The 109,302-nt window shown below is 57.5% G+C and carries 107 protein-coding genes, 2 tRNA genes and 1 pseudogene; 63 read left to right on the plus strand and 47 right to left on the minus strand.

The features are described 5' to 3' along the window. Together V6942_RS01295 and csgD are read left to right on the plus strand one after the other, a co-directional pair. Positions 1 to 1,044: hypothetical protein (locus V6942_RS01295; protein ID WP_333500722.1), on the plus strand; the 1,044-nt coding region annotated here is incomplete at its 5' end. 1,101 nt (positions 1,045 to 2,145) lie between these two features. Continuing rightward, a complete protein-coding gene (gene csgD / locus V6942_RS01300) occupies positions 2,146 to 2,793 on the plus strand; it encodes a biofilm master transcriptional regulator CsgD (protein ID WP_106926250.1) in 648 nt (215 codons plus the stop codon). Positions 2,794 to 2,864: 71 nt separating this feature from the next. On the opposite strand, the gene V6942_RS01305 is transcribed toward csgD, so the two are convergent. The 4 genes from V6942_RS01305 to ghrA all read right to left on the minus strand — a co-directional run bounded on the left by V6942_RS01305 (position 2,865) and on the right by ghrA (position 5,756). Next, entirely contained in the window at positions 2,865 to 3,347 is a 483-nt protein-coding gene (locus V6942_RS01305) for a DUF1097 domain-containing protein (RefSeq protein WP_182929111.1), read from the minus strand. 96 nt (positions 3,348 to 3,443) lie between these two features. Next, complete coding sequence (locus V6942_RS01310; RefSeq protein WP_106926246.1) at positions 3,444 to 3,995, minus strand: TorD/DmsD family molecular chaperone; 552 nt, start codon at positions 3,993 to 3,995, stop codon at positions 3,444 to 3,446. Between the two features lie 20 nt (positions 3,996 to 4,015). Next, positions 4,016 to 4,753 carry a phosphatase gene (locus V6942_RS01315; RefSeq protein ID WP_181357985.1) on the minus strand — a complete coding sequence of 246 codons (738 nt, stop codon included), beginning with the start codon at positions 4,751 to 4,753 and terminating at the stop codon, positions 4,016 to 4,018. Positions 4,754 to 4,817: 64 nt separating this feature from the next. Then, the gene (ghrA, locus tag V6942_RS01320) at positions 4,818 to 5,756 is read right to left on the minus strand and encodes a glyoxylate/hydroxypyruvate reductase GhrA (RefSeq protein WP_182965636.1); all 939 of its coding nucleotides are present in this window, start codon (positions 5,754 to 5,756) and stop codon (positions 4,818 to 4,820) included. Positions 5,757 to 6,016: 260 nt separating this feature from the next. Here ghrA and V6942_RS01325 point away from each other — a divergent pair. Further along, a tRNA-Ser gene (locus V6942_RS01325) sits at positions 6,017 to 6,104 on the plus strand. 340 nt (positions 6,105 to 6,444) lie between these two features. On the opposite strand, the gene V6942_RS01330 is transcribed toward V6942_RS01325, so the two are convergent. The 4 genes from V6942_RS01330 to ycgZ all read right to left on the minus strand — a co-directional run bounded on the left by V6942_RS01330 (position 6,445) and on the right by ycgZ (position 8,019). After that, positions 6,445 to 6,996 (minus strand): helix-turn-helix transcriptional regulator, encoded by a 552-nt coding sequence (locus V6942_RS01330; protein ID WP_106926238.1) that lies wholly within the window; start codon positions 6,994 to 6,996, stop codon positions 6,445 to 6,447. Between the two features lie 111 nt (positions 6,997 to 7,107). Next, positions 7,108 to 7,374 carry a biofilm development regulator YmgB/AriR family protein gene (locus tag V6942_RS01335; RefSeq protein WP_106926236.1) on the minus strand — a complete coding sequence of 89 codons (267 nt, stop codon included), beginning with the start codon at positions 7,372 to 7,374 and terminating at the stop codon, positions 7,108 to 7,110. A gap of 42 nt (positions 7,375 to 7,416) precedes the next feature. Beyond that, entirely contained in the window at positions 7,417 to 7,749 is a 333-nt protein-coding gene (locus V6942_RS01340; RefSeq protein ID WP_106926234.1) for a hypothetical protein, read from the minus strand. Positions 7,750 to 7,779: 30 nt separating this feature from the next. Beyond that, positions 7,780 to 8,019, minus strand: coding sequence for a regulatory protein YcgZ (gene ycgZ, locus V6942_RS01345; RefSeq protein WP_106926232.1), 240 nt, complete (start codon positions 8,017 to 8,019; stop codon positions 7,780 to 7,782). A gap of 324 nt (positions 8,020 to 8,343) precedes the next feature. Here ycgZ and V6942_RS01350 point away from each other — a divergent pair, with 324 nt between their 5' ends. After that, complete coding sequence (locus V6942_RS01350) at positions 8,344 to 9,564, plus strand: diguanylate phosphodiesterase (RefSeq protein WP_333500723.1); 1,221 nt, start codon at positions 8,344 to 8,346, stop codon at positions 9,562 to 9,564. A gap of 228 nt (positions 9,565 to 9,792) precedes the next feature. Beyond that, on the plus strand, positions 9,793 to 10,524 hold the full coding sequence (locus V6942_RS01355) for a MerR family transcriptional regulator (RefSeq protein ID WP_106926228.1): 732 nt from the start codon (positions 9,793 to 9,795) through the stop codon (positions 10,522 to 10,524). Positions 10,525 to 10,541: 17 nt separating this feature from the next. On the opposite strand, the gene V6942_RS01360 is transcribed toward V6942_RS01355, so the two are convergent. Then, complete coding sequence (locus V6942_RS01360; protein ID WP_182929115.1) at positions 10,542 to 11,447, minus strand: LysR family transcriptional regulator; 906 nt, start codon at positions 11,445 to 11,447, stop codon at positions 10,542 to 10,544. A 114-nt stretch (positions 11,448 to 11,561) separates the two neighbouring features. Between V6942_RS01360 and V6942_RS01365 the strand changes: the two genes are divergently transcribed. Next, positions 11,562 to 12,422 carry a pirin family protein gene (locus V6942_RS01365; RefSeq protein ID WP_333500725.1) on the plus strand — a complete coding sequence of 287 codons (861 nt, stop codon included), beginning with the start codon at positions 11,562 to 11,564 and terminating at the stop codon, positions 12,420 to 12,422. 230 nt (positions 12,423 to 12,652) lie between these two features. Next, positions 12,653 to 12,740: transfer RNA gene (locus V6942_RS01370), tRNA-Ser, on the plus strand. A 314-nt stretch (positions 12,741 to 13,054) separates the two neighbouring features. On the opposite strand, the gene V6942_RS01375 is transcribed toward V6942_RS01370, so the two are convergent. The 9 genes from V6942_RS01375 to putP form a co-directional block, all read right to left on the minus strand. After that, on the minus strand, positions 13,055 to 14,065 hold the full coding sequence (locus V6942_RS01375; protein ID WP_106926222.1) for a methionine ABC transporter ATP-binding protein: 1,011 nt from the start codon (positions 14,063 to 14,065) through the stop codon (positions 13,055 to 13,057). Between the two features lie 10 nt (positions 14,066 to 14,075). After that, positions 14,076 to 14,849 (minus strand): MetQ/NlpA family ABC transporter substrate-binding protein, encoded by a 774-nt coding sequence (locus tag V6942_RS01380; protein ID WP_106926220.1) that lies wholly within the window; start codon positions 14,847 to 14,849, stop codon positions 14,076 to 14,078. 21 nt (positions 14,850 to 14,870) lie between these two features. After that, the gene (locus V6942_RS01385; protein WP_182965642.1) at positions 14,871 to 15,536 is read right to left on the minus strand and encodes a methionine ABC transporter permease; all 666 of its coding nucleotides are present in this window, start codon (positions 15,534 to 15,536) and stop codon (positions 14,871 to 14,873) included. A gap of 9 nt (positions 15,537 to 15,545) precedes the next feature. Then, complete coding sequence (locus V6942_RS01390; protein ID WP_333500726.1) at positions 15,546 to 16,769, minus strand: SfnB family sulfur acquisition oxidoreductase; 1,224 nt, start codon at positions 16,767 to 16,769, stop codon at positions 15,546 to 15,548. A gap of 286 nt (positions 16,770 to 17,055) precedes the next feature. Further along, positions 17,056 to 17,844: a phosphate starvation-inducible protein PhoH gene (phoH, locus tag V6942_RS01395; RefSeq protein WP_181357984.1), complete on the minus strand. Its 789-nt coding sequence runs from the start codon at positions 17,842 to 17,844 to the stop codon at positions 17,056 to 17,058. A 611-nt stretch (positions 17,845 to 18,455) separates the two neighbouring features. Further along, a complete protein-coding gene (gene efeB / locus V6942_RS01400; RefSeq protein WP_333500727.1) occupies positions 18,456 to 19,730 on the minus strand; it encodes an iron uptake transporter deferrochelatase/peroxidase subunit in 1,275 nt (424 codons plus the stop codon). 5 nt (positions 19,731 to 19,735) lie between these two features. Continuing rightward, on the minus strand, positions 19,736 to 20,863 hold the full coding sequence (efeO, locus tag V6942_RS01405; protein ID WP_106926208.1) for an iron uptake system protein EfeO: 1,128 nt from the start codon (positions 20,861 to 20,863) through the stop codon (positions 19,736 to 19,738). Positions 20,864 to 20,913: 50 nt separating this feature from the next. Beyond that, a complete protein-coding gene (gene efeU, locus V6942_RS01410; RefSeq protein ID WP_106926206.1) occupies positions 20,914 to 21,747 on the minus strand; it encodes an iron uptake transporter permease EfeU in 834 nt (277 codons plus the stop codon). A 287-nt stretch (positions 21,748 to 22,034) separates the two neighbouring features. Next, a complete protein-coding gene (gene putP, locus V6942_RS01415) occupies positions 22,035 to 23,552 on the minus strand; it encodes a sodium/proline symporter PutP (protein WP_333500728.1) in 1,518 nt (505 codons plus the stop codon). A gap of 410 nt (positions 23,553 to 23,962) precedes the next feature. Between putP and putA the strand changes: the two genes are divergently transcribed. Then, positions 23,963 to 27,925 carry a trifunctional transcriptional regulator/proline dehydrogenase/L-glutamate gamma-semialdehyde dehydrogenase gene (gene putA / locus V6942_RS01420; protein WP_333500729.1) on the plus strand — a complete coding sequence of 1,321 codons (3,963 nt, stop codon included), beginning with the start codon at positions 23,963 to 23,965 and terminating at the stop codon, positions 27,923 to 27,925. 211 nt (positions 27,926 to 28,136) lie between these two features. Here putA and V6942_RS01425 read toward each other — a convergent pair whose 3' ends face one another. Then, positions 28,137 to 29,477, minus strand: coding sequence for an MATE family efflux transporter (locus V6942_RS01425; protein ID WP_333500748.1), 1,341 nt, complete (start codon positions 29,475 to 29,477; stop codon positions 28,137 to 28,139). Between the two features lie 187 nt (positions 29,478 to 29,664). Between V6942_RS01425 and V6942_RS01430 the strand changes: the two genes are divergently transcribed. Next, positions 29,665 to 30,060, plus strand: a complete 396-nt coding sequence (locus tag V6942_RS01430; protein ID WP_106926198.1) for a lysozyme inhibitor LprI family protein — start codon at positions 29,665 to 29,667, stop codon at positions 30,058 to 30,060. On the opposite strand, the gene rutR is transcribed toward V6942_RS01430, so the two are convergent. The 3 genes from rutR to V6942_RS01445 form a co-directional block, all read right to left on the minus strand. Next, entirely contained in the window at positions 30,057 to 30,695 is a 639-nt protein-coding gene (gene rutR, locus V6942_RS01435; RefSeq protein WP_106926196.1) for an HTH-type transcriptional regulator RutR, read from the minus strand. The two genes, V6942_RS01430 and rutR, sit on opposite strands and share 4 nt — an antisense overlap. Before the next feature lie 118 nt (positions 30,696 to 30,813). Continuing rightward, a complete protein-coding gene (locus V6942_RS01440; RefSeq protein ID WP_106926194.1) occupies positions 30,814 to 30,990 on the minus strand; it encodes a general stress protein in 177 nt (58 codons plus the stop codon). A 230-nt stretch (positions 30,991 to 31,220) separates the two neighbouring features. After that, positions 31,221 to 31,529, minus strand: a complete 309-nt coding sequence (locus V6942_RS01445; protein WP_106926192.1) for a hypothetical protein — start codon at positions 31,527 to 31,529, stop codon at positions 31,221 to 31,223. Positions 31,530 to 31,817: 288 nt separating this feature from the next. Between V6942_RS01445 and wrbA the strand changes: the two genes are divergently transcribed. After that, a complete protein-coding gene (gene wrbA, locus V6942_RS01450; RefSeq protein WP_106926190.1) occupies positions 31,818 to 32,423 on the plus strand; it encodes an NAD(P)H:quinone oxidoreductase in 606 nt (201 codons plus the stop codon). 16 nt (positions 32,424 to 32,439) lie between these two features. Further along, positions 32,440 to 32,667, plus strand: a complete 228-nt coding sequence (locus V6942_RS01455; protein WP_106926188.1) for a YccJ family protein — start codon at positions 32,440 to 32,442, stop codon at positions 32,665 to 32,667. A 115-nt stretch (positions 32,668 to 32,782) separates the two neighbouring features. Here the strand turns inward: V6942_RS01455 and V6942_RS01460 are convergent, their stop codons facing one another. From V6942_RS01460 to V6942_RS01475, 4 genes are read right to left on the minus strand one after another with little or no spacing between them, the layout of a single operon-like run. After that, the gene (locus V6942_RS01460) at positions 32,783 to 33,466 is read right to left on the minus strand and encodes an amino acid ABC transporter permease (RefSeq protein ID WP_333500730.1); all 684 of its coding nucleotides are present in this window, start codon (positions 33,464 to 33,466) and stop codon (positions 32,783 to 32,785) included. After that, positions 33,456 to 34,238 carry an amino acid ABC transporter permease gene (locus tag V6942_RS01465; RefSeq protein ID WP_106926184.1) on the minus strand — a complete coding sequence of 261 codons (783 nt, stop codon included), beginning with the start codon at positions 34,236 to 34,238 and terminating at the stop codon, positions 33,456 to 33,458. The genes V6942_RS01460 and V6942_RS01465 overlap by 11 nt, the downstream gene beginning before the upstream one ends. Next, positions 34,238 to 35,056 (minus strand): amino acid ABC transporter ATP-binding protein, encoded by an 819-nt coding sequence (locus tag V6942_RS01470; RefSeq protein ID WP_106926182.1) that lies wholly within the window; start codon positions 35,054 to 35,056, stop codon positions 34,238 to 34,240. The genes V6942_RS01465 and V6942_RS01470 overlap by 1 nt, the downstream gene beginning before the upstream one ends. 1 nt (position 35,057) lies before the next feature. Further along, positions 35,058 to 35,846 (minus strand): ABC transporter substrate-binding protein, encoded by a 789-nt coding sequence (locus tag V6942_RS01475; protein WP_374956739.1) that lies wholly within the window; start codon positions 35,844 to 35,846, stop codon positions 35,058 to 35,060. 506 nt (positions 35,847 to 36,352) lie between these two features. Between V6942_RS01475 and V6942_RS01480 the strand changes: the two genes are divergently transcribed. From V6942_RS01480 to V6942_RS01565, 18 genes are all read left to right on the plus strand, one after another. Beyond that, entirely contained in the window at positions 36,353 to 36,931 is a 579-nt protein-coding gene (locus V6942_RS01480) for a TetR/AcrR family transcriptional regulator (protein WP_106926178.1), read from the plus strand. Positions 36,932 to 36,952: 21 nt separating this feature from the next. After that, entirely contained in the window at positions 36,953 to 37,771 is an 819-nt protein-coding gene (locus tag V6942_RS01485) for a winged helix-turn-helix domain-containing protein (protein WP_106926176.1), read from the plus strand. After that, on the plus strand, positions 37,768 to 38,286 hold the full coding sequence (locus V6942_RS01490; protein WP_106926174.1) for a FidL-like protein: 519 nt from the start codon (positions 37,768 to 37,770) through the stop codon (positions 38,284 to 38,286). The genes V6942_RS01485 and V6942_RS01490 overlap by 4 nt, the downstream gene beginning before the upstream one ends. 698 nt (positions 38,287 to 38,984) lie before the next feature. After that, the gene (locus V6942_RS01495) at positions 38,985 to 39,263 is read left to right on the plus strand and encodes a BMC domain-containing protein (RefSeq protein ID WP_001540796.1); all 279 of its coding nucleotides are present in this window, start codon (positions 38,985 to 38,987) and stop codon (positions 39,261 to 39,263) included. Positions 39,264 to 39,279: 16 nt separating this feature from the next. After that, positions 39,280 to 39,564, plus strand: coding sequence for a BMC domain-containing protein (locus tag V6942_RS01500; RefSeq protein WP_065356252.1), 285 nt, complete (start codon positions 39,280 to 39,282; stop codon positions 39,562 to 39,564). Between the two features lie 14 nt (positions 39,565 to 39,578). Further along, entirely contained in the window at positions 39,579 to 39,857 is a 279-nt protein-coding gene (locus V6942_RS01505) for a BMC domain-containing protein (RefSeq protein ID WP_015585230.1), read from the plus strand. Between the two features lie 53 nt (positions 39,858 to 39,910). After that, entirely contained in the window at positions 39,911 to 41,497 is a 1,587-nt protein-coding gene (locus V6942_RS01510) for an acetaldehyde dehydrogenase (acetylating) (protein ID WP_106926170.1), read from the plus strand. Between the two features lie 26 nt (positions 41,498 to 41,523). After that, positions 41,524 to 41,781, plus strand: a complete 258-nt coding sequence (locus tag V6942_RS01515; protein WP_182929126.1) for a EutN/CcmL family microcompartment protein — start codon at positions 41,524 to 41,526, stop codon at positions 41,779 to 41,781. Between the two features lie 15 nt (positions 41,782 to 41,796). Further along, entirely contained in the window at positions 41,797 to 42,957 is a 1,161-nt protein-coding gene (locus V6942_RS01520; RefSeq protein WP_106926166.1) for a 1-propanol dehydrogenase PduQ, read from the plus strand. A gap of 77 nt (positions 42,958 to 43,034) precedes the next feature. Then, a complete protein-coding gene (cutC, locus tag V6942_RS01525; RefSeq protein WP_333500731.1) occupies positions 43,035 to 46,421 on the plus strand; it encodes a choline trimethylamine-lyase in 3,387 nt (1,128 codons plus the stop codon). Positions 46,422 to 46,475: 54 nt separating this feature from the next. Beyond that, the gene (gene cutD, locus V6942_RS01530; protein WP_182930652.1) at positions 46,476 to 47,423 is read left to right on the plus strand and encodes a choline TMA-lyase-activating enzyme; all 948 of its coding nucleotides are present in this window, start codon (positions 46,476 to 46,478) and stop codon (positions 47,421 to 47,423) included. A gap of 11 nt (positions 47,424 to 47,434) precedes the next feature. Next, complete coding sequence (locus V6942_RS01535) at positions 47,435 to 47,848, plus strand: BMC domain-containing protein (protein ID WP_182929128.1); 414 nt, start codon at positions 47,435 to 47,437, stop codon at positions 47,846 to 47,848. Next, positions 47,845 to 48,465 carry a phosphate propanoyltransferase gene (locus V6942_RS01540; RefSeq protein ID WP_106926160.1) on the plus strand — a complete coding sequence of 207 codons (621 nt, stop codon included), beginning with the start codon at positions 47,845 to 47,847 and terminating at the stop codon, positions 48,463 to 48,465. Before V6942_RS01535 ends, V6942_RS01540 begins: the two co-directional genes overlap by 4 nt. Before the next feature lie 11 nt (positions 48,466 to 48,476). After that, a complete protein-coding gene (locus tag V6942_RS01545) occupies positions 48,477 to 49,157 on the plus strand; it encodes a hypothetical protein (protein WP_182929130.1) in 681 nt (226 codons plus the stop codon). 19 nt (positions 49,158 to 49,176) lie between these two features. Next, positions 49,177 to 49,587 carry a DMT family transporter gene (locus V6942_RS01550; RefSeq protein WP_106926156.1) on the plus strand — a complete coding sequence of 137 codons (411 nt, stop codon included), beginning with the start codon at positions 49,177 to 49,179 and terminating at the stop codon, positions 49,585 to 49,587. Positions 49,588 to 49,604: 17 nt separating this feature from the next. Beyond that, on the plus strand, positions 49,605 to 49,934 hold the full coding sequence (locus tag V6942_RS01555) for a DMT family transporter (RefSeq protein WP_106926154.1): 330 nt from the start codon (positions 49,605 to 49,607) through the stop codon (positions 49,932 to 49,934). Between the two features lie 690 nt (positions 49,935 to 50,624). Further along, entirely contained in the window at positions 50,625 to 52,148 is a 1,524-nt protein-coding gene (locus V6942_RS01560) for a sensor domain-containing diguanylate cyclase (RefSeq protein ID WP_182929131.1), read from the plus strand. 245 nt (positions 52,149 to 52,393) lie between these two features. Beyond that, positions 52,394 to 54,487, plus strand: a complete 2,094-nt coding sequence (locus tag V6942_RS01565) for a heparinase II/III domain-containing protein (RefSeq protein ID WP_333500732.1) — start codon at positions 52,394 to 52,396, stop codon at positions 54,485 to 54,487. On the opposite strand, the gene V6942_RS01570 is transcribed toward V6942_RS01565, so the two are convergent. Further along, positions 54,488 to 55,183, minus strand: coding sequence for a FadR/GntR family transcriptional regulator (locus tag V6942_RS01570; RefSeq protein ID WP_106926148.1), 696 nt, complete (start codon positions 55,181 to 55,183; stop codon positions 54,488 to 54,490). A gap of 317 nt (positions 55,184 to 55,500) precedes the next feature. Between V6942_RS01570 and V6942_RS01575 the strand changes: the two genes are divergently transcribed. From V6942_RS01575 to V6942_RS01585, 3 genes are all read left to right on the plus strand, one after another. Continuing rightward, positions 55,501 to 57,285, plus strand: a complete 1,785-nt coding sequence (locus V6942_RS01575) for a sodium:solute symporter family transporter (RefSeq protein ID WP_182929133.1) — start codon at positions 55,501 to 55,503, stop codon at positions 57,283 to 57,285. Then, positions 57,263 to 58,039 carry an SDR family NAD(P)-dependent oxidoreductase gene (locus tag V6942_RS01580; RefSeq protein WP_106926144.1) on the plus strand — a complete coding sequence of 259 codons (777 nt, stop codon included), beginning with the start codon at positions 57,263 to 57,265 and terminating at the stop codon, positions 58,037 to 58,039. Before V6942_RS01575 ends, V6942_RS01580 begins: the two co-directional genes overlap by 23 nt. 181 nt (positions 58,040 to 58,220) lie before the next feature. Then, positions 58,221 to 59,789 (plus strand): EAL domain-containing protein, encoded by a 1,569-nt coding sequence (locus V6942_RS01585; RefSeq protein ID WP_182930653.1) that lies wholly within the window; start codon positions 58,221 to 58,223, stop codon positions 59,787 to 59,789. Here V6942_RS01585 and V6942_RS01590 read toward each other — a convergent pair. Together V6942_RS01590 and V6942_RS01595 are read right to left on the minus strand one after the other, a co-directional pair. Then, positions 59,780 to 60,133 carry a hypothetical protein gene (locus V6942_RS01590; protein ID WP_182929134.1) on the minus strand — a complete coding sequence of 118 codons (354 nt, stop codon included), beginning with the start codon at positions 60,131 to 60,133 and terminating at the stop codon, positions 59,780 to 59,782. The genes V6942_RS01585 and V6942_RS01590 overlap by 10 nt on opposite strands. Positions 60,134 to 60,377: 244 nt before the next feature. Then, complete coding sequence (locus V6942_RS01595; protein ID WP_182929135.1) at positions 60,378 to 60,983, minus strand: class I SAM-dependent DNA methyltransferase; 606 nt, start codon at positions 60,981 to 60,983, stop codon at positions 60,378 to 60,380. 151 nt (positions 60,984 to 61,134) lie between these two features. Here V6942_RS01595 and V6942_RS01600 point away from each other — a divergent pair, with 151 nt between their 5' ends. Further along, entirely contained in the window at positions 61,135 to 61,950 is an 816-nt protein-coding gene (locus tag V6942_RS01600) for an SDR family NAD(P)-dependent oxidoreductase (RefSeq protein WP_106926138.1), read from the plus strand. On the opposite strand, the gene V6942_RS01605 is transcribed toward V6942_RS01600, so the two are convergent. The 4 genes from V6942_RS01605 to V6942_RS01620 form a co-directional block, all read right to left on the minus strand. Further along, positions 61,947 to 62,867, minus strand: coding sequence for a helix-turn-helix domain-containing protein (locus tag V6942_RS01605; RefSeq protein ID WP_106926136.1), 921 nt, complete (start codon positions 62,865 to 62,867; stop codon positions 61,947 to 61,949). The two genes, V6942_RS01600 and V6942_RS01605, sit on opposite strands and share 4 nt — an antisense overlap. A gap of 81 nt (positions 62,868 to 62,948) precedes the next feature. After that, entirely contained in the window at positions 62,949 to 63,275 is a 327-nt protein-coding gene (locus V6942_RS01610; RefSeq protein ID WP_182929137.1) for an NIPSNAP family protein, read from the minus strand. After that, complete coding sequence (locus tag V6942_RS01615; RefSeq protein ID WP_333500733.1) at positions 63,272 to 64,390, minus strand: NADH:flavin oxidoreductase/NADH oxidase; 1,119 nt, start codon at positions 64,388 to 64,390, stop codon at positions 63,272 to 63,274. Before V6942_RS01615 ends, V6942_RS01610 begins: the two co-directional genes overlap by 4 nt. Positions 64,391 to 64,404: 14 nt before the next feature. Beyond that, a complete protein-coding gene (locus V6942_RS01620; protein ID WP_182934698.1) occupies positions 64,405 to 66,141 on the minus strand; it encodes an FAD-dependent oxidoreductase in 1,737 nt (578 codons plus the stop codon). Between the two features lie 312 nt (positions 66,142 to 66,453). Between V6942_RS01620 and V6942_RS01625 the strand changes: the two genes are divergently transcribed. After that, entirely contained in the window at positions 66,454 to 67,371 is a 918-nt protein-coding gene (locus V6942_RS01625; protein WP_106926128.1) for a helix-turn-helix domain-containing protein, read from the plus strand. Here V6942_RS01625 and V6942_RS01630 read toward each other — a convergent pair. Together V6942_RS01630 and benC are read right to left on the minus strand one after the other, a co-directional pair. Then, positions 67,368 to 69,137, minus strand: coding sequence for a cytochrome P450 (locus tag V6942_RS01630; protein ID WP_227673980.1), 1,770 nt, complete (start codon positions 69,135 to 69,137; stop codon positions 67,368 to 67,370). The two genes, V6942_RS01625 and V6942_RS01630, sit on opposite strands and share 4 nt — an antisense overlap. Before the next feature lie 3 nt (positions 69,138 to 69,140). Further along, a pseudogene (benC, locus tag V6942_RS01635) lies at positions 69,141 to 70,148 on the minus strand (benzoate 1,2-dioxygenase electron transfer component BenC); the annotation flags it as partial. 618 nt (positions 70,149 to 70,766) lie between these two features. Between benC and V6942_RS01640 the strand changes: the two are divergent. The 20 genes from V6942_RS01640 to V6942_RS01735 all read left to right on the plus strand — a co-directional run bounded on the left by V6942_RS01640 (position 70,767) and on the right by V6942_RS01735 (position 86,996). After that, entirely contained in the window at positions 70,767 to 71,156 is a 390-nt protein-coding gene (locus tag V6942_RS01640) for a hypothetical protein (protein ID WP_182929142.1), read from the plus strand. Positions 71,157 to 71,224: 68 nt separating this feature from the next. Beyond that, positions 71,225 to 72,289, plus strand: coding sequence for a class I SAM-dependent methyltransferase (locus tag V6942_RS01645; RefSeq protein WP_182965677.1), 1,065 nt, complete (start codon positions 71,225 to 71,227; stop codon positions 72,287 to 72,289). Between the two features lie 66 nt (positions 72,290 to 72,355). Beyond that, positions 72,356 to 73,078, plus strand: coding sequence for a beta-ketoacyl synthase chain length factor (locus tag V6942_RS01650; RefSeq protein WP_106928663.1), 723 nt, complete (start codon positions 72,356 to 72,358; stop codon positions 73,076 to 73,078). Continuing rightward, the gene (locus V6942_RS01655) at positions 73,075 to 73,890 is read left to right on the plus strand and encodes a lysophospholipid acyltransferase family protein (protein WP_106928665.1); all 816 of its coding nucleotides are present in this window, start codon (positions 73,075 to 73,077) and stop codon (positions 73,888 to 73,890) included. Before V6942_RS01650 ends, V6942_RS01655 begins: the two co-directional genes overlap by 4 nt. Next, entirely contained in the window at positions 73,871 to 74,128 is a 258-nt protein-coding gene (locus tag V6942_RS01660; protein WP_106928853.1) for a phosphopantetheine-binding protein, read from the plus strand. Before V6942_RS01655 ends, V6942_RS01660 begins: the two co-directional genes overlap by 20 nt. A 12-nt stretch (positions 74,129 to 74,140) precedes the next feature. Next, entirely contained in the window at positions 74,141 to 74,392 is a 252-nt protein-coding gene (locus V6942_RS01665) for an acyl carrier protein (RefSeq protein ID WP_106928667.1), read from the plus strand. Between the two features lie 6 nt (positions 74,393 to 74,398). Continuing rightward, entirely contained in the window at positions 74,399 to 74,980 is a 582-nt protein-coding gene (locus V6942_RS01670) for a hypothetical protein (RefSeq protein ID WP_182965681.1), read from the plus strand. Next, positions 74,977 to 76,338: an AMP-binding protein gene (locus tag V6942_RS01675; protein WP_333500734.1), complete on the plus strand. Its 1,362-nt coding sequence runs from the start codon at positions 74,977 to 74,979 to the stop codon at positions 76,336 to 76,338. The genes V6942_RS01670 and V6942_RS01675 overlap by 4 nt, the downstream gene beginning before the upstream one ends. Further along, positions 76,325 to 76,678 (plus strand): hydroxymyristoyl-ACP dehydratase, encoded by a 354-nt coding sequence (locus V6942_RS01680; protein WP_333500735.1) that lies wholly within the window; start codon positions 76,325 to 76,327, stop codon positions 76,676 to 76,678. Before V6942_RS01675 ends, V6942_RS01680 begins: the two co-directional genes overlap by 14 nt. After that, positions 76,669 to 78,360 (plus strand): glycosyltransferase family 2 protein, encoded by a 1,692-nt coding sequence (locus V6942_RS01685; protein WP_333500736.1) that lies wholly within the window; start codon positions 76,669 to 76,671, stop codon positions 78,358 to 78,360. The genes V6942_RS01680 and V6942_RS01685 overlap by 10 nt, the downstream gene beginning before the upstream one ends. A 3-nt stretch (positions 78,361 to 78,363) precedes the next feature. Continuing rightward, the gene (locus V6942_RS01690) at positions 78,364 to 78,786 is read left to right on the plus strand and encodes an acyl-CoA thioesterase (RefSeq protein WP_106928677.1); all 423 of its coding nucleotides are present in this window, start codon (positions 78,364 to 78,366) and stop codon (positions 78,784 to 78,786) included. Continuing rightward, positions 78,783 to 79,388 carry a LolA family protein gene (locus V6942_RS01695; protein ID WP_182965685.1) on the plus strand — a complete coding sequence of 202 codons (606 nt, stop codon included), beginning with the start codon at positions 78,783 to 78,785 and terminating at the stop codon, positions 79,386 to 79,388. Before V6942_RS01690 ends, V6942_RS01695 begins: the two co-directional genes overlap by 4 nt. After that, on the plus strand, positions 79,357 to 81,675 hold the full coding sequence (locus V6942_RS01700; RefSeq protein ID WP_106928681.1) for an MMPL family transporter: 2,319 nt from the start codon (positions 79,357 to 79,359) through the stop codon (positions 81,673 to 81,675). Before V6942_RS01695 ends, V6942_RS01700 begins: the two co-directional genes overlap by 32 nt. Before the next feature lie 2 nt (positions 81,676 to 81,677). Beyond that, positions 81,678 to 82,346: a DUF3261 domain-containing protein gene (locus tag V6942_RS01705; RefSeq protein ID WP_374956751.1), complete on the plus strand. Its 669-nt coding sequence runs from the start codon at positions 81,678 to 81,680 to the stop codon at positions 82,344 to 82,346. Between the two features lies 1 nt (position 82,347). Next, positions 82,348 to 83,517 (plus strand): beta-ketoacyl-[acyl-carrier-protein] synthase family protein, encoded by a 1,170-nt coding sequence (locus V6942_RS01710; protein WP_106928683.1) that lies wholly within the window; start codon positions 82,348 to 82,350, stop codon positions 83,515 to 83,517. Then, positions 83,514 to 83,990: a 3-hydroxy-fatty acyl-ACP dehydratase gene (locus tag V6942_RS01715; protein WP_182929149.1), complete on the plus strand. Its 477-nt coding sequence runs from the start codon at positions 83,514 to 83,516 to the stop codon at positions 83,988 to 83,990. Before V6942_RS01710 ends, V6942_RS01715 begins: the two co-directional genes overlap by 4 nt. Next, a complete protein-coding gene (locus V6942_RS01720; RefSeq protein ID WP_106928687.1) occupies positions 83,987 to 84,718 on the plus strand; it encodes a 3-ketoacyl-ACP reductase FabG2 in 732 nt (243 codons plus the stop codon). The genes V6942_RS01715 and V6942_RS01720 overlap by 4 nt, the downstream gene beginning before the upstream one ends. Beyond that, positions 84,715 to 85,944: a beta-ketoacyl-ACP synthase gene (locus V6942_RS01725; protein ID WP_106928689.1), complete on the plus strand. Its 1,230-nt coding sequence runs from the start codon at positions 84,715 to 84,717 to the stop codon at positions 85,942 to 85,944. Before V6942_RS01720 ends, V6942_RS01725 begins: the two co-directional genes overlap by 4 nt. Position 85,945: 1 nt before the next feature. Then, positions 85,946 to 86,527 carry a 4'-phosphopantetheinyl transferase AcpT gene (gene acpT / locus V6942_RS01730; RefSeq protein WP_333500737.1) on the plus strand — a complete coding sequence of 194 codons (582 nt, stop codon included), beginning with the start codon at positions 85,946 to 85,948 and terminating at the stop codon, positions 86,525 to 86,527. 232 nt (positions 86,528 to 86,759) lie between these two features. After that, positions 86,760 to 86,996, plus strand: coding sequence for a hypothetical protein (locus V6942_RS01735; protein ID WP_106928692.1), 237 nt, complete (start codon positions 86,760 to 86,762; stop codon positions 86,994 to 86,996). A 61-nt stretch (positions 86,997 to 87,057) separates the two neighbouring features. On the opposite strand, the gene dsbG is transcribed toward V6942_RS01735, so the two are convergent. The 10 genes from dsbG to V6942_RS01785 form a co-directional block, all read right to left on the minus strand. Continuing rightward, positions 87,058 to 87,816 (minus strand): thiol:disulfide interchange protein DsbG, encoded by a 759-nt coding sequence (gene dsbG / locus V6942_RS01740; protein ID WP_182928297.1) that lies wholly within the window; start codon positions 87,814 to 87,816, stop codon positions 87,058 to 87,060. 96 nt (positions 87,817 to 87,912) lie between these two features. After that, entirely contained in the window at positions 87,913 to 89,355 is a 1,443-nt protein-coding gene (gene ansP, locus V6942_RS01745) for an L-asparagine permease (protein WP_106928695.1), read from the minus strand. A 376-nt stretch (positions 89,356 to 89,731) separates the two neighbouring features. Further along, positions 89,732 to 90,328 carry a transporter gene (locus tag V6942_RS01750; RefSeq protein ID WP_333500738.1) on the minus strand — a complete coding sequence of 199 codons (597 nt, stop codon included), beginning with the start codon at positions 90,326 to 90,328 and terminating at the stop codon, positions 89,732 to 89,734. A gap of 170 nt (positions 90,329 to 90,498) precedes the next feature. Then, on the minus strand, positions 90,499 to 91,182 hold the full coding sequence (locus tag V6942_RS01755) for a hypothetical protein (RefSeq protein ID WP_106928697.1): 684 nt from the start codon (positions 91,180 to 91,182) through the stop codon (positions 90,499 to 90,501). Positions 91,183 to 91,369: 187 nt separating this feature from the next. After that, positions 91,370 to 91,681 carry an ArsR/SmtB family transcription factor gene (locus V6942_RS01760; protein ID WP_106928858.1) on the minus strand — a complete coding sequence of 104 codons (312 nt, stop codon included), beginning with the start codon at positions 91,679 to 91,681 and terminating at the stop codon, positions 91,370 to 91,372. Positions 91,682 to 91,771: 90 nt separating this feature from the next. Further along, a complete protein-coding gene (locus V6942_RS01765) occupies positions 91,772 to 92,899 on the minus strand; it encodes an alkene reductase (protein ID WP_333500749.1) in 1,128 nt (375 codons plus the stop codon). A gap of 110 nt (positions 92,900 to 93,009) precedes the next feature. Beyond that, positions 93,010 to 94,842, minus strand: coding sequence for a diol dehydratase reactivase subunit alpha (locus tag V6942_RS01770; protein ID WP_106928701.1), 1,833 nt, complete (start codon positions 94,840 to 94,842; stop codon positions 93,010 to 93,012). Between the two features lie 11 nt (positions 94,843 to 94,853). Further along, complete coding sequence (locus V6942_RS01775; RefSeq protein ID WP_182965693.1) at positions 94,854 to 95,285, minus strand: diol dehydratase small subunit; 432 nt, start codon at positions 95,283 to 95,285, stop codon at positions 94,854 to 94,856. Beyond that, positions 95,282 to 95,872 carry a propanediol/glycerol family dehydratase medium subunit gene (locus V6942_RS01780; RefSeq protein ID WP_333500739.1) on the minus strand — a complete coding sequence of 197 codons (591 nt, stop codon included), beginning with the start codon at positions 95,870 to 95,872 and terminating at the stop codon, positions 95,282 to 95,284. The genes V6942_RS01775 and V6942_RS01780 overlap by 4 nt, the downstream gene beginning before the upstream one ends. Positions 95,873 to 95,885: 13 nt before the next feature. Beyond that, on the minus strand, positions 95,886 to 97,553 hold the full coding sequence (locus tag V6942_RS01785) for a propanediol/glycerol family dehydratase large subunit (RefSeq protein WP_106928707.1): 1,668 nt from the start codon (positions 97,551 to 97,553) through the stop codon (positions 95,886 to 95,888). A gap of 393 nt (positions 97,554 to 97,946) precedes the next feature. Here V6942_RS01785 and V6942_RS01790 point away from each other — a divergent pair, with 393 nt between their 5' ends. From V6942_RS01790 to V6942_RS01805, 4 genes are read left to right on the plus strand one after another with little or no spacing between them, the layout of a single operon-like run. Continuing rightward, positions 97,947 to 98,375 (plus strand): heme-binding protein, encoded by a 429-nt coding sequence (locus tag V6942_RS01790; RefSeq protein ID WP_333500740.1) that lies wholly within the window; start codon positions 97,947 to 97,949, stop codon positions 98,373 to 98,375. A gap of 36 nt (positions 98,376 to 98,411) precedes the next feature. After that, positions 98,412 to 99,575 (plus strand): 1,3-propanediol dehydrogenase, encoded by a 1,164-nt coding sequence (gene dhaT, locus V6942_RS01795; protein ID WP_182929154.1) that lies wholly within the window; start codon positions 98,412 to 98,414, stop codon positions 99,573 to 99,575. Between the two features lie 60 nt (positions 99,576 to 99,635). Then, positions 99,636 to 100,001, plus strand: coding sequence for a glycerol dehydratase reactivase beta/small subunit family protein (locus tag V6942_RS01800; RefSeq protein WP_182929155.1), 366 nt, complete (start codon positions 99,636 to 99,638; stop codon positions 99,999 to 100,001). Between the two features lie 2 nt (positions 100,002 to 100,003). Further along, positions 100,004 to 100,540, plus strand: coding sequence for a cob(I)yrinic acid a,c-diamide adenosyltransferase (locus V6942_RS01805; RefSeq protein WP_106928715.1), 537 nt, complete (start codon positions 100,004 to 100,006; stop codon positions 100,538 to 100,540). On the opposite strand, the gene dhaR is transcribed toward V6942_RS01805, so the two are convergent. Next, positions 100,518 to 102,443 carry a dihydroxyacetone kinase operon transcriptional regulator DhaR gene (gene dhaR / locus V6942_RS01810; protein ID WP_106928717.1) on the minus strand — a complete coding sequence of 642 codons (1,926 nt, stop codon included), beginning with the start codon at positions 102,441 to 102,443 and terminating at the stop codon, positions 100,518 to 100,520. The two genes, V6942_RS01805 and dhaR, sit on opposite strands and share 23 nt — an antisense overlap. Before the next feature lie 129 nt (positions 102,444 to 102,572). Beyond that, on the minus strand, positions 102,573 to 103,673 hold the full coding sequence (locus tag V6942_RS01815; RefSeq protein ID WP_106928720.1) for a glycerol dehydrogenase: 1,101 nt from the start codon (positions 103,671 to 103,673) through the stop codon (positions 102,573 to 102,575). 83 nt (positions 103,674 to 103,756) lie between these two features. Between V6942_RS01815 and V6942_RS01820 the strand changes: the two genes are divergently transcribed. From V6942_RS01820 to V6942_RS01840, 5 genes are all read left to right on the plus strand, one after another. After that, complete coding sequence (locus tag V6942_RS01820) at positions 103,757 to 104,083, plus strand: hypothetical protein (RefSeq protein WP_333500741.1); 327 nt, start codon at positions 103,757 to 103,759, stop codon at positions 104,081 to 104,083. 163 nt (positions 104,084 to 104,246) lie between these two features. Then, positions 104,247 to 105,317: a dihydroxyacetone kinase subunit DhaK gene (gene dhaK / locus V6942_RS01825; RefSeq protein ID WP_106928722.1), complete on the plus strand. Its 1,071-nt coding sequence runs from the start codon at positions 104,247 to 104,249 to the stop codon at positions 105,315 to 105,317. 11 nt (positions 105,318 to 105,328) lie between these two features. Next, entirely contained in the window at positions 105,329 to 105,961 is a 633-nt protein-coding gene (gene dhaL / locus V6942_RS01830) for a dihydroxyacetone kinase subunit DhaL (protein ID WP_106928724.1), read from the plus strand. 16 nt (positions 105,962 to 105,977) lie between these two features. Beyond that, positions 105,978 to 107,390: a dihydroxyacetone kinase phosphoryl donor subunit DhaM gene (dhaM, locus tag V6942_RS01835; protein ID WP_182965701.1), complete on the plus strand. Its 1,413-nt coding sequence runs from the start codon at positions 105,978 to 105,980 to the stop codon at positions 107,388 to 107,390. A 67-nt stretch (positions 107,391 to 107,457) separates the two neighbouring features. Next, positions 107,458 to 109,107: a glycerone kinase gene (locus V6942_RS01840; RefSeq protein WP_333500742.1), complete on the plus strand. Its 1,650-nt coding sequence runs from the start codon at positions 107,458 to 107,460 to the stop codon at positions 109,105 to 109,107. The last annotated feature ends 195 nt before the right edge of the window (positions 109,108 to 109,302 follow it).

Raw genomic sequence — 109,302 nt, forward strand, 5'->3', positions numbered from 1 at the left:
CTCACCGCCGCCCTGGTTGCCACCGCCGCCGTTGCCACCGTGATTACCATGGCCGCCAAACGGGTTATGACCCTGACCGCCGCCCATACCGCCGTGGTTATCACCACCGCCCTGGTTGCCGCCGCCGTTGCCACCGTGGTTATCATGACCACCGAACGGGTTATGACCCTGACCGCCGCCATTACCGCCCATACCGCCGTGATCGCCACCGCTGCCGCCCTGGCCACCACCCATACCGCCGTGATCGCCGCCGCTGCCGCCCTGGCCACCACCCATACCGCCGTGATCGCCGCCGCTGCCGCCCTGGCCACCACCCATACCACCGTGATCGCCACCGTCGCTGCCGCCCTGGCCACCACCCATACCGCCGTGATCGCCACCGCCGCTGCCTTGGCCACCACCGCCGTTATCGCCGCCTCCATTGCCGCCACCGCCGTTACCACCGCCTCCGTTGCCGCCGCCATGGTCGCCACCACCGCCGTTACCACCGCCTCCGTTGCCACCACCGCCGTTGCCGCCGCCATGGTCGCCACCACCGCCGTTACCGCCGCCTCCATTGCCGCCGCCTCCGTTGCCACCGCCTCCGTTGCCACCGCCTCCGTTGCCACCGCCTCCATTGCCGCCGCCTCCATTGCCGCCGCCGCCGTTACCGCCGCCTCCGTTGCCACCGCCTCCGTTGCCACCGCCTCCGTTGCCGCCGCCTCCATTGCCGCCGCCTCCATTGCCGCCGCCGCCGTTACCGCCGCCTCCATTGCCACCACCGCCGTTGCCGCCGCCTCCGTTGCCACCGCCGCCGTTGCCGCCGCCTCCATTGCCGCCACCGCCGTTACCACCGCCGCCGTTGCCGCCGCCTCCATGGTCGCCACCACCGCCGTTACCGCCGCCTCCGTTGCCACCGCCTCCATGGTCGCCACCACCGCCGTTGCCGCCGCCTCCGTTGCCGCCGCCTCCATGGTCGCTGCCGCTATTGCCGCCTCCGCCCTGACCGTTATCCTGACCGTTTCCGCCATTTCCGTTGTCGTTGCCATTCCCCCGGTTATTTGAATTTTGACCGCGGTTGTCGTTATTACCATTCTCACCTGCAGCTACGGCATATATAGTCGTCGCAGGGTATAAAACGGTGAGCGCCATAATGATGGCGAGTTGCTTCATTTTCATGATGAACCCTTTCACACGTTATAAGTTGCTGTATGCTATTGCCGTAACAATCGATTATTTTGCAATATAAACAAAATAGAACTGGTGATAATCACGACACCCATTGATAAATGACCTAGCATTCTGACGATATAGATAAAAGCCAATCTGCAGATAATGGTCTTTTTTTCAATCCGTTATCGCAGAGAATGTCGAAAGAAGAAAATAATGGCCAAAAATAAGTTGATAGCTGCCCGGCACAATCTGAAAAAAGATTACGCACAGTATTTGATGGTATAATAATCCTCGCCACGAATTTAAATAAAACCCGTAGTGCAGACCGCATCCCATTTATCTGTATTCGGTTAGCTCATCATACTTTTGAAAACAAACCACCCCGCCATGTTAGAAATATCGAAGGAAAGCTGCATTATGTTTACCACACCGATAATACTGAGTGACTCGATGCTATATGGATGAGTATGCATACCAGTTTGGCGTGGCGATCTCATAACAAAGGTTGATTTATTTTCAAAAAGTCAACCTTTAGTATTAATAAATCCCCAGAGAGGCTAACCGAATAACGCACACGGAAAACAACACGTTATAAAGAAGACGATTCAACAAAAGTTTGAAAAGTGCTTAAGGTCACACGCAATCATCACACAAATTGTCTGATGCGATCATATTACTTAAAATAAATCAGCCGATATCATATTGAATAATAACAAAATAAAATATAAAGGCGCAATATGTATGATCATTAAGAATGCAGGTTAAAAACTTAATAAATCGGCCTTATTTACATTTTGTAATTTATTTTTACATTATGTTTCATGATTATTTCTTGATTTAGGTTTATCAGCGTCTAAATTTTAAATTAAGAAACTTTAGTTTTAATTCTCTTATTTGAAACACTTCATCCATACAGCAACCACATTTCAGCAGTGCTTAAATAGATGATTTGATAATATTTGCCTGCTGCATAATTTATATTGGGGACTCATCATGGCAAAAGAGCTTACCTCGACAAACCAGACTCTCTCCTTAGTCACAAGGCCTTCATTACAGTCTTGTGCCCTGTCGCAGAATTTGAAAAAGTTACTCAGGATGGAAATTAAAATTGTTAATATTCATCTAGTTAACATTGATAATTTAGACCCGGGCATTATCCTTTTCGATATGATGGATACCGATAGACGGTTAATGAAGGCCTGGCAGGAAGCGCTGTGCAAATTGAACAACGGTGCAAAATTATTGCTGTTCAACACGCCAGAAGAGTACTCCTATCCCGACATCGAGGCATGGCCGCACATCAGCGGCATATTCTATGAACATGATGAAGAACACTTTCTGGTCAAAGGGCTGCAAAAGGTGATGGAAGGCGAATGCTACTTTTCACGTAAATTAGCAAGCTATCTTATTATGCATTCCGGTAACTATCGCTATGATAATTCGGAAAGTACTATTCTCACCTATCGCGAGAAAGAGATCCTGAACAAGCTGCGGATCGGTGCCTCCAATCTTGAGATCGCCCGTGCGCTCTTTATTAGTGAGAGTACCGTTAAAACGCATCTCTATCATTTATTTAAGAAAATAGCCGTCAAAAACCGCACACAGGCCGTTTCCTGGGCTAACGATAACTTCAAACATTAAGATCGCGTGACAAAAAAACGGCGGCCAGGGTATTCCCCCGCCGCCGTTTTGTCTTCGTCATGTCTGAACCGTTATAGCGCCGATTCTTCCGTTTGCTTACGTTCCGCCTTACGATTCGCCAGCCATAGGCCGCTGTTTTTCATGGCATAGCCAAACAACAACCCCACCAGCAGCGACGGCACAACCGCGCGCCAGTCGCCCTGTCCTGCGAACGTAGCGCAAGCGCCAATAAACGTGCCGGGGACAAATGACAACAGCAGTTGCTTAGACTGAATGCACATCAGAAATGCCACGACGCCAGTCATCATGTAGCCGACAATCTCCAGATGCGGCGCTAATGCGCTGCCGTAGATAATCACCAGCGCCCAGACAACCCCGCTCATGGTCGTGCAGGTGGAAATAGCCAGCCCTTTCAGCCCGCCCTGCGGACAGGCGAAATAGGCCGTACAGCCAAGAAAACCGGCCCAGCTCAAGAGTCCGAGAGACACGGCCACCCATCCCCAGATACCGGAGAGAATGCCTGTTGTGATTGCGATAGCTAAGATAACGTTCATGGCGAGCATCTTAGCAGATGCCCGCCGTTATGATGAGATCACGAGCACATTATGTTCATCATATACATTTCATTTTCACCAAAAGCGTGACTTAAATCACTCTTCAGCTTCTTCCTGCAGCTCATCCCACATGGCCGCAATCGCTTCGCGGGTCAGCGGTGCCATCGTACGCCAGAAGGCGGTCGTGGCATGAGCTTCGACCTTCCCGAGGAACGTTTCAAACCACGGTAACAGATAGTCGGCAAACAGGGTTTCCAGCGCCTCATTATCATCTTCAACGTTGTCTTCCAGCCATGAAGCCGCCAGCAGCAGCGTCCCCATCTGATCCGCCGGGCTCTCCCCCAGCGGCATACCTTGACCGCTGAGGAACGCACGCACTTCCGCTTCGCTCGCCCCTTCTACCCAGGCGCTGCGCACCGGCGGCACGCGGCACTCTTCACCCACAAACAGCGCGTTATAGTCGGCAGCAATCTGCTGGATATCGCAGCTTTTTTGCAGACGAGCCAGCAGTTCATCCTGCTCCAGCGGCCAGCTTGCCGCCAGCTTGCCTTCCCGAATCAGGGTAAACAGCGGCACCAGCAGCGGATCCTGCGGCTGACGGTAGTACAGAGAACCCAGCGCGCGGCAGAGGATAGAAAACTCGTTCATTCAATTATTCCAGTTAGTCGTTAAAATTCAGCAAATTCAGGAATCGGCGGCATCCCGCGCGACTCAAGGAAATTCAGAAAACGTCGCGGCGTGACGTTCAGGATCCGCTCCTGCGGGAAATCAACCGCATCAAGGATCTTCTGGCATTCGGTAAACTCACCAAGCGTGAACGCGGTGTGCGAGTCCGAGCCCAGGGCCAGCCAGCCCCCCGCATCCCGAACCGCTGCGGCAATAGCCCGACAGTTATGTTCACTGCCGACGCGCGAGCTGACAAACGATGAGTTGTTGATTTCCAGCGCCACATGATATTTCGCCGCCGCCGCCGCGATGGCGGGAATATCCACCGGGAATTTAGGGTTTCCCGGGTGTGAAATCATATGCACATTACCGCTCGCCATCGCCGCGATCATCGCCTGAGTATGGGTCTCTTTGTCCTGCGGCGCGAAAACCGGCTCATGGAACCCGGCGATAATAAAGTCCAGCGACGTCAGCATCGGCCCGGTGCAATCAATCTCACCCGCAATATTTTTAATATTGGATTCAATACCGCGCAGGATACCCACACCATCGACAACGCGCGGCCAGATACGCATATTCACGAAGTGCCAATAGTGGGGCGCATCGGCCATGTCCGGGCCATGATCGGTGATGGCGAAGAGCTTAATCCCTTTACGTTTCGCCTCGGCAATATAGTCATGCAAGGTACTGTAAGCGTGCGTGCTCGCAACAGTATGCATATGTAAGTCAACAGGATACATCACTTTCTCCTCTCTCGTGATAAACCAAGGATAGCAGGAATGGCGTGCGTTTATAACGCCTGGCTCAATAGCCGCGAACTCGGTCGACCTGCCCGCCTGGCGTTTCACCGCGCTCCAGCTGCGTGATGGTGCGGGCAATATAGGCGATGGCTTCCTGCGGACGGGTGACGGCCGCCACGTGCGGCGTCATGGTGACGCGCGGATGACGCCACAGCGGACTTTCAGCCGGCAACGGTTCACGGCTGAACACGTCAAGCATCGCCGCTTTGAGTTTACCGCTGTCCAGCGCCGCCAACAGATCGTCTTCAACCACGTGAACGCCGCGCGCCAGATTAAGCACGTAGCTATTGTCCTGAAGCTGCGCAAGCAGCGGTGCCTTAATAATGCCAGCGGTTTCCGCGGTATTCGGCAGCAGGTTGATCAGGACGCGGGTACCGCTGAGGAACGCACTCAGTTCGCCTTCGCCGGCAAAACTGGTGACCTGCGGCCACGCTTTGCGGCTGCGGCTCCAGACCCGTACCGGGAAACCCCACGCCAGCAGGCTTTCCGCGACCTTTGAGCCAAGAACCCCCGCGCCCATAATGCCAACGGTGAATGCATCGTGGGTATAGTCCTCCAGCGGCTGCCAGAGAGATTCTCGCTGCTGCGCCTGATAATCATCAAAACGACGGAACCAGTGCAACACCTGGCTGACCGCATATTCCTGCATCTGAATACCCATGCCGGTATCTTCAAGGCGGAACAGGGGGATCGACAATGGCAACATCTCCGGATGTGCCTTTAGCTTGCTGAGAATCGAGTCAACGCCCGCCCCCAGCGCAAAAACCGCCTTCAGCGTTCTGCCCTGTAACATCTCAACCGGCGGATGCCACACCAGCGCATAGTCAGCCGGCGCATTGTCCCCGCGCACCCAGGCACGAATATTGGCACCGGGCAGCTTTTTGCTCAGTTCGGCAATCCAATAAGGGGTATCAAACGTCGGGTGATAAAAGATGATCTCCATAGTGACTCCAGCTCAGGGCGCCCGTATTTGTGCGATCGGACGCGGTTTTTGATTATTTTTGTGATTTTACAGAATAACAAATTTCGCCAGGCTGTCCCGGGAAATGCGGCGGCGATCGCAAAAAAGACGATTTATGAATGTTTAAGAAGCAATTTGATTGAAGTTTGTCTAAACGCGCGATTTTTCGAAAAAGTTTATTGACGCTGGAGAGCCTTTTCCCTACATTAGCGCTCGTCCCAGCGACGCTGGGAAGACAATATGGTGAGGTGTCCGAGTGGCTGAAGGAGCACGCCTGGAAAGTGTGTATACGGCAACGTATCCGGGGTTCGAATCCCCGCCTCACCGCCATATTTAAAGAAGAGCTCGTACGCAAGTACGGGCTTTTTTTTCGCCTGTTGCACAACCAGGCGGGGTGAGAACCCCGGACCCGGGTTCGACACAAAATTGCCGGGAGCAATTTTGAACAGCGCATGCGCTGGCCCCGGAGGGGCGAGGCCCAGGGATGGGCCGAGTAGCGGCGCAGCCAGTTGGACAGACCGTGAACACAGTGAACGGGCTGCCCGCAGGGCGAGCGAAGCGAGTCAATCCCCGCCTCACCGCCATATTTAAAGAAGAGCTCGTACGCAAGTACGGGCTTTTTTTCGCCTGTTGCATGGCATGGTGGGGTGAGAAGTCCGTCCCTGAATGACTAATGGCTCTCCATCAGCCAGTTGTTAAAGACTTCGCTGCGCAGTTTTTTCAGCAGATCCACCGCGCCGCTGCATCCCATCTTTTTTATCAGCGCCCGGCGCGTCTGATAGATCGTTTTGATATGCAGATCCAGGTGATCGCCCATATCCGCCATGCGTTTACCCTGCTTAATTAAATCAATCAGCCGTCGTTCCCGTGGCGTCAGCAACACCCTGTTTTTACGGGCAGCCCGTCGCCCTTTTTGATTCACAACCGACAGAATAAATTCATGCAGTTCTTCAACGCTTGATTTCATCGGAAACTGATACACCGACAGGTCATCGAGAAATTCAAAACGCGAACCATCGGTCAGCAGAATTATCCTGCTTTTTCTCAGGTTATAATTATGATTAATAACTTCGGCATATTCATGTTCAGTTAAAAATACATAGCGGATTGCGTTATCGCCAAAGGACACCTTTGTCAGAATATTCTCCAGGCCACAGCGGAGATAGTTGTCGGAAAGCCAAAGGTCGGCATGCCCCGTCCGTACATAGTCGTCGCAGCACATTGTTCATTTTCCACTGAAAATCAAACGGCAATTACCAGGCTGGTCAGCGTCTACCGACCGCCATAGCGTATTGGGTTAGAGTACGGATGAATTAACCCGCTGACATCGCGATCAAATATCATCCATGGTATGACCAACCACAATCTCCAGCGTCTTTCTTATAACATCTGCCTGTACCACGTCAGCGGTGACCTCCAGCCGTTGTACAAGTGATAAAATAATATTCTTATTATTAATATGCTCACCGTTCATCAGAATATGTCGGATGGCTGAACCTAATACAGCCGCTTCCTCAGCAAGCACATCGCCAGCATGACGAAAATAATCGGACAGAGAATGATCGGATAAAGCGCTGTAAATATCGGGTTGTTGAATCATTGCTGTGTTCATTCTTTTCACCACTGTTGATAAGTAAAGGTTTTAGTGAACTTTCCTTTTTCGTTGTCTCGAGCCGTCGCGCGATCTCCATCGGGCATTTTCCCTATGCTCGCCCTGCGTTAATTTGGTTTGCTTACCCGTCGCCGCTTCAATGCGGGCAATCAGCGACGGGAAAACATCACGTCGGGACCGTTCAGTTTCAGTCGCCTGCATCGCACGAAGCTGAGTGAGCAGCGCCATTGAGTTCACTGGAACGTTGCGTTTAAGCAATAACAGCACTGCCTGCCCGATAAGTTCATCCGTGAGTTTCTCAATGTCATTTTTGTACATTACCGCTCTCTTATACCCCTTGAGCCAGAAACGAAGTCGCAGCATGCTGCTGCTCGCCTCTGGCGTGACCTGCGCTCAGCGTTCGAAAAGTAAACCGATTAACGCATTGTAATGACCTTTTTCCTCAGCGCAGGACGCCTGTTCAAGGCGACTCAGTAATTTCGTGCACAATGATTTACGATTAAGGTTTCGCCCATCGTGCAAAATTTCGACCACAATCTCTCCTAGTGTCTCCTGCTGTGTAGGCAGGCTGGCCTTATTGAAATACTGTGCGATGGCACCAGCCGTATCAAAAATGTAACCATTCTGCTGCATGAGATGCTCCTGTACGAATCAGTAAAAAAGTAAACGCTTCGTCACTCAAAGTCATAAAAATTGTACACAATATCTGTACAAACACATGTTTTAAAATTTAGCTAAAAATGCTAATACAATACTTTCAATTACTTACCGTGCTAATTTTCATTTTTTAACCATTGTTATTGTACTAATTTTGAAAGAGAAAAAACGCTACCCCCCTCTCCTTCTGGCATAACGTAAGCGTGATAATCATGAGTGGTAAAACTTTTGTTAATTTAATGTGTTAATTACGCTGCTATCTGTTAGGGTTAAGGTCCTTCTCTCCTACGCCGGAAAATCATGCTTACTACCATCATCTACCGCAGCCATCTCTGTGATGACGTGCCGGTGAAAGCGCTCGAAAGTATGGTCGCCGCTGCGAATCTTAAAAATGGTCATGCCGACGTCACGGGCATCCTGCTGTTCAACGGTACGCATTTCTTTCAGCTCCTCGAAGGTCCGGAAGAAACGGTAAAACCCATCTACCGCGCAATTTGCCAGGATCGCCGCCACTACAACATCGTCGAGCTACTTTGCGATTACGGTCCTTCACGTCGCTTTGGCAAAGTCGGTATGGAGCTTCTCGATCTCCGTGAACACGACAGGACAGAAGTACTGCAACTCATTCTTAATAAAGGCACTTCCCGCTACCAGCTCACCTATAACGATCGTGCGTTGCAATTCTTTCGCACGTTTGTCGAGTCGGTAGAAAAGGAAAATTATTTCGAGATCCCGCCCGCCGATAGCTGTGCGTTTATCACCACTGAACGCGACCACATCCTCGACGCTTCCGTCATCCACTGCGAAGCGCAATGCGGCTTTGCATTTCAGCCCATTATTGACCCGCTTGCTCAGGAGGTTGTCTCGCTTGAAGCGCTGGTCCGTGCGCCCTCCGGCGGTTCTCCCGCGGTTTTCTTTGACTCACTCAACGGCGACGACCTTTATCTGGCTGACCTGCACAGTAAGAAAACGGCCTTCGCGCTTGCCGTTGCGCTCGGTATTGGCGATCTGACGCTGTCGATTAACCTGCTGCCGATGACGCTGGTTAACGTGCCGGATGCGGTCAACATTTTGCTGCAGGCGATTGCCGACAATGGCCTCATTCCCGAGCAAATCATCGTCGAATTCACTGAAAGTGAAGCCATTTCGCAATTTGATGCTTTCACTCAGGCCGTGCGTACGCTGAAGGGTTCTGGGATAAGCGTCGCTATCGATCATTTTGGCGCGGGATTCGCGGGCCTGCAGCTGCTGGCGCAGTTCCAGCCCGACAGAATTAAAATCAACCGCGACCTTATTCAGGATGTTCACAAAAGTGGCCCACGTCAGGCCATTATTCAGGCCATCATCAAATGTTGTTCGTCACTTGAAATTGCCGTGTCTGCGGTAGGCGTCGAAAAGGCGGAAGAGTGGATGTGGCTTGAATCTGCTGGGATTACCGAATTCCAGGGGCATTTATTTGCGGCGCCGTGCCACTATGGGATCCCGGCCATCACCTGGCCAGAGAAAAAAACCGAACTGTAATGAATTATTTCGCCTGAGGTCCCGGCCGAAGGCGGGCGTTCTTCTTTTTCGTCATTAAAAATCAATTAATTACCATCTTAACCGCCTCTACGCTTACTTCTTCTCGGCAGGTAATCATCCACGATGACACCTGTACAAACGGCACTGTACAATAAATTATAAATTGTACAGATGGCGGTGAATTCGTTATTTTTATACAGGACGTTTGGTTATAGCATGAGGGATTGTATGAGCTTTTACAGCATAGGCGATGTTGCCGAACGATGCGGTATCAATCCCGTCACCTTGCGCGCATGGCAGCGACGCTACGGCTTATTAAAGCCCCAGCGTAGCGAAGGCGGCCACCGACAGTTTGATGAAGAAGATATTCAGCGTATCGAAGAGATAAAGCGCTGGATCAAAAGCGGCGTGCCCGTGGGTAAAGTCAAAGCGCTGCTTGAAGAAAGTCAGACCACGACGCACGATGACTGGAGTGCCTTGCAGGAAGAGATGATGGCAGCACTCCGCTCCGCTCGCCCGGCGCGGCTGCGCGCCAAAATCAGCGCATTAGGTCGTGAACATCCCTGTGATGCACTGATCGACCATGTTTTTGTTCCCGTTCGTCAACGTCTCAGCCTCGACCAAAACACTGCCCGCATCATGTGCAGCCTGCTCGACGGCGTGCTGATTGAGTTTGTCACCTCCTGCCTGTCCGAATCACGCCGCAAAGCCGGCAAAGATGCGCTGCTGATGGGCTGGGACACCGACGATCGTACGCGTTTGTGGCTTGAGGCCTGGCGGCTTTCTCAACGGGGCTGGCATATTGCAGTGCTCGCCGAGCCGCTGGAATCACCGCGCCCTGAACTGTTTCCCGGCCAGCAGCTGTTCGTCTGGACGGGGGTTACCCCCACCCGCCGACAGCAGGAATTGCTACAGCACTGGCATGAACAGGGCTATTCTCTGGCTTTCCACCTCGCCTGATTACCTGCCCGGAAACGTCACTCTTCAATCATCTGCGCATACTCCTCGCGGAGAAAATCCACCAGCGCTCGCACTGCGGGCAGTTGACCGCGACGCGAGGGGTATACCGCGTGAATGACTTCCCGCTTCGGCTCCCAGTCCTCCAGCACGCGCACCAGCGCGCCTTTCGCCAGCTGTTCCCGCACCATCAGGAGCGGTAGCTGTACCACGCCCACTCCCGCGACGGCGGCTTCACGCAGCGCCAGCATATCGCTAGCGATCAGCCGCGGGGTGAAATGTACGTCCACCTTCGCGCCGTTCGGTCCGCTAAGCGACCATGAGTGAACCTGTTTGCCCATCGCCATGCTTAAGCCTGGCCAGCGGCTCAGATCGTCCGGCGAGCGCGGCAGGCCGTGCTCCGCAACCAGGGACGGGCTGGCGACGAGGCAATGCCCGCGATCGGCCAGCACGCGCATCACTAAGTCACTGTCGTCAAATGGCCTTGGCCGCACGCGGATGGCGACGTCAACGCCTTCTGCTATCAGGTCAACCCGTCGATTGGTTGCTTCCAGATGAAGCTGAACGCCCGGGTATCGCCGCATAAAGCGCGCCAGCATCGGGCCGATGTGGACATGCAGTAACGTCACCGGGCATGTCAACCTGACGCTGCCACGCGGCTCCGCCTGTAACACCGCAATCGCCTCCTGTGCCGCCTCCGCTTCAATCATCATCGCCTTGCAGTGCTGATAAAAGGTTTGCCCCACGTCGGTGACCGTAAACTGGCGTGTGGTACGGTGAATCAGCCGCACGCCGAGCTGCGCTTCCAACTGGGCAATGCGTCGGCTGAGTTTTGACTTGGGAATATCCAGCGCTCTGCCTGCCGCCGCAAAGCCACCGTGATCGACCACATGCACAAACCACGCGAAATCATTGAGATCCTGCATACCCACTCCATCGTTCTATTTTTGCAACAGTGTAGGTCACTTTTGCTATCTACCGGATATTTACCCTCGAATATAAGCTTATTGACATCCAGACTCGCTCCTGAGGAGAAAACCATGAAAAAAATTACGGGTGTTTATACCGCACCACATCCGCACTGGGTGGGCGACGGTTTTCCGGTTCGTTCGTTATTTTCTTATCAGTCGCACGGCGAAAGCCTGAGCCCGTTTTTACTGCTTGATTACGCCGGGCCGCAACACTTCCCCGCTGACGGTGCTAAACGCGGCGTGGGTGAGCATCCGCACCGCGGTTTTGAGACGGTCACTCTCGTCTACGCGGGAGAAGTCGAGCATCGTGACTCTACCGGTAAAGGCGGCGTTATTGGACCCGGCGACGTGCAGTGGATGACCGCCGGCTCGGGCATTCTGCATCAGGAATTTCACTCGGCAGCGTTTGCCCAGCGTGGCGGCGAGCTGAAAATGATCCAGCTGTGGGTCAATCTGCCGGCAAAAGACAAGATGACCGCGCCGGGATATCAGAGCATAGAAGCCGCATCGATTCCTGTCGTGGCGCTGCCGGATGACAGCGGAACGCTACGCGCGATCGCCGGGCGCTACCGCGACACCAGGGGCCCGGCCCACACCTTCTCGCCGCTTAACGTCTGGGATATCCAGATTAATCAGGACAAAGAGGTCATGTTTGAGCAGCCCGACGGCTGGAGCACCGCACTGGTGGTGCTGGAGGGTAGCGTAACGGTCAACGGTGAAAGTGCCGTCCAGGAAGCGCAGCTGGTTGTCATGAGTCATCAGGGCGAGCAGGTGCATTTGCACGCCAGCAGCGATGCCAGGGTTCTGGTGCTGGCCGGAGAACCAATTAATGAACCGATTGTGGGCTATGGCCCCTTCGTGATGAACAGTCAAACCGAAATTGCCGAAGCCGTTCGCGATTTTAACGCTGGCCGTTTTGGTCAAATGTAAAACGACAGAAGTTAAAAACATGGTGCTCCCGCGACATAAAGGCGCAGTGCGTGATTACGCATTGAGCGGCTCGATCCACAGCGTCAGTCCCCTCCCCCGCCGTTTACGGTGGGGGAATGCTCAATGCTTAACCGAACGATAAAGAAAGCCGAAATTATGCTTGACCGTTTTAGGTCAACTCCCTATAGTAGCGCCCCGTTGACCACCTAAGGTGAGCAGCAAAACAATATGGTGAGGTGTCCGAGTGGCTGAAGGAGCACGCCTGGAAAGTGTGTATACGGCAACGTATCCGGGGTTCGAATCCCCGCCTCACCGCCATATTTGAAGAAGAGCTCGTACGCAAGTACGGGCTTTTTTTTTCGCCTGTTGCATAACTAGGCGGGGTGAGAACCCCGGACCCGGGTTCGACAACTGGCGCAGCCAGTTGGACAGACCGTGAACACAGTGAACGGGCTGCCCGCAGGGCGAGCGAAGCGAGTCAATCCCCGCCTCACCGCCATATTTAAAGAAGAGCTCGTACGCAAGTACGGGCTTTTTTTTTCGCCTGTTGCACAGCCAGGCGGGGTGAGAACCCCGGACCCGGCACAATCACGTAGCCCGGCCAAGCGCATCGCCGCCGGGGGCCGCTCGGTCTACCTGACCGCCACCTTATCCGCGACCTGAGTCACCCGCTGCAAAGACTCCGCCGTCAGCGGCGTATCGACACGCACCCGCAGTTGCCCAACGATCCGCCCCTGAATCGGTTCACAGCTGCTGTACACCAGCTGCGGGTGACCACCGAGCGCCTTCGCAATCTGCTGCAAATCCGGTTCCCGCCCGTTCACACCATTAAAATGCAGCGTGATCAGCTGCTGTCCTTCGACCATGATTTCACGATTCTCCTCGCGCCCGTGATGCAGCGTCCCGAGCATTCCGCGCGTCACCTCATGCTGCGGGTCGCCAAACACCTGCCAGACTTCACCGTGCTCAATAATCCGTCCTTTCTCCAGCACCGCCACCCGATCGCACAGCGTACGAATCACGTCCATCTCGTGGGTAATCAGAATAATGGTCAGCCCCAGACGCTGATTAATCTCTTTGAGCAGGCTCAGCACGGCTAGCGTATTTTCCGGATCGAGCGCCGAAGTCGCCTCATCGCAAAGCAAAATTTCTGGCTGCGTGACCAGCGCCCTGGCAATCCCGGTTCGCTGTTTTTGCCCACCGGACAATTGCGAGGGATAGCTCGCGCGGAGTGACTCCAGCCCCACCAACCGAAGCATCTCCTCAACGCGGCGGCGGCGTTCGATGGCCGGAATACCGGCCATTCGCAGCGGCAGTTCAATATTCTCCGCCACCGTCCTGGTGGAATGCAGATTGAAGTGCTGGAAAATCATCGCCACCCGGCGGCGTAAATCGCGCAGCGGCCCGCTGCCGCCGCCATCAATGGGGACGTCGTGAATACCTATTTCGCCGCGATCGGCGCGCTCCAGGCGGTTAAACAGCCGCAGCAGCGTCGATTTCCCCGCACCGCTGCGCCCGATAATGCCGAATATTTCACCCGCGTGAATATCGAGACTGATGTCTTCCAGCGCCTGAACGCCGTTCGGGTAGGCTTTACTGATGCCGCGCAGGCGGATGTGCGGCGTATTCTGGTGCTGTGTCATACGCTGTCTCCTAAAAACCGGGGGCAATCTTTCCCTGATAACGGGTCAAAATAAACTGGCGCACCGCGTCGGAATTAAGCGCTTTCGCCAGCTTTTGAATGCCGGGATCGTTAATGTTGTCGGGGCGCGCCACAAGATATTCGACGTACAGGCTTTTGCCTTTTTCAACGATCAACGCTTTATCCGTATCAATTCCCGCTTCCAGCGCATAGTTAGCAAAGACAAACGCCAGATCCACCTGATTCAGCGCCCGCGCCAGCATCGCCCCTTCCAGCGGGCGAATTTTGAAATGGTGTGGATTGGCGGTGATATCTTTCTCCGTCGACTGCGGGTCCTGTGGGTTTTTCAACGTAATCAGCCCCGCTTCGCTGAGCAGCACCAGCGAGCGCCCGGTATTGACCGGATCGTTAGGAATCGCGATCGTTGCGCCGTCCGGCAGGTCGTGCAGATTTTTATATTTCGTCGAGTAGGCGCCAAACGGCTCGATGTGGACACCCACCACCGGCACCAGGTTGGTATGACGGTTTTTGTTATAATCATCGAGGAACGGGCGATACTGATAGTAGTTGGCATCGAGATTTTTCTCCGCCAGCTGCTGGTTAGGCTGAATAAAATCGTTGAAGACTTTGATTTTCAGATCTACCCCTTCCTTCGCCAGCACCGGTTTCACAAACGCCAGTATTTCAGCATGCGGAACGGGCGTGGCGCCTACCAACAGGGTTTCATTGGCCATCGCCGAATAAGAGAACAGCGCCAGCAGCCCGGCAATCACGGTTTTTTTCATTGTTGATACCTGTTAAGCGATTTATTGACGACTCATACGGCGCACCAGGCGGTCGCCGCTCATTTGTAAAACCTGTACCAGCGCAATCAGCAGCACCACCGTCACCGCCATCACGTCGGTCTGAAAACGTTGGTAGCCAAAGCGTATGGCTAAATCTCCCAGCCCGCCGCCGCCGATAACGCCGGCCATTGAGGTGTAATCCACCAGCACAATCGCCGTGACGGTAACGGCGGCAATCAGCCCCGATCGCGCCTCCGGCAGCAGCGTGTACCAGATTAGCTGCCAGGTGCTGCCGCCCATCGCCCAGCTGGCTTCCACCAGCCCGTGGTCCACTTCGCGCAACGACGTCTCTACCAATCGTGCAAAGAACGGCGCACAGCCCGCGACCAGCGGCGGAATGGTACCTTCCACGCCCAACGAGGTGCCGGTAATCAGCGTGGTCAACGGGATCATGACGATCAGCAAAATGATGAACGGCAGCGATCGCAGTACGTTAACCAGTAGCGAGAGCACGCGATACAGCATCGGGGCATGCAACAGCCGCGGCTGCCCGGTGAGGTAGAGCACCACGCCCAGCGGCAGGCCGATCAGTACGGTAAAGCCCAGTGCCCAGGCCAGCATCGTCAGGGTATCTGCCCCCGCCTGCGCCACGTCACCCCAATCAATTTCGGCCAGAAAAGCGAGCATCGTGCCTCCTCAGTTCCAGTCGTGGCGCGCGGGCGCTTTGCCGTTCAACACCCAGTTACCCAGCAGGTGATACTTCCAGCGCACCGGATCGTGCAGCGTGTGAACCCGCCCGTTGCGCCAGTGGCGATCGAAGTTGTAGCGCGGATGGGTCGAGCGCGTACCGCCCAGCTCAAACAGCCGCGTCGAGGCCTCCAGCGCGGCTTCGGTGGTAAATATTTTGGCGCGAGCAACCGCTATAGACGCTAGCGCCACGGTCTCTTCGGTCAGCGTGTGTTTATAGCGGTCGAGCACTCTACCCGCCTGTTCAAGCAGCGCCTCAGCGGCGGCGAGTCGGCTATCCAGCGCGCCAATCTGATACACCGTCAGCGGATCGTCTCCGGCCCGCTCCACCCCTGCGTCGATCCACGGGCGAGCGAACTGATTCACAAAACTGACGGTATCGTTCAACGCGGCGCGGGCGATCCCCGCATCAATAGCCGCCGTCGTGAGCTGGGCAAACGGCCCGGCGAGAGTGGGCGTCGCGTAAGATTTCCAGCTGGGAATGATATTGAACGGCTCAACCCGCAGGTTCTCCACCAGCACCGTACCGCTGGAGGTGGTGCGCTGGCCCAGGCAGGCCCAGTCGTTGACAACCGTCACGCCCAGCGTGTTGCGCGGCACGAAGGCCAGCTGTGCCAGCCCATCCTCATCCAGCGCCAGTACGCCAAGCCAGTGAGCATACAGTGAACCCGTGCAGTAGCCTTTGCGTCCGTCAATGCGCAGGCCATCGTCAGTCTGGGTCAGCCGGGTCTGAATATCCTGTACCGTTTTACCGCCGGTTTCCGACAGCGCATTGGCAAATCGATAGCCCTGCAGCACGAGATCGAAGAAGTAGCGCGGCTGTTCTTCGCTGCCCTGCAGACGAATATCTTCCAGCAGGCAGTAGTGGTTTTGCGGGATTTGCCCCAGCGCCGGATCTGCCGCCGAGATAATGGCAATCACCGACGCCAGCGTCGCCGCGGAAACTTCGGCCCCGCCAAAACGGCGCGGTACGGTTATCCCCCATAGCCCGCTGTTGGAGTAGGTATTGACGACGTCGGGCGGCACTACGCCGCTCAGGTCTCGCTCGGAGGCGCCGGCCTGTAAAAAAGCAGCGATCTCGTGGGCGATGCTCAGCGCCTCTTCATCACTGGCGATACGATGGGCGTTCGGCGCATGTTGCGTATAGTCGGGAACAGCGTGATTTACGGGCATAGCATGGTCTCACTTGAATGTTATCAGCACGTTCAGACGCAACATCCGGTTGATATTTATACATATCATTAAATGGAATGAATTATTGCGTCTTTAACTTTTTAGGTTATATGCATTGATAGCAAACTTTGTGCCATACATTATTATTTATATTTTTCAGTACGTTATTGCCGTTATCGCGCGATAAGGAGTGTGAAATGCAACACGCTGCTGCTGCCACTGTTGGATTTGCAACAACCAAAAACAACAAAGCCCGGTTTCCCGGGCTTTGCAGACGTAACTGCGATTAATAGTAGGCTTTCAGCGTGCGCTGGCACAGCGCCGAACGCACGCAGTCATCTTTGGTAAAGCGGACAATGCCTATCATTTCATCTTCTTCAAAACGATCCAGCGCGTCACTAAGACCGGACTGAACGCCGCGCGGCAGGTCACATTGGGTGATATCCCCGTTGACGATAACCGTGACGTTCTCCCCGAGGCGGGTTAAAAACATCTTCATTTGCGCTGCGGTAACGTTCTGAGCCTCATCAAGAATCACCACCGCATTTTCAAATGTACGTCCGCGCATATAGGCGAATGGCGCAATCTCTACCTTACCAATTTCCGGGCGCAGGCAATATTGCATAAAGGAAGCCCCCAGCCGTTTTACCAGCACGTCGTAAACGGGGCGGAAATACGGCGCGAATTTCTCTGAGATGTCGCCGGGCAGGAAGCCGAGATCTTCATCGGCCTGCAAGACCGGGCGCGTGACGATGATTTTATTCACATCCTTATGTATCAGCGCCTCGGCCGCTTTGGCCGCGCTAATCCAGGTCTTGCCGCAGCCTGCCTCGCCGGTGGCGAAAATCAGTTGCTTACTCTCGATAGCATTCAGGTAACGTGCCTGAGCGTCATTGCGGGCCACGATGGGCGAATGGTCGCGGCTGTCCCGCGCCATGCCAATCGCTTCCACTCCACCCATTTGCACAAGCGAGGTGACCGATTCGTCTTCACGTTGTTTGTGGCTGCGTGAATCCCGCCTCAGCACACGTTTTGCTTCGCGATGAGCTTTGATCACTGCTTTCTGTCTTCCCATGGATAGCACCTTGAGTTGTTGGTTTACATCACACGCGCTAAAAACAGCGCGATTATGCGCACGAACGTCTGAGGTTTGGCTTCCTTGTAAGCCATAGCAACTGCCTGTCGAAATGACGAAAACGCACGGCTACGCGCACCGCACAATACGTCGGGAACAACGAGATGAATGCACATTGGATGAAAAATTGAGGTGACGAAATCGCTGCCGGAGAGAGGGCCTCCGCGCTGGATGGTACGGGCTGTTGGTTTGTTGAGTCCGGTCAAGGACGCTACCATTCGCGATCTCCATAGTGAAACGGAAACTACCGCTTTATTTATTATTACATCCAAATCAACAAAAGATGCAACATAATTTTTACATAAACATAACGATAGCGTTCAGAGATAGCATCTGACACTTATGTGACAGTTTTATATCAATCAGGGGGGAAATGAAAAAAAAGGACTGATTTTTGGCGATATTCCGAAGTTTGGGAGAAATCCCGGGGTCGCTTGCGCTCGCCCGGGCGACAAATAGGCAGCCGGATGGCGGCGTGAACGCCTTATCCGGCCTACAAGCGTGCACCGTACAATGTAGCCCGGCCAAGCAAAGCACCGCCGGGACTGCACTCAAGCCTGCAACAGCGTGCTGCCCAAATAACGCTTATCCGATGCCACACCCGGCAGCACAAAGAAATACCCGCCGCCAATCGGCTTCACGTACTCCTCTAGCGCTTCACCGTTCAGGCGTTTCTGCACCGTCAGGAACCCTTTTTCAAGGTCATGCTGATAGCAGACAAACAGCAGGCCCATATCGAGTTGACCCGAGTTAGACACCCCCAGCGAGTAGCTGTAACCCCGCCGCATCATCAGGCCCGACTGCGTCTCTTTAGTGCGCGGGTTGGCCAGACGAATGTGGCTGTCCAGCGCAATCACGTCACCGTTCGGGTCACGGGTGTAGTCAGGCGTATCGTGCTCGTTCTTCATCCCCAGCGGCGCGCCGCTGTGCTTATCACGCCCGAAAATTGTCTGCTGCTCTTTAAGCGGCGTACGATCCCAGGACTCAACGTGGAACTGAATAATGCGCACAGCCTGATAAGTACCGCCCTTCGCCCACGCGGGTTCACCCTGATCGCCCGTTACCCACACCACCTCGTCCATCAGCGGTTTATCGCTGCCGTCCGGGTTGGCGGTGCCGTCTTTAAAACCGAGCAGGTTGATGGGTGTCTCTTTGCCTTTACTGCGCGCGGCATGGTCAGAGATAAACCCTTCCCGCTTCCAGCGCACGCTCAGCAAATCTGGCGAGTGCTTGATAATGTCGCGCAGCGCATGGATCACTGTATCCTGCGTGTTGGCGCAAATCTGCAATAGCAGATCGCCGTGGCACAGCGCCGCATCCAGCGAATCATTCGGGAAACTAACCATTTTTTGCAGCTTCTTCGGCGCTTTATCGGCAAGGCCAAAGCGGCTATCAAACAGCGAGTGTCCGACCGACACCGTGATGGTCAGATTATCCGGCGCGATAAACGCGCCGAGAATGCCCGAATCCATCGGCGGCAGTCGCGGGTTTGGCGTATCCGGCGCCGGGCCACCTTTGGTGAGGAAAGCAATGCGGTCCGTCAGCAAACGAAACAGACGCTCAAGGTCTGATTTGTCTGCCGCCAGCACATCAAACGCCACCAGCATCATTGCAGCCTGCTGCGGCGTCAAAACGCCTGCCTGATGCTCGCCGTAAAACGGCTGGGTTTCCATCCGGCTATTGGCCACCGGCGCATCACTGGCTTTCGCCGCGTGCGCAACCGGGCAACCGCCTGAAATTGCCAGCGCGCCGCCCAGCGCGCCGATCCCTTTTAATAAACGGCGACGTGAAGGTTCATTCAGGTCGTCGGCGTGTTGCTTTGCCATCTTACTTAATCCAGCCCCAGAATCCCGCGCAGTTGAGACAAATCTTCCGCCAGCGTGGTGATCGGCCCCTTCAGCGCATTACGGTCCGCATCGGTCAACTTGTCATAAGTTTCAAAACCGTCTTTCGTGCGATATTTCGCGAGAATGCCGTCCACTTTCTTGAAGTTGGCGTCAACTTTCGCCAGCAGTGCGGCGTTCTCTTTTTGCAGCTGCGGACGCAGCAGGTCGACAATTTTCTGTGCGCCGTCGATATTCGCCTGGAAGTCCCACAGATCGGTATGGCTGTAGCGGTCCTCTTCCCCGCTGATTTTGCTCGCGGCCACTTCTTCAATCAGGCCAGCTGCACCGCCCACCACTTTTGACGGCGGGAAAGCCAGCTCGTCGATACGTTTTTGCAGCTCCAGCACGTCGCCATTAAGCTGGGTCGCGTAGTGCTCCATGCCCTTAACGCTGTTGTCGCCAAACAGCGCTTTTTCCAGACGGTGGAAGCCGGTAAATTTCGGGTCGGCCGCTTTTTGTTCGTAGTCGTCTTCACGCGCGTCAATGCTGCCGTCGAGGTCAGAGAACAACTCGGCAATCGGTTCAATACGCTCGTAGTGCTGACGCGTCGGCGCATACAGGGATTTCGCTTTTTCGATATCGCCCGCTTTTACCGCGTCGGTAAAGGCTTTAGTGCCTTTGACCAGTTCGGCGGTTTCGGCCGTCACGTAGGCTTTATACGCGGTAATCGCCGCGCCCAGATCGCGCAGCGCGTCGGCTTTCGCCACGTCTTTGCCCGCTTCTCCCTTCACGATCAGCTTGCCTTTCGGGTTGGTCAACAGGCCGCAGGTCATCTCGTACTCACCCGGCTGCAGGTTGGCGGTCATCTTCTGGGTAAAGCCTGGCGCGATATTCTCGCGCTCTTCCACCACCATCACCCCTTTCAGGATCTCCCATTCCAGCGCCTTCTGGCTGTGGTTCTGAATGATAAACTGGGTTTTACCCGCGTCCACGGTAATCGACATCGGTTCACACTGTTTGTCGTTTACCGTCACTTTAACCTGCGGAATATCGGCAGCGTGTGCCATAAACGCCGTCGAGAAGAGCGCGGCAATCCCCGTCTGCAACGCGCTGCGGCGGAAGTTCTTGGTCATGGTCCATCCCTTTCAATAAGTAGAGTGTGATGCCATCACCGTTATCGCTTTCAAGGGGCGATACGGGATGTTGACGTTGTTGCACGCGGCGGCCAGAAGAACAGCACCAGTGCCGGAATCAAATACAGGAAATAGACCGCCACTTCGCTGATGCTCGGCGCTTCCTGATAGCCAAAGATACCTTCCAGCAGGGTGCCGAAAAGCGAATGCGTGGTCAGCGTGCCGCTGAGATCGAAGGCGACATCCTGGAAGGCGTTCCACAGGCCCGCTTCGTGGAAGGCGCGAATCGCCCCCGCAGCCAGCCCAGCCGCGACCAGCAGAATAAACAGGCTCGTCCAGCGGAAAAATACGCCAAGGTTCAGGCGAATACCGCCCCAGTAGAGCAGAAAGCCCAGCACTACCGCGGTGGCCAGGCCGAGCATCGCACCCAGCGGCGGCCAGATACCGAGATCCTGCTGGAAAGCCGCCAGCAGGAAGAAGACCGACTCCAGCCCTTCGCGCGCCACGGCGAAAAAGACCATCATGATCAGCGCCCAGCCGTGGTTATTCCCCTTTTGCAGGGCATTGTCTACCGCCTGCTCCAGCTGCTGTTTGACGTTGCGGGAGACTTTACGCATCCAGAACACCATCCAGGTCAGGATAACCACGGCGATGACCGCCACCAGCCCTTCAAACAGTTCCTGCTCTTTTTGCGGGAACTCGCCGGTCGTCTCGTTAATAAAGATCCCCAAGCCCAGGCACAGCGCGGCGGCCAGGAAAACGCCAATCCACATTACCCCAATCCAGCGACCGCGCTGGGTTCGCTTCAGATAGCTGGCAATCAGGCTGACAATCAGCGCTGCTTCCAGCCCTTCGCGCAACATGATGAGAAAAGGAACAAACATGCAAACACCCTTAAATGTGAAACGCCGTCAACTTATGCAAAGACAGGTAAATGTGAGTGATAGTGATTATCATTAAGCCAAAAAGAAACACAAGTGAAATATGTGGGAAATAATGACGAGATGTAAAAGAATAGCAACGATATAGTTGCGTTGATTATCACTGGCACGCTAGAGCAATGGGCGTAAAAAACCCGCGAAACCGCGGGTTTACGTAGGCCTGATAAGCGTAGCGCCATCAGGCTGTTCGGCTCATATTGCCGGATGGCGGCGTAAACGCCTTATCCAGCCTACCGCTGTTCCTGTTCCTGTAAACGTGACGGCGGCGCAGAGTGGTAATGGGCGTCTGCTTCAGCAAAACGCGCCTGCATCGTCTTCGACGGCGCCTTATCCAGCAGGCTGAACAGCACAATGCCGACGCTACCGAAGATAAAGCCAGGAATAATTTCGTACAGCCCCAGCCAGCCGAACTGTTTCCAGACGATAACGGTAACGGCACCGATGATCATCCCGGCCAGCGCGCCGTTGCGGGTCATACGTGACCACATCACCGAGAACAGGACCACCGGGCCAAACGCAGCGCCGAAGCCAGCCCACGCATAGCTCACCAGTCCCAGTACGCGGTTTTCGGGGTTAGCGGCCAGCGCAATGGCCACCAGCGCCACCACCAGCACCATCAGGCGCCCTACCCACACCAGCTCTTTCTGACTGGCGTTTTTACGCAGAAACGCTTTGTACAGATCTTCGGTAATCGCGCTTGAACACACCAGCAGCTGGCAGCTCAGGGTCGACATCACCGCAGCCAGAATCGCTGACAGCAGAATACCGGCAATCCACGGGTTAAACAGAATCTGCGCCAGCTCGATAAACACGCGTTCGGCGTTCTGGCCAACCGGTCCGGCCAGCACCGGGTTGTTCTGGAAGTAGGCAATACCGAAGAAGCCTACCGCCACCGCACCGGCCAGGCAGAGGATCATCCACGTCATGCTGATACGACGCGCATGCACAATGCTGTGGTGGGAATCCGCGGCCATAAAGCGCGCCAGAATGTGCGGCTGGCCGAAGTAACCCAGCCCCCAGCCCATCAGCGACACAATGGCAACAAAGTTCAGCCCTTTGAGCATATCGACGTTCTCAATGCTCTTCTGCTTAATCACTTCCAGCGAATCGCCAAGGCCGCCAACGGCGAAAATAACGATAACCGGCGTCAGGATCAGCGCGAAAATCATCAGGCTGGCCTGCACGGTGTCGGTCCAGCTCACCGCCAGGAAACCACCGATGAAGGTATACAGGATGGTCGCCGCCGCCCCCGCCCACAGCGCGGTTTCATAGCTCATGCCGAAGGTGCTTTCAAACAGTCGCGCACCGGCCACAATTCCGGATGCGCAATAAATGGTGAAGAACAGCAGGATCACCAGCGCAGAGATAATGCGCAGCACGCGGCTCTTGTCTTCAAAGCGGCCGGTGAAATAGTCCGGCAGGGTTAAGGCATTATTATTGACTTCGGTATGCACGCGCAGACGCCCGGCAACCAGCTTCCAGTTGATCCACGCGCCCAGGGTCAGGCCGATAGCGATCCAGCTTTCAGAGATCCCGGCGATAAAAATCGCCCCCGGCAGGCCCATCAGCAGCCAGCCGCTCATATCAGAGGCACCGGCGGACAGCGCGGTCACGAATGGCCCAAGACTGCGGCCGCCAAGAATATAGTCATCAAAGTTTTTGGTGTTGCGCCATGCAATAAAGCCAATGAGGATCATGCCAAAAATATAGACAAGAAAAGTCACCAGCATCGGGGTGCTAATAGTCATTCAACTCTCCAGAAATATGCGTCGGCAACATCCCAATTTGCCGTTTTTTATCATTGCCGGAACGGGGCAATCATTTGAAGCGACCGTATCCTGACGGAAGCGGAATTTTTTCACAAACGATTTAACACTGCATTTACATCGAATGCATCAGGCTGGAGATAGCATTTTTCTATAGGTTGCACTCCCTCACGCTTTTTCAGGTTGCACCCGAAATAACTGTTAAGTAGCGCATAAAAACTCGCACCATGACGTATTGCTCAGCGCCTTTATCATAAGTTTTATCTTTAACAATTAATTCATTTTTAAGCCTGCAACAGACGTCACATTTAACACGGTTGCACAAAGTTGCAACATGGGTGATATTCCTGTTACGCAAAAAATATGACAACCGAGCAACAGGAGTAGATGGCATGGGCACCACCACCATGGGGGTTAAGCTGGATGACGCAACGCGTGAGCGAATTAAGAGTGCGGCGACCCGAATCGACCGTACCCCTCACTGGCTAATCAAGCAGGCAATTTTCAATTATCTGGAAAAGCTGGAAAATGACGAGCTCCTGCCGGAGCTGCCCGCGCTGCTGTCCGGTGCCGCTAACGAAAGCGACGAAACGCCACAGCCGGCCGACGACAACCCTCAGCCGTTCCTTGAGTTCGCCGAGCAGATCCTGCCCCAGTCGGTCACCCGCGCCGCGATCACCGCCGCCTGGCGCCGCAGCGAAACCGACGCCGTCCCCATGCTGCTGGAGCAGGCACGCCTGCCGCAGCCGATCGCCGAGCAGGCGCATCAGCTCGCCTGGAAGCTAGCGGAAAAGCTACGCAATCAGAAAACCGCCAGCGGTCGCGCCGGAATGGTACAAAGCCTGCTGCAAGAGTTCTCCCTCTCCTCTCAGGAAGGGGTAGCGCTGATGTGCCTGGCGGAAGCGCTGCTGCGTATTCCTGACAAGGCAACCCGCGATGCCTTAATTCGCGATAAAATCAGCAACGGCAACTGGCAGTCGCATATTGGCCGCAGCCCGTCATTATTTGTTAACGCCGCCACCTGGGGGCTGCTGTTTACCGGCAAGCTGGTCTCCACCCACAACGAAACCAGCCTGTCGCGCTCGCTGAACCGGATTATCGGTAAAAGCGGTGAACCGCTGGTGCGCAAAGGCGTGGACATGGCGATGCGCCTGATGGGCGAGCAGTTCGTCACCGGCGAAACCATTGCCGAAGCGCTGGCCAACGCCCGCAAGCTGGAGGAGAAAGGCTTCCGCTACTCCTACGATATGCTCGGCGAAGCGGCGCTTACCGCCGCCGACGCCCAGGCCTATATGGTTTCTTATCAGCAGGCTATTCACGCCATTGGTAAGGCCTCCAACGGCCGCGGCATTTATGAAGGCCCGGGCATTTCTATCAAACTGTCTGCCCTGCACCCACGCTATAGCCGCGCGCAGTACGATCGCGTGATGGATGAGCTGTACCCGCGTCTGAAGTCCCTGACCCTGCTGGCACGCCAGTACGATATCGGCATTAACATCGATGCCGAAGAAGCCGACCGATTAGAGATCTCCCTCGATCTGCTGGAGAAACTGTGCTTCGAACCAGCGCTGGCCGGCTGGAACGGCATCGGTTTCGTGATTCAGGCCTACCAGAAGCGCTGCCCGTTCGTCATCGACTACCTGATCGACCTCGCCACCCGCAGCCGTCGCCGTCTGATGATCCGTCTGGTTAAAGGCGCGTACTGGGACAGCGAAATCAAACGCGCGCAGATGGACGGCCTGGAAGGCTATCCGGTGTATACCCGCAAAGTGTATACCGACGTTTCTTACCTGGCCTGCGCCAAAAAGCTGCTCGGCGTCCCTAACCTGATTTACCCACAGTTCGCGACCCATAACGCCCACACGCTGGCGGCGATTTACCAGCTGGCCGGCAATAACTACTATCCGGGGCAGTACGAATTCCAGTGCCTGCACGGGATGGGTGAGCCGCTTTACGAGCAAGTGGTGGGGAAAGTGGCTGACGGCAAGCTGAATCGCCCGTGCCGCATTTATGCTCCGGTGGGGACCCACGAAACGCTGCTGGCCTACCTGGTTCGCCGCCTGCTGGAAAACGGCGCGAATACCTCGTTCGTTAACCGCATCGCCGACAGCAGCCTGCCGCTGGATGAGCTGGTCGCCGATCCAGTGCTGGCCGTCGAGAAGATGGCTCTGCAGGAAGGCGCGTCCGGGCTGCCGCACCCGAAAATTCCGCTGCCGCGCGATCTCTATGGCAGCGGCCGCGTCAACTCAGCAGGCCTGGATCTGGCCAACGAACACCGCCTGGCGTCGCTCTCCTCCTCGCTGCTCAACAGCGCGCTGCATAAATGGACCGCAAAACCGATGCTGGAGCATCCGGTTGCCGACGGCGATATGCTGTCGGTGATTAACCCGGCGGAGCCGAAAGATATCGTCGGCTATGTCCGGGAAGCCAGCGAACAGGAAGTAGAGCAAGCGCTGGAAAGCGCGGTGAACAACGCACCCATCTGGTTCGCCACCCCGCCGCAGGAGCGCGCCGCCATTCTCGAACGCGCCGCGGTGCTGATGGAAGATCAGATGCAGCCGCTGATGGGCATTCTGGTACGTGAAGCCGGTAAAACCTTCAGCAACGCCATCGCCGAAGTGCGTGAAGCAGTGGACTTCCTGCACTACTACGCCGGTCAGGTTCGTGACGACTTCGATAACGAAACCCACCGCCCGCTGGGCCCGGTGGTGTGTATCAGCCCGTGGAACTTCCCGCTGGCGATCTTTATGGGGCAGATTGCCGCCGCGCTTGCCGCAGGCAACAGCGTGCTGGCAAAACCAGCCGAACAAACGCCGCTCATTGCCGCGCAGGGTATCGCACTGCTGCTGGAGGCTGGCGTACCGGCTGGCGTGGTCCAATTGCTGCCGGGTCGCGGTGAAACCGTCGGCGCGCAGCTGACCTCTGATGCCCGCGTGCGCGGCGTCATGTTTACCGGTTCGACGGAAGTCGCCGGCCTGCTGCAGCGTAATATCGCCACCCGTCTGGACGCACAGGGCCGCCCGACGCCGCTGATTGCCGAAACCGGCGGGATGAACGCCATGATCGTTGACTCTTCCGCCCTGACCGAGCAGGTGGTGGTGGACGTAGTCGCCTCCGCCTTCGACAGCGCCGGTCAGCGCTGCTCAGCCCTGCGCGTATTGTGCCTGCAGGATGACGTCGCGGACCATACGCTGACCATGCTGCGCGGCGCAATGGCCGAATGCCGCATGGGCAACCCGGGCCGCCTGACGACCGACATCGGCCCGGTGATTGACGCCGAGGCGAAAGCCGGCATTGAGAAACACATTCAGGCCATGCGCGCCAAAGGCCGCACCGTGTTCCAGGCCGCGCGTGAAAATGCCGAAGACAGCCGCGAATGGCAGAGTGGGACCTTTATCCCACCGACGCTGATTGAACTCGACAGCTTCGACGAGCTGAAAAAAGAGGTCTTTGGTCCGGTGCTGCACGTTGTTCGCTACAGCCGCAACCAGCTGGATCAGTTGATCGCGCAGATCAACGCCTCGGGCTACGGTCTGACCCTGGGCGTGCACACCCGCATTGATGAAACCATTGCGCAGGTGACCGGCAGCGCGAAAGTCGGCAACCTGTACGTTAACCGGAATATGGTGGGCGCAGTGGTTGGGGTGCAGCCGTTCGGCGGTGAAGGCCTCTCCGGCACCGGCCCGAAAGCGGGCGGCCCGATGTACCTGTATCGCCTGCTGGCGAGCCGCCCGGAAACGGCGCTGGCGAAAACGCTGGCACGCCAGGACGCCGGTCAGGCCGTCGATACTCAGCTGAAAACGCTGCTGGAAAAACCGCTGACCGAACTGCAGGGCTGGATGGCCGATCGCCCGGCGCTGCTGGCGATCAGCAAGCAGTACAGCGAGCTGGTACAGGCCGGCACCCAGCGGGTGCTGCCGGGCCCCACCGGCGAGCGCAACACCTGGACGCTGGTCCCACGCGAACGAGTGCTGTGCGTGGCGGATAACGAAACGGACCTGCTGACCCAGCTGTCTGCAGTGATGGCAGTAGGCAGTGAAGTGCTGTGGCAGGATGCGCCACTGCAACGTGAGCTGGTGAAATCATTGCCGAAAGCGGTGAGCGAACGTATCCACTTCGCGAAGCCGGAAACGCTGATGAACGCCTTCTTCGATGCGGTGATTTACCACGGTGATTCTGACCAGCTGCGCGAACTGTGCGAACAGGTGGCGGCGCGCGACGGGGCGATTGTGTCGGTGCAGGGCTTTGCCCGCGGTGAAACCAACCTGCTGCTGGAGCGTCTGTACCATGAGCGTTCGCTCAGCGTGAACACCGCCGCAGCGGGCGGAAACGCCAGCTTGATGACGATTGGTTAAGATTTTCAAACCCGGCGATTGCCGGGTAAGACTGATGACAATATCCGCAATGCCCGATGGCGCTACGCTTATCGGGCCTACGTGGATGGCGTCGCTGATTGAAATCGACATCCGGCACCGCGCGAGCAGGTTTGTCTGCAATCTGACCCGGCAATCGCCGGGTTTTTTATGGGGAGGCCGGATAAGGCGTTTACGCCGCCATCGGGCCGGCCTAAAACATCGACTTCGTTGTCCACACCCGGCTGCGCCAGCGGCGGTACATCAGTATCGCCCGCAGCCCTTCATCAATAATATAGGCCAGCCAGACCCCCACCAGCCCCAGCCCGATGTACACGCCGAGGCAATACGAAAACGGCAGGCTGATAATCCACATCACAATAATGCCGCAGATAAACGGAAAGCGAACGTCGCCGGTGGCATTCAGGCTGCTGATCACAATGATATTGGTCGCACGCCCCAGCTCCAGCAAAATAGACAGTAAAAACAGCTTACGGGTTAGCGCGATAATTTCCTGATTCGGGGTAAAGAGCTGCATGATCGGCGCAGCCAGCAGGTAGATAACCGCGCTGATAGAAAACGCCACCGCCAGCCCGAGGCGCCAGCTTTTCAGCCCCTGCCGGTAGGCGGACTCAATCTCCCTTGCCCCCACCGCACGGCCGATAATAATCTGCGAGGCCTGGCCTATCGACATCGCAAACAGCGCGACGAACTGACTGATGGTCGAGGCGTAAACTTTGGTCGTCAGCGCCTCGGTGCCCAGAAAAGCGATAATTCCGGTGACCACCAGCTGCGACCCGGCATAGGAGAGGTTCTCACCCGCCGATGGCAGGCCGAAGCGCAAAATCGCGCCGAGTATTTTGCGCGAGCAGTGGCGCAGGTTTTGCCAGCGAAAGGCATAGCCGATGTACTTTTTCAGCATCCACGCCGACATCAGCATCCCCACAATGTTGGCAATGCACACCGCGATACCGACACCGGTAACGCCAAGCCCAAGGAAGCTCAGCTGGCCGTACAGAAACAGGTAGTTAAATACCACGTTGATAATGCTGACGGCGATCGGCACCAGCATAGCCTGACGCACGTAGCCGTGGGTACGTAGAATCGGCAGGATGGAGGAGTACAGCGCAATAACCACCGAAATGCCGCCGATAATACGAATAAACGGCGACCCCACTGTCACCAGTTCGTCGCTGAGCCCCAGCAGCCGTAGGAAGGTATCGCCAAACAGCACAAACACCAGGCTCATCGCCACGCCGATCAGAAACGCGACCACCAGCCCGTTGGTGATCACCCGCTCAATGCGCCGGAAGCGCTTCGCCCCCAGTAGCTGCGCCACCACAATTTGCACGCCGACGGTCAGAAAGCCGTAGAAGATCACCGAAATGGCAAGGATCTGGTTAGCCACGCCGGTGGCGGCCACGGCCTCATCCGAGTAGTGCCCCAGCATAAAAACGCTCACGTAGCCCAGCATCAACCGCAAAAGCTGTTCCACAAATATCGGCCACGCCAGAGTAAAAAGCCCCAGCCGCACCTGACTTTCCGTGCCCGTCATCACTGACAATCTCCCTTGTTTCACACCCAGCGTGGGATCATCAACCTTCTCGACCAAAGGCGTCTATCCGAACATTGCGCTGGCTTTGAAATTCAGAAAAACGCACGCTGGTTGGAGGAGATTCCAGGTTAAAATCGTGTTATATCCAGAGCCTATGCTCGGGAAGCCTACTTTTGGGAGTCAACGAATGAAATCTGTTTTACCGGCCCTCGCCCTGCTGTTAACCAGCGGCTATGCGCTGGCCGACGAATGCGCCAGCGCCAATACCCAGGCCGAGATGAACGCCTGCGCCGCCGAGCAGTATCAGGCAGCGGATAAGAAGCTCAATCAGACCTGGCAGGACGTACTAAAGCGCGCGGAACCGACCCAGCGCGATTTACTGAAAAAAGCCCAGACGGCGTGGATTGCCCTGCGCGATGCCGACTGTGCGTTTCTCAGCTCCAGCACCCACGGCGGCAGCGTACAGCCGATGATCAACAGCCAGTGCCTGACCGATAAAACCACCGAGCGCGAAGCGTTTCTCGCCTCGCTGCTCCAGTGTGAAGAGGGTGACCTGAGCTGCCCTCTACCGCCCGCCAGCTAGCGCACACGAATACCGTCGATAATGATCCGCTGGACGTTCTCGACGGTTTGCTGGAAGAAATCCTCATCGCGCAGCGTTTTGCCGGTCACCGCCTCAACCTGAGTGGCGAAGTCCGCATAGTGCTGCGTGGTGGCCCAAATCATAAAAATCAGGTGGTGCGGATCGACCGGTGCGAGTTTGCCGCTCTTCACCCACGCGGCGACGATCGCCGACTTATCGGCTACCAGCTGTTTCAGATCGCCGGTTAACGCGTCCATCACCAGCGGCGCCCCCTGAAGCATTTCCAGACAAAACAGCTTAGAAGCCTGCGGGTAGTCGCGCGAAACCTCCAGCTTGCGGCGAATATATTCGCCGATGGCCGCCAGCGGCGCCAGATCTTCGCGAAAGGCGCGCAGCGGCGCCAGCCAGATATCGAGGATCTGCTGCATGACGGCAACGTACAGCGCCTCTTTTGACGGGAAGTAGTACAGCAGATTCGTCTTTGACACCCCGGCCAGCTCGGCAACCTGATCCAACCGGGTGCCGTGGATGCCATACTGGGAAAAGGTATTTAGCGCAGCGTTGAGTATCGCCTGTTTTTTGGCGCTTACCGCCTGAGAACGTTTGCCGCTTTTCTTTACTGCATCCTGAGCCATACGCCCTCTCCTTGTAAATTCCCCTCTATTTTGCGTATCGCGTCGCCCTGCTTCAACCCCCAAAAAAACACCGCGGGTAAAACCGGCGGTGGGCAGAGAAAAATGCCGTCAACCGCGCCTAGGTTCCGCGATGGCTACCGTGACTGTTTTTCCCGCCTTTCTTACCCGCTTCCGAGGCGCGCTGGGGATCGTTTTTAAAATTCCCGCCGCTGTGCTGGCCTCCCTTACGACCTGCTTCTGCTGCTCTTTCCCGGTCTTCAGCAAAATTACCGGAACCGCCGCGATGATTTGCCATGACTGACCTCCCGTTAAGAGAACGACATCGTGCATGACGTCGATGTAAAGCGTCATCACCCGCGAGATGGCGCGGGTAGTCATAAGCGTAGCTGGCAAAGACAGGCACCGCAGCGGCTGGATATATTTTGACATATCTGCCGTCGGGTTTTAGGTTTTCCCCCTCACGCCAGGCGATAACCAACGCTTGCAGCAGGGAAAAGCAGCGGGAGAAAAATGTATCGTGATGCGTCAGCGTGATTTTAGTACTCCCAGGTAGGTGCCGTTCTTCATTAACCTCACCTTACCCGTGCGTTTGTGGAACACGATGCGGTACGGCCCGTGAACAAACACATCGGCGTCGGCGCTGTATTCCTGTTTTCGCGCCGCCTCACCGTTCACCCTCACCGCGTCGCCCGCGCGCGTGACGGTGATACCAAACCCGTGATACGCGCGCTTTTTCGCCACCTGCGTGTACTGCGTCACCGCCTGCGCAGATGCCAGCGTGACCGCCAGCAGGCTCGCGCCCATCAGCGCTGCCGCAACCATCCGTTTTTTCATTCATCTTCCGTCATTGCGCTGAATCATTCGCAGGCATTGTCCTGATAAGACGGGGCGGTTTTGTTGATGATAATCAATCAAATAAATAATTAATGCTCAGTATTATTTATTATGGTTATTAATAACATATCTATTTTCACTCAAAACCTGAGCAAGTTTCGTTTAATAAAGCAGCAAACGAACGCAATTGGCAATTAATTGCCGCTGCGATGCAGCGAATCCCGCAACACGAACTATGCTTATTGGAGCTTGTTACGTAACCAACGAATTTGACACAGGAGAGTTAAGATGAGTGGAAATGCAAGTGTTCTGGTGCTCTATTATTCTATGTATGGACACATTGAAACGATGGCCAAAGCCGTTGCTGAAGGCGCAAACAAAGTCGATGGCGTAGACGTTGTCATCAAGCGCGTACCAGAAACCATGCAAGCAGAAGCATTTGCGAAAGCCGGCGGCAAAGCGCAGGCGGTCCCTGTAGCCACCCCGCAGGAACTGGCAAACTACGATGCCATTATCTTCGGTACCCCCACCCGGTTCGGCAACATGGCCGGACAAATGCGTACCTTCCTCGATCAAACCGGCGGTCTGTGGGCATCCGGCGCGCTGTACGGCAAACTGGCGAGCGTCTTTAGCTCTACCGGTACCGGTGGCGGCCAGGAACAGACCATCACTTCGACCTGGACGACGCTCGCCCACCACGGTATGGTCATTGTACCGATCGGTTATGCGGCACAAGAACTGTTTGATATTTCGCAGGTGCGTGGCGGTACGCCGTATGGCGCAACCACCATTGCTGGTGCCGATGGTTCACGTCAACCAAGCCAGGAAGAGCTGGCGATTGCCCGCTATCAGGGCGAATACGTCGCAGGCCTGGCGGTTAAATTAAAAGGCTAATTGAGGGAGAAGAGATATGCCCACACAAGAAGGCAAAACACATCATATCGGTGAATGGGCGAGCTTGCGCAACACTTCGCCAGAGATCGCCGAAGCGATTTTTGAACTCGCAAAATATGATGAAAAAGCGGCGGAACAAATCTGGGAAGAAGGCAGCGATGCCGTCCTGGAGCTGGCCTTCAGCAAAACAGATAAAGACTCTCTGTTCTGGGGCGAACAAACCATCGAACGTAAAAACGTTTGATCCGAGCGTGTAGGCCGGATAAGGCAACGCCGCTATCCGGGATAGCGCTATACTTATCAGGCCTACAAAATTCATTCAGTAGCCCGGCCAGCCATCGCGACGCCGGGCTATTTTTTTATACCCTCAGTCGCCGCTGCCAGCGCTTTGCCCCCCTTTCCAGGCCGAAACACAGCAGATAATAGACGACGCCGATAAAGACAAAGATTGCCGTCGGATAGATTTGCACGCGGTTGTTCACCTGCCCGGCCACGGTCGTCAACTCCGGTACGTTAACGATAAACGCCAGCGATGTATCCTTGAGCAGGCCGATAAAAATACCCACCAACGACGGCAGTACGTTGCGCAGCGTTTGCGGTAGCAGAATCCGCCACAGGATTTGGCCGGCGCTAAAGCCCTGCGTCAACGCCGCTTCATACTGCCCGCCCGGCAGCGCATGCAGCCCGGCCAGCACCGAGTGCATTACCGAGGCGGCGGTAAACCACGCCAGCGCAAAAGTCACCGTCACCGCGCCTGGCATATCGCTGCCGGTCAGCATCGGCAGCAGATACCACAGCCAGAAGATGACAAAAATCAGCGGAATACCGCGAATAATCTCTGCCCACAGATACAACAGGCGACACACGGTGCCGGGAAAACGCCACGCTGCGCAGGCCAGCAGTACGCCGCCCGGTAGCGCCATGGCCCCCGCCCCCAGCGCCATCATTAGCGTGAGCACGACTCCGCCGGGCTCTCCCTCGGCCAGCCGCCCCCACAGCAGATAGTCGAGATTATCCACGATCGTCGCCAGACTAGCGTTCATGCTGTATACCTCTCTGCGCAATGGCCGCCCGACGCCGTCGCATCGATACTCCGTGCGGTTTCGGCCCCAGGCGGCTCAACAGCAGCCCCAGCACCACTCCGGTCAGCAGATACAGTACGGTGCCCACGGCGAAGGCCTCCAGCGCATGGGCGTTATAGCTTTCAATCTGCCGTACCTGATAGGTCAGTTCAGCAAAGCCAATGCCGCTCGCCAGCGAAGAGAGCTTCATCAGGTTAAGATATTGCCCAACCACCGGCTGCCAGGCGTTCGCCAGCCCCTGCGGCAACAGAATATGGCGCAGCAGGCTGGCATGCGAAAAACCCTGCGCCAGCGCGGCTTCCCGCTGGCCGTCGGGGACGCTGCGTAGCCCGGCGGCTATCTCTTCGACCAGAAACGCCGACGTGAACACGCCAAGGCCCCACGCTGAACAGAGAAACTCGGGCGTCAGCCACCAGACATTACCCGGCAGAATTGACCAGTCGTGCGGATCGTTAACGAAGTCGCGTACGATCTGCGGCAAAAAATTCCAGCCGGCAAAGTACCAGAACAACAGCTGCACCAGCAGCGGCGTATTGCGAAAAAGCGAGACCCACACGGCGGCCACCGCCGCACCACCGCGACCGCCCGCCAGCCGCAGCAGCAAAAACAGCACCGCCAGCAGGCTGGCCAGCGCCATGCCGGCAAGCGTCACCCAGAGGGTGGTGAGAAAACCGGAGAGTATCCACTGCAAAGGCTGCCCGCTGAGCACGCCCTGCCAATCAAAAGGAATCATCACGCCATTCGCTCCTGATGCAGCGGGTCGAGCACCTTCTGCAAAAAACGTACCGCGCGCGGGTGCTGCGGCCGGGTGAAAAAGGCCTCCGGCGCGGCGACCTCCAGCACGTCGCCGCCGTCGATAAACACCACACGATCGGCGATTTCACGGGCAAACTGCATTTCGTGGGTCACCACGATCATCGTGATACCGCTGTGCGCCAGCGACTGCATGACGTGCAGCACCTCGCCAATCGTTTCCGGATCCAGCGCCGAGGTGGGTTCATCAAACAGAATGATTTGCGGCGATGAGGCCAGCGCCCGCGCTATCGCCACGCGCTGCTGCTGACCGCCGGAGAGTTCAGACGGCATGGCGTCGGCTTTTTCCGCTAGCCCAACCTTATGCAGCAGAGCCAGCGCGCGCGCCTGTGCGTCCTGATGAGGCCAGCCGTGCACCGTCTCCAGCGCCAGGGTAATGTTTTGCGCTGCGGTCAGGTGGGCATAGAGATTGAACTGCTGAAAAACAAAACCAATGCGGCTGCGCAGCTGGCGTAGCGCTCTGCCGCTGAGCCCTCGGGTCGGTTTACCGTCTATCAGGATCTCGCCGCCGCTCAGGTTTTCCAGCTGGTTAATGAGGCGAATCAGCGTCGATTTCCCCGAGCCCGAAGGCCCAAGGATCGCCACCACCTCGCCGGGGTTAATCGTCAAATCGATACCGTTAAGCACGCGATGATCGCCGTAGGTTTTCACGACCTGTCGGAAGGCCACGCTGGCGTTCTCCAGATGTGAAAAATCCGCGGCCTTGGCCGCGGAAAGAGTGCGTAAAGCCGACAACATATTATTTTGCTTCTATGGTAAAGGAACGGGGCTGTGGCGCTTTGGTGGCGGGGCCAAACCAGACGTCATAGATTTTTGCCGCGTCGCCGGATTTTTCCAGCGCCACCAGCTCATCGTTAACCGCTTTCAGCAGCGCCGGTTCGCCTTTCTTCACGCCGACGCCAATCTCTTCTTTGCTCAGCAGATCCGGCAGGATTTTGAATTTGGCTTTATCCGGCGCTTCGCCCAGCAGACCGGCCAGAATCGTACTGTCCTGGGTAATCGCCTGCACGTTACCGTTGCGCAGGGCGGTCAGCGCCAGCGGGATATCGTCATAAGAAAGCACGCGGGCCTGCGGGAAGCGCTGGTGCAGCGTTTGCTCACCGGTCGTCCCCTTCACTGCCCCAATGCGCGCCTTGCTGTAGCCGTCAAGCTTATCGCTACCGCTGACCGGTACCAGGAACTGCTGTCCGGTCACAAAATAAGGCGTGGAGAAGTCAATCACCTGCGCGCGCTCCGGGGTGATGGTGATATCGGCCACAATCAGGTCGGCCTTGCCGGACTGTAGCAGCGGGATGCGGTTCGCCGGATTGGTTGCGACCAGCTCCAGTTTTACCCCCAGCGATTTGGCCAGCGCCTTCGCAAAATCGACATCGTAGCCGACCAGCTCGTGCGTTTTGGCATCCACGGAACCAAACGGTGGGTTCGCGTCAAACGTGGCCACCTTCACCACGCCCTTCGCTTTAATATCGGCCAGCTGATCTGCCTGCGCGCTAAACGCGGTAACGCTGGCGACGACCAGGCCGGTCATGATGGCGAGCTGTGCTACTGTCTGTTTTGTCTTTGCCATAATCTTTCTGGATACCCCTGTTTTTGTATTGTCTTTTTACGCTCCCACACTGCCCTTAGCGGAACAAATAACGATTTGCTATGCCTTATTACCAAATATCATTTGGCGAAAGTGATTGTTATATAAAGGTAAAATAATTGATGCGCGTGGCTAAAGGCGGGTGAAAAATGCAAATGCTTAGCAATATTTCGCATTTCCTTTTGCCACCATTTAAGGTTGAAATAGGCGTTCGAAGAGAAAGATGAAAACGGCCTTAATAGGCAAAAAGTCATGATGTCGTGCGGTGATTGTTTCCCATCGTGACCCGCGGAAACAGCGATCCGCGATATGCGCATCGCGGATGAACGCTATGATAACAGGCTGATTTCTACTACAAGTTGTGACCTCTCACGCATTACCCGCATTCATTTTACGGACATCCCGCACGCCTTGATCGCCGTCAAAAATAATCATACCGTCTGGTCGGTATGATTCGGCCCATGAATATCGACACTCAGCACCGTAAAAAAGATCCCGTCCGTTTGCATCAGCAGCTGCTTGAGTCCGCTGCGACGATCGCCGGACGAGACGGCATTGCCGCTCTCTCGCTAAACGCCGTGGCCCGCGAGGCTGGCGTCAGCAAAGGCGGTCTGATTCACCACTTTCCCAATAAACAAGCGCTGATCTTTGCCCTGTTCGCCCGTTTGCTGGCCATTATGGAAGAAGCGATTACCGCGCTCATGCAGCAGGACGGCGTGAGCTACGGCCGCTTCACCCGCGCTTACCTGAACTATCTTGCCGATCTGACGGACACCCATGAAAGCCGCCAGCTGATGGTGCTATCGCTGGCGATGCCCGATGAACCGGTGCTACGTAAATGCTGGCGCGACTGGATGCTGGACAAACTGGCGCAGGGTGACGAGCTGGACAACGGCCCAACCGGCACGCTGGTGCGTTACGCCGCTGACGGAATCTGGCTGTCGGAGTTGACGGAAGGGATCACCATGAGCGCAGGCCACCGCCGCGCGCTGGTTGACTCCCTCAATAAGATGACGCTTCCCGCATGAAGCACTGAGACTGAGGCCGCGATGCGCTACAACATCAATGCCCGTTTTATTTACGATGCTACCGACGGTACCCTGACGCTGCCGCAAAGCGATGAGCCGGACAGCCAGCTGTCGATTACCGCCAGCGCGCTGCTCGATTTTTTCCTGCGCCACCCCGGCATCGTCAGCCGCGAAGAGGTGTTGAAAAAAGTTTGGGATGACAACGGATTAACCTCCTCGAACAGCAACCTGAACCAGTACCTCAGCATGCTGCGTAAAACGTGCCGCCACTACGGTATCGACAACATCATCATCACCGTCTCGCGCGGCTATTTGCAGCTTAATCCAGACGTGTTGGTGGAACCGCTGGACGCCTCCCCGCCCGTTGAACCCGCGGAGTCCGTCCAGCCCGAGACGCAGCCAGACGCGCAGCCCGAGGCGTTACCCTCTGCCGCCAACACAGCGCTGCCGCGCAGCGCCCACGCGCGCGGTATGTGCTGGTATATGGCGGGAGGATGTTTACTGACTATCGCGCTGCTGCTGATCCTGTTTAGCCTGATTGGCCCGCGGGAATCGCGGCCCATTGCGCTTACCCGTCTCAGCCACAGCCAGTGCGAGCTGCTGGCCAGCGACGAGATGCGCCGTTCGGTCAGCGCCGGTGCCTACGGTAAAAATTTCGATGAGGTGCGCCAGCGTTTAAATATCGCCTGCAAACCGGGGGAACGCTTTCTCTTTTTCTACGGCGACCGGCTGGAAACCAACGGTCTGGGACGCGTGTTTCTTGCCCACTGCGCCATGCATGAAGATAACCCGTTCAGCTACTGCGATAACTACTTTTACTATTCCTGGAAGCCGCAATGAGACTCGCGCCGCGTACCTTTTTTGCCCTGTCCGTTCTGGTACTGATTGCCGCCGTCGGATTTAGCGCCTGGCGGCTGCTGCCCGCCAGCGACGCCGGGGCGATGAGCTGCTCTACCAAAGGCATTATGCGTTTTGAAAACATGGACAAAGAGAATGTAAACGGCAATATTCACTTCAATTTTGGCCCTCAGGGGAAAGGCTCAATGGTGGTGGAAGGCTATACCGATTCTGCCGCCGGCTGGCTGTACCTGCAGCGCTACGTGAAGTTCAACTACAACAGCAAGCGCATCTCCGCCACCGAGCGCCACTATCGCATCAGCCAGTGGGAGGCCAGCGCCTCGTCCATCGATGAGTCGCCGAACGTGATATTCGACTACTTTATGCGTGAAATGTCCGACAGCCACGACGGGCTGTTCCTCAACGCCCAAAAGCTGAACGATAAAGCTATCTTGCTGAGTTCCATCAACTCCCCGCTGTGGATCTGCACGCTGAAATCAGGCAGCACGCTGAACTAACCCACATCATCAAAAAAGCCCCTCCCCGGAGAGTCATGCTGGTCAGTTAACGCGTTGAATTCAGGAACCGGAACCGTAGGCCGGATAAGGCGTTTACGCCACCATCCGGCAATCTGCCGCGCGGTATGCCGGATGGCGCTTTGCTTATCCGGCTTACGAATATAGCTTAACTGACTGGCATGACTCCCCGGAGCAAAATCCCGCTCTGCCGCGCTAAATGCATAGTGAAGGCCGTCACCGCGAGCCACTCGCTCGACAAAAATGTCGTTATTAACGAAGTTAATAGTGTGATACACCGCACTATTCGGCTTAACCTCATTTTTTCAACTGAATAAACAGCACTTTTTGCATTTAGACTCCATAAAAAATCTTGAGCCTCGCCACAGTTAACCGCCCGCCTTTTTACCCCAGCCGCATAATTATTTAGCAAATAAATAACATTTATCGCCAATGAAAAATTTGCGCTCCAGGCCGCGATATTGGCAGCCAAATCGCCTCCTCCACAACAGGACAAATAGATAAATAGTGGTGATAAAATAGCTAAATCACAGAGTTTTATTCTAATTCACTACGCCTTCTGGATTTAAATTCCAAATCACTCGCCCTTCCTTATAGTGACTCACGAACGCCGCAGCCGTGGGTAAATGCCGTGACACGGACGGTTTTCCAAATCACAAACCTGTTCTGAGGAGAGAGCCATGGGTGATGCATTAGGGCTTATCGAAACCAAAGGTCTGGTGGCCTGCATTGAGGCGGCGGATGCGATGTGTAAAGCCGCTAACGTCGAACTGATTGGCTATGAAAACGTCGGCTCCGGCCTGGTCACCGCGATGGTGAAAGGCGACGTCGGCGCGGTGAAAGCGGCGGTAGATTCCGGCGTCGAGTCCGCGCAGCGCATCGGGGAAGTGGTGACGTCGCTGGTCATTGCGCGTCCGCATAACGACATCAACAAAATCGTCATTAAACACAAGGCTTAAGGCCAGGAGAACGCAAATGGGTGATGCATTAGGTTTGATCGAAACCAAAGGCCTGGTGGCCTGCATTGAAGCGGCGGACGCGATGTGTAAAGCCGCTAACGTCGAACTGATCGGCTATGAAAACGTCGGCTCCGGCCTGGTTACCGCGATGGTGAAAGGCGACGTCGGCGCGGTAAAAGCGGCGGTGGACTCCGGCGTCGAGTCCGCACAGCGCATCGGTGAAGTGGTGACCTCGCTGGTTATCGCCCGCCCGCATAACGACATCAACAAGATTGTCGCTCACTACAAAATTACCGAATAACCGGAGAAATCATGATGAAAGAAGCGCTTGGCTTAATTGAAACCAAAGGACTGGTGGCCTGCATTGAAGCGGCAGACGCCATGTGTAAAGCCGCCAACGTTGAGCTGATTGGCTATGAAAACGTCGGCTCCGGCCTGGTCACCGCGATGGTGAAAGGCGACGTCGGCGCGGTGAACGCCGCGGTGGATTCCGGCGTGGAAGCCGCAAAACGCATTGGTGAAGTCGTCACCTCCCGCGTGATTGCGCGCCCGCATAACGATATCGAAAAAATCGCGTCGCAGCACAAAGCATGACCTGACTGGGCACGCCCCGTCTGCACTCTTTTAGTCTGATGAAGGATAGACTCATGATTGAACTGGATACCGATTTGCGCTCTCGCCAGAATGCGCGTGAGCTGGTGCGTAACGCCAAAAAGGCGCAAGCGATTATGGCCACTTTTTCGCAGCAGCAAATCGACGCCATCGTGAAGAACGTGGCCCAGGAAGCGGCGCATCATGCCGAAGCGCTGGCGAAAATGGCCGCGGAAGAAACCGGGTTTGGCAACTGGCAGGACAAAGTCCTGAAGAACCGTTTTGCCTCGCTGCGCGTTTACGATGCCATCAAAGATATGAAGACCGTCGGCATCATTCATGACGATCAAGCGAAAAAAGTGATGGACGTGGGCGTGCCGCTGGGCGTGATTTGCGCGCTGGTGCCGTCGACCAACCCGACCTCGACCGTCATCTACAAAACGCTGATTGCGCTGAAAGCCGGTAACGCCATTATCTTCTCTCCGCATCCGGGGGCGCGTCAGTGCAGCTGGAAAGCCATTGAGATCGTTAAACGCGCGGCAGAAGCGGCGGGCGCACCGGCAGGTATCGTCGACGGTATTACCGAACTGACGCTGGAAGCCACTTCCGAGCTGATGCACAGCAAGGACGTCTCGCTGATCCTGGCGACCGGCGGCGAAGGCATGGTGCGCGCGGCCTATGCCTCCGGTACGCCGACCATCAGCGGCGGCCCGGGTAACGGCCCGGCGTTTATCGAGCGCAGCGCCGATATCCACCACGCGGTGAAAGATATCATCACCAGCAAAACCTTCGATAACGGCGTGATCTGCGCCTCTGAGCAGTCGATCATCGTCGAACGCTGCATTTACGATGAAGTCCACCGCGAACTGGAAGCTCAGGGCGCCTACTTCATGAACGAAAGCGAAGCGGCGAAAATGGCGGCCCTGCTGCTGCGCCCGAACGGCACCATCAATCCGCAAGTGGTCGGCAAAACGGCGCTCTATTTAAGCCAGATGGCGGGCTTCTGCGTTCCGGCCAGCACCCGCGTGCTGATTGCCGCACAGACCACCGTCTCCCACAAGAACCCATACTCGCGCGAAAAACTGTGCCCGGTGCTGGGCTTGTACGTGGAAGAGGACTGGAAAGCCGCCTGCCACCGCGTGGTGGAGCTGCTGACCAACGAAGGTCTTGGCCACACGCTGGTGATCCACACCCGTAACCAGGACGTGATCCGCCAGTTCTGCCTCGAAAAACCGGTCAACCGCATCCTCATCAATACGCCCGCGGCCCTCGGTGGCATCGGTGCCACCACCAATATCTCGCCGGCGCTGACGCTCGGCTGCGGCGCGGTCGGCGGCGGTTCCAGCTCCGACAACGTCGGGCCGATGAACCTGCTGAACGTGCGCAAAGTGGGTTACGGCGTGCGTTCGATTGATGAACTGCGCGCGCCGGGCAGCCGTGTGGAACCGCAGCCGACGGTCGTCAGCCCGCAGGCAGACCCGCGCCGCAGCATCCTCGACGACGCACGCTTCGCCTCCCCTGCTCCGGCCAGCACCGCGGGTGATAACCGCTTTGCCAGCGCAACGGCAGCCGTAGAAGGCGACATCAGCGAGCAGAACGTGGAGCGCGTCATCCGCCAGGTGCTTGAGCGCTTAGGCAAGTAACGCATTGATATAAGGCGATAAAAAAGATGATTCTCGCAAAGGTAACCGGACATGTCGTCGCCACGCAGAAATGCGATGAGCTGCGCGGCAGCAATCTGCTGATGATCACGCAGCTGGATGATGAACAGCGCCCCATGAAGGACCGCACCTGGGTCGCCGTCGACAGCGTCGGCGCGGGGATGCACGACATCGTGCTGGCGGAGGAGTATTTCGCGCTCAACAAGGACCGGTATAAAGCGATGTCCGTGGTCGCCATTGTCGAGAACGTCTTTCGGGACGCTTGAGGAGTGAATAACCCAATGAGTGAATTTTTACTGAAACCCCGGATCTGCTTCGGCCAGGACGCGCTTGCGGTCCTGACCGAAGTGAACGCCCAGCGTGCCCTGCTGGTCACCGACCAGGCGATGGTCAAGTTTGGCCTCGCCGACCGCGTGACGACGATTCTGCGCGCGCGCGGCGTTGACGTGCAGATCTGGGACGACGTGGTGGCCGACCCGGATATCGCCACGGTCGTGCGCGGTATGAAGCAGATGGACAGCTGCGCGCCGGATCTGGTGGTCGCGCTCGGCGGCGGCTCGGTGATTGATGCCGCCAAAGCGGTTATTTTCACCCTGGCGCAAACCCGCCCGGACGCTGCACGCCAGCGCCCGCAGTTTGTGGCCATCCCCACCACCAGCGGCACCGGTTCGGAAGTCACCAGCTTCTCGGTAGTCAAAGCCCACGCTGAAAAGCTGGTGCTGGTTGACCCGTCGCTGCTGCCGGATATCGCCATTCTGGACCCGACGCTGGTGGCCTCCGTGCCGCCGGCGATTACCGCCGACACCGGAATGGACGTACTGTGCCACGCGCTGGAGGCCTACGTCTCCACCGCCGCCAGCGACTTTTCCGACGCGCTGGCCGAGAAAGTGGTGCAGCAGGTCTTCCGCTATCTGCCCACCTGCTGGCGCAACGGCGGCGACCTGCTGGCGCGCGAGAAAATGCACAACGCCTCCTGCATGGCGGGGATGGCGTTTACCAACGCATCACTCGGCGTCACCCACAGCCTGGCACACGCGCTGGGCGGCGTGTTCCGCGTGCCGCACGGCCGCGCCAACGCGCTGCTGATGGCATCGGTAGTGGCCTGGAACGCCGATGTTAACGGCCAGTGCGACACCGACGCTGCTCGCAAATATGCCCGTCTGGCGCATCTGCTGGATCTCCCGGCGCACACCGTGCGTGAAGGGGTGGCCAGCCTGCTGGTCGCCATTGAGACGCTGAAAGAAGAGATGCAAATGCCCGCTGGCATTGGCGCCACCGCCGTCGATGCCGCCGATTTCGAGCGCCGATTGCCGGAAATGGTCGGGCAGGCATTGCGCGACAGCTGCACCCCGACCAACCCGCGCACGCCGGACGCGCAGGCATTAACCGAACTTTATCGCCAGGCATGGAGCGGCGCGCCGCTTGCACGAGCCAACGGGTAACGTCCTGGTAGGCCGGGTAAGCGAAGCGCCACCCGGCACAATACGGGCACCCAATAAGAACATCTGGAGAATACGACATGGCACTCTACAGCTTAACGCCGCGCGTCAAAGTGTTGGCAGAACGTTTACTTTCGCAAAAAAGCACCCTGTGCACCGAGCACGCCGCCGTGCTGAACGCGCTCGATAGCGATATCGCCGGCGTTCCTGCCGCCGTAAAACCGGCGCGCCGTTTCTATGAACTGATGCGCCAGCTGCCGCTGACCATCAGCGCCGACGAACTGATCGTCGGCAACCAGACCCGCAAACCGCACGGGGCAATTTTCCACGATGACAGCGCCGCGCATCGCCCGTCCGCCTTCCAGTTCCTCAATCTGAACAGCAACCTCGACTCCCCGGATTACAAACTGGTGGTCGAAAAAGGCGTGCTGGCGATTAAACAGCAGCTGGAAGAGAAAACCCGCGCGCTGGGCAGCGCCGTCAGCCGCAGCGGCATGGACGAAGTCAACGGCTGCCGCGCCGCCATTTACGCCTGCGACGCGCTGATGGCGCTGGCGCAGAACCTGGCCAACAGCGCCGAAACGCTTGCCGCTGCCGAAACCAACGCCTATCGCAAAGCGGAGCTGTTAGACAGCGCCGCCATTCTGCACCACGTTCCGGCGCACCCGGCGCGCAGCTTTAAAGAAGCCTGCCAGGCGTTCTACCTGTTCCAGCTGGCGCTTCAGCTCGACAACGGTAGCTACGCCGTCAACCCGGAAGGTGCCGATAAAGCGCTGCTGCCGTACTACCAGCATGATGTTGCCAACGGCACGTTAACCGACGCACAGGCGTATGAAATCGTTGAATGCCTGTGGTTTAAGCTGGCGGAATTAAGCGAAGTCCGCGCCGCTTGTGCAATCGACGGCTACCCGATGTTCGACGCCCTGCTGCACGGTGCGAGCCTTGAGAACGCGTGTATTAACGCGCTCTCAGAGATGTTCCTCAGCGCGCAGCAAAACCTCAGCGCCCTGAATCTGCCGGTGCGTCTGTTCAGCGGCGCACAGCAGGTGTCTGCCGCGCCGTTCGCGCAGGTCAGTGAAACCGCTACCGTGGAAGGGCTGACGCCGCGCATGCAGCGCCTGCGTAACCACTACCTGACCGTGCGCCCGAGCGTCTCTATCTACCGCGCGCTGGCCTTCACCGAAGTGGTCAAAGCCAATCCGGGCATGCCGACCATTCTGCTGCGTGCCAAAGCCTTCCGCCACGCCTGCGAAACCGCGCCGATTCTGATTCAGGACGACGAGCTGATCGTCGGCCATCCGTGCGGTAAGCCGCGCGCCGGGGCCTTCTCGCCGGATATCGCCTGGCGCTGGGTGCGCGACGAGCTCGACACCATGAGCACCCGTCCGCAGGATCCGTTCGAAATCAGCGAAGAAGATAAAAAAACCATCCGCGAAGAGATCGTGCCGTTCTGGGAAGGCCGTTCTCTGGATGAAATCTGCGAAGCGCAGTACCGCGAAGCGGGCGTGTGGGCGTTCAGCGGCGAAACCTTCGTCAGCGACCTCTCCTACCACCAGATCAACGGCGGCGGCGACACCTGCCCGGGCTACGACGTGCTGCTGTTCACCAAAGGCATGAACGGCATCAAGGCCGATGCCGAAGCGCACCTCGCCAGCCTGAGCATGGAAAACCCGGACGATATCGACCGCATTTACTACTACAAAGCGGCGATTGAAACCTGCGAAGGGGTGATTAACTATTCGCACCGCATCGCTGCCCGCGCCCGCGAACTGGCGGCCGTTGAGCAGAACGCCCAGCGCCGCGTCGAGCTGCTGACCATCGCCGACGTGAACCAGAACGTGCCGGCCAACCCGCCGAAAACCTTGCAGGAAGCGCTGCAAAGCATCTGGACGGTGGAATCGCTGTTTGAAATTGAAGAGAACCAGACCGGCCTGTCGCTGGGCCGCGTGGACCAGTACTGCTACCCGATGTTTGAAGCTGATATCCGCGAAGGCCGCCTGACCCATGAGAGCGCGCTGGAAATGATGCAGGCGTTTATCATCAAATGTGCCGAGCTGATGTGGATGTCCAGCGAGCTGGGGGCTAAATATTTCGCCGGTTATCAACCATTTATCAACCTGACCGTCGGTGGCCAGAAGCGTTCCGGCGGCGATGCCTGTAACGACCTGACCTATCTGATCATGGACGCCGTGCGCTTTGTGAAGGTTTACCAGCCGTCGCTGGCCTGCCGTATTCACAACCAGTCGCCGCAGAAGTACATGGAAAAAATCGTTGACGTGGTCAAAGCGGGCATGGGCTTCCCGGCCTGCCACTTTGATGATTCCCACATCAAGATGATGCTGCGCAAAGGCTTCGATTTCGAAGACGCCCGCGACTACTGCCTGATGGGCTGCGTTGAGCCGCAGAAATCCGGCCGTATCTACCAGTGGACCTCTACCGGTTACACCCAGTGGCCGATCGCTATCGAGTTTGTACTCAACCGTGGTCGCATGGTGCTGTTTGACAGCTACCAGGGGCTGGACACCGGCGACCTGCGCGACTTTAGCACCTTCGAGCAGTTCGATGCCGCGGTCAAACAGCAGATTGCCCATATCGTGCGCCTGTCCGCTATCGGCACGGTAATCAGCCAGCGCGTACACCGCGACGTGGCCCCGAAACCGCTGATGTCGCTGCTGGTCGAAGGCTGCATGGAGAAAGGTAAAGACGTTGCCGCCGGTGGCGCGATGGTCAACCACGGCCCGGGGCTGATTTTCTCTGGCCTGGCGACCTACGTCGACTCGATGGCGGCAATTCGCAAGCTGGTGTTTGAGGATAAGAAATACACCCTCGAGCAGGTTCGCGATGCGCTGCTGGCCAACTTCGAAGGCTTTGAAGCGCTGCGCCGCGACTGTCTGAACGCACCGAAGTACGGCAACGACGACAACTATGTTGACCAGTATGCGCTGGACATCACCGAGTGGACCGAGCGCGAGTGCCGCAAATACCAGATGCTCTACTCCACCCTGAGCCACGGCACGCTGTCGATTTCCAACAACACGCCAATCGGCGAGCTGACCAACGCCACGCCGAACGGCCGCCTGGCGTGGATGCCGCTCTCCGACGGTATCAGCCCGACCCAGGGCGCGGATAAAAATGGCCCCACCGCCATCATTAAATCCGTCAGCAAGATGAACGTGGAAACTATGAACATCGGCATGGTGCACAACTTCAAGTTCCTCAAAGGGCTGCTGGATACCCCGGAAGGCCGCCACGGCCTGATTACGCTGCTGCGTACCGCCTCCATTCTCGGCAACGGCCAGATGCAGTTCAGCTACGTCGACAACGAAGTGCTGAAAAAAGCCCAGCAGGAGCCGGAGAAATACCGCGACCTGATCGTCCGCGTGGCGGGCTACAGCGCCTACTTCGTGGAACTATGCAAGGAAGTTCAGGACGAGATCATCAGCCGTACGGTGATCGAGAAGTTCTGATAACACGGACAGTAATCGGACAAGGACGTCCGCAGTTTTCAGGAGGCAAGCGTGATTGGCAATACACAAGAATTAACCGGGCGCATTTTCAATATCCAGAAGTACTCGATCTACGACGGCGACGGCATTCGCACGCTGGTGTTTTTCAAAGGCTGCAATATTCGCTGCCCGTGGTGCGCTAACCCGGAAGGCTTAAGCAGCCAGTTTCAGGTGATGTTTTCGCAGGAGAAGTGCATCAACTGCGGCGACTGCGTTAACGTCTGCCCGGCGGGCATTCACTACCGCGCGGAAGAAAACGGCGAAATGAAGCACTTCGTCAACCGCAATAAAGACTGCATTGGCTGCCGTAAATGCGAAGAGATTTGCACCCAGCACGCGCTGGATATTCTCGGCAAAGACGTCACCGTCAGCGAGCTGATGGACATCATCATGCAGGACTATGACTTCTATGTCTCCTCCGGCGGCGGCGTCACCATTGGCGGCGGCGAGATGAGCCTGCAAACCGATTTTGCCGTCGCCCTGTTCAGCGAATGCAAGAAGATGATGATCAACACCGCCGTTGAGACCCAGGGCACCACGCCGCTGGCCAACTACCAGAAGCTGGCACCGGTGACCGATACCTTCTTGTTCGACATTAAACAGATCGACAGCGATCACCATAAAACGCTGTTTGGCATCGGTAACGAAGGGGTGCGCCGCAACCTGGAGTGGCTGGTGGACTCTGGCGCTAACGTCATTGTGCGGATGCCGCTGGTGCGCGGCTACAACGACTCATGGGAAGCCATTACGGGGGCGATTGACTACGTCCAGAAGCTGGCGAAGCGCGGCAATATCCGCCGCATCGACATGCTGCCGTACCACCAGTTGGGGCGCAAAAAGTACGATCGTCTGGAGATGCCCTACCCGATCCTCAACGATCCCACCTACAGCGTGGAAGAGCTGAACAAGCTGGAGGCGTTTTTCGCACAGTTTGATTTTGATATTCGCTTAGTTCGTCATTAAAGGAGCCGATAATGAAAAGTTTAGGCGTCATTGAAACACGTGGACTGGTCGCCGCCGTTCAGGCCGTCGACGCCGCCTGTAAAGCCGCGGGCGTGGCCTGCATTGGCTATCGCAAGGTCGGTTCCGGGCTGGTGAGCGTCTGTTTTGAAGGCGAGATCAGCGCCATTCATACCGCCATCGAGCGCGGCGTCGCGGTAGCAAAAACCGTCGACTCGCAGGTGAAATCACTGGTGATTGCCCGCCCGGAACGCTGCGTGGTGGAAGCGCTCAGCAGCCTGAAAGGCCATCCGCCGCGTGCTAAAGCGCAGGAAAAGGTTCACGCTGAACCTGCCGTTGAGCCTCAGATTCCTGCCGTAGAGCCGACACCTCTCTCTCCGATTGTTGATGAGAAAAACGCCGTGCATAAGAAAGGGAAAAAGGCATGATTGACGCCCTGCTACAGGAAAAAATCACCGCCCGGCTGGCCCACACTGCGCCCGCCATTCCGGTGGGCATCTCTAACCGTCACGTGCATCTGTCGCAGCCGGACGTCGAAGCGCTTTTCGGCAAAGGCTATACGCTGACGCCGCTTAAGCCGCTGCGCCAGCCGGGGCAGTTTGCCGCCGAAGAGTGCGTGACCATCGTCGGCCCGAAAGGCTCGCTGACCAACGTGCGCGTCCTCGGCCCTACCCGCCCCATCACTCAGCTGGAAGTGTCGCGCGCCGACTGCTTCGCGCTGGGTATTAAGGCGCCGGTCCGCGAATCCGGTCAATTGGAGAACGCGGGCAGCGCGCTGCTGGTGGGGCCGAAAGGCCACGTTGAACTTCATTCGCAGGTGATTTGCGCCTGGCGTCATATTCATATGTCGCCGCAGGATGCTCGGGCGCTGAACGTCAGCAATGGGCAAAAGGTCAGCGTACGCAGCGGCGGTGAACGCCAGCTCACCTTCGACGAAGTGGTGGTGCGGGTGCGCGATGATTTCGCCCTTGAGTTTCACATCGACACCGAAGAAGCCAACGCCGCCGGGCTGAAAAACGGCGCGCAGGTGACGCTGGTGCGTTAACGGAGGCCATCATGACCGAGCAACAGATTGACCGCCTGGTGGCGCACATTCTCCAGCGCTTGCAGCCGCCGGTGCTGGTAATGGTGACCGCCGCAGAGGGCTATCGCCACGAGATTTGCCAGCGTCTGGCGCGCTGCGGCGAGCGGCTGCATCTGGCGCTAGAGGGCATGCTGCCCGATAGCGAACGCTGGGCGTCGCTCGGCGAAACGCTGCCTGCGGAAAGCTGGCAACGCGCGCTGCCGCCGGCCCCTTACAAAGCGCTGCTGCTGCCGTTTCTTGATTATCCGCTGGCGATGGATCTGCTGAACGGCACGCTGCACAGCCCGGTAGCGCAGAGGGTACACGATGCGCTATGCGCCGGTATTCCGGTGCTGGCGCTGCGCTACCTTTGCGATCCGCACAGTGAGCTCAACGCCCTGCGCGGCGAAGCGGACAGCGCCTATGCGGCCCATCTTGGTACGACCCTTACCCGTCTGGCCGAATGCGGCATCATGCTCGGATCGCTGAACGATCTGCTGGCGCGGCTAGAAGCGGGCGCAAAGGCGCCCACCGTCACCGACGGCACACGGCGTTATCTGACTGTCACAGATATCGTCAATAATCCGGCGTTGGCCGATTCACCCGACGCGGTATTAACCGATGCCGCCGTCGATTTTTTAAAAACACAGAGAAAAATAACCTTACCTCGATAACACACCCTGGAGTGTAGATATGTCTTCGAAAACAAAATGCTGGCTATGGATGCTGCTGGTTATCGTCTCAGAAACCTCGGCCACCTCAACGCTTAAAATGTTTGATTCCAGCGAAGGGATGACCAAAACCCTGCTGCTGGCGCTGATCGTTGTGCTGTACTGCGTGTGCTACTACTCGCTGTCCCGCGCGGTGAAAGATATTCCGGTTGGGCTAGCCTACGCCACCTGGTCGGGCACCGGTATTCTGGTGGTCTCGACGCTGGGCATGGCCTTCTACGGCCAGCACCCGGACACCGCCGCCATCATCGGCATGGCGATTATCGCCAGCGGTATTGTCATCATGAACCTGTTCTCGAAAATGGGCCACGAAGACACAGAAGAGACGCCGCCTACCCCGGTCGCCAAACTCGATAACAATATCGCTAACTAACGCAAAAGGAATCGCTCATGTTTAATCTCGGATTTTTATGGCTGGCGCTGTCTATCGGCTCCGAAATCACCGGCACGTCAATGATCAAAAAAACCCACGGCTTTAGTAAACTGGCGCCATCGGTACTGGTGGTCTGCGCGTACGCGCTTTGCTACTTCGCGCTCACCCGCGCGATGAGCACCATTCCGGTCGGCGTGGCCTATTCACTGTGGTGCGGCTTTGGCATCGTCGGCGTCACGATCTGCTCCATGATCCTCTACAAACAGAAGCCGGATCTGCCCGCTATCTTTGCTATGCTGTTGATTATCAGCGGCGGCATCATCATGAACGTTTTCTCCGGCATGTAACGCCCGACGGCATCTTCCCCCTCGGGGAAGATGCCAGCGATTCCCCTCAGCCCATCCCTGATTCGCCATTCAGATGAAATGGCATCCCTCTTCATGATATTTCTCCCCTTTATCAGCGTTAACAAAATCCGGTTAGAAAACGCCCCTGAATTATTATATTCATGCAAAAAGGGAAGCTATACTTCCTTTAATATGGAATTCTTTATTCCTTAATGCCTAATATTTTCCGCTAATATGTAACTTTCAGAAACATACATGCGCAACACCTTTATTGATTAAAAATAATTTATTTTTTATTGCTTTAAAGCAGAATAATAAAGGCTGAAACTATCGCACAGAATTAATAGTAACAAATTGTTCTAAAAGGATTTTACACGGAAAGTTTTTATATATTAAGATCGTTTTCACCAATCAATAATAGGTTATCGATCGTTCTGCCCTGGCGTTTCATTAATGATAGTTACGATCGGTTTGAACGATCGATATGAATCAATTTAATCGTCTTTGACAATGATATTTACAGGTTGTAACATGCGCCTCCTTTAATAAATAGCAGCCTACCTTGTTCAATGGATGAATATGGCAAAATAGGGAACATAGTGTTTCCTTTTTGTAAAACGCTGCAATAGCACAATGAAAACATTGCTCTGGTACGAATGGACCTGTTGATTTTTGCTTCTGGAGAAAGCTTTGATTAGGAACCTGAATTTTCGTCGCCCTTTAAATATCTGCTTCCTGATAACGGCTATCGTATTTACCTTAGTCTGCACGGCAGTGCTGGCGCTGCAATGGCAAGATGCCAAAAGTACCTACCAACGGCAGAATTTACGCTACGTCCAAAATCTGTCGGCCTATACCGCCAAATATCTTTCTGGCTACGAAAGCATGCTGGACGAAACCATCAAGCAGCTGGCCGCCAACACTCAGGGTAAAATCCGCGACGGCGAAAACCTTCGCCACTGGCTGTTTGAGCGTTTCAACGCTATGCCCGACGCGCGTTCGCTGATTTATGCCAGCAGCGACGGTCGCTTTATCCGTCTGCCCAATGTCGATCTGGACGATGAAACCACGCGTCAGGCCGACCCACGCAACAAGATTTGGTACACCGTCGCCATGCGCGATGACTTTGACAGCGCGCATTACACCAGCAGCAGCGACATTTTTGATAACGGCAGCCGCACGCTCACTATCTCAAAATCGTTGGTCGACAACGATGATGGTGAGAAAATTGGCGTACTGGCGGTGCGCCTGAATCGCGCGTCCACTGCGGATATTCTGAACGCCGCCGTGCCGCCCCTGCCCGGACAAAAGTGGATCATGGACGGTGAAGGGCAACAGATTGCAAGCGATCGAGGCGCAATTAGCCCCGCCGTGCTGGCGGAAGTCTCGGTGAAGCTGCATAAATCTTCCCCTTTCTTCTCTCTGCCCGAAACCGGTAAATGGTATTTCACCAGCGCGATAGGCGATACCGGCTGGTACCTGGTGCACGAGGTACGCGACAGCGACTTAACATCCCATGTCTTTGACCGCAGCGACAACGTGCTTTACTGCCTGCTGTTTGGCCTGCTGGCGCTGTTCATCTGCTGGTGGATGGTCCGAATCGCCCTGAACGCGCTGTATATTCGTATCGCTAACGGTATCCGTAACGGCGCGATTGAACAAAAAGCGGCGGAAGAAATGCTGTATGAAGAGATCCACAACACCTCGGTGCAGCAGGAAAATATCAAAAATGAGGCGCTGACCGACGGCTTGACCGAGCTGAAAAACCGCCGCGCGTTTGATAACGATCTTGAGTTCATGCAGCACGCCGACGATTTGTGCCTGGCGATGATTGATATTGATAACTTTAAGTCGATTAACGATACCTACGGCCATGCCACCGGCGATATGGTGCTGAAAACCGTCTCCGACATTGGGCTGCGCCTGCGCGGGCTGGATAACATTACGCTCTACCGCTACGGCGGTGAGGAAATTGCGGTGTTATTCCAGAACGTGAGCCAGGAAGACGCACGGGTCTATCTCGAACGCTGGCGAGAAACCTGCGATCAGCGGCGGTTCCGCGAGGCGAATTTGCACGTAACGTTCAGCGCCGGTCTCACGGCCAAGGGCACAATGAGTATCGAAGAAGCGCTGGCCCTGGCGGACAAACGGCTGTACGAAGCCAAGCGTAACGGAAAAAATCGCATCATCAACACATCGGCCGAAAGTCACTAAGGTCACACGCGCCCTTCAAACCTCACCCGCACCGCAACGGCGCGGGTGAGTCAATGGATTCCACGCCCTGCCCTCGTTCAAGCGGCGAAAACCTCGATGACCCGCGTCTTCATATAGTATGACAAATTATGTTTATTTTGTGACCTGATAAACATCTTATGACCTTTTTTCTGGCTAAAAATCGGCTGAAGGCGTTATTTTCTCCATCAAATAGTCATACTAATAAACATAAACGGAGATGCTTGATGACGCTCGACCGCTCCTTATTCCTCTCACCCCCTGATATCACCGCGCTGCAGCAGCACTTCACGCGCGATACGCAGCCCGGCATCACGCTGCGTGAACAACGCCAGAAGCTGGAAACGTGGCTAGCGCGCCCGCAGTGGATCCCCGGCCACGGCGAAGGCGGCGGCCCGGAACATGCTCAGCATAAAGACAACTATCAAATGATGGATCTCGCCGGCCTGCACTGGCTGCTGAGCGGCGACATTCGCTATCGTGATGCGCTGCTCGCGCTGCTGCGCGGTTATGCCGATGTCTACCCGACGCTTGGCAGCGCCACCAGCCGCGACAGCAACCCGCCGGGCAAACTGTTCCATCAGACGCTCAATGAAGATATGTTTTTGCTCTACGCCGCCGCGGCATGGGCCTGTGTGAAAGGCTCAGCCAGCGCCCACGATCGTGCGCACATTGAAGAGAATTTACTGTGTCTGATGGCGCATGAGGCCATCACCGTCCACCATAGCACCTTCGATATCGTCCATAACCACGGAATGTGGTCGGTGGCCGCCATTGCCGTATGCGGCCTGGCGACCGATCGCCCGGAGTGGGTGGAGATCGCCCTGCACGGCAAACGGTACGATGACGTTAGCGGCGGCTTCTACGCCCAGCTCAATCAGCTGTTCTCCCTCGACGGCTATTATATCGAAGGCCTCTATTACCAACGATTCGCTCTGCGCCCGATGCTGCTGTTCGCGACGGCGCTCGAACGCTGCCAGCCGGAACGGGAAATCTGGTCCTACCGCGATCGTTTAATCCACCGAGCCTGCATGACCCTGTTCGATATGGCCTTCCCGGACGGAACCCTGCCTGCACTGAACGATGCCTCAAAAACCATGAATCTTCGCGATGAAGGCGCGCTGATGGCGGTCAGCCTATGCCGTCAGCACTACGGCGCATCGCCACAGCTATCGGCTATCGCGCGCTATCAGCAGGCCTGCTGGCCGTGTCGGGGCGCGCTGTTGCTCAGTGAAGACGCGCAAACGCCGTCCCCTGCCCCCCTTCGCGGCTCACAGCTGGTGCGCGACGGCGTGGAAGGCGAGCGCGGGGCGGGCGGAATTCTGCGCGCTCAGCCCGCCGGGCAGTCAGAAAGCATGGCGCTGTTGTGGTGGGGCGGGCACGGCAATATTGCCGGTATGCACAGCGCCCTGAACCACGGCCATTTTGACGGCCTGCACCTGAGCTACTTTACCCGTGGACGCGAAATTCTTCAGGACTACGGCTTCGCCCGCTGGGTCAACGTCGAGCCCAAATTTGGTGGCCGCTACGTCCCAGAAAACAACGGCTATGCCAAAAAAACCGTAGCGCATAACACCGTGGTGGTGGATGAAGGCTGTCAGAACCTGGGCGACAAAGAGCGGGCGGCGGCGCATTTTGGCCATACCCATTTCTTTCTCGGCAGCAGCCAGTATCAGGGCATGAGCGCCTTTGCCGACGACTACTGGCCGGGAGTCAACCAACAACGCACGGTGCTACTGCTGTCGCTGCCGCAGTGCGAGCGCCCGCTGCTGGTCGATCTGTTTGCGCTCTATAGCGACAGCCGCCATCAGTATGACTATTGCCTGCACACTCTGGGGCAAATTATCCATTGTAACCGGGCGCTGACGACGGAACCTACCCGCTCGCCGCTTGGCGTATCGCAAGGCTATGAGTACCTTTGGCGCTGTGCCAGCGCCGAGGTGCCTGCCTCACTCGGTGCCCAGCTAAGCTGGCTTTGCGCCGACAGCTTCTACACGCTGACCAGCGCGATGCAGCAGCCCGGCGAACTGATCGTCGCCCGCAGCGGCGCCAGCGATCCGGCGTTCAATCTGCGAGAAGAACCGGCCTGGCTGCTGCGCACCCACGCACAAAACACGCTGTTTGCCAACGTGCTGGAGTGCCACGGCGAGTTCGACGAATCACGGGAAGTCTCGCGTCAGGCGCGGGGCAACGTGCGGGAGGTCATCATTGAGGAACATACGCCGACGCGGACCGTCATCCTGATTGCTTTCCATCATGGCGAGACTTGCCGGGTAGAGGTGGATAACCGCCGCGGGCGCGGCGGATTCAGCATCGCATGATTACAGGCGGTGCTTGCTGGCGTCCATCATCCCGAGGGACGCCTGGAACGCCGCCTCCGCATCGCCGGCCATGATCGCTTTATAGATACGTTCGTGGTCGTCGAGGCACATACCGCCCTCTTTTGAAGAGTGGCTGATAAACCATTTGAACACCGTCGTCAGCACGTTACCAAACGGCTGATAGAAGCAGTTGCCGGAAGACATAAAGATGATGCGATGAAAGCGCGTATCGGCATCCACCCACTGTTCGGCATCAAAGTGTTGCGCGATTCGACACATCTCTTCCCACGTCTGGGACAGGGCAATACACTGCTCCCGGGTAGCGTTAATGGCCGCCAGACGCGTAGCATGCGGTTCAATCACTCGCCGGAACTCCAGAAACTGCTGGTACATTTCCAGCGTGCCTTCCATACCGCTCAGCCATTCTAACAGCTGTACGTCGAGAATATTCCAGTCGGTGCGAGCACGAACGCGGGTGCCGGTTTTCGGGCGAGACTCCAGCAGTCCTTTGGACGATACCAGCTTCAGGGCCTCACGCAGCGCCGTACGGCTAACGCCCAGCTGTTCACACAGCTCTACTTCTGTCGGTAATACGCTGCCGGGCTGCAATTGCCCGGAAAAAATCTTGCGGGCAATGTCGCTGGCAATCAGGCCGTCCAGGCCACGCTGTGTCGTCGTAATCGTCGTGAAGTTCATGCTTTTGTCATACCTGAACAAGAATGATGCCTCAGTGTAACATAGCGGCGGGCGCCAATTAGCGCATCCAGCGCAATTTTATCGGGTTTTTCCGTACATTTAACCATCGATAGCTCACTCAATTAAGACATTTAGTCATACTAATACGGATTATTTTCACGCCACATTGTTTAATTATTCAACACAGATCACAAGTAACTCCCTTTTAAACGCCAAAAATTGAACCCGCTCGCAAAACGGTATACCGCAATTTTATTAGTCATACTAAATGACAAATAATACCTCATCTCCTGATACAACAAGCGAGTGTGGACATAATGGATATCAACATTATTGTGATGGTCGTGTACTTCGTACTGATGATTGCTATCAGCTACGCGTTTAAGAAGATGGGAACCGGTTCGGCAAGCCACTACTTCCGCGGTGGCGGCAGGATGCTGTGGTGGATGGTGGGCGCAACGGCGTTCATGGCGCAGTTCAGCGCATGGACCTTCACCGGTGCCGCCGGTCAGGCCTATCGCTACGGCTTTACGGCCATAGGCGTCTTTGCGGGGAATATTATTGGCTACATCGTCGGCTGGTGGTGGTTCGCTACCCGCTTTCGTCAACTGCGCGTCGATACACCGACGCAGGCTATCAGCCAGCGTTTTGGGCCGAAAAACGAGCAGTTCTTCACCTGGATTCTGATTCCGCTCAGCATCCTGAACGCGGGCGTGTGGCTTAACAGCCTGGCGGTGTTCGCCAGCGCGGTCTTTAAGTATGACTTAACGTTAACCCTGTGGATCACCGGGCTGGTGGTGCTGCTCATTTCACTACTGAGCGGCTCATGGGGCGTCGTGGCGAGCGATTTCGTACAAACGCTGATCGTCGCCATTATTTCGGTGGTCTGTGCGGCGGTGGCGCTGTTTAAAGTGGGCGGACCGGTCAACATGGTCAATGAATTTCCGTCCGGCTTCTTTACCGGCCCGGACACCGGCCCGCACTATATCTTGATCCTGATAGTCTGCTTCGCCTTCTTCTTTGTGAAGCAGTTGCAAAGCTTTAATAACCTGCAGGATTCCTATCGTTACCTGAACGCTAAGGACAGCGCCAACGCCAAGAAAGCCGCGCTGTTTGCCCTGTTCCTGATGCTATTCGGCACCCTGATTTGGTTCATTCCGCCATGGGCGACCGCCATTCTCTATCCGGATATGGCCCAATCGCACCCTGAACTAGGAAAAAACGCCACCGATGCGGCCTACCTGGTGTTTGCTGAACGCGCCATGCCGGAAGGAACCGTCGGGCTGCTGATGGCCGGCCTGTTTGCGGCCACCATGTCATCAATGGATACCGCGCTCAACCGCAACTCGGGGATCTTTGTGCGCAGCTTCTGGACGCCGGTGGTGAATCGTCATGAAGCGAAAAGCGAGCGCTACCTGCTGCGCGTGGGGCAAACCGCCTGCATCGTCAACGGCGTGCTGGTGATTCTGGTCGCACAGTATATGCAGTCACTGCAAGAGCTAAGCCTGTTCGATCTGATGATTCAGGTGGGAACGCTGGCCTCCGCGCCGATTATCGTACCGCTGTTCTTCGGGATGTTTATCCGTAAAACGCCGGACTGGTCGGCGTGGGGCACGGTGGTATTTGGTCTGATCGTCTCTTACGTCATCACCCACTGGATCACGGTGAAAGACGTCACCGATACGCTGGGCCTGACGCTGACTAACCGTGAACTCAAAGACCTGTCCGCCGTCTGGAATATTTTTTGTCACCTGGTGTTCACCGGCGGCTTCTTCTGCCTGTCGACGCTGTTCTACCGCGAGCCGGGCAAAGCACGCGCTTCGGTACTCGCCACCTTCTTCAGCAATATGGAAACACCGGTGTATGCCGACCACGAGCAGGACGGTTTCGACCGGCTGCAACGTAGCAAAATCGGCAAAATTTCGCTCGCCATGGGTCTCTGTATGCTGCTGATGATCCTGATTCCAAATCCATTGTGGGGACGCCTGCTGTTCCTGCTTAGCGCAACCGCCATCATGCTCTTCGGCTACGTACTGTGGCGCAGCGCCTCTTCTGATTCTTCAACACAAGGGAGCAACTATGTTTACCGACCTGAAAAATAAGCGCGTATTAATTACCGGGTCTAGCGCAGGTATGGGGCTGGCCGCAGCGCTGGCGTTCGTTCGCCAGGGGGCTAAAGTCGGCATCAACAGCCATACGGCACCGCCGGAGCTGCAACAAACCCTGGACAAACTACGTCAGTACAGCGGTGAGGTGGAGTTTTTCCAGGCCGACATCACCCGCTCGAACGACTGTGCGCATCTGGTTGATGCATTTGTTGCCCGCTTCGGCGGCCTGGACATATTGATCAACAACGCCGGCGGCCTGGGGGGACGCGCCAATCTGGAAGCCATTGACGATGCGTTCTACGATCGGGTGATGGACCTCAACGCCCGCTCGGCGCTGATGATGACAAAATTCGCCATTCCACATCTGCGCGCATCGGCAAAAGCCCGCGGAGAAACCAGCTGTGTTATCAGCACGGGCTCCATCGCCGGACGCGAGGGCGGCGGCGTTGGCGCGGGGATTTATGCCGCATCAAAAGCATGGCTCCACGATATTCACCGCAACTGGGTGAAAGAGTTCACCGCCGACGGTATCCGCTTCAATATCGTTTCACCGGGGACTATCGATACCGCCTTTCACGACGGCAAAAGCGACGAGCTGCGGGCGAAAATTGCCGCCAGTATTCCGATGGGCCGCTTCGGCTACGCCGAGGAGGTGGCGCCCGCGTTCCTGTTCTTCGCATCTCATGCCTGTAGCGGCTACATAACCGGACAGATCCTGGACGTTAACGGTGGACAAATAGCGCCATAAACGCAAAAGACGCCCCTTCAGTTAATTCTGAAGGGGTATTTCGTATCAAGCAAAAATCCGAAAGTCACAGAATAGTAGGTACAATCTTTATATTGTTATAGTCTACGGGGTCTGACCAACGATATAATCCGTCGCTAATCGTTTGCTTACTAACCTCCCGCTCGAGCACTAAGGAATCATGATGACCACGCAGCGTCTGGTGAGCATAATCACGGGCGTGCTGATTATCCTCATCTTCCTGCCCATTACGCTCAGCCTCTGGCTAGCCCACCGTCAGGCCCACGAACTCTTTAATCAGGAGCTGGATAGCTATACTGAACGCGTGATTGCTCGCTCCGAACGCGTGAGGCAGCAGACCCGCGACGCGCTGGAAGAAGTCGATCGTTTTCAAGGCGAACTCTGTAGCCTGGCGCACCTGCGTCAATTGCAGAAGGTTTCCTACCTTCATCAGTACGTACAGGGCGTATTCTACCTTGAGAACGCTGCGTCTCCCTGCGCCCTGCTGAGCAATACGCTGGCAGAGAAGGTGCCTGACTCCGAATTCACCGCGCCTGGGGGCTATCACGTCTGGCTGACCTCGCGCCACGACCTGCAAACCGATGACAAAATGGTGGCCGTCAGCAACGGTCGCTACGTTGCTATCGTCGATCCCGATTCACTGATTGACGTGTTGCCGCACCCTAACTACCCCATTCACGCTGCGTTAATTAGTGAAAACGGGCATCGGGTGATCGCCAGCAATGCCGCTATCGCGCCCGATTTCTGGCTCAATAATCTGCATGTTTTTCAGTCGACGATAGAAAAAGACGGTACGGTGTACCGCCAGCAGCATCTGCCGACGGTAGGCGCAATTTTGTTGACCTGGTCTTCCCAGCAGCCGATGGAGTCCAGCCTGCGTCACCAACTGATGGTGTGGGTTCCGCTTGGCGTTCTCCTGAGCGTTATCGCGGCGTTTCTGATGCTGCGGGTCCTGCGTCGCCTGCGTTCATCACACTACCGCATTCTCGACGCCATCCGTGCGCAAGAGATTTCCGTCCACTATCAGCCGGTGGTTGACCTGAACAGCGGGCGTATCGTTGGCGCAGAAGCGCTAGCGCGCTGGCAACAGCCGGACGGCAACTGGCTGCCGCCGGATATATTCATCCCGCTCGCTGAACAGACCGGCGTCATTAGTCAGCTCACCGAGTACATTGTGCGCTCGGTATTTGACGATCTGGGCAACTGGCTGGCGGCGCATCCGCAGCAGCATATTTCGATCAATATTTCCGCCGCCGATCTCAGTTCGCCGTCCCTACCGGCGCTGATTAAGCAACAGCTCGCGCGCTGGCGGGTATCCCCCAAGCAGATTGCCATCGAAATCACCGAGCGCGATATGGTGATGCCCAAAACCGCGTGCCCGATGATTCAGACCTACCGGGAAATGGGTCACACCCTCTCTATTGATGATTTTGGCGTCGGCTATTCGAGCCTCAGCTATTTGCAGGAACTGGACGTCGACACGCTGAAAATCGACAAATTCTTCGTCGACGCGCTGGAACATAATCGGGTGATCGGCCACATCATCGAAATGGCGAAATCGCTCAACCTCACAATGGTGGCAGAAGGGATTGAAACACCTGCTCAGCGCGAATGGCTACGAGCCCACGGCGTACAGTACGGCCAGGGCTGGCTGTTCAGCCAGGCGCTGGACAAGAAAGCGTTTATTCGCTGGGCGAAAGAGAACCTGCAAGCACATCATGCCTACTGGTGATAGGCCAGCGTTTGTACATGCAGCGGGCCTTCGGAGAGCTTCCGGCAGTGCTGCCATGTTTTTTGCCCCGCGTAGCGGTACAAAAATTCATCGGTGCGGCTACGGTGAACCAGCCTGTCGCCGTTCGTAAAGCTCACCAGCACGACGCCATCGTGCTTACGATGGCCGGACCCCACTTCATAATGCCCCTGCCACAGTTCGGATACGTGGTCATAGACATGCAGGGTAATTTCAACCAACCCGCGCGATGGGCAATTAAGATGCAGCGCCGTAGAGGTAAAATTAAGGGCCGAAGCAGGTGTTGAAACAAAAATAAGAGATAATAATAACAGCAGGTTTTTCATCATTTTACAGGTAAGCAGACTCAATTTGAGGCGCTACCATACCGATCTAATGAATACGTTTTTTTTGTTCTCGCGCAATAAAAATGCATAAATGAAAATGCAATTTTAGAAATTAAATACACTTCACAATATTATAAAAAATAAGCGGAAATATACTTTCCTGAATGGTGAATTATTTTATTTCAGAGGATGCAAAACTTCCGCCCTTTATTTCCGCAGGTGCCACACACCAGGCAACGCCGCGCTATTCTCGCTTCGCCAGCCACACGGTATGTCCGGTGCATTCCGGGTCCTCCGCGCGCATCGCCAGCACCGTGAAACCATTTTCTGCCAGCAGCGCGCGGTATTCTTCGGGGGCCAGGCTGGCGTGGAACAGCGGCTCGCCTTCAAACTCCCCCATGGCAATCCCGTCACCGGGGCCGCTGGTAAACAGCAATGCGCTCCCGGGATGGCTGTGGCGGGCAAAAACCGCAAACATCGCCCGCTGATCGCCCTGCGAGAGATGGAAAAAACTGTCCCAGGCAACCAGGCCATCGAAGGTTTCCCCCAGCGCCAGAGCGCGCATGTCCTGTAGACACCAGCGCTGCGTTGGAAACTGCGCGCGGGCATAGGCCAGCATCGCCTCGCTGCCATCAACGCCGGTCAGCGTGTACCCCTGAGCCATAAAATAGGCGGCGATAGGCTCGCCGGTACCGCAGCCGATATCCAGAATATGCCCCGTTTTTCCAACGGCAGCGAGGAAGGCATCCAGCCAGCTTTTTTCAAACAGCGCGCGCGAACGTAAGCGCACGAAGGCGTCGGCGTGACGCTGATAAAGACCGAGAATGTGCTGCGCGGCAGGATGGTCCATCCAGGGCCTCATGACAAAGGTGAATGAACGCACAGGTTAGCGAAATCGTATTCAAAAGTCCCCATCTGCTTTTCGTTCGTGCCTTTCCTTTCCCCACCGTGCGCCAAACAATGTCAGGGCATCTGTACCCTATGAAAACGTGGAGAAAACCATGACAGAATTACAAGCATCCCCGGACTGGCTGGGCCTGCGCGGCCAGGTATTTGCCGTCACCGGCGCGGCGAGCGGCATTGGCGAAGCCATCGCCACGGCGCTGGCCCAGCAGGGCGCTAACGTTGCGCTGCTCGACAGTCACCCGCAGCGCGGCGATGCGGTACGCCAGAAGCTTGAACACCTGCCGGGAAAACGGGTGGCGGTGGCCTGTGACGTCAGCTGCGAAGCGCAGGTCAAAGAGGCGGCGTTGAGCGTGCGTTCGCTGCTCGGCTCGTGCGACGGGCTGGTCAATGCGGCCGGTATTTTACGCCCCGCGGGGCTAGCGGACATCAGCCTTGAGCAATGGCAAACGCAGCTCAACGTCAATCTCACCGGCTATCTGCTGTGCGCCCGCGAATTTGCCCACGATATGCGCGCGGCCAAACGCGGCAGCATCGTCCATATCGGCTCGATTTCCGGGCGCATTCCGCAGCCGTGGAGCGGTGCCTATAGCCCCGGCAAAGCCGCCGTCGGGCTGCTGTCGCAGCAGATTGCCGTGGAATGGGGTCAGGATGGCATTCGCAGTAACCTGGTGGCTCCGGGGATGATTGAAACCGCGCTGACTGCCGACTACTACGCTCAGCCTGGCGTGCGCGAGAGCCGCGAGGCCTTTACCGCCAGCCAGCGCATCGGCAGGCCGGAAGATATCGCCAACGCGGTACTGTTTTTACTCAGTGAAAAATCCAGCTATATCAACGGGGCGGAAATTGGCGTCGACGGCGGCCTGCCGACCATGTTGATGGGCAAGCTGCCGCGCCCGGGCTTCACCCGCTAGTCGAAAGACCTGCCCGGCGACGTCGTTCGGGCAGGTTCAACGCCGGTATCGGATGGCCTATCGCGGAAATCGCGCGGTGAAAAACCGGTGCTGCGGCGGAAAAAACGAGAGAAATAGGTGGCGTCGCTGAAACCGAGATAGTCGGATATCTGGCTGACGGTCATGCTGGTATACAGCAAGCTGCGCTTCGCCTCCAGCAGCAAACGGTGGTGCAGCACGCTCAGCGCACTGCAGCCATGGAACTCGCGGCACAGCGTGTTGAGATGCACGCCGGACATCCCAATTTGACTCGCGTAGTGCGCCAGCGGCAGATGCTCGCGATAGTGGTTTTCCACCAGGTGATTAAAACGGCGAATCGTTGCCCGTTTGCGTTCTACTTTATCGCTCACTTCCACCGGCGTCGCACCGCGTCGGTTCAGCCACACCACCAGTGCGCTAAGCTGCGAATGCAGCATCATATCGCGCGCCTCGCTATCGGACTGATACTCCTGCTGTAACGTGTGGAACAGCGTATGAAGATAGTCAGCGGCCTCGCCGACCGCTACGCGTCTGGCCTGATTCAGCACCTGTAAAGCACGGCCAAACTGCCGCTCAAGCTGCGCCACCAGCGGGGCGGCAAGCGACAGGGAAAACCCCTGCGTTCCCGGTGAAAAGCGAAATCCGTGCACGCAGAGCGCGGGGATAATCTGCACGCAGGCCCCGCAGAACGCACGACGCTCACCTTCAATTTCAATGTCCCCCTGCCCCTGCTGCACGAAGAGGATCTGCACCAGATCGCTATGCTGATGGGCGCGAATGCTCCAGTCATAGAGGCTACTGCGGCTTTGAATCGATTCGCAGTGCAGCAGATCCGGCGTCGGCCAGTGCCAGCTTTCGCCGTACAGCTTGAATACCGGGATGCTGTTGGTCAGGTTCATGGTGCCTCCGTGAGTGTGATGAGCGGTTTCCCCTCACCCTAGCCCTCTCCACAAAGGGGTGAGGGTTATTGCCGCACAAAACTACCCCGCTACCGACGGCATCGCCGTGGCGCGAATCAGCCGCGTCTCCTGCGCCACAATATACGGCTCCGACGCTTTAAGGTAGGCGGCAAAATCCGGATGCGTGTCGCGCAAACGGCTACGACGCTCGTACTCCGCGAGGCTTTCATAGCCCCACAGATGAACGAACTGGTTCTGCGGCCCGACAAAACTGGTGTAAAACCCCAAAGGATTCCCCAGCGTTTCGCGCAGCACCGGCATCGCCAGGCGGTCAAACACCGCGATAAAGTCATTCATTTTACGTGGACGAATCGTGTAGATCCGGTGATCGATAAGCGGCAGATTCATCCTCTGGCCTCCTGCGGACGGTGCGTCGGCCAGCCCAGCGGCCCGAAGCGGTCATACGGTTTTGGCCACGGCGGGTTTTCCCCAAGGGCTATCGCCGCATGAATAGGCCAGTTCGGGTCGTCAAGCATCCCCCGGCCAATCGCCACCAGGTCCGCCCGCCGATCCCGGACGATCGCCTCTGCCTGCTGCGCTTCATAAATCAGCCCAACGGTAATGACTACCGCTTGCGGCAGCGCCTTTTTCACCGCTTCGGCGAACGGCACCATATAGCCCGGCTGGTCGGCCGCCGGGGTCTGACTGTAGATGTTATAGCCGCCGGAAACGTGGAGATAATCATAGCCCAGCGCGTGCAGTTCACGCGCAAACAGCACCGCTTCATCCAGCGACAGACCGCCTTCGGCAAATTCACCGCCGTTGAAGCGGACGCCGAGAGCGCGGTTTTTCGGCCAGACCTCGCGCAGCGCGCGAGCCACCTGCAGCGGAAAGCGCATACGGTTTTGCGGGCTGCCGCCGTAGTCATCTTCGCGTCGGTTGCTCAGCGGCGAGAGGAACTGGTTCAGCAGATAGCCGTTGGCCGCATGCAGCTCAATAAAGTCGACTCCCGCGTCCAGCGCCCGGCGGGCGGCATCGACGAAGCCCTGGGTAATGCGCGCCATACCCGTCTCGTCCAGCACCTGCGGTACGCGCCAGCCGGGTTTATAGGCAATCGCCGACGGCGCAACCGTCGGCCAACCGCCCTCTTCATCGCTCAACGATGCGCCCTGGCTTCGCCACGGCGCGTTGGTGCCCGCTTTACGCCCGGCATGGTTAAGCTGCACGCCAATCGGCGTCGAACTGTAGGTGCGAATACCGGCCAGCAGCGTTTGCAGCGCCTGCGCCTGATCGTGATTCCACAGCCCCAGACAGTGCGGGGTAATGCGGCCATCGGCCGTCACGCCGTTAGCCTCGCAAATCACCATACCCGCGCCGGAAACGGCCAGTCCGCCAATATGCTGAGCATGCCACGGAGTGGCGATGCCGTCCGCCCGCGCGGAATACTGCGACATGGGCGGAACCACGATACGGTTAGCCAGCGTTAGCGGGCCAACCCGTAATGAACTGAAAAGTGTCGACATGATGTTCTCCTGATTCATGAGGCGGCTTGTGCAGGCTGTACCGCCGTTTCACCGCGTGCCGCCATACTGCGGGCGGCGATGTAGCCAAAGGTCGCCGCGGGGCCAATCGTGATCCCCGCGCCGGGATAGCTGCCGCCCATGATGCTCGCCATTTCATTGCCGGCCGCATAGAGGCCCGGTATCACCCGCCCCTGGTTGTCCAGCACTCGCGCTTCGGCGTCGGTTTTCAGGCCGTGGAAGGTGCCGAGATCGCCCATATACAGCTTCACCGCATAAAAGGGCCCCTGTTCTATCGGCGCCACGCAAGGGTTAGGCTGATGGTGACTGTCGCCGAGATAGCGGTTGTAGGCCGATTCACCACGGCCAAACTGCGGATCCCGCCCCTGCCGCGCGGCGGCGTTGTAATCGCTGACGGTGCGTTCCAGCGCCTGAGGCGGCACGCCCATTTTTTGCGCCAGCTGGTGCAGCGTTTTACCTTCGAGCAGATAGCCGTTTTTCAGGTACAGCGAGACGGGTATCGGCGCCGGTTTGGCAAAGCCCATACCGTATTTGCGCAGCGCCCGGCGGTCGCAGATCTGCCAGGCGAAGGTTTCCGTATCGTCACGGCAGGTGTCTATCATGGCGATCCCGACGTCGTGGTAGGAATCCGCCTCATTACAAAAGCGCACGCCGTGACGGTTTAGCATGATAAAACCGGGCTTGTAGCGGTCGACCAGATGCGGGAAGACATACGACTGGCGACCAATTTGCACCTTCGACGCGGGGATCCACGCCGCACCGTTTGGGTAGCTGTCATCAAAGCGGGCGCCGATTCGTTCGGCCATCGCAATGCCGTCGCCGGTATCGACGCCCGGCGGCGTCGGCGACAGCTGAACACCGCCGCGCTGTACGTGCGGGTACAGTTTTTTCAGCCTCGCCTCGTCGCGGGCAAAGCCGCCGGAAGCCAGCACCACGCCACGGCGGGCGTACAGGGTGATTCGTTCACCGCCGCGTTCAACCACAACGCCGCGCACCGCGCCCTGCTCGACAATCAGATCTTTTGCCGCCACGCCGGTGTGAATAGGGATGCCAAGATCCCGTGCCGAACAGGCCAGCCGGGCGACGACCGCGTTGCCGCCGTTAGCGGTAATACCGCGCCCGTAGCGCGCCACCTCCAGCAGGTGGCGGCTCAGGCGTTTCACGACGTAGGTAAACGACTTCAGCGAACGGGTCGCGTTAAAGAAGTGCTTGAGATCGTTATTGGACGAGCTGAACATCATTCCCATAAAGGTGATGGTCCGCAGCGGCTTGCGCAGGCGCGGCATCGCGTCACCGAGCTCGCGGATATCAAATGCCTCCGGTACCACCGAACGACCGCGCATAACGCCGCCGGGCGCGTCGGGATGATAGTCGGGATATTGATACAGGTTGCAGCGAAAGCGGGTATGCTCTTCAAAAAAACGCAGCATTTCCGGCCCGTTTTTCAGGAAAGCGTCGACGACCTCCGGGCGGAAGCTGTCGCCCGCCTCCCCCTGCAAATAGGTACGCGCCGCGGCCTGACTGTCATCGATGCCCTGCTGACGCGCCAGATGGTTGTCAGGGATCCACAGCACGCCGCCCGAAAACGCGGTGGTGCCGCCAAAAACCGCGTCTTTTTCGATAACCTGAACGCTCAGCCCGTTCAGGCCAGCGGTCACCGCCGCGGACAGCCCGCCGACGCCGCTGCCAATCACCAGCACATCGCACTCACGAGCAGGAAGTTCTACAGCCATAGGGTACCTCGCAGATGAAGGATTCCGATCGTTCCATTGATGTTGCAAAAAAGTTACATGTGCATTTTTCACAGCCCTACCGGGAAAAAGAAGGGCACTTTCACGCCAAAACCTGCACTTTTCGACAATTGCCAGGAAGTGTGTGCTGGCGCAACTTTTACGCCCGTGCTGCCATAGAGAAGCGCCGCTGAGCCGACCCTCGCCACATCACAAGATGAATATTCAGCGCTTGCGCCCGGGTCCGTTTTACCGCCGAATAACAGGTCATCTCATCGTTGGAGTCACCCATGACAACCGGACAAAACCCGCACCATGCCCGCTAACGCCAGCGCCCGTCGCCACCTGCCCAACTACGCGTTGTACGGCGCGCAGCCCGGCCATGCCCCGGTGGACAGCGTGCACCATGAGCGCATTCCATCGCGCGCCAGCCGCTTTGGCTTCGAAATTGAGCCGCACTTTCACGATGCGCTCATCCAAACGCTGTACATCACGCGCGGCGGCGGTGAGACGTCGATAGATGGCCAGCGCTGGCGGCTGGAAGCGCCGTGCCTGGTGGTTATTCCGGCCCGCTCGGTACACGGTTTTCACTTTGATGCCGACATCGACGGCCACGTAGTGACCACCGCGCAGTCGGCTATTGAATCGGTCGCGATGACCGCCGCGCCCGAACTGCTGGATTTTGTGCGTACACCCGCGGTGCTGACGGTCGATCCCTACAGCCGCCGCGGCGAACCCCTGGCGGCGCTTTTCGAAGGCATCGGCCGCGAGGCGGCGCATCCGGAACGCTGGCAGTACACCGCCGGGCTGGCGCTCACCCTTGCGCTGTTTGTACAAATTGCCCGCCTGAGCGAGAAGGCGCGGCTGACGGGTAACCCCGCGCGTGCGGCCCTGGTCGCGCGAATTGAACGTTTCCGCCTGCTGCTCGATGCGCGTTGCCGTAGCCGTCAGCCGGTCGCCCGCTACGCCGAGGCCATGGGTATCTCCGCCGGGCAGCTCACCCGAATCTGCCGCGAGGCGTTCGGCATTTCAGCCATTGAAGCCATTGACCGCCGCGCCGTTCACGAAGCCCAGCGGCTGCTGATGTACTCCAGCCTCAGCGTTAAACAGATAGCCCGCGAGCTGGGCTTTCGCGACGAAGCCTACTTTGGCCGCTTCTTCCGCAAGCAAACCGGACTACGGCCCACCGAATACCGCCTTCGGGAACAGGGCCGCCTGTCACACTCCGCTTAGTCCGCCTTTGCGCGCATCTGCACAAACAGGTGCGCCGGGCCAGAGTTGGTCAAATTGTTACCGCGCACATACTCGATGGGGCGCGCAGGATCGAGACGAATCTCGCTGACCTTACGCGCCACCAGCTTCGTGGCAATCAGGGTTTCGAGCTTCGCCAGCGGCTGGCCAAGGCACTTGTGGGCACCGTTGCCGAAGCCAAGATGGCCTTGCGTATCGCGATCGATATTGAAGGTTTCGCCATCGGCAAACTTACGGCTATCGCGGTTCGCCGCCGACAGCAGCAGGCGTATCACCGCGCCTTTCGGGATCTCGACCCCCGCCACCGTCGTGGCTTCAGTGGTGATACGGCTTACCCGCTGTACGGTGCCACGGTAGCGCGCCACCTCCTCCACAAACAGTTCGGCGTCATCCATATTGTCGCGAATGCGCGCCACCAGCTGCGGCTGTTCGGCAAACATGCGAAAAGCATTGGCCACCAGGATGGTGGTGGTGTCGTGCCCGGCGATGAAAACGAAGGCGCACAGCTCTTTGGCCTCTTTTTCCGACAGCTCCCCGGCTTTCCACATTCGCGCGATATGACCGCCAATGGACGGGCTATTGCTGAGATACAGCCGCTCCATCGCCGCCTTCAGGTAGGCGAAGAAGGCCATTGCGCTTTGTTCATCGGTACCGGTTCCGGGGGCATTGCGCGCCAGACGCCCGAAGTAGCTGAAGGTTTCATCAGACCAGAACTTCATCTTTTCTTCGTCTTCGTTCGGCACATCGATCATCGCCGAAATGGTGGCGATACTCAGCGGAATGGCAAAATCCTCCACCACATCGCCGCCGCCACGGGCAAGCATTCCGTCGATTAGCGCCTCGGCACGACGTTCTATTTCAGGGATAAACGGCTCCAGGGCCAGTGGCATAAACGACGGCTGCGCCACTTTACGCAGCCGGGTATGCCCAGGGGCGTCAAACAGCGTGAGGAACGTCAGCGGCGGAGGGCTTACCACCTCAGAGGAAAACAGTTTCGGGTTGCGGATTGCCTGATAAACATCGTCATAGCGCGAGATAAACCAGACGTCAGAAGTCGCGGAGCGGCAGCGCAGCACTGGCGCGTGTTCGCGCATCCAGTTGTAGTGTGCATACGGGTCGCCCTGTGCGCCGTCGTCCACCACTTTAAAAGGCTCGAGCCCCGGCGGCCAGGCCAGCTCGTCTGAGTATGGCGGCAGCGGCGGCGCCGGCTCATGAAATGGACAGCGCGGCGCATCTGACGCTGGCAGAGGTGTAGCCGCAGGCGGCAATACGGCGCAGGGCACGTTTTTCAACGCCAGCGACCGATTCATGGTGGTGCGTGAATGCTGGGCGTGCTGGGCCAGCACGTCGCGAGCGGCATTTAAATCACCGAATTCGAAGGCGGAAACTAAATCCCGATGCTGCTGCACAATGTCGCCAACAATCTCGACGCCTGCGGTTAACGCGCGGTCGATATAGTCCTGCACCGCCAGCTCGGCATACAGCGCGATAAGCTGCGCATTACGGGTCGCTTCAATCAAGAACCGGTGGAAGGCCTGGTTAGCCGCAACGTAGCCCGCCACGTCCAGGAAGCGCCGCCCGGAGACAAATTCGGCCGTCGCATCGGCCAAACGGCGGAAGGTGGTGAGCTGCTCGCCGCTCAGCCGCCCCATGGTCAGCTGTACCGCACCGAGCTCCAGCGCCAGCCGCAGGTCAAAGGCATCGTCGACGTCCGCAGACGCGATCGGCGGCTCATCATCTGCCGCCACTGGCGCGGCGACTGCACCGGCGAACTTCTCGTAGTAGAAATGACGCGGCGTCAGCCCCTCGCGATCGAGATAGCTGCGTACCGCATCGACCATTGGCGGCGGGCCGCAGAGATACACATCGACATCGCCACCGTGAAGCTGCCGGGCATCAATATGCGCGGTGACGTAGCCCTTATGCGGATGGCTGCTTTGCGGATCGGCCACGGTACAGCGGTAGCTGAAGTTCGGCAGGCGCCGCGTGTACGCATCCAGTACATCAATCGCCACCCGATCTTCATCGCGGGTCACGCCAAAAATCAGGTGTATCGGCATTGACGCAGCGCCATCATCCGCCAGTTTTGCCAGCATCGACAGGAACGGGGCCAGCCCGGTTCCCCCTGCCAGAAAGAGCACCGGGCGCTCAAGCGGACGCAGGTAGAAACTGCCCATCGGCCCACGAAAGCTTATCGCATCCCCCACGCGGGCCCGTTCACGCAGCCATTCGGACATCAGACCCTGCGGGACATTGCGCACGACAAACGACGCTTCAGGGTCTGAGGGACCGGAGCTAAACGAATACGCGCGTGTCTGGTCGCTACCGGGCACCTGCACGTTGACGTATTGCCCGGGCAGGAAGCTCAGCGCATGACGATCGTCGAGCGCAACGGAGAACGTTAACGTGGTTGGCGACAGCATCCTGCTGGCGGTGATGCGCCCGTGATAGGTCGCTACGCCGGCAGCCTGCGAAGCCGCGGCAATCTCCACGACGCAATCGCTCTGCGGGCGCATCTGGCAGGTCAGCACTCGCCCCGCGCGGGCTTCTTCGGCCGATAACGCGTCGTCAACGTAGTCGCCGTGCTGGTAGTCGCCGGATACACAGGTCGCTTTGCAGGTGCCACAGACGCCGTCACGGCAGTCGAGCGGAATGCTAATTCTATTGCGCACCGCGGCGTCAGCGACGGACTCACCGGCGCGGCACGGCAGAGTTTGCGTTGCGCCATCCTCAAAACGCAGGGTAATTTGATGGGTCATCTCTTCTTATCCTCCAGGCAGTTGCGGTCGGAAAATCCGAAGCCTCATCAAATGCTGGATGCCGTTCTGGCGCAACGGACAGAGATGACATTAAACAGGACAAAAACCGCATCCCGTCGGGTTAGCGGTACCGATCACGTTTCTTAATCCGCTGTCAGCAGAGCCATAAACGTTTCCCCCGAAGAATGCCCCTTTGCTCCCCCGGCCGCGGCGACGGCAGATGAGGGTTAATACCCCGCGGCTGACGCCCATCATAATTAATAGCTATACAACACCCCGTTTTTTAGATAAAAATTCTCCCTGCGGCGTCAAAAAACGATGGAGTGATAGATATAAAAGATTAAACCAGTCTAATATGTCGACTTTTAAAAAAAATTAACAAAATGAATCAATCTGCCGATAATACCTTTTTAAATTAACGTATATCGTGTACAGGCTAAATACACTGAAGCATTTTTTGACAATCATCAAAAATATAAATCAGCTGCCCGCACATGGGTTTTACTCAATACGCAAACAATGTTATATCTTGCTGGAATTTATTGTTTCTGGCTTCATCGCGATCAATCTCTTCTGGCATATAACAAAATAAACAGTGATATTTGATAGGAAATCAGCATGAATAAAATAGCTAAATGGTTCGCCGTTTTCGCCTTCATTAGCATTCTGGCAGGCTGCGCGCGCACGGCGCCAATTGAACAAATTAACACCGTCGTATCGGCAGGCCACAGCGCCGAACAGGTAAAAAACGCCATCTTAAAGGCGGGCATCCAGCGTGATTGGATCATGACGGAAGCGGCACCAGGCGTGATTAAGGCCACTCAGAAAGCCCGCGACCACTCTGCAACGGCAAACATCAAATACTCCGCAACGGGCTATTCAATTGTTTACGATAGCAGCTTCAACCTGAAAGCTTCCGATGGAAAAATTCACAAGAATTACAATCGCTGGGTGAGAAACCTCGACAAAGATATCCAGGTCAATCTGGCCAGCGCTGCTCTGCAATAAATTATCGCCGCCTAATCCCGCCACCTGCGGGATTAGGTTCTTTTACCCTCTGTATAGACCCTAAAACAATGTATGAACAGGACTCACTCAGCGCACTGGAAGCGATAACGGAAGCCCAGAAAATTGCGTTTGCTCCGATGCTATTTCAGACGGCGCTCAGCCTTCGCAATACCGGTATTCTCGCTTATTTAGATAAACAGGGTAAAAATGGCGCCACGTTGTCAGATATTGCGGCGCAATGTCCTCTCAATGAATATGCTATTAGTATTCTTCTGGATATGGGGCTGAGTGGGCGCATCGTTACCGCGCAAAACGATGCGTATTGTTTAACCAAAATCGGCCATTTCCTGCTGCATGACAAGATGACTAACGTCAATATGGATTTCACGCAGGATGTTTGCTATCAAGGGTTATTTTTTCTGGAACAGGCGCTAAAAGAAGGTAAGCCTTCGGGGTTGAAAGTTTTTGGCGATTGGCCGACAATTTATCCCGCGCTTTCTCAGCTGCCGGAATCGGCGCGCGCGAGCTGGTTTGCCTTCGATCATTATTACTCGGATGAAGCCTTCACGGCGGCGCTTCCGCGCATTTTCGCCAGCAATCCAACGATATTGTATGATGTCGGTGGAAATACCGGTAAATGGGCGCTGCATTGTTGCCAATACAATGACAATATTACGGTAACGATATTAGATCTGCCGTCGCAAATTACGCTGGCGCGCGCGAATATTGCTAATGCGGGCCTCACGCATCGGGTTAATTTTCACCCGGTGGATATGTTAAGCGCTGCCCCGCTGCCCGGTGAGGCTGATATCTGGTGGATGAGCCAGTTTCTTGACTGCTTTTCGCCCGAACAGATTATTGCTCTGCTGGCTAACGTCGCCCGCGCAATGAAGCCCGGCGCGAAGCTGTGCATTATGGAACTGTTCTGGGACGCGCAGAAATTTGAAGCGGCGGCCTTTAGCCTGAATGCTACCTCGCTGTACTTTACCTGCATGGCGAACGGTAACAGCCGGTTTTATAGCGTAGAGAAGTTTTATCACTATCTGGACCGCGCAGGTTTCCAGGTAGATGAACGCCACGACAACCTGGGTATTGGTCATACCCTACTGATTTGTCATAAGAAATCATTCTAAGGCAACATAATTTAGCGTTGGGCATTCAAAAAATGCCGATGGACTCATTGATTTAGGCGCGAGTGGATGAAATTTGCATTAAACATAATTGACTGGCAGGCCAGCGCGCCGGGCATCAATGACGCAGAACAGTGGCGGCAATGGGCGCAGCAGCCGTATGCCATCGATCCTGCTGCGCCGCTCGCTAAACCCAGCGAACTGCCAATGATGACCGCGCGACGCCTCAGCTCCGGCAGCAAGCTGGCGGTCGACTGCGGCCTGTCTTTACTGCGCAAACAGGATATCGATGCCGCGCTGTTCACCAGCCGTCACGGCGAGCTGGAGCGCAACTTCCGCATTCTTCAGGCGCTGGCCACCGAGCAGCCGCTCTCGCCCACCGATTTCGCCCTTTCCGTACACAACTCGTCGGTCGGTAATTTGACCATCGCCGCCAAAAAGCCGCTGGTCTCGTCGTCGCTGTCGGCGGGAAGAGACACCTTCCAGCAGGGACTGTGTGAGGTCATAGGCCTGTTACAGGCCGGCTACCAGCGCATCTTAATGGTCGATTTCGATGGCTTTTTGCCGGCCTTTTATCATGACCGCCTGCCGCCGACGATGCCCACCTGGCCTTTTGCCGTCGGGCTGGTGCTGGAGGCGGGCGACGCATGGCAATGCGAAACGCTGCCCGCTGCGCCGCAGGATGAAAGCGCATTGCCGCAAAGCCTGCTGTTTTTACAGCATTATCTCCAGGATGCCGCCACGTTCACCGTTCCCGGCGAACGCGCGCAGTGGCGCTGGAGCCGATCATGAGCACGCTATTTTCACGCCTCAACCGCCTGTGGCGCGCGGCAATGACCGGCGTGTGTTTCGCGCTGTTCGGCCTTGGCGGGCTAATGCTGTCGCTTATCTGGTTCAACCTGCTGCTGATTGTCGTGCGCAACAAAGCGCGTCGCCGTCGCCTGGCGCGGCGCAGCATCTCCGCCAGTTTCCGTCTTTTCCTGACGGTGGTCAGAACCGTCGGCGTACTGGATTACCAAATCACCGGGGCCGACAGGCTGCGCCAGGAGCGCGGCTGTCTGGTGGTGGCGAACCATCCCAGTCTGATTGACTACGTGATGCTGGCCTCTATCATGCCCGAGACCGACTGTCTGGTAAAAAGCGCGCTGCTGCATAATCCGTTCGTCAGCGGCGTTATCCGTGCCGCCGATTATCTGATTAACGATCAGGCCGACGCGCTGCTGCCGGCCAGTCGACAGCGGCTGCAGCAGGGCGACACCATTCTGATTTTTCCGGAAGGCACGCGCAGCGTTCCCGGCGAGAAAATGACGCTTCAGCGCGGGGCGGCCAATATCGCGGTACGCTGCGGCAGCGACCTGCGCGTTGTGGTTATCCGCTGCACCGAGCACATGCTGGGCAAACAGAGCAAATGGTACGACGCGCCGCCGACCAAGCCCGTGTTCACCATCGCGGTCGGCGAACGGGTGCCGCTCAATCAGTTTTACAACGCGAATTCACAAGAACCGGCGCTGGCGGCACGGCAGCTAAACCGGCATCTTTTACTTAAATTACAAACAAATTCTACGAATGGCATAGGACTTAATGATGCAAGCGCTTCATCTTGAAATTAAAAATCTCATCATCAATACCTTAAATCTGGATGAGCTATCCGCAGACGATATTGATACCGACGCGGCGCTGTTTGGCGACGGTCTGGGACTGGACTCCATTGATGCCCTGGAACTGGGCCTGGCGGTCAAAAATCAGTACGGCGTGGTGCTTTCAGCGGAAAGCGAAGAGATGCGTCAGCACTTCTTCTCCGTTGCCACGCTGGCCTCTTTCATTCACGCGCAACGTGCCTGAGGATCGCTCGTCATGACAGAACAACAAGCCATTTACGACGAAGTCTCTGCCCTGCTGGTTAAGCTGTTTGAAGTGGACCCGCAGGATATTCAGCCGCAAGCGCGCCTGTACGAAGATCTCGAGCTGGACAGCATCGATGCGGTTGACATGATCGTTCACCTGCAAAAGAAAACCGGCAAGAAGATCAAACCGGAAGAGTTCAAAGCGGTACGTACCGTGCAGGATGTGGTTGACGCGGTAGAACGTCTGCTGAAAGAAGCCTGATTCACGATGCCGAGCCTTCGCTCGCTGCCCGTCGTCCCGCTGCTGACAGGTTTATTGCTGCTGGCCTGGCCTTTTGTTATTGGCTTTGGTCTGGCGCATAACGGCCTGCACTGGCTGCTGCCGCTGATGGCGCTGCTGCTGTTTTTACGCTTGCGCCAGACCCGGCAACAGGCGGGACCGCTACGCGTGGTCACGCAGGTTGTGGCGGCGGCGGGCATCGCCCTGTGCCTTGCCAGCTACCTGCTTAAGACCCACCAGATGCTGCTGTTCTATCCGGTAGTGGTGAATGCGGTCATGCTGGCGGTATTCGGCGGTTCTCTGTGGTCGGCGATGCCGATCGTCGAGCGTCTGGCGCGCCTGCAGGAACCCGCGCTTCCCGAGTCTGGCGTGCGCTACACCCGCAGAGTCACGCAAATCTGGTGCGCCTTTTTCATCATCAACGGCAGCGTGGCGCTGTTTACCGCCCTGCACGGCGATATGTCGCTGTGGACCGCATGGAACGGCATGATTGCCTACCTGTTAATGGGGCTGCTGATGAGCGCGGAATGGCTGGTGCGCCGGCGGATGATTAAACGAGATTCACAATGAAGCAGACCCTGACGCTGACGCAATGGCTCACGGCCTCACGTCCTGCGCATACCCCTATTGCCTGGCTGGACCACCACACCTGGACGCTCGGCCACCTGCGGGCGGATGTCGCGCGGCTGATGGCCGACCTGCAGCGGCTGGAAGGTGAACGCTGGGCGCTGTGCTTTGAAAACAGCTATTTGTTTATCGTGGCGCTGCTGGCCACGCTGCACGCGGGAAAAACGCCGGTGATACCAGGGCATAACCGCGTGTCGCTGCTGGATGAACAACGTGCATTTTTCGACGGTGTCCTCAGCGACCGGCCGCTGGACTGGCATGGGCCACAGCAGGTCGTGCACTCGGCGATGACCGTAAGCCTCGACGCGCTTTCCCTGCCCGCGCTGCGCCACGACGCGCACGTAACCCTGTTCACCTCCGGTTCGACCGGGCAACCCAAACGCATCAATAAATCGATCGCCAGCCTCGATCGCGAGGCCATGCTGCTGGCTGCACGCTTTGCCGATCGCCTGGCCGACAGCCGGGTGGTGGCGTCCGTGGTGCCGCAGCATTTGTACGGCCTGACGTTTCGTATCTTCCTGCCGATGGCGCTGGGCCTGCCGCTGCACGCCGCGATGCTCTATTACGCCGAACAGCTGGCAGCGCTCGACCCGCAGTATCGCTACACCTTTATCAGCAGCCCGGCCTTTTTAAAGCGGCTTGATTCCCGGCTCGCCGCGCCTCCGCTGGCGGCGCTGGTTTCGGCGGGCGGCCTGCTGCCGTGGCAGGATGTTAGCCACGCCGCCGAATGGCTCAGAATCTGGCCGGATGAAATCTACGGCAGCACCGAGACCGGCGTTCTCGCCTGGCGTTCCCGCCAGCAGGATAACGTGAGCTGGCTGCCCTTCCCCGGCGTCCGATTTGTGCCTGAAAACGACGCGTTGCGCGTTTTTTCACCGCTGATCGCCGACGCTCACGGTCTGCTGCTCGACGACATTCTGCGCTTCGATGCCGACGGTCGATTCCATCTCGCGGGCCGTCGCGGCCGGGTCGTCAAAATAGAAGAAAAGCGCGTTTCGCTCAGCGAAGTTGAGCGCCGGCTGCTGTCGCTGGAAGGCATCCGAGAAGCGGCCGCACTGCCTATCATTCGCGGCGGGCGCCAGAGCGTGGGCGTGCTGCTGGTGCTGGATGACGCCGTGCGTCAACGCTGGCAGGCGCGCGACGGCAAGGCCCTGGAACAGGCGTGGCGACACGCGCTGCGGCAGTGGCTGGAACCGGTCGCCGTGCCGCGCTACTGGCGGGTGATCGAGCAGATGCCCGTCAACAGTATGAATAAGCGTGTCTATGCGCAATTACAGGAGTTATTTCATGAAACCCCGTGAAATTGAGCGCCGCCAGGCACAGCCGCATCGGCTCGACGTAGTGCTGTCTCTTGACCCCGATCTTTTCTGGTTCAAGGGTCATTTTGCCGTGCAGCCTCTGTTGCCCGGCGTCGCACAGCTGGACTGGGTGATGCACTATGCCACCACCTTACTGGCCCCCGGCTGGCGTTTTCACAGCATGCCGAACGTGAAGTTTCAGGCTCCGCTGCTGCCGATGACGCACGTCACGCTAAGCATGGAGTGGCAGGAAACGCGCCAGACGCTCACGTTCAGCTACCAGCGCCACGACGGCGAAGCCCGCCATACGGCCAGCAGCGGGAAAATCCGCCTATGCCGCTGACGTTCTCTCCCTGTGTGCTGATCCCCTGCTATAACCACGGCGCGATGATGCCGGGCGTGTTGGCGCGCCTGCGATCGTTTGCTCTGCCCTGTATCGTGGTCGACGATGGCAGCGATGCCGCCACGCGAGAGACGCTCACCCGACTGGCAGCGCAGACTGAAGGCCTGACGTTGATACGCCTGGACGAGAACGCCGGCAAAGGTGCCGCGGTGATCCGCGGGCTTGAAGCCGCCGCGGCCGTAGGCTATAGCCATGCCGTGCAGGTCGACGCCGATGGCCAGCACGCCATTGAAGATATTCCCAAACTGCTGGCGCTTGCCGAGGAGCACCCGACGGCGCTGATTTCCGGTCAGCCCATTTACGATGAATCCATTCCCCGTTCGCGCCTCTACGGCCGTTGGGTCACCCACGTCTGGGTGTGGATTGAAACGCTTTCGCTGCAGCTCAAAGACAGCATGTGCGGCTTTCGCGTCTATCCGGTGGCCCCCACTCTCCAGCTCGCCGAGCGCGCAACGCTCGGCAAACGGATGGATTTCGATACCGAAGTGATGGTCCGTCTGTACTGGCAGGGCAACACCAGCTATTTCGTCCCCACCCGCGTCACCTATCCGCTGGATGGGCTGTCGCACTTTGATGCGCTCAAAGACAACCTGCGGATTTCCCGTATGCACACGCGGCTGTTCTTCGGCATGCTGCCGCGCATTCCGACGCTGCTGTTTCGCCGCGCGTCGCCGCACTGGGCGCGGCAGCAAGAAGTGAAAGGACTGTGGGGGATGCGTCTGATGCTGTGGGTATGGCGATGCCTCGGTCGGCGGGCATTTACCCTGCTGCTGTATCCGGTGGTTGGCGTTTATTGGCTGACGGCAACACAGGCGCGGCGCGCTTCGCAAAACTGGGTAGCCCGGGTGCGCTCCCGGCTCACCGCCCGCCAGATGCCGGTACCGGCCAACCTGACGAGCTATCAGCACTTTCTGCGCTTTGGCAACGCAATGCTCGATAAAATCGCCGGCTGGCGCGGCGAACTGCAGCTCGGCCGTGATGTGGTCTTTTCTCCGGGAGCAGAAGCGGCGCTCCACGCCGATGACACGCGCGGCAAGCTGCTGCTGGCCTCACATCTCGGCGATGTTGAAGTCTGCCGTGCGCTGGCGCAGCGCCAGGGCAGCAAAACCATCAACGCGCTGGTGTTCAGCGAAAACGCTCAGCGCTTCAAACAGATTATGCAAGAAATGGCGCCGCAGGCGGGCATCAACCTGATGCCGGTCACCGACATCGGCCCGGAGACGGCAATCTTACTCAAAGAGAAGCTGGATCGCGGCGAATGGATTGCCATCGTCGGCGATCGCATTGCGGTCAATCCGCAGCGCGGCGGCGAGTGGCGCGTTTGCTGGAGCCGCTTTATGGACCAGCCCGCCCCCTTCCCGCAGGGGCCGTTTATTCTCGCCTCGATTCTGCGCTGCCCGGTGGTTTTACTGTTCGCACTGCGCCAGGCAGAGAAGCTGCATATTCACTGCGAGCCGTTTGCCGATCCCCTGCTCCTTGCGCGCGCTACGCGTCAGGAGGCCTTACAGCAGGCAATTGACCGCTACGCACAGCGTCTTGAGCACTATGCCCTGCAGTCGCCGCTCGATTGGTTTAACTTTTTCGATTTCTGGCAGCTGCCGGATCCCCAAAACAAGGAGTAAAGGGTGCTAAACGATCCCCGCTTTACGGCTGAAGTCGAGCTGACCATTCCCTTTCATGATGTCGATATGATGGGCGTGGCGTGGCACGGCAACTATTTCCGCTATTTCGAAATTGCGCGCGAGGCGCTGCTTAACCAGTTTGACTATGGCTATCGCCAGATGAAGGATTCGGGTTTCGTCTGGCCGGTGGTTGATACGCGCGTGAAGTACCGCCATCCGCTGACCTTCGAGCAGCGTATCCGCGTGCGCGCGCGCATTGAAGAATATGAAAATCGCCTGCGCATAGGCTACGAAATTTTTGACGCCAACAGCGGCCAACGAACCACCACCGGCTACACCATTCAGGTGGCGGTCGACGAAGCCAGCCGCGAGTTGTGTTTTGTCAGCCCGGATATTTTGTTCGAACGCATGGGGGTGACGCCGTGAGATTTCTGCCATTGCTGGCGCTGCTGATAAGCCCATTTGTGAGCGCCCTGACGCTCGACACGCTGCAACAGCGTTTTACGGAACAGCCGGTGATCCGTGCGCACTTCGATCAGACCCGCACGATTAAAGATCTGCCGCAACCGCTGCGATCGCAAGGCACGATGCTGATCGCCCGCGACCAGGGCCTGCTGTGGGACCAGACGGCGCCGTTCCCGATGCAGCTGCTGCTGGATGATAAACGCATGGTACAAGCTATCAACGGTCAGCCGCCGCAGACGATTACCGCAGAGAACAATCCGCAGATGTTCCAGTTTAACCACCTGCTGCGCGCGCTGTTCCAGGCCGATCGCACGGTGCTCGAGCAGAACTTCCGCGTCGATTTTGCCGACCTCGGCGACGGGCGCTGGACGCTGCGCCTCACGCCGACCACCACGCCGCTGGATAAAATTTTTGCCACCATTGATTTGGCCGGTAAGACCTATCTGCAGCACATTACGTTGAATGATAAACAGGGCGATCGCACCGATATCACTCTTTCCCAACACCAACTGACGCCCGCCCAGCTAACCGATGACGAACGCCAACGCTTTACCGCCCCGTAAACGCCCGGCGCTGCTGTGGGCCCTCGCCTGCCTGCTGATGCTGGCGGCGCTGCTCACGCTGCTGCCCCAGGCACGCCTCAACAGCAGCGTGCTGGCCATGCTGCCCAAACAGGCCATGGGCGCGCTGCCGCCGAACCTCAACGACGGCTTTATGCAGCGCCTCGACCGTCAGTTGGTCTGGCTGGTCAGCCCCGGTAAGCAGGCCGACCCGCAGGTCGCCCGCGACTGGCTGACGCGGCTACAGCAGTCGCACGCGCTCGCTACGGTAAAAGGCCCGATGGATGCCGACAGTCAGCAGGCCTGGGGCGCTTTTTTCTGGCAGCACCGCAACGGCCTGATTGACCCTGACACCCGCACGCGGCTGCAAAACGGCGGCGAAGCACAGGCGCAGTGGATCCTCTCCCAGCTCTATTCGGCTTTTTCCGGCGTGAGCGGCAAAGAGCTGCAAAACGATCCGCTGATGCTGATGCGCGGCTCGCAGCTGGCGATGGCGAAAAACGGCCAGCGCCTGCGGCTGATGGACGGCTGGCTGGTCACCCAGGATAGTGAAGGCAACTATTGGTACCTGCTGCACGGCGAACTGGCGGGTTCTTCTTTTGATATGCAACAAACGCACCGCCTGGTGACCACGCTCAATACGCTTGAGGAGGAGCTCAAAGCGCGCTATCCGCAGGCTCAGCTGCTGTCACGCGGTACGGTATTTTACAGCGACTACGCCAGCCAGCAGGCCAAGCGGGACGTCTCGACCCTCGGCGTCGCCACCCTGCTGGGCGTGCTGCTGCTGATTGTCGTGACCTTTCGCTCGCTGCGCCCGCTGCTGCTGTGTTTGATCTCCATCGCCATCGGCGCGCTGGCAGGGACCGTGGCGACGCTGCTGGTGTTTGGCGAGCTGCACCTGATGACGCTGGTGATGAGTATGAGCATCATCGGAATTTCCGCCGACTATACGCTCTACTATCTGACCGAGCGGATGGTGCACGGCGCGGAGGCCACGCCGTGGCAAAGCCTCGATAAAGTGCGCAACGCCCTGCTGCTGGCGCTGCTGACCACCGTCGCGGCGTACCTGATTATGATGCTCGCCCCGTTCCCCGGCATTCGCCAGATGGCGCTGTTTGCGGCGGTGGGGCTGAGCGCCTCGTGCCTGACGGTCATTTTCTGGCATCCGTGGCTGTGCCGCGGCCTGCCGGTGCGTCCGGTTCCGGCGATGGTGCTGATGCTGCGCTGGCTGGCGGCCTGGCGGCGGAATAAAAAGCTGTCTGTCGGGCTGCCGCTGGCTCTGGCACTGCTGTCGCTGGCGGGCCTGGCGACGCTACGCGTCGATGATGATATCGCCCAGCTTCAGGCGCTGCCGCAGCATCTGCTGAAGCAGGAAAAAACCATTACCGCCCTCACCGGGCAAAGCGTCGATCAGAAGTGGTTTGTGGTGTACGGTGCCTCCGCGCAGCAAACGCTGGAGCGCCTGGAAGCCTTTACGCCCGCGCTGGACGCGGCGCAAAAATCCGGTCTGCTGAGCGGCTTTCGTCCCCTGGCGCTGAATTCGCTCGCCCGTCAACAGCAGGATCTCGCCCTCTTAAGAACGGCCGCGCCCGCTATCATCAATGCGTTGCACAGCGCCGGGTTGACAACGGTGACGCCGGACCTGTCGCCGATGCCGGTCACGGTTGATGACTGGCTCAATAGCCCGGCCAGCGAAGGCTGGCGGCTGCTGTGGCTCACACTGCCCGCTGGCGAAAGCGGCGTGCTGGTGCCGGTTGACGGCGTAAAGGACAGCGCGGCGCTGAACGCACTGAGCGAGAAATACGCCGGGGTAGCGTGGGTGGATCGTAAGAGCACCTTCGATGCGCTGTTCGCGCTGTATCGTAGCGTGTTAACCGGACTGCTGTTTATCGCCCTGGCGGTGATCGCCTGCGGGGCGATCGTCCGGCTCGGCTGGCGGCGAGGGCTTATCAGCCTCGTGCCGTCGGTACTCTCGCTCGGCTGCGGCCTGGCGGCGCTGGCGCTGAGCGGTCACCCGCTCAATCTGTTTTCGCTGCTGGCGTTGGTGCTGGTGCTGGGTATCGGCATTAACTACACCCTATTTTTCAGTAATCCGCGCGGCACGCCGCTCACGTCAATGCTGGCGATCGGTCTGGCGATGCTGACGACGTTGTTGACCCTCGGGATGCTGGTTTTCAGCGCCACGCAGGCCATCAGCAGTTTTGGTATCGTCCTGGTGAGCGGGATTTTCACCGCCTTCCTGCTGTCGCCGCTGGCGATGCCGGGCAAAAAAGAGAAGAAAAAACGATGATGATAGCGACATTTTTTGCCGGATGGCGACGCGTTGCCGTCCTATCCGGCTTACACACACCACCACACCCGGCAGGCCGGATCACGCTACGCCGTCATCCGGCAATCCACGCCATAATCCTGAGCTGTGCGTTCGTCCTGGCCGGCTGCAGCCATTCGCAGCAGGATCAATCCGGCCGCCCGCAGGCCTGGCTGGAACCGGGTACCCGTGTAACCCTGCCCGCGCCGGGCATCACGCCGGCGGTCAGTTCACAGCAGCTGCTGACCGGCAGCTTCAACGGTCAGACCCAGTCGCTGCTGGTGATGCTGAACGCCAACGATCAAAAACTGACGCTGGCAGGGCTGTCATCGGTCGGTATCCGTCTGTTTCTCGTGACCTACGACGACCGTGGGCTCCACGCCGAGCAGTCGATCGTTGTGCCGCAGCTGCCGCCCGCCAGCCAGGTGCTGGCCGACGTCATGCTCAGCCACTGGCCGATTAGCGCCTGGCTGCCGCAGCTGCCGAAAGGCTGGACCCTGACGGACCACGGCGATAAACGCGAGCTGCGCAACGCGCGCGGCGCGCTGGTGACGGAAATCACCTACCTGAACCGCAAGGGCAAGCGTGAGCCTATTAGCATTGAGCAGCACGTCTTTAAATACCACATCACCATTCAATATTTAGGTGACTGATATGATTTATATTTCTGCGGTCGGCATGATTAATGCGCTGGGCAGCCATACGGATGATATCGCTGCGAATCTCACCCGCGGCGTGGCGCCAGGCATGCGTGCCAGAACCGGCTGGCTCCAGGGGCACCCGCACGCGGTGCTCGGCGGCGTCGACGGCGAGCTGCCCGCTATTCCTGATACCTTTTGCGATCACCGTTCGCGCAACAACCAGCTGCTGCTGGCCGCCCTGTCCCAGATTGCGCCACAGGTCGACGGCGCCATCACCCGGTACGGGCGCGATCGGGTCGCCGTTGTCCTGGGTACCAGCACTTCCGGTCTCGATGAGGGCGACGCGCACGTTAACCTGACGCTCAACGGCCAGCAGAGCGCCGCGTGGCATTATCCGCAGCAGGAGCTCGGCGATCCGTCGCGCTTCCTCAGCCGCTGGCTGGATCTCGATGGCCCGGCGTTTACGCTGTCTACCGCCTGTTCCTCCAGCGCTCGCGCCATTATCAGCGGGCGTCGCCTGATCGAAGCCGGGCTGGCCGATGTCGCGATTGTCGGTGGCGCCGACACGCTCAGCCGCATGCCAATTAACGGCTTTCACAGCCTGGAGTCGCTCTCACCAACGCGTTGCCAGCCGTTCGGTGAGGGGCGCAGCGGCATTACCATCGGCGAAGGCGCGGCGCTGATGCTGCTCACCCGCGAACCACAGCCCATTGCGCTGCTGGGCGTCGGAGAATCCAGCGATGCCTACCATATTTCCGCACCGCATCCGCAGGGGGAAGGCGCCATTCGCGCCATTGAGCTGGCGCTGAGCGATGCCGGTATGGCCCCTGACGATATTGGTTACATCAATCTGCATGGGACCGCCACGCCGCTGAACGATCAGATTGAATCACGGGTGGTCAATGCGCTATTTGGCGAGCGGGTACCGTGCAGCTCTACCAAACACCTGACCGGGCATACGCTTGGTGCGGCGGGCATCACCGAAGCCGCGCTCAGCATGTTGATTTTACAGCGCAATTTGCCGCTACCCGCCCAGGACTTTAGCCAGTCGCCGCGCGACCCGGCGCTGCCACCCTGCGGCATTATCACGCAGCCACAGCCGCTGGAACGCCCGGTTATTTTGTCGAATTCCTTTGCCTTTGGCGGCAATAACGCCAGCATTTTGCTCGGGAGAATCGCATGAGCCCCTATCTGTCGCCCGCCGAATATCTGCCGCACGACGCCCCGATGCTGCTGCTCGACGAGGTCGAGTGGGTCAGCGAGGAGCAGGCGGTTTGCCGCGTGAGCATCGACAGCACCGGCGTGCTGTCGCCGTTTCTTGACCCGGAAGGAAATCTACCGGGCTGGTATGCGCTGGAGCTGATGGCGCAGACCGTTGGCGTCTGGTCAGGCTGGCATCGCCATCAACAGGGGCAGGCGGCTATCGCTCTCGGCATGGTGCTGGGTGCCCGCGAACTGATCTGCGCCGCAGGCAGTTTGCCCGGCGGAAAAACCCTCACCATCACCGTCAAACTGCTGATGCAGGACGCGCGCTTTGGCAGCTTTGAATGCGCCATTACCGCCGATGAACAGACGCTGGCCACCGGCCGCGTTAACACCTTCCAGCCGACGGCAGAAGAACTTCAATCACTCTTTCAACAGGGAGCGTCCTCATGAGTCGTTCAGTTTTAGTGACCGGCGCAAGTAAAGGTATCGGCCGCGCCATTGCCCGTCAGCTGGCCGCCGACGGCTTCACGGTCGGCGTCCACTACCACCGTGACGCGCAGGGCGCGCAGGCAACGCTGGAAGCGATTCTCGCCGCCGGTGGCGCCGGGCGTCTGCTGTGTTTTGACGTCGCCGACCGCGCCCAGTGCCGCGAAGTTCTGGAGCAGGATATCGACGCACACGGTGCATGGTATGGCGTGGTGAGCAACGCGGGCATCGCCCGCGACGCCGCCTTCCCGGCGCTAAGCGACAGTGACTGGGACGCGGTGATCCATACCAATCTCGACAGTTTTTATAACGTCATCCAGCCGTGCATTATGCCGATGATTGGCGCTCGCCAGGGCGGTCGCATCATCACGCTGTCGTCAGTCTCCGGCGTGATGGGCAACCGTGGGCAGGTCAACTACAGTGCCGCCAAAGCCGGGATCATCGGCGCGACCAAAGCGCTGGCCATTGAGCTTGCGAAACGCAAAATTACCGTTAACTGCATTGCGCCGGGGCTTATCGACACCGGCATGATTGAGATGGAAGAAGCCGCGCTGAAAGAAGCGATGGCGATCATTCCGATGAAGCGCATGGGCCAGGCCGACGAAGTGGCCGGGCTCGCCAGCTATTTAATGTCAGACGTGGCGGGCTATGTCACCCGCCAGGTGATTTCCATCAATGGAGGGATGTTATGACACGTCGCGTAGTCATTACCGGCATGGGCGGCGTGACCGCCTTTGGGGAAAGCTGGCAGAACGTCTCCGCCAGGCTGCTGGCCTACGAAAATGCCGTGCGCAAAATGCCGGAATGGCAGGTTTACGACGGGCTGCACACGCTACTGGGCGCCCCTGTTGACGATTTTGCTCTCCCGGAGCACTACACCCGCAAACGAATTCGCGCCATGGGCCGCGTGTCGTTGATGTCGACCCGCGCCACCGAGCTGGCGCTGGAACAGGCAGGTCTGATTGGCGACGACGTGCTGACCAACGGGGATACCGGTATCGCCTACGGCTCATCAACCGGCAGCACCGGTCCGGTGAGCGAATTCGCGACCATGCTTACCGAAAAGCACACCAACAATATTACGGGCACCACCTATGTGCAGATGATGCCGCACACCACCGCCGTGAACACCGGGCTGTTCTTTGGCCTGCGCGGTCGGGTCATTCCCACCTCCAGCGCCTGCACCTCAGGCAGCCAGGCTATCGGCTACGCGTGGGAAGCGATTCGTCACGGTTATCAAACGGTGATGGTCGCCGGCGGTGCGGAAGAGCTGTGCCCGTCGGAAGCGGCGGTATTTGATACGCTGTTTGCCACCAGCCAGCGCAACGATGAACCGAAAACTACCCCTTCGCCGTTTGATGAAAGCCGCGACGGTCTGGTGATCGGCGAAGGCGCCGGGACGCTGATTCTGGAAGAGCTTGAGCACGCTAAAGCGCGCGGTGCGACGATTTACGGCGAAATCATCGGCTTCGCCACCAACTGTGACGCCGCGCATATCACCCAACCGCAGCGGGAAACCATGCAGATTTGTATGCAGCAGGCGCTTAAGATGGCCGGGCTGAGCCCGCTAGACATCGGCTATATTTCCGCGCACGGCACCGCCACCGACCGGGGCGACATCGCCGAAAGCCAGGCGACGGCCGCTATCTACGGCGATAACGTTCCCCTCTCCTCGCTGAAAAGCTATTTTGGTCACACCCTGGGTGCCTGCGGCGCGCTGGAGGCCTGGATGAGTCTGCAAATGATGCGCGAGGGTTGGTTCGCACCGACGCTGAATCTGCATAAGCCGGACGCCAACTGCGGCGCGCTGGACTACATCATGGGCGAGGCCCGTCGCATCGACTGTGAGTTTTTGCAGAGCAACAACTTTGCGTTTGGCGGCATCAATACCTCCATCATTATTAAACGCTGGCCGTAGCGTGTACCGTCTGCTGCTGGGGAAAGTGTCGGTATTAAGCGCAGGCTTTCTGCCGCCCGAGCTTATTGCCGAGGCACCGTCTGGCCCCCGGCGCCCCCGCTGGCTGGCCGGTCGGGCCCTGCTTGCCCGCGCCGTCTCACCGCTGCCCGACATCGGCTACGGCGAGCAGGGCAAGCCCTGCTTCTCCTCGCCTTCCCCGCTGTGGTTCAACCTGAGCCACAGCGGGGATGATATTGCTCTGCTGCTCAGCGATGAGGGCGAAGTCGGCTGCGATATCGAAGCGCTACGCCCGCGAGCCCGCTGGCCCGCGCTGGCCGAGGCGCTGTTCAGCCCCGGCGAACGCGCGCAGATCGCGGCAGCGCCACCGGCGGCACAGCTGCCCACCTTCTGGCAAATCTGGACCCGTAAAGAAGCGATGCTAAAACAGCGCGGCGGCAGCGTCTGGCAGATGGCGCAGGCCGACAGCACGCAGCCCGATTCGCTTTTTATCGCGCATCATTGGCTGAATACGCTCAGCATCGCCGTTTGCACGCCAACGCCGGTTAATCTGGCGGCGCTGATAACGTCAGCAACCGTGCGTTAATCCGCCCCACGTGCAGTCTGCACAAATGCCAGATAAACGGAAAATCGCTTATTTTGATGCACATCATTTTTACCGCTATCGTCGGCGGCGACCTACAACATTGATTCTGGTCAACTCCATTCCGCCAGCGGCAGTGCATTTTATGCGCCATTTTATTTATGCGGTGAATGAGAAATTGGTTTTAAGACTTGAACAAATGTTTGTCCGGCCAGCCAGTCTGTGGGGGTGGTTGATGTGTAATGCGCTGAATGCGATGGCTATCGTTATCTGCTTTTCCGCCATCAGCGCGTTTATTGGCATCCGGGAATCTGCCTGGCACATCGTGGTGACGGTAGCGATAATTATCTCCACATTCTACAGCGCTAACTATTTTTCCGCGCTGGAGTCGCGTAACGACAGGCGGCGTTTTTTCCTTTTCGCCTGGGTGGTTGTGACCATCATTCTGAACTTCATCCATATTACAGGCTGACTCGCCGCGTAACGGATGCCGGTCCTCTCCCGTTTCGGGAGAAAGACCTGACGATGATAGCCTACGGACGCGGGCCGAACATCTCGATCAGCTGTTTTTCATCCGGCATGCCAACCACCTGCTGCAGCTCATTTTTATCATTCATGTAGTAAATGGCTGGCGTGACGTTAGCCCCGAGATCGTCCATCAGCTTCTGATGCTGCTGGAGTAAATTGAAGGTTTCGCGCGGCGTCGTTCCGGTAAAATGCGGCAGTTTTTTACCGCCCGACAGTTCGTAGTCCCGCCAGGCCGCTACCGGGTCGGCCGCATTCAGAATCGCCGTCGCGTTGCGGCCGCTTTGCGGGTTCAGGAAGGCCACCAGCAGCGTGTTGAGCTGTACTTTACCTGCCGCTACCCAGGGCTGGGCCGCCGACCAGAAGGTTTTACAGTACGGACAGAACGGATCGGCAAACACCACCACCTTGCGTTCGGCGCTATCGGGCCCCTCTTTCAGCGCGTGAGCGTCGTTCAGCTTCTGCCACATCTCGCGCCCCAGCGGGATGTAAATCTCGCTTTTGAAAAAGTCCTCGCTCAGGTTTTTTCCTTTATCATCATAAAGGTAGCCAGAAACCACGTGTTTACCGTCGGGAGTAAGAAACAGCGTGACGCCCATATCCTGATACTGACCGACCCAGCTTTTGAGCCCGCCTGGCGCATCAATTTCTTTGATAATTTTGATGTTTTGCTGCTCGCTAAAGCGTTTAACAACGTCGGGCAGCGGCGTGCTGGCAAAAGCCAGCGCGGGCATCAGCGTCAGCGCCATCAGTAGCGTGGATTTCATTTTCGTCTCTCCTTAAAGCGGGGACGCCCCGCGAGTGAAGTGGTTCGCCGCTGGAGAATCGGCCTGATAGCGTCGCCATCAGGCCGTTGAGGCAGGTTATGGCGCAGTACGGTGAATTTCCGCTACGCGCTTGCGTACGCCAAACCAGCCCGCGACCAGCAGAATGGCAATCAGCGGCAGCGCGGCAATAGTGTAGGTACCGTTCGGGTAGTCAAACGCCATCAGCACCAGCACGCTCAGCAGGAACAGCAGCGTCAGCCACGAGGTAAACGGCGCGCCCGGCAGCTTGAAGCTCACGTCGGCGGCTTTGCCCTCTTTGATGGCCTTACGCAGACGCAGCTGGCACACCATGATGAAGCCCCATGACGCAATAATCCCCAGCGAAGCGAAGTTAAGGACAATCTCAAACACCTGCGATGGTACCAGATAGTTGAGGAACACGCCCACCACATAGACCACCAGCGTCGCCATAATACCGGCATACGGCACGTGCTGGCGGCTCATTTTGCTCATGAACTTCGGCGCCGAGCCGCCCATCGCCATGGAGCGCAAAATACGCCCTGTGCAGTACAGGCCTGAGTTCAGGCTGGAGAGCGCCGCAGTCAGCACTACGATATTCATAATGCTGCCAATGTACGGTACGCCCAGCTTGGAGAAGAAGGTCACGAACGGGCTTTGCCCCGCCTGATAGGCCGTCCACGGCAGCAGCAGCACCAGCAGTACGACTGAACCAACGTAGAACAGACCGATACGCCAGATGACGCTATTGATTGCACGCGGCACCATGGTCTGCGGGTCTTTACATTCACCGGCGGCGGTGCCCACCAGTTCAATGGACGCAAAGGCAAAAACCACCCCCTGCACCAGCACCAGCGCAGGCAACAGGCCGTGCGGGAAGAAACCGCCGTTATCGGTAATCAGGTGGAAACCGGTCGCGTTGCCGTCCAGCGGTTTGCCGCTGCCGAGGTAGACGGTGCCGACCACCAGAAACACCACGATCGCCAGCACTTTAATCAGCGCGAACCAGAACTCCATTTCGGCGAACCACTTCACGCCAATCATGTTCATGGTGCCCACCACCGCCAGCGCGCCGAGGGCAAACACCCACTGCGGGACATCGCCAAAAGCGCCCCAGTAGTGCATATACAGGGCGACCGCGGTGATGTCGACAATGCCAGTCATCGCCCAGTTAATGAAATACATCCAGCCAGCCACATAGGCCGCCTTTTCACCGAGAAATTCGCGGGCATAAGAGACGAAACTGCCGCTCGAGGGGCGGTGCAGCACCAGCTCACCCAGCGCACGCAGGATGAAGAACGAGAAAATACCGCAAACCAGGTACACCAGCGCCAGCGCGGGCCCGGCCATTTGCAGGCGCGCGCCTGCGCCGAGGAACAGACCGGTACCGATTGCGCCACCGATCGCGATCATCTGTACCTGGCGATTACCCATCGCCTTGTGATACCCCTCTTCGTGGGCATTCAGCCAGCGTCTTTTCGCCGCGCGTTGCTCCGCGGCAGATGTGTTTTGTGTTTCCATTTTTCCCTGTTACCTGTCTGATTTTAGGAGGACTTCAGGCCGTCGGCGGCGGAACGCAGGCCGCGACGGTCAACGCGATTTTTCCCGTCATTCTGCGTAGGGATAAAATCGCCGCGAAGCATCCTACCTGCAATTAATAAGCGGTGCAAAACATACGCGGGGGTCAGCGGCGACGCCGGCAGATAAAGCGCGCGTTGCCGCCGCTGAGCACAGCGATTTGCTCTGCGTCAGACCGCGCAGATTTCACGTTGTTGCCGCAATAAGGATCGTCTGTCGACAGGCAGAGAAAAGGCCTCTGCAGAGAGGCCTTGGGGAAAGAGAAAGCCGCAAGAAAACTTAATTTCGTCGAATCAACTTAGCGCTAAAAATATATTTTTCATTCAGAACGGTGCGTTGCCGGAAAAAGATTAACCGATGCCCCCAGGCACAGCATATAACCAAACAGCTCGCAGCCCTCTTCAACCATATTTTTAACCACACGAACATAGCCGTCCTGTAAAATAGAGTGCCAAAGCATCGACATGCCAAACAGGCGAGAGAAAATAAGAATTGCCAGCAGGCCCGAGATCATCAGCCCGTACGACGGCGTGGTGGTATACTCAACCAGCTGCGCGAGTACCCGCTGCGGACGGCGAAACGTGTAGGCTATCGTCACCAGGCTGACCGCCAGCGCAAACCACAGCCAGCTGCCGTGGTGGATAAGGTCAAAAACCGCATCCAGCTCGCGAATGAGCATAGCCATAAAGAAGCCGGCAATCAGGATATGACGCTGTCGCGCGATGCGCGCTTTACGGGCGCGGAAAAGGTGTATCACCACGATGCCAAACAGAATGCATTCCTGGACAATTTCGGTGAGTGAATCTTCCGACAGGTCGTTTTTAAAAATATTCACATCAACATGCAAACAGAGAACCGCCACCACCACGGCCGCAGCCAAAAAAATAACGCGCAATAATAAATTAACTAAAAGCATAAAATTCACTGCATTTTATAAAACGTTAATATTACTGCGCCCACCTTTCTGTAACTTATCGTTCTGTGCCACATCCTCTCGATATTTAACATTACATGCTATTAACCGGCAAAATTATTTAAACCACACAAACAGCATTGTTAAAATAATCGCTAAAAAACGTCTATTTATCATGTTGCATTTTCATACGCATAGCGGCACAGCGTGTTAATGCCGCGCTCTGGGCTTTTAATACCGGTATGGAGATAGAGCGCTTTTGCCTCATGCACCCAGAAGCTGCCCCCGGCTCTCGCCTGCGCATGAAACAGCGTCGCCTGCGGGTACATGGCAGACAAATTCCCTTTACTGAAGCCAAACCACTTGCGCGACACCTCGCGCAGCTCGCGAGTCGTTAGCAGTCGTCCGCCGAGGCGGTGGCAGCGCTCGCGGGCTTCTGCAAAATTATCATCGACCGCACCGTCGCCCACCAGCCAGACGCCGAGCGTAAAGCGATAGCGCTGGGTATCGCCGGTTTTGCGATTGTGCATCGTCAACACCCCTTCTCGCTCACTCGCCAGCGGGCGCCTTTTCATACGCAGCGTCACTCGCCCTTCATGATGTGCCCCGACTTCCAGCCAGCCATGGTTAAAGCTAAAGGTAACGTCATTCAGATTGAGTCCTTCATAATTACTGCTCATGGTGACGGTCGCGCCGGTAAAACCGGCGGTCAGGATACTGGCCGTGCGAAAACCGGGCGTGCTGGGGGCATGAAAGCTGATGCGCCGGAACTCATCGCGCATCTCAGCCTGCGCCGCCAGACCCGCTGACGGCAGTAAAAGCGCGGCCATCGCGACGGCCCACGGGGAAATCATCATCTGCACACATCCTGTCGTCGCTAGCGAAAATCCTGATGCTGACAGAATAGTGTGACGCATTGATAAATAAAGATAATTTACATATTCTGACGCTTTAAAACCGCGCGTGCACGGCAGTACTACCGTTCCGGCATATCGCGGTTGAATGGCCGATGAACAAGGGGAAGATTGGGAAAGACGTCGCCCGCTACAGCGACTGTTCCAGCTCGCGTAGAAATTCGGCAATGACCGACTCGTTGCGCTTGTAATAGGTCCAGGTCGCGACCTTTTTACTGGTCAGCAGCCCTGCCTTGTGCAGCTTATTAAGATGCGAAGAGATGGTCGGTTGCGACAGCGCGGTTTTATCCTGAATAAAGCTGGCGCATACGCCGTCCTGCTGCGGATCGAGCAAATGCGGATAGTCGGCAAAATGACGAGCAGGCTCGCGCAGCCAGTGGAGGATCTCCCGGCGCGTGGGGTTAGAAATGGCTTTCAGAATATCGTCAGTATTTAGCGGCATCAGGCTGGCTACGGCAAGAAAGATGGGCTGTACATTAGGCAGCGTGCCCACAAAAGTCAATGCGGGCGACGTCTGCCGCCCGCATTGCGCTTATTTCGCGCGGTAAACCGGGTAATCGGTATACCCGGCAACGCCTCCGCCAAACAGGGTATTGCGATCCACCGGGTTCAGCGGCCAGCCGTGGGCGATGCGCGCCGGCAGGTCCGGGTTTGCAATAAAGGTACGACCAAAACCGAACAGGTCGCCCAGCCCGGCATCCAGCATACGGCTGGCTTTTTCTGCGGTGTATTTCCCGGCATACATCAGGACGTTACGGAAGGTTTCCCGCAGCGCATGATAAAACTCCTGCGGCAGATCCGGCGCGTTATCCCAGTCGGCTTCGGCGATGGACAGGTAGGCAATACCCAGCTCATTAAGCTGGCGAGCCGCCGTAATGTAGGTCGTGAACGGATCCGGCTCCACCAGTCCCAGATAGACGCGATCTTCCGTAGTGCTTTCAAACAGCGGCGCAAAACGCACGCCCACGCGCTCTTTTCCTACAACCTCAATCACCGCCTGGGTGACTTCACGCAGGAAGCGCAGACGATTATCAAGGGAACCCCCGTAAATATCATCACGTTGGTTGGTATGCACGGACATAAACTGGTTGATCAGGTAGCCGTTGGCCGCGTGCAGCTCCACGCCGTCGAAACCGGCCTCCATCGCGTGACGCGCGGCGGCGGCGTACAGCGCCACCAGCTCACGGACTGCATCGGTGCTGAGCGCGCGCGGTGCGGACGGCGCAGCCAGCGCGCCGGTACCCGGCCCGGTTTCGATAAACACTTTCACATTGGTCGCCGCAATGGCTGACGGGGCGACCGGCGCGCCTTCGGCGGGCTGAAGAGAGGTGTGCGAAACGCGACCGACGTGCCACAGCTGGGCAAAGATCACCCCACCCTGCTGGTGAACGCGATCGGTGACTTTTTTCCAGCCCGCGATCTGTTCCGGCGTGTAGATCCCCGGCGTCCAGGCATAGCCCTGACCACGTGGTTCAATTTGTGTGCCTTCGCTAACCATAAACCCGGCGCTACAGCGCTGGGCGTAATATTCTGCCATCAGGTCGTTAGCGACGTTGCCCGGCTGGCCGCTGCGCGAGCGGGTGAGCGGTGGGAGGGCGATGCGATTTTTCAGATTGAAGGCCCCAAGCGTTAAGGGGGTGAACAGCGCGGCGTTTTCCATGATCTTATCCATTGCGGGTTCTCTGGCGGGCAACATCGCCCGCCGACGGTGAAACGCAGGCTACGCCTTATATCGAAACATTTCAATATTTATATATTTCAATATTTGGATTAATGACGCTCTTGCTCGCCCCCACGGCAGACCAGCCCGGTCGCAACAGCGTTGCGTGGCCCTTCCGTGCCGCGGATATTCCCCTGGCCGGCAACAACCCCGTAGTGCGACAGCGCATCGGTAATCAACTGCGGTATTTCAAAATCCAGCGACGAGCCGCCGACCAGAACGACAAAGGCGATGTCGCGGATCTCGCCTCCAGGCGATACCTGGCGTAGCGCGCGCAGACAGTTGGTTACAAATACTTTTTCTTTTGCCTGCCGGCGCACAAGGCGGATTTTTTCCAGCGATGTCTGGTTATCGATGGGCACCAGCGTGCCGTTTTTGATATAAACCACCCTGGCAAATACCGCAGGGCTGAGCGGTTCGCGGAAAAATTCGACGGCGCCGTTTTCATGGCGAATGCTGAACAGGCTTTCCACTTTCGCCAGCGGGTATTTTTTGATTTCCTCTGCCAGCAGTAAATCACTTAACCCCAGTTCGGTTTTAATCAACAGGCTCACCATATTACCGGCCCCGGCCAGGTGCACCGACCTGACCTCTCCCGCCTGATTAATGGTGGCGGCATCGGTTGAGCCTGCGCCGAGATCGAGAATCGCCAGCGGCATATCGCTGCCCGGGGTGGTCAGCGCACCGACGATCGCCATGTCGGCCTCAACGCCACCCACGTCGACCCGCGTCGCCAGCTGCTGGCTCAGCTCATTGGCAATCGCTTCCATTTGCAAGCGGTCTGACTTCACCATGGCGGCAATCCCCACCGCATTTTCCATCGAGAACTCTCCCGCCAGCCCGCCCTGAACCTTGCGCGGAATGAACGTATCAACCGCCAGCAAATCCTGAATAAAGACGGCGTCCATACCGTGACCGCTCAAGGACGCCATCACCTGGCGCACGCGCTCCAGCATCCCTCCGGCGTGCGTACCGGCTTCCCCGCGAATATCACGGACCGGCGCGCAGCCCGAAATCACCCGCATAATGGCACCGGCGCCGTCAGCAACATCGACCTGCACCGTGCGTTTATCGCCACGCACGGTGATATGCCCCGCCGGAATCACCCGCGATTTCACATCGCCCTGAGGCGTTTTCAGCACCACCGCCGAACGATTGCCTATCAGCGCCCGCGCAACGGGCACGATCATCTTCGTCTCTTCAGGGGTCAGTTGAAACCAGGTGGCGATACCATAGGGGTTAGAGAGCAATGAAATAACCTGCCCGGTCGCGGCCACCTCAACCGCCGCCAGCACCCCTTCCGGGACCTGCTCAATGAGCGTCACCTCATCGACGATCGGCAAGGTGCGTTGCAGACGATTGTTGATCAGCACGCCGTCATCCTGTTGCAGGATCACCGCCACCACGTTAATGCCGCGATCGAGCGCGGCGTTTAGCTGCCACGCCGCCTCCATAAAATCAATCTGGCGGCCGATTAGCGGGATCCAGCCTTCGTCATAACGCGCCCTGGGCAGCGATGCCAGATGATTGAGGCTAATGGTGGTGCCCACGCCCAGCCCTTCGCCACCGGGGGTCTGCGGATTGTGCCCAATCATCGTCGATTCAGTGATGATGGTCTCGGTGATGGTTTCCATGGCCACATCACCGATCACCGGTGCGGCCTCATTGAGATAGACGCGTTCCAGCGCCTGCGGACTGCGGCCCGCTTTTTCCAGCGCCTGATGGAGCGAGGCGATCACGCCGTTGATGTTCTCGCGCGTACCTTTGGTACCGGTCGTGGCAACAATACCGCTGGCCAGAAAGCGTGGTCCGTGTGGTGTGGAGTCCGCTAATGCCACTTCCGTGGTGGCATTGCCGATATCAATTCCCGCCATTAACGCCATTATGCCTACCCTTAATCTTCTTTTTTCCGCAGCTTATCGCGCTGGCGATAAACCTCCGCCGCCTCGCGGACAAAATCCGCGTTGACCGTGGCCTGATACTGCTGTTCCAGCTCGTCGGCAATGGCAAGCAGCGCCTGTTCGGAAGAGCGGTACGGGCGCAGCGCATTGTAAATTTCGAGGATCCGGCCATCGGGAATCGCGATCAGCTCCCCGGCGCGGCGCAGATTGCGGGCTATCGCATGGCGGTGCATCTGTTCAGCTATTTGTGCCTGATATTCCAGCGTTTCCCGTGAGATACGCACATCCTGCGGCCCAATCTTCCCGGCAAGGACATTTTCGAGAGTAATCTCGGTTAACGGCTTACCGGTAGGCGTCCGGATGCGTTCCGGGCAGCGGGAGGCCAGCGGATAATCGGCGGCAGTCATCGTGGTTTTATTGCTCATACGTCCTCCCGGGTAATGTCAATCTTCAGCGCGACAGGTTTGGCGTTCGGCACGACGTGCTTAGTTTCTTTAATGTGGAACAACGCTGCTTTTGCCATAAATTTCGGCCGCACCATCTGGTCGTTCACCACCGGTACCGGCGATGGCGATTCTTTACGGGCATAACGTGCGGCGTTTTTTCCTATCTGGCGGTAGGTTTCCAGGGTAAGTAACGGAGCCTGCGAGAAGAGCTCCAGATTACTGAGCGGCAGCAGGTCAAGCTGGTGAATCACGGTTGTACCTTTGGATTGGATACCAATACCGATTCCTGAACCGCTCAGGTTGGCTGCATCCCAGGACATAAACGAAACGTCCGAGGTCCGTAATACCCTGACCACTCTGGCATGGAGCCCTTCTTCTTCTACACCGGCGATCAGTTCCTTGATAATCGCTTTATGCGGCATATCAATCAGCGTGCGATGCTGAAATTTATCAAACGCCGGGCCGACGGCAATCACCACTTCGTCCACGCGTTCACCCGCTTTCGCGACCCCGTTCTCGACCAGGTTAAGCGTAAAAACCGGGCGTTTACTCTGTGTTGTATCCATTGCGTATCCCCGTTTACTCGATGCTGTCCGGTTGAATGACCGTGGCAATGTTTTTGATCTCTTCCCAGCGCTCTGGCGACAGGCGGTAGCCCGTCCCCGGCCCCTGATAGTCATTGACATCATTGACCGCGCTCACGACTTCAAACTGGCGGTCGAGAATGGCGGATGTTTGCAAGTAGTCACCGGTGACGCGCTGGCGCAGCATCGCCAGAATATTGTTAGCGACATCATCAAAGCCGTTTATGCTCAGAGCCTTAACGATATCGAGCCCGGTGATGTTGCGCTGCATCATGTCCTCGACCGCGCTGAGATCCTCCACCACATTGCGCGACGGCATGTCCTTACTGCCGTGGGCGTAAGTGGCTGCCGTCACTTCTTCATCGGTAACCGGCGGGAGCCCGAGCTCGCGGAATACGGCCTGCACCGCGCGTGCGGCCTTGTTACGAATGGCAATGGTCTCCGCCTCTGAGACCGGGCGCAGGCCGCCATCGACCATCAGGTCTCGTTGCAGAATGTTGTAATCATCAAAGTCTTCCGCATCGAAGTTCGATCCGGCAAACATGTTGTCGTAGTTCGGCACCGCGCTGTAGCCGGAGAAGATAAAATCGGTCCCCGGCAGCATCTGCATCAGGGTACGGGCCGTGCGGCGAATATCTGAATGAGAGAAGGTTTGATCGTTGGCGGAAGCCACTTCGAGGTCGAGCATCGAAGCAATCAGGTTTTCAGCCAGCACTGCACGAATGCCGGATGGCACGGCGCCTGTCATGCCGATGCAGCTTACCGCCCCGTTCTGCAGCCCCTGAACGCCCGCACCTTTGGTGATAAAAATACAGCGCGACTCGAGGTACAGCATGGATTTACTCTCTGCATAGCCCATCAGCGCCTCAGAGCCTGTTCCGGAGGTGTAGCGCATTTTCAGCCCGCGCGAGGCGTAGGCTGATGCGAGAAAACCCTTCGACCACGGCGTGTCATCGCCATCGGTGAACACCGCTTCGGTTCCGTAGACAGAGACCGTTTCCGCATAGCTGGTAAAGCCGCGCATGCCCAGCTCCAGCTCCGTGGCCTCTTCCACTGAACACTGGGTTAACACACCAGGCCGACCGGACTGGGAGCCAATCAGCAGCCCCAGCGCGTTAAACGGCGCATAGCGCGCAATCCCGACGGTGGTTTCTTGTTCAGAAAAACCGCGGATCCCGGCTTCAGCGGCATCCGCAGCAATTTGCACGGGATTATCCTTCAGGTTGGTAACGTGACATTGATTAGACGGCGTACGGCGGGCGCGCATCTTTTGCATCGCCATCATCATCTCCACCACGTTCATATGCGCCATCACCTCTACGGCTTTGGCTGGCGTAATGGCGGTCGTTATCTTGATGATCTCAGCGCGGTCAACGTGGATATCCACCAGCATGCGCGCAATGGTTAGCGCATCAAGAGACATCGCATGCTCGGTTTCATTGATGTTAATGGCGTAGTCCGCGATAAAGCGGTCAATCATGTCAAAATCGGCGCGCGCTTTGCCGTCCAGTTCCACAATGCGCCCATTTTCCACTTTTACCGATGACGACGGATCCCAGGGGCTGCCCATCGCGATCAGCCCTTCCTCTGGCCATTCGCCGATCAGCCCATCCTGGTTTACCGGCCGTTTTTCAAGGACTTCAAATCGTTTTGATCGTCTCATTTTCTCTGGCTCATAAAATTAAAAATAGCGCCCGGCAATGCCATGCCGGGTGAGAATGATCGGCAACTTAAAGGGTCGAGAGGCACAAACAAATTAAATAAATTACGTTCCATTTTGATACGCATTTTTATTAATGTGTTTCAAATTGGAACTGCAAAATACGATTCACGAGGCAAATGTGATATTCGGCCGTCGCCAAATCAAAAATGACGCTAAAAATACTCTCCCACTGAAATAACGTACCTATTTCGCACCGTTGACTTAGTCTTTTTTTTGCCAAAAATAACACTAAAGCGTTAATGCCGTTTTCGACATTTCATCCTTCACGACACAACCTTTTATTAATTTATAACTACTGCTATTAACAAACTACGGATTAGGTCAGGAGTAGCCATGAATAAAAGTCTTTCTCGCGCCACCGTAAGCCTGGCGATGGCCAAAGCCATGGCGGCAGAGGCTGAAAAAAAAGCCATTGAAATCAGCGTTCCGGTGGTTATTTCCATCGTCGACGGCGGTGCTCACACGCTGTTACTGCAGCGAATGGACAATGCATTGGTGACCAGCTGTGATATTTCGCTAAACAAAGCATGGACCGCATGCTGTATGAAACAGCCCACCCACGCGCTGACTGAAGTCGTGCAACCCGGGCAATCGCTGTACGGTTTAGCGCTAACCAACCAACAGCGCATTGTTATTTTTGGCGGTGGTTTTCCAATAATCGAAAAAGGCGAAATTATTGGCGCCATTGGCGTTAGCGGCGGCACCGTCGAGCAGGACATGGAAATAGCCAGCGCGGCGCTGGACTATTTTAAAAAGAATTAATCACGCTAATTCATTCATTATTTCAGAAGGTGCAACATGAGCGACCGTATGTATGATTTTCTTGTTCCCAATGTGAATTTCTTTGGCCCGGGGTCAGTCTCGGTGGTGGGCGAGCGCTGCAAACTGCTGGGCGGTAAAAAAGTCCTGCTGGTGACCGATAAGGGGCTGCGTTCAATAAAAGACGGCGCCGTCGATCGGACCGTGAAGCATCTGCACGAGGCCGGTATTGAGGTCGTGATTTTCGACGGCGTAGAGCCAAACCCGAAAGACACCAACGTTCTCGACGGGCTGGCCATTTTCCGCAAGGAACATTGCGATATGATTATTACCGTCGGCGGCGGTAGCCCGCACGACTGCGGTAAAGGTATCGGCATTGCCGCGACCCACCCGGGCGATCTCTATCAGTATGCGGGTATTGAAACCCTGACCCATGCGCTGCCGCCCATTATTGCCGTCAATACCACCGCCGGCACCGCCAGCGAAGTCACCCGCCACTGCGTGTTAACCAACACCAAAACCAAAGTAAAATTTGTCATCGTCAGCTGGCGTAACCTGCCTTGCGTGTCAATCAACGACCCGCTGCTGATGCTGGGCAAACCGGCGGGGCTGACTGCCGCTACCGGCATGGATGCGCTGACCCACGCGGTGGAAGCCTATATTTCGAAAGACGCCAACCCGGTGACCGACGCGTCGGCCATTCAGGCGATCAAACTGATTGCCACCAACCTGCGCCAGGCGGTTGCGCTGGGGAGCAATCTCAAGGCACGTGAGAACATGGCGTGCGCTTCGCTGCTGGCCGGCATGGCGTTCAATAACGCCAACCTCGGGTATGTCCACGCGATGGCGCACCAGTTGGGTGGTTTGTACGACATGGCTCATGGGGTAGCGAACGCCGTCCTGCTGCCGCACGTTTGCCGTTACAATCTGATCGCTAACCCGGAAAAATTCGCCGATATCGCCACCTTTATGGGGGAAAATACCGCCGGACTGTCCACCCTCGACGCCGCAGAGCTTGCTATCAAGGCCATTACCCGTCTCTCTAAAGACGTCGGTATCCCTCAGCACCTGCGCGAACTGGGCGTAAAAGAAGCGGACTTCCCGTACATGGCCGAAATGGCGCTCAAGGACGGCAACGCGTTCTCTAACCCACGTAAAGGGAATGAAAAAGAAGTCGCCGAAATCTTCCGCCAGGCGTTCTGATCCTGTCGCATCGCGGGCCTGTAGGCCCGCTCTTTTCCTTTCCCACGTTTGGAGCGATGTATGCCAAATCCCGGTATTTCCGCCTCACCGGCGGTGCATCTGTGTTATTACCACAGCCTCGTCGATAGCAATATCCTGCGCCAGATTTGCCTTGGACTGGAAGAACAAGGGGTGCCCTGCCGTCTCCAGCCCTGTTCCCACGACGACAGCGCGCTGGCGTACGCGCGTGCAGCGGCGGCGCGTTCAGCCCTGCAAACCGGCCTGGGGGTTAATGTTAACGGCGAAGTGGTCCTGACCCACCAGCAGTATCCGGCGGACCGCGCGTTGCGTCGCTGCTCACCGGGTAGCTCATCTGCCCAGTGGCGCAATATCGGCGCAAATGCCGGGCAGTTAGTGAAAGTGATCCCGTTTAGCGAGGCACAATAAGCATGTACCGTATCTACACCCGAACCGGTGATAAAGGCACCACCGCCCTGTTTGGCGGCAGCCGAATCGATAAAGACGACATCAGAGTAGAAGCCTACGGCAGCATAGATACCCTGATCTCGCTGCTTGGCGTTTGCCGCGCAGCCAGCGAGAAGCCGACGATTTGCCGCACGCTGCTGCGCATTCAGGAAGAGCTGTTTGTCGTCGGGGCCGAACTGGCCAGCGATGAGCGCGGCGCCGCGCGCCTCAGCCGCCTGATTGCCGCCGAAGACATTGCGCGACTGGAGCAGGAAATTGACCACCATATGGCGGCCACTGGCCCGCTGAAGGCTTTTGTGATTCCGGGTAAGACGCTGGCCTCGGCGCAGCTGCACGTTGCCCGCACGCAGGCCCGGCAGATCGAGCGTACCCTGGTCGCCATGGATCGCCGCAGCCCCTTGCGCGAGGCGCTCAAAAGCTACATGAACCGCCTGTCGGATGCGCTATTTGCGATGGCGCGATTCGAGGAAGGCCCGCTTACTCTTGATGCCGACGTTTAAACTGGCTGACGTCTATCTCAAACTGCTTCAGCTTGCGCCACAGGGTGGTGCGCCCGATATTCAGCAGATGTGACATCTCCTGAACCCGGCCATGGGTGATCCTGGCGGCGTGAATAATCGCTTCCTTTTCAATAGCCGAAATGCTCATCCCGGCAGGGGTCGCCGCGCTGTTGGCCGCAGTACCGGGATGGTCGTTGAATAACCAGCCGGGCAGGTTGCTCAGCCGAATGTGGCCGTGCTCGCTGCTGATGGCAATATTTTCGATAATGCTATTCAGCTCAAAATCATTTCCCGGCCACGAATAGGCCACCAGCCGTGCCAGCGCGTCGTCATCCACCTTGAGCCGGGAGGAAAAGCGCCGCTCCAGCGTGCGCAGCCGGCTGTGAACCAGTGAAGGAATACTGTTACGCCGCTCGCGTAGCGGCGGAATGCTGATTTCAAAGGAGTGCAGCGCATAGTAAAGCTGGCGGCTAAAGCGGTTTTGTTCCACCAGGTTCGCGAGATCCATGGTGGTGGTCGCGATCACTTTCACATCCACCGGGATCAGCCGTCGGGCATCCAGACGCGTCACGACCCCTTGCTTAATGACCTGCAGCAGCACCGATTGCAGCTCCGGTGCAAGATACTCGACTTTTTCCAGAAACAGCGTCCCGCCGGAGGCCAGTTCAAGGCGGCTCAGGCGGCCATTTTCTTCTTCCGTCGCGCTGCTGCCCATAAAGTCTACGCCCAGCGCGTTATCGGCATACAGCTGGCAGTTCACCGCAATAAACGGCCCCGCCGCCCGCGCGCTTTCATTATGAATCGCCTGGGCAATCAGCTCTTTGCCGACGCCCTCTTCCCCGCACATTAACACCGGGAAGCTGCCGCGCGCGGCCTGGCGGCCAAAGTGGATCACGCGGCGGGTTTCCGGGTCGTCCGCCGACATCTGCGCGAAGGTGTGGCTCACTTTGCCTAGCTGACTGGTCATCAGCTGGCGCATTTGCTCAACCGGGTGCAGCAGCAGGATAAAGCTGGTGCCCTGCGATTCGACAATCGGCTTGAGCGTGATGACCGCATCGACAAACTGGTGCTGACTTTCGAAAGTCACTTCTGCGTGGCTTAGCGGCCTGGCGTGCTTGATGGCACGGCGCAGCAGCGCGGGGAGCGTCACCAAATCGCCGATATTTTTCCCCTGGCTGGCCTGACCATCGAGATGCAGCAGGCGCGCCGCCTGAGGATTAATAAACTGTAATATCCCCTGCTCATTCCACGCCATCACCCCATCGTCCATGCTTTCCAACAGGCCGTACATCTGGTTTAGGTGGCGATTCGACTCTGCCAGCAGGCTATCGGTCAGCAGCGAGTTGCCGACTTCTCGGGCCATCGCCAGGGTCAGCGAGAGATCCGCCGCGCTCGCCTCCTGCGTAAGACAGCACAGGGCGATAGAACCAGACAGCCGGCCATGATTGTCAAAGATGGGCGTCGAACAAAATGCCCAGGGGAACAGCGCCTGCTTAAAATGCTGCTCCCCCTGCGTTTTAATCGGCTGCCCCACCAGCGAGGCCAGCGACAGCGCGCAGGTGCCGATGATGCTTTCCGCACAGTAGCTGCCGGGCAGGAAGCCAAGCGCGTCAAGCTGCTCAAGGGTGTCGGGGTGACCGCAGCGGGTGAGAAGGCAGGCGGACTCATCCAGAATAAACAGCGCGCACGGGCGGCTGTCCATATATTCCCATGCGTCTTCCAGCGCCGCCTGTCCGATGGTCAGCAGCGCCGTCTTGCGTCGACCGATCGACTGAAACGTCAGCCCCTGCGCCTGGTGCGGCGTGGTCCAGGTCTCGCGCTGCATCATTTTGCCGCAGCGATGCCAGGACGGCGCGATAAACGACGACGGCGCCGATTCGGCGCGTTGATTCTGCATGGTCATACTCTCTTCTTGAGTGCCGAGAACGGCAAATCCATAAACGCAACAACCCCCGGCGCCGGGGACCGCTCGCCAGGGGGAAAACCACAACGCAGGTGGCACACCAACCGGGTTAACGGTCGGTGGAAAATTTTACTTCGCGGCCAGCCATTCCGCGCCCAGACGATCGGCGGTCAGAATGGCGCCATACACGCTGTCCGGGGTCACCGGGAACGGCATATTGTGAATGGTCTCGCCCTCCGCACAGGTGGCTTTGGCCACCGCGGCAATTTTCGCTTCAATCCCGTCCTTCACGCCCATCTGGGCCAGCGTAACCGGCAGCCCGACCTTCTGGCAGAAGCCCAGCACGGTTTCAATTTCTTCCATCGGGCTGTTTTGCAGCACCAGCTGCGCCAGGGTCCCGAAGGCAACTTTCTCACCGTGGTACAGGTGGTGGCACTCTTCCAGAATCGTAAAACCATTATGGATAGCATGCGCCGCCGCCAGGCCGCTGCTTTCAAAACCAATACCGCTCAGGTAGGTATTCGCTTCGATAATCCGCTCCAGCGCCACCGTCACGACCCCCGCTTCGGCTGAGCGACGGGCTTTCTCGCCTTCCGCCAGCAGGGTTTCATAGCACAGACGGGCCAGGTTCAGCGCCGCAGCGGTCGACTGACCGCCCGCCATACTGACCGCATGGGCGTCGTAACAGGCTTTGGCTTCAAACCAGGTTGAAAGCGCATCGCCCATCCCGGAAACCAGCAGACGAACCGGCGCTTTGGCGATAATCGCGGTGTCCATCACCACCATATCGGGGTTTTTCGGGTAAATCAGATACTCTTCAAATTCACCCGATTCGGTATAGATAACCGACAGCGCGCTGGTCGGCGCATCGGTTGACGCAATGGTCGGAATAATCACGACCGGCAGGTGCTGGTAATAGCCGATCGCTTTCGCCGTATCGAGCGTTTTACCACCGCCAATCCCCACCACCCCTTTACAGCCTTTTTGTTTAGCTATTGCCCCAAGACGGTTGATTTCCGCATGGCTGCACTCGCCGTTAAAACGTTCCGCGTGGCAGGTGATACCGTTTTCGTGCAGGCCGTTAAGGACTTTATCGCCCGCCAGCTTCATCACAAAATCATCGGCAATCACAAAAAAGCTGTCCGCCAGATTTTTGGCGTACTGGCCGAACAACGCTGATGCATCAGGACCCTGGAGATATTTTGCTGGAGACTGAATAACTTGTAGCATTCTCTACACCCTCACATTGAACTCGTTTCCATGATGGCGCCTGGCGTTGCTCGCTTCTGCCTTTACGGGAGGGAAGCATCGGCATGGCCGGCGCGGTAGACATCACTTTAGAGCGGGTGCAGCGCAAAAAAATGCTTTGCTATTTCGTTCCACAACGAAACCTAAGCCCGAAATTTTCGTTCCATGATGAAACACTAACACGCAAAGAGCGTCAGGTTTGCGATCCAGGTCCGGATCGTTCTCACACTATTGTACGCCGTAAAACGCCCTTTCCCGCGGCTTTGCCAGCGCTGAACGAAAAAAAATGCACGCCAACGCCAAAGCGGTCAGCGGCAAATACGCAACGGTGGCGAGAAAAGCTTGTTCAGGCTCTCACTTTTGCGTCCTGTCCGCAAAAAACGTTTCATTAAGAAACATTTCTCTGCAATCAGGTTTCGACTTGAAACTAAAATGAGTGGGGATTTTCTTTTTTCCATGCCAGGCCAGAATCACTCTATCGGCACACACCTGAATGCCGACCCTACGCGGAGTTGCCCACGGGCGCTCCACATCACATCCAGCGGAGTACACATAATGAAAAAACTGATTAACCGTGTGGAAGAGGTATTAACGGAACAACTGGCCGGGCTGGCAAAAGCGCACCCGTCACTGAAATTGCATCAGGATCCGGTGTACGTGACCCGCGCCGATGCGCCGGTCGCCGGGAAAGTGGCGCTGCTCTCCGGCGGCGGCAGCGGCCACGAGCCGATGCACTGCGGGTTTATCGGCCACGGTATGCTGAGCGGCGCCTGTCCTGGCGAAATTTTTACGTCGCCAACCCCGGATAAAATGTTCGAATGCGCGATGCAAATTGACGGCGGCGAAGGCGTACTGCTGATTATTAAAAATTACACCGGCGACGTGCTGAACTTTGAAACGGCCACTGAACTGCTGCACGAAAGCGGCATTAAGGTCACCACCGTGGTGGTGGATGATGACGTCGCCGTGAAAGATAGCCTGTATACCGCCGGGCGTCGCGGGGTCGCCAATACCGTGCTGATTGAAAAACTGGTCGGCGCGGCGGCTGAACGCGGCGACAGCCTGGACGCCTGCGCCGAGCTTGGCCGTCGGCTCAATAACCAGGGCCACACGCTCGGCATTGCGCTGGATGCCTGCACGGTACCGGCAGCGGGCAGGCCGTCGTTCGAACTCAATGATAATGAAATGGAGTTTGGCGTTGGGATCCACGGCGAACCCGGTATTGACCGCCGCCCCTTCACGTCGCTTGATGACACCGTGGACGCCATGTTCGCCACGCTGCTGGAAAATGGCCAGTACAGCCGCACGCTGCGTCAGTGGGATACCGTCAACGGCAGTTGGCAGGAAGTGACCCAGAGTAAACAGGCGCTGCAAAAAGGCGATCGGGTGATTGCCATGGTCAATAACCTCGGCGCCACCCCGCTTTCTGAACTGTACGGCGTCTATAACCGTCTCGAAAGCCTGTGTGGTGAAGCCGGGATCGTCATCGAACGCAACCTGATAGGCTCCTGGTGTACCTCGCTGGATATGTCAGGTTTTTCCATCACCCTGCTGAAAGTAGATGAGGATATTCTCACTCTGTGGGATGCCCCGGTTCATACCCCTGCCCTCAATTGGGGTTGCTAAGGAGATCTGCAATGTCACTGAACAGAGAAAACATTGTCGACTGGCTGTATCGCTGCGGCGAAATTTTCACCACCCAGTGTGACTTTCTGACCGGCCTGGACCGCGAGATAGGCGACGCCGATCACGGCCTCAACATGCACCGCGGTTTTAGCAAAGTCGTCGAAAAACTGCCGTCTATTGCCGACAAAGACATTGGTTTTATTCTTAAAAACACCGGCATGGTGCTGTTGTCTAACGTCGGCGGCGCCAGCGGGCCGCTGTTTGGCACCTTCTTTATTCGTGCCGCACAGGCTACTCAGGCGCGGCAAAGCCTCTCGCTCGACGAGCTCTATTTGATGATTCGGGAAGGCGCAGACGGCGTCGTCAGCCGCGGCAAGGCGGAGCCGGGCGATAAAACCATGTGCGATGTCTGGCTGCCGGTCGCCGACTCGCTGCGGCAATCCAGCGAACAGCATTTGTCGATCGACGCTGCGCTGGACGCAGCCTGCGACGTGGCGCAACGCGCCGCACAGTCCACCATTACCATGCAGGCGCGCAAGGGCCGTGCCAGCTATCTGGGGGAGCGCAGCATCGGCCATCAGGATCCGGGGGCGACCTCGACGCTGTTTATGGTGCAAATGCTGGCCGCTGCGGCAAAAGCCTAAGATAAAGGATAAGGCGATGGTAAACCTGGTAATCGTATCTCACAGCGCCCAACTGGGCCAGGGGGTCGGGGAGCTGGCCCGCCAGATGTTAAGAGGTGATGGCTGCAGGCTGGCCATCGCCGCCGGGATTGACGATCCCGACAACCCTATCGGCACTGACCCGATTAAGGTCATGGATGCCATTATTTCGCTCGCGGACGCCGATGCCATTCTGGTGTTGATGGATATTGGCAGCGCCTTAATGAGTGCAGAAACGGCCCTCGATCTGCTTGAGCCTGAGATCGCGGCGAAGGTACATTTGTGCCCGGCTCCGCTGGTTGAAGGCGCGCTAGCCGCTGCGGCCAGCGCCGCAGGCGGCGCGAGTATCGACAAAGTGATTTTTGATGCACAGACCGCGCTGCGGGCCAAACGCGTTCAGCTTGGCTTCCCCGCACAGGAGACGGAGGACGACGCCGCGTCGGGCGAAGAGAGCGACTTCAGCGACGCACAGTCTATTACCGTTGAAATTCAGAACCCGAATGGCCTGCACGTTCGTCCGGCGGCCCGGCTGGTCGAAGGGCTTGGCGGTTTCAACGCGGCGCTGCTGCTCGAAAAAGACGGCAAATGCGTGAAACCCGACAGTATCAATCAAATTGCCCTGCTGAAGGTTCGCTGCCACGATCGGGTACGTCTGATTGCCAAAGGCCCGCAGGCGCAGGAAGCGCTGGCGGCGTTTCGGGCGCTGGCAGAGGATAATTTTGGCGAACGCCTGGCGGCTATAGCACCTCCGGAAGACCGCCCGAGCACGCCGTCTACGGCAAGCGGCCAGGTCCTGCACTATCAGCCTGCCGCCTACCCGGTCGTACGTACGGCAAATGGGCGAGCAGAAGACGAATTTCGCCGCCTGAAAATCGCCGTCAGCCGTACCTTAGACGATCTCGCGGGCCTCACGGCGCTGGCGGCCGAAAAATACGCTGACGATATTGCCGCCATTTTCGCCGGCCACCAGACCCTGCTCGATGATCCGGAGCTGATGAAAGAGCTGGAACAGACGCTGCGTGAACAGAAGTGCAGCGCAGAATGGGCCTGGCAACAGACGATGAGCGCACTCAGCCAGCAGTATCAGGCGCTGGACGATGCCTATCTTCAGGCACGGTATATTGACGTCGACGATATTCTGCACCGCACCCTCGGGCACCTGCTCGATGCCGCCGATAGCGCGCCAGCGCTGCTGCATCGCACGATCCTGATTGCGGATGATATCTACCCTTCCGTGGTGCTGCAGCTTAACGCTGAAAACACCGCTGCCATCTGCCTGCGGCAAGGCAGCCCGCTGGCTCACGGGGCCCTCATCGCCAGACAGGCCGGTATTCCCTGGCACTGCCAGCAAGGCCCGGCTTTCGACACGCTGCGCAACGGCGACCCGTTGACGCTTAATTTCACGCTTTAATCTCCCCGGCAATGTTCTGCGCAGCGCGCTGCGCAGGCTTGCTACAGCCAAAATTCAGGAATCTGTTATGTCGCAATTTTTCTACAATCAACGCGAAAACCTTGTTAATGACGCTATCGAAGGGGCCATTATCGCCAGCCCGTGGAATAACCTGGCCCACCTGGAAAGCGACCCGGCCATTCGCATCGTGGTGCGCCAGGATTGGGATAAATCAAATGTCGCGGTGATTTCCGGCGGCGGTGCCGGCCACGAGCCAGCGCATACAGGTTTCGTGGGTAAAGGTATGCTGACGGCTGCGGTGTGCGGCGACCTGTTTGCCTCGCCTAGCGTGGACGCCGTGTTGACGGCCATTCAGGCGGTCACCGGCGATGCGGGCTGCCTGCTGATTGTTAAAAACTACACCGGCGACCGTCTTAACTTCGGACTTGCCGCCGAGAAAGCCCGCCGTATGGGCTACAAAGTGGAAATGGTGATTGTCGGCGATGACATCTCATTGCCGGATAACAAACACCCGCGCGGTATTGCCGGTACTCTGCTGATCCACAAAGTGGCCGGTTATTTTGCTGAAAATGGCTACAACCTGGACACCGTCACCCGCGAAGCACGGCTGGCGATGGCGCGCGTGTTCAGCATCGGCGTGGCGCTGGCAAGCTGTCACCTTCCCGCAGATCCGAATGACGGCGTGCGGCATCATTCCGGCCAGGCCGAACTGGGCATGGGGATCCACGGCGAACCGGGTGCCAGCATCGTCGACACGCAGAATAGCGTTGAGATTGTACGCATGATGGTAGACAAAATTCGCGCTGTGCTACCGGATACCGGGCGGCTGGTGCTGATGCTGAACAACCTCGGCGGCGTGTCGGTCACGGAAATGGCGATTATCACCCGCGAGCTGGCGCACAGTGCCCTTGGCGCCCGTACCGATTGGTTAATCGGCCCGGCAGCGCTGGTCAGCGCGCTGGATATGAAAGGTTTCTCCATCACGGCAATGGTGCTGGAAGAAAGCATTGAAAAAGCGCTGTTATCAGAAGTCAGGACCGCAGGCTGGCTGCCGCCGGTGCGGCTGCGCGCGCAGCGTACTCAGCCCTGCGCCATTCGCAGCGCCCGGGTAGAATTTACGCCGTCGGAAAATGCGCTGGCGGGCCACTATGTTGAAACCGTTACGGCAACGCTATCGGGCCTTGAAGCCGAGCTGAACGCGCTTGATGCCAAAGTGGGCGACGGCGACACCGGCTCTACCTTTGCCGCCGGCGCACGCGAGATTGCCCACCAGCTGCATCAGCACCGCCTGCCGCTGGCACAGCTGGATACGCTGTGTGCACTCATTGGCGAACGCTTAACGGTGGTTATGGGCGGTTCCAGCGGCGTGCTGATGTCAATTTTCTTCACCGCCGCAGGCCAGGCCATTCACGAAGGCCAACCCTTCGTCGCGGCCCTTCAGGCGGGCCTGACGCAGATGAAATTTTACGGCGGCGCCGACGTAGGCGATCGCACGCTGATTGACGCGCTCCAGCCCGCACTGGAGGCGCTGGCCCAGCAGCCAGACAATCTTAGCACCGCCTATCTGGCGGCACAGGCTGGCGCCGACGCCACCGTCCACGCCACCCGCGCCAATGCAGGCCGCGCATCTTACCTGAACAGTGACAGTCTGGCGGGCAATATGGACCCGGGGGCACACGCGGTGGCCATGGTGTTTAAGGCGCTGGCGCAGCGGTAGTCGGGAGAGAAAATGGGCACCCGCATGGAGCAGCGGGTATTTTATTCTTTCGCAAACAATTGCTGAATTGTACGTACATAAACGCGGGACGATAAATATCGTACCCGCGTGAGTTAATCATAAAGGGTTGAATGGCCAGGGGAAGGTGCGAACAAGTTCCTGATATGAGATCATCATATTCATCCGGAGCGCATC

Origin of the sequence: Kluyvera genomosp. 2, from assembly GCF_036759865.1 — a bacterium.
In the GTDB taxonomy this organism is placed as follows: Bacteria; Pseudomonadota; Gammaproteobacteria; order Enterobacterales; family Enterobacteriaceae; genus Kluyvera; species Kluyvera ascorbata_B.

What these genes read in the sequence shown, in the direction of transcription:
- csgD (WP_106926250.1), top strand. Translation starts at nt 2,146, where the DNA reads ATGGCAAAAGAGCTTACCTCGACAAACCAGACTCTCTCCTTAGTCACA.
- V6942_RS01305 (WP_182929111.1), bottom strand. Translation starts at nt 3,347, where the DNA reads ATGAACGTTATCTTAGCTATCGCAATCACAACAGGCATTCTCTCCGGT.
- V6942_RS01310 (WP_106926246.1), bottom strand. Translation starts at nt 3,995, where the DNA reads ATGAACGAGTTTTCTATCCTCTGCCGCGCGCTGGGTTCTCTGTACTAC.
- V6942_RS01315 (WP_181357985.1), bottom strand. Translation starts at nt 4,753, where the DNA reads ATGTATCCTGTTGACTTACATATGCATACTGTTGCGAGCACGCACGCT.
- ghrA (WP_182965636.1), bottom strand. Translation starts at nt 5,756, where the DNA reads ATGGAGATCATCTTTTATCACCCGACGTTTGATACCCCTTATTGGATT.
- V6942_RS01330 (WP_106926238.1), bottom strand. Translation starts at nt 6,996, where the DNA reads ATGTGCTGCGACGACTATGTACGGACGGGGCATGCCGACCTTTGGCTT.
- V6942_RS01335 (WP_106926236.1), bottom strand. Translation starts at nt 7,374, where the DNA reads ATGATTCAACAACCCGATATTTACAGCGCTTTATCCGATCATTCTCTG.
- V6942_RS01340 (WP_106926234.1), bottom strand. Translation starts at nt 7,749, where the DNA reads ATGCTGCGACTTCGTTTCTGGCTCAAGGGGTATAAGAGAGCGGTAATG.
- ycgZ (WP_106926232.1), bottom strand. Translation starts at nt 8,019, where the DNA reads ATGCAGCAGAATGGTTACATTTTTGATACGGCTGGTGCCATCGCACAG.
- V6942_RS01350 (WP_333500723.1), top strand. Translation starts at nt 8,344, where the DNA reads ATGCTTACTACCATCATCTACCGCAGCCATCTCTGTGATGACGTGCCG.
- V6942_RS01355 (WP_106926228.1), top strand. Translation starts at nt 9,793, where the DNA reads ATGAGCTTTTACAGCATAGGCGATGTTGCCGAACGATGCGGTATCAAT.
- V6942_RS01360 (WP_182929115.1), bottom strand. Translation starts at nt 11,447, where the DNA reads ATGCAGGATCTCAATGATTTCGCGTGGTTTGTGCATGTGGTCGATCAC.
- V6942_RS01365 (WP_333500725.1), top strand. Translation starts at nt 11,562, where the DNA reads ATGAAAAAAATTACGGGTGTTTATACCGCACCACATCCGCACTGGGTG.
- V6942_RS01375 (WP_106926222.1), bottom strand. Translation starts at nt 14,065, where the DNA reads ATGACACAGCACCAGAATACGCCGCACATCCGCCTGCGCGGCATCAGT.
- V6942_RS01380 (WP_106926220.1), bottom strand. Translation starts at nt 14,849, where the DNA reads ATGAAAAAAACCGTGATTGCCGGGCTGCTGGCGCTGTTCTCTTATTCG.
- V6942_RS01385 (WP_182965642.1), bottom strand. Translation starts at nt 15,536, where the DNA reads ATGCTCGCTTTTCTGGCCGAAATTGATTGGGGTGACGTGGCGCAGGCG.
- V6942_RS01390 (WP_333500726.1), bottom strand. Translation starts at nt 16,769, where the DNA reads ATGCCCGTAAATCACGCTGTTCCCGACTATACGCAACATGCGCCGAAC.
- phoH (WP_181357984.1), bottom strand. Translation starts at nt 17,844, where the DNA reads ATGGGAAGACAGAAAGCAGTGATCAAAGCTCATCGCGAAGCAAAACGT.
- efeB (WP_333500727.1), bottom strand. Translation starts at nt 19,730, where the DNA reads ATGGCAAAGCAACACGCCGACGACCTGAATGAACCTTCACGTCGCCGT.
- efeO (WP_106926208.1), bottom strand. Translation starts at nt 20,863, where the DNA reads ATGACCAAGAACTTCCGCCGCAGCGCGTTGCAGACGGGGATTGCCGCG.
- efeU (WP_106926206.1), bottom strand. Translation starts at nt 21,747, where the DNA reads ATGTTTGTTCCTTTTCTCATCATGTTGCGCGAAGGGCTGGAAGCAGCG.
- putP (WP_333500728.1), bottom strand. Translation starts at nt 23,552, where the DNA reads ATGACTATTAGCACCCCGATGCTGGTGACTTTTCTTGTCTATATTTTT.
- putA (WP_333500729.1), top strand. Translation starts at nt 23,963, where the DNA reads ATGGGCACCACCACCATGGGGGTTAAGCTGGATGACGCAACGCGTGAG.
- V6942_RS01425 (WP_333500748.1), bottom strand. Translation starts at nt 29,477, where the DNA reads ATGACGGGCACGGAAAGTCAGGTGCGGCTGGGGCTTTTTACTCTGGCG.
- V6942_RS01430 (WP_106926198.1), top strand. Translation starts at nt 29,665, where the DNA reads ATGAAATCTGTTTTACCGGCCCTCGCCCTGCTGTTAACCAGCGGCTAT.
- rutR (WP_106926196.1), bottom strand. Translation starts at nt 30,695, where the DNA reads ATGGCTCAGGATGCAGTAAAGAAAAGCGGCAAACGTTCTCAGGCGGTA.
- V6942_RS01440 (WP_106926194.1), bottom strand. Translation starts at nt 30,990, where the DNA reads ATGGCAAATCATCGCGGCGGTTCCGGTAATTTTGCTGAAGACCGGGAA.
- V6942_RS01445 (WP_106926192.1), bottom strand. Translation starts at nt 31,529, where the DNA reads ATGAAAAAACGGATGGTTGCGGCAGCGCTGATGGGCGCGAGCCTGCTG.
- wrbA (WP_106926190.1), top strand. Translation starts at nt 31,818, where the DNA reads ATGAGTGGAAATGCAAGTGTTCTGGTGCTCTATTATTCTATGTATGGA.
- V6942_RS01455 (WP_106926188.1), top strand. Translation starts at nt 32,440, where the DNA reads ATGCCCACACAAGAAGGCAAAACACATCATATCGGTGAATGGGCGAGC.
- V6942_RS01460 (WP_333500730.1), bottom strand. Translation starts at nt 33,466, where the DNA reads ATGAACGCTAGTCTGGCGACGATCGTGGATAATCTCGACTATCTGCTG.
- V6942_RS01465 (WP_106926184.1), bottom strand. Translation starts at nt 34,238, where the DNA reads ATGATTCCTTTTGATTGGCAGGGCGTGCTCAGCGGGCAGCCTTTGCAG.
- V6942_RS01470 (WP_106926182.1), bottom strand. Translation starts at nt 35,056, where the DNA reads ATGTTGTCGGCTTTACGCACTCTTTCCGCGGCCAAGGCCGCGGATTTT.
- V6942_RS01475 (WP_374956739.1), bottom strand. Translation starts at nt 35,846, where the DNA reads ATGACCGGCCTGGTCGTCGCCAGCGTTACCGCGTTTAGCGCGCAGGCA.
- V6942_RS01480 (WP_106926178.1), top strand. Translation starts at nt 36,353, where the DNA reads ATGATTCGGCCCATGAATATCGACACTCAGCACCGTAAAAAAGATCCC.
- V6942_RS01485 (WP_106926176.1), top strand. Translation starts at nt 36,953, where the DNA reads ATGCGCTACAACATCAATGCCCGTTTTATTTACGATGCTACCGACGGT.
- V6942_RS01490 (WP_106926174.1), top strand. Translation starts at nt 37,768, where the DNA reads ATGAGACTCGCGCCGCGTACCTTTTTTGCCCTGTCCGTTCTGGTACTG.
- V6942_RS01495 (WP_001540796.1), top strand. Translation starts at nt 38,985, where the DNA reads ATGGGTGATGCATTAGGGCTTATCGAAACCAAAGGTCTGGTGGCCTGC.
- V6942_RS01500 (WP_065356252.1), top strand. Translation starts at nt 39,280, where the DNA reads ATGGGTGATGCATTAGGTTTGATCGAAACCAAAGGCCTGGTGGCCTGC.
- V6942_RS01505 (WP_015585230.1), top strand. Translation starts at nt 39,579, where the DNA reads ATGAAAGAAGCGCTTGGCTTAATTGAAACCAAAGGACTGGTGGCCTGC.
- V6942_RS01510 (WP_106926170.1), top strand. Translation starts at nt 39,911, where the DNA reads ATGATTGAACTGGATACCGATTTGCGCTCTCGCCAGAATGCGCGTGAG.
- V6942_RS01515 (WP_182929126.1), top strand. Translation starts at nt 41,524, where the DNA reads ATGATTCTCGCAAAGGTAACCGGACATGTCGTCGCCACGCAGAAATGC.
- V6942_RS01520 (WP_106926166.1), top strand. Translation starts at nt 41,797, where the DNA reads ATGAGTGAATTTTTACTGAAACCCCGGATCTGCTTCGGCCAGGACGCG.
- cutC (WP_333500731.1), top strand. Translation starts at nt 43,035, where the DNA reads ATGGCACTCTACAGCTTAACGCCGCGCGTCAAAGTGTTGGCAGAACGT.
- V6942_RS01535 (WP_182929128.1), top strand. Translation starts at nt 47,435, where the DNA reads ATGAAAAGTTTAGGCGTCATTGAAACACGTGGACTGGTCGCCGCCGTT.
- V6942_RS01540 (WP_106926160.1), top strand. Translation starts at nt 47,845, where the DNA reads ATGATTGACGCCCTGCTACAGGAAAAAATCACCGCCCGGCTGGCCCAC.
- V6942_RS01545 (WP_182929130.1), top strand. Translation starts at nt 48,477, where the DNA reads ATGACCGAGCAACAGATTGACCGCCTGGTGGCGCACATTCTCCAGCGC.
- V6942_RS01550 (WP_106926156.1), top strand. Translation starts at nt 49,177, where the DNA reads ATGTCTTCGAAAACAAAATGCTGGCTATGGATGCTGCTGGTTATCGTC.
- V6942_RS01555 (WP_106926154.1), top strand. Translation starts at nt 49,605, where the DNA reads ATGTTTAATCTCGGATTTTTATGGCTGGCGCTGTCTATCGGCTCCGAA.
- V6942_RS01565 (WP_333500732.1), top strand. Translation starts at nt 52,394, where the DNA reads ATGACGCTCGACCGCTCCTTATTCCTCTCACCCCCTGATATCACCGCG.
- V6942_RS01570 (WP_106926148.1), bottom strand. Translation starts at nt 55,183, where the DNA reads ATGAACTTCACGACGATTACGACGACACAGCGTGGCCTGGACGGCCTG.
- V6942_RS01575 (WP_182929133.1), top strand. Translation starts at nt 55,501, where the DNA reads ATGGATATCAACATTATTGTGATGGTCGTGTACTTCGTACTGATGATT.
- V6942_RS01580 (WP_106926144.1), top strand. Translation starts at nt 57,263, where the DNA reads ATGTTTACCGACCTGAAAAATAAGCGCGTATTAATTACCGGGTCTAGC.
- V6942_RS01585 (WP_182930653.1), top strand. Translation starts at nt 58,221, where the DNA reads ATGACCACGCAGCGTCTGGTGAGCATAATCACGGGCGTGCTGATTATC.
- V6942_RS01590 (WP_182929134.1), bottom strand. Translation starts at nt 60,133, where the DNA reads ATGAAAAACCTGCTGTTATTATTATCTCTTATTTTTGTTTCAACACCT.
- V6942_RS01595 (WP_182929135.1), bottom strand. Translation starts at nt 60,983, where the DNA reads ATGGACCATCCTGCCGCGCAGCACATTCTCGGTCTTTATCAGCGTCAC.
- V6942_RS01600 (WP_106926138.1), top strand. Translation starts at nt 61,135, where the DNA reads ATGACAGAATTACAAGCATCCCCGGACTGGCTGGGCCTGCGCGGCCAG.
- V6942_RS01605 (WP_106926136.1), bottom strand. Translation starts at nt 62,867, where the DNA reads ATGAACCTGACCAACAGCATCCCGGTATTCAAGCTGTACGGCGAAAGC.
- V6942_RS01610 (WP_182929137.1), bottom strand. Translation starts at nt 63,275, where the DNA reads ATGAATCTGCCGCTTATCGATCACCGGATCTACACGATTCGTCCACGT.
- V6942_RS01615 (WP_333500733.1), bottom strand. Translation starts at nt 64,390, where the DNA reads ATGTCGACACTTTTCAGTTCATTACGGGTTGGCCCGCTAACGCTGGCT.
- V6942_RS01620 (WP_182934698.1), bottom strand. Translation starts at nt 66,141, where the DNA reads ATGGCTGTAGAACTTCCTGCTCGTGAGTGCGATGTGCTGGTGATTGGC.
- V6942_RS01625 (WP_106926128.1), top strand. Translation starts at nt 66,454, where the DNA reads ATGCCCGCTAACGCCAGCGCCCGTCGCCACCTGCCCAACTACGCGTTG.
- V6942_RS01640 (WP_182929142.1), top strand. Translation starts at nt 70,767, where the DNA reads ATGAATAAAATAGCTAAATGGTTCGCCGTTTTCGCCTTCATTAGCATT.
- V6942_RS01645 (WP_182965677.1), top strand. Translation starts at nt 71,225, where the DNA reads ATGTATGAACAGGACTCACTCAGCGCACTGGAAGCGATAACGGAAGCC.
- V6942_RS01650 (WP_106928663.1), top strand. Translation starts at nt 72,356, where the DNA reads ATGAAATTTGCATTAAACATAATTGACTGGCAGGCCAGCGCGCCGGGC.
- V6942_RS01655 (WP_106928665.1), top strand. Translation starts at nt 73,075, where the DNA reads ATGAGCACGCTATTTTCACGCCTCAACCGCCTGTGGCGCGCGGCAATG.
- V6942_RS01660 (WP_106928853.1), top strand. Translation starts at nt 73,871, where the DNA reads ATGCAAGCGCTTCATCTTGAAATTAAAAATCTCATCATCAATACCTTA.
- V6942_RS01665 (WP_106928667.1), top strand. Translation starts at nt 74,141, where the DNA reads ATGACAGAACAACAAGCCATTTACGACGAAGTCTCTGCCCTGCTGGTT.
- V6942_RS01670 (WP_182965681.1), top strand. Translation starts at nt 74,399, where the DNA reads ATGCCGAGCCTTCGCTCGCTGCCCGTCGTCCCGCTGCTGACAGGTTTA.
- V6942_RS01675 (WP_333500734.1), top strand. Translation starts at nt 74,977, where the DNA reads ATGAAGCAGACCCTGACGCTGACGCAATGGCTCACGGCCTCACGTCCT.
- V6942_RS01680 (WP_333500735.1), top strand. Translation starts at nt 76,325, where the DNA reads ATGAAACCCCGTGAAATTGAGCGCCGCCAGGCACAGCCGCATCGGCTC.
- V6942_RS01685 (WP_333500736.1), top strand. Translation starts at nt 76,669, where the DNA reads ATGCCGCTGACGTTCTCTCCCTGTGTGCTGATCCCCTGCTATAACCAC.
- V6942_RS01700 (WP_106928681.1), top strand. Translation starts at nt 79,357, where the DNA reads ATGACGAACGCCAACGCTTTACCGCCCCGTAAACGCCCGGCGCTGCTG.
- V6942_RS01710 (WP_106928683.1), top strand. Translation starts at nt 82,348, where the DNA reads ATGATTTATATTTCTGCGGTCGGCATGATTAATGCGCTGGGCAGCCAT.
- V6942_RS01715 (WP_182929149.1), top strand. Translation starts at nt 83,514, where the DNA reads ATGAGCCCCTATCTGTCGCCCGCCGAATATCTGCCGCACGACGCCCCG.
- V6942_RS01720 (WP_106928687.1), top strand. Translation starts at nt 83,987, where the DNA reads ATGAGTCGTTCAGTTTTAGTGACCGGCGCAAGTAAAGGTATCGGCCGC.
- V6942_RS01725 (WP_106928689.1), top strand. Translation starts at nt 84,715, where the DNA reads ATGACACGTCGCGTAGTCATTACCGGCATGGGCGGCGTGACCGCCTTT.
- V6942_RS01735 (WP_106928692.1), top strand. Translation starts at nt 86,760, where the DNA reads ATGTGTAATGCGCTGAATGCGATGGCTATCGTTATCTGCTTTTCCGCC.
- dsbG (WP_182928297.1), bottom strand. Translation starts at nt 87,816, where the DNA reads ATGAAATCCACGCTACTGATGGCGCTGACGCTGATGCCCGCGCTGGCT.
- ansP (WP_106928695.1), bottom strand. Translation starts at nt 89,355, where the DNA reads ATGGAAACACAAAACACATCTGCCGCGGAGCAACGCGCGGCGAAAAGA.
- V6942_RS01750 (WP_333500738.1), bottom strand. Translation starts at nt 90,328, where the DNA reads ATGCTTTTAGTTAATTTATTATTGCGCGTTATTTTTTTGGCTGCGGCC.
- V6942_RS01755 (WP_106928697.1), bottom strand. Translation starts at nt 91,182, where the DNA reads ATGATGATTTCCCCGTGGGCCGTCGCGATGGCCGCGCTTTTACTGCCG.
- V6942_RS01760 (WP_106928858.1), bottom strand. Translation starts at nt 91,681, where the DNA reads ATGCCGCTAAATACTGACGATATTCTGAAAGCCATTTCTAACCCCACG.
- V6942_RS01765 (WP_333500749.1), bottom strand. Translation starts at nt 92,899, where the DNA reads ATGGAAAACGCCGCGCTGTTCACCCCCTTAACGCTTGGGGCCTTCAAT.
- V6942_RS01770 (WP_106928701.1), bottom strand. Translation starts at nt 94,842, where the DNA reads ATGGCGTTAATGGCGGGAATTGATATCGGCAATGCCACCACGGAAGTG.
- V6942_RS01775 (WP_182965693.1), bottom strand. Translation starts at nt 95,285, where the DNA reads ATGAGCAATAAAACCACGATGACTGCCGCCGATTATCCGCTGGCCTCC.
- V6942_RS01780 (WP_333500739.1), bottom strand. Translation starts at nt 95,872, where the DNA reads ATGGATACAACACAGAGTAAACGCCCGGTTTTTACGCTTAACCTGGTC.
- V6942_RS01785 (WP_106928707.1), bottom strand. Translation starts at nt 97,553, where the DNA reads ATGAGACGATCAAAACGATTTGAAGTCCTTGAAAAACGGCCGGTAAAC.
- V6942_RS01790 (WP_333500740.1), top strand. Translation starts at nt 97,947, where the DNA reads ATGAATAAAAGTCTTTCTCGCGCCACCGTAAGCCTGGCGATGGCCAAA.
- dhaT (WP_182929154.1), top strand. Translation starts at nt 98,412, where the DNA reads ATGAGCGACCGTATGTATGATTTTCTTGTTCCCAATGTGAATTTCTTT.
- V6942_RS01800 (WP_182929155.1), top strand. Translation starts at nt 99,636, where the DNA reads ATGCCAAATCCCGGTATTTCCGCCTCACCGGCGGTGCATCTGTGTTAT.
- V6942_RS01805 (WP_106928715.1), top strand. Translation starts at nt 100,004, where the DNA reads ATGTACCGTATCTACACCCGAACCGGTGATAAAGGCACCACCGCCCTG.
- dhaR (WP_106928717.1), bottom strand. Translation starts at nt 102,443, where the DNA reads ATGACCATGCAGAATCAACGCGCCGAATCGGCGCCGTCGTCGTTTATC.
- V6942_RS01815 (WP_106928720.1), bottom strand. Translation starts at nt 103,673, where the DNA reads ATGCTACAAGTTATTCAGTCTCCAGCAAAATATCTCCAGGGTCCTGAT.
- V6942_RS01820 (WP_333500741.1), top strand. Translation starts at nt 103,757, where the DNA reads ATGGCCGGCGCGGTAGACATCACTTTAGAGCGGGTGCAGCGCAAAAAA.
- dhaK (WP_106928722.1), top strand. Translation starts at nt 104,247, where the DNA reads ATGAAAAAACTGATTAACCGTGTGGAAGAGGTATTAACGGAACAACTG.
- dhaL (WP_106928724.1), top strand. Translation starts at nt 105,329, where the DNA reads ATGTCACTGAACAGAGAAAACATTGTCGACTGGCTGTATCGCTGCGGC.
- dhaM (WP_182965701.1), top strand. Translation starts at nt 105,978, where the DNA reads ATGGTAAACCTGGTAATCGTATCTCACAGCGCCCAACTGGGCCAGGGG.
- V6942_RS01840 (WP_333500742.1), top strand. Translation starts at nt 107,458, where the DNA reads ATGTCGCAATTTTTCTACAATCAACGCGAAAACCTTGTTAATGACGCT.